General features: G+C 70.1%; 72 protein-coding genes (1 of these 72 running past the window's edge). 49 read left to right on the forward strand and 23 right to left on the reverse strand.

Annotated features, from left to right (window positions below; all coding sequences use genetic code 11):
• The 3 genes in view from dnaX to cysD are tightly spaced (at most 58 nt apart) and all read right to left on the reverse strand, a layout consistent with a single transcriptional unit that may run on beyond the window.
• On the reverse strand, positions 1–319 hold the 5' portion of the coding sequence (gene dnaX, locus PO78_RS07120; RefSeq protein ID WP_012585001.1) for a DNA polymerase III subunit gamma/tau. 1,832 nt of this gene lie to the left of the window's left edge; 319 of the gene's 2,151 nt are visible here — the first part of the coding sequence; it begins with the start codon at positions 317–319; the stop codon falls past the left edge of the window.
• Positions 320–377: 58 nt separating this feature from the next.
• Positions 378–2,297, reverse strand: coding sequence for a sulfate adenylyltransferase subunit CysN (gene cysN / locus PO78_RS07125; RefSeq protein WP_043742892.1), 1,920 nt, complete (start codon positions 2,295–2,297; stop codon positions 378–380).
• Positions 2,298–3,215: a sulfate adenylyltransferase subunit CysD gene (cysD, locus tag PO78_RS07130; protein ID WP_004320144.1), complete on the reverse strand. Its 918-nt coding sequence runs from the start codon at positions 3,213–3,215 to the stop codon at positions 2,298–2,300.
• A gap of 194 nt (positions 3,216–3,409) precedes the next feature.
• Between cysD and cysQ the strand changes: the two genes are divergently transcribed.
• Both cysQ and PO78_RS07140 read left to right on the forward strand, forming a co-directional pair.
• Entirely contained in the window at positions 3,410–4,180 is a 771-nt protein-coding gene (cysQ, locus tag PO78_RS07135) for a 3'(2'),5'-bisphosphate nucleotidase CysQ (protein ID WP_012584999.1), read from the forward strand.
• Between the two features lie 14 nt (positions 4,181–4,194).
• On the forward strand, positions 4,195–5,931 hold the full coding sequence (locus tag PO78_RS07140) for an SLC13 family permease (protein WP_004320148.1): 1,737 nt from the start codon (positions 4,195–4,197) through the stop codon (positions 5,929–5,931).
• 15 nt (positions 5,932–5,946) lie between these two features.
• Here PO78_RS07140 and PO78_RS07145 read toward each other — a convergent pair whose 3' ends face one another.
• Complete coding sequence (locus PO78_RS07145; protein WP_004320151.1) at positions 5,947–6,213, reverse strand: acyl carrier protein; 267 nt, start codon at positions 6,211–6,213, stop codon at positions 5,947–5,949.
• Positions 6,214–6,324: 111 nt separating this feature from the next.
• Between PO78_RS07145 and PO78_RS07150 the strand changes: the two genes are divergently transcribed.
• Together PO78_RS07150 and PO78_RS07155 are read left to right on the forward strand one after the other, a co-directional pair.
• Entirely contained in the window at positions 6,325–7,917 is a 1,593-nt protein-coding gene (locus tag PO78_RS07150) for an acyl-CoA ligase (AMP-forming), exosortase A system-associated (protein WP_043742896.1), read from the forward strand.
• A complete protein-coding gene (locus PO78_RS07155) occupies positions 7,914–9,161 on the forward strand; it encodes a pyridoxal-dependent decarboxylase, exosortase A system-associated (protein WP_043742898.1) in 1,248 nt (415 codons plus the stop codon). The genes PO78_RS07150 and PO78_RS07155 overlap by 4 nt, the downstream gene beginning before the upstream one ends.
• Before the next feature lie 14 nt (positions 9,162–9,175).
• Here PO78_RS07155 and PO78_RS07160 read toward each other — a convergent pair whose 3' ends face one another.
• Positions 9,176–9,694 carry a hypothetical protein gene (locus PO78_RS07160; RefSeq protein WP_004320158.1) on the reverse strand — a complete coding sequence of 173 codons (519 nt, stop codon included), beginning with the start codon at positions 9,692–9,694 and terminating at the stop codon, positions 9,176–9,178.
• A 140-nt stretch (positions 9,695–9,834) separates the two neighbouring features.
• On the opposite strand from PO78_RS07160, the gene PO78_RS07165 reads away from it, so the two are divergent.
• From PO78_RS07165 to PO78_RS07180, 4 genes are all read left to right on the forward strand, one after another.
• Positions 9,835–13,437 carry a VanZ family protein gene (locus tag PO78_RS07165; RefSeq protein WP_043742900.1) on the forward strand — a complete coding sequence of 1,201 codons (3,603 nt, stop codon included), beginning with the start codon at positions 9,835–9,837 and terminating at the stop codon, positions 13,435–13,437.
• A gap of 127 nt (positions 13,438–13,564) precedes the next feature.
• Positions 13,565–13,885 (forward strand): metal-sulfur cluster assembly factor, encoded by a 321-nt coding sequence (locus tag PO78_RS07170; protein ID WP_004321484.1) that lies wholly within the window; start codon positions 13,565–13,567, stop codon positions 13,883–13,885.
• Positions 13,882–15,036: a hypothetical protein gene (locus PO78_RS07175; RefSeq protein ID WP_004321487.1), complete on the forward strand. Its 1,155-nt coding sequence runs from the start codon at positions 13,882–13,884 to the stop codon at positions 15,034–15,036. Before PO78_RS07170 ends, PO78_RS07175 begins: the two co-directional genes overlap by 4 nt.
• Positions 15,033–15,509, forward strand: a complete 477-nt coding sequence (locus PO78_RS07180) for a DUF411 domain-containing protein (RefSeq protein ID WP_043742902.1) — start codon at positions 15,033–15,035, stop codon at positions 15,507–15,509. The genes PO78_RS07175 and PO78_RS07180 overlap by 4 nt, the downstream gene beginning before the upstream one ends.
• Here PO78_RS07180 and PO78_RS07185 read toward each other — a convergent pair.
• Entirely contained in the window at positions 15,506–16,549 is a 1,044-nt protein-coding gene (locus tag PO78_RS07185; protein ID WP_004321489.1) for an RNA methyltransferase, read from the reverse strand. The genes PO78_RS07180 and PO78_RS07185 overlap by 4 nt on opposite strands.
• A 116-nt stretch (positions 16,550–16,665) precedes the next feature.
• On the opposite strand from PO78_RS07185, the gene PO78_RS07190 reads away from it, so the two are divergent.
• Genes PO78_RS07190 through PO78_RS07205 form a run of 4 tightly spaced genes read left to right on the forward strand, consistent with a single transcriptional unit; the run spans position 16,666 to position 21,689 of the window.
• A complete protein-coding gene (locus PO78_RS07190) occupies positions 16,666–17,517 on the forward strand; it encodes an AAA family ATPase (protein ID WP_004321490.1) in 852 nt (283 codons plus the stop codon).
• 16 nt (positions 17,518–17,533) lie between these two features.
• A complete protein-coding gene (locus PO78_RS07195; protein ID WP_004321492.1) occupies positions 17,534–18,925 on the forward strand; it encodes an EAL and HDOD domain-containing protein in 1,392 nt (463 codons plus the stop codon).
• Between the two features lie 22 nt (positions 18,926–18,947).
• Positions 18,948–20,126, forward strand: coding sequence for a vWA domain-containing protein (locus PO78_RS07200; protein ID WP_004321494.1), 1,179 nt, complete (start codon positions 18,948–18,950; stop codon positions 20,124–20,126).
• A gap of 30 nt (positions 20,127–20,156) precedes the next feature.
• A complete protein-coding gene (locus PO78_RS07205) occupies positions 20,157–21,689 on the forward strand; it encodes a diguanylate cyclase (RefSeq protein ID WP_004321496.1) in 1,533 nt (510 codons plus the stop codon).
• 126 nt (positions 21,690–21,815) lie between these two features.
• Here the strand turns inward: PO78_RS07205 and PO78_RS07210 are convergent, their stop codons facing one another.
• Complete coding sequence (locus PO78_RS07210; RefSeq protein WP_004321497.1) at positions 21,816–22,319, reverse strand: MarR family winged helix-turn-helix transcriptional regulator; 504 nt, start codon at positions 22,317–22,319, stop codon at positions 21,816–21,818.
• A gap of 167 nt (positions 22,320–22,486) precedes the next feature.
• Between PO78_RS07210 and PO78_RS07215 the strand changes: the two genes are divergently transcribed.
• Positions 22,487–24,058, forward strand: coding sequence for a chloride channel protein (locus tag PO78_RS07215; protein ID WP_043742904.1), 1,572 nt, complete (start codon positions 22,487–22,489; stop codon positions 24,056–24,058).
• On the opposite strand, the gene PO78_RS07220 is transcribed toward PO78_RS07215, so the two are convergent.
• From PO78_RS07220 to PO78_RS07240, 5 genes are all read right to left on the reverse strand, one after another.
• On the reverse strand, positions 24,023–24,976 hold the full coding sequence (locus tag PO78_RS07220) for a branched-chain amino acid ABC transporter permease (protein ID WP_004321383.1): 954 nt from the start codon (positions 24,974–24,976) through the stop codon (positions 24,023–24,025). The genes PO78_RS07215 and PO78_RS07220 overlap by 36 nt on opposite strands.
• Before the next feature lie 23 nt (positions 24,977–24,999).
• Positions 25,000–25,881 carry a branched-chain amino acid ABC transporter permease gene (locus tag PO78_RS07225; protein ID WP_004321386.1) on the reverse strand — a complete coding sequence of 294 codons (882 nt, stop codon included), beginning with the start codon at positions 25,879–25,881 and terminating at the stop codon, positions 25,000–25,002.
• Positions 25,882–25,952: 71 nt separating this feature from the next.
• Positions 25,953–27,167 (reverse strand): ABC transporter substrate-binding protein, encoded by a 1,215-nt coding sequence (locus tag PO78_RS07230; protein WP_004321389.1) that lies wholly within the window; start codon positions 27,165–27,167, stop codon positions 25,953–25,955.
• 57 nt (positions 27,168–27,224) lie between these two features.
• Positions 27,225–27,947, reverse strand: coding sequence for an ABC transporter ATP-binding protein (locus PO78_RS07235; protein ID WP_004321392.1), 723 nt, complete (start codon positions 27,945–27,947; stop codon positions 27,225–27,227).
• 19 nt (positions 27,948–27,966) lie between these two features.
• Positions 27,967–28,734 (reverse strand): ABC transporter ATP-binding protein, encoded by a 768-nt coding sequence (locus PO78_RS07240; protein WP_004321394.1) that lies wholly within the window; start codon positions 28,732–28,734, stop codon positions 27,967–27,969.
• Positions 28,735–29,069: 335 nt separating this feature from the next.
• Here PO78_RS07240 and PO78_RS07245 point away from each other — a divergent pair, with 335 nt between their 5' ends.
• Together PO78_RS07245 and PO78_RS07250 are read left to right on the forward strand one after the other, a co-directional pair.
• Positions 29,070–29,273: a cold-shock protein gene (locus tag PO78_RS07245; protein WP_004321396.1), complete on the forward strand. Its 204-nt coding sequence runs from the start codon at positions 29,070–29,072 to the stop codon at positions 29,271–29,273.
• Between the two features lie 131 nt (positions 29,274–29,404).
• Complete coding sequence (locus PO78_RS07250; RefSeq protein ID WP_004321398.1) at positions 29,405–29,767, forward strand: hypothetical protein; 363 nt, start codon at positions 29,405–29,407, stop codon at positions 29,765–29,767.
• Between the two features lie 155 nt (positions 29,768–29,922).
• Here PO78_RS07250 and htpG read toward each other — a convergent pair whose 3' ends face one another.
• The 3 genes from htpG to greB form a co-directional block, all read right to left on the reverse strand.
• Entirely contained in the window at positions 29,923–31,866 is a 1,944-nt protein-coding gene (htpG, locus tag PO78_RS07255; protein WP_043742907.1) for a molecular chaperone HtpG, read from the reverse strand.
• An 89-nt stretch (positions 31,867–31,955) separates the two neighbouring features.
• The gene (locus tag PO78_RS07260; protein WP_012584996.1) at positions 31,956–33,590 is read right to left on the reverse strand and encodes a methyl-accepting chemotaxis protein; all 1,635 of its coding nucleotides are present in this window, start codon (positions 33,588–33,590) and stop codon (positions 31,956–31,958) included.
• 130 nt (positions 33,591–33,720) lie between these two features.
• A complete protein-coding gene (greB, locus tag PO78_RS07265) occupies positions 33,721–34,275 on the reverse strand; it encodes a transcription elongation factor GreB (protein ID WP_004321404.1) in 555 nt (184 codons plus the stop codon).
• A gap of 199 nt (positions 34,276–34,474) precedes the next feature.
• Between greB and PO78_RS07270 the strand changes: the two genes are divergently transcribed.
• Positions 34,475–34,690, forward strand: a complete 216-nt coding sequence (locus PO78_RS07270) for a YdcH family protein (protein WP_012584991.1) — start codon at positions 34,475–34,477, stop codon at positions 34,688–34,690.
• Positions 34,691–34,846: 156 nt separating this feature from the next.
• A complete protein-coding gene (locus tag PO78_RS07275; protein WP_043742909.1) occupies positions 34,847–35,638 on the forward strand; it encodes an alpha/beta fold hydrolase in 792 nt (263 codons plus the stop codon).
• 42 nt (positions 35,639–35,680) lie between these two features.
• Here the strand turns inward: PO78_RS07275 and PO78_RS07280 are convergent, their stop codons facing one another.
• On the reverse strand, positions 35,681–36,586 hold the full coding sequence (locus tag PO78_RS07280) for an endonuclease/exonuclease/phosphatase family protein (protein ID WP_082047704.1): 906 nt from the start codon (positions 36,584–36,586) through the stop codon (positions 35,681–35,683).
• Between the two features lie 166 nt (positions 36,587–36,752).
• On the opposite strand from PO78_RS07280, the gene PO78_RS23515 reads away from it, so the two are divergent.
• The 13 genes from PO78_RS23515 (at position 36,753) to PO78_RS07345 (ending at position 56,943) form a co-directional block, all read left to right on the forward strand.
• A complete protein-coding gene (locus tag PO78_RS23515; RefSeq protein ID WP_043742911.1) occupies positions 36,753–38,069 on the forward strand; it encodes a methyl-accepting chemotaxis protein in 1,317 nt (438 codons plus the stop codon).
• Between the two features lie 108 nt (positions 38,070–38,177).
• Complete coding sequence (locus PO78_RS07290; RefSeq protein ID WP_012584987.1) at positions 38,178–39,197, forward strand: cation diffusion facilitator family transporter; 1,020 nt, start codon at positions 38,178–38,180, stop codon at positions 39,195–39,197.
• A gap of 30 nt (positions 39,198–39,227) precedes the next feature.
• Positions 39,228–40,076 carry an HDOD domain-containing protein gene (locus PO78_RS07295; protein ID WP_004304726.1) on the forward strand — a complete coding sequence of 283 codons (849 nt, stop codon included), beginning with the start codon at positions 39,228–39,230 and terminating at the stop codon, positions 40,074–40,076.
• Between the two features lie 215 nt (positions 40,077–40,291).
• Positions 40,292–43,165, forward strand: coding sequence for an adenosylcobalamin-dependent ribonucleoside-diphosphate reductase (locus tag PO78_RS07300; protein WP_043742913.1), 2,874 nt, complete (start codon positions 40,292–40,294; stop codon positions 43,163–43,165).
• A gap of 186 nt (positions 43,166–43,351) precedes the next feature.
• A complete protein-coding gene (locus tag PO78_RS07305; protein WP_012584984.1) occupies positions 43,352–43,591 on the forward strand; it encodes a hypothetical protein in 240 nt (79 codons plus the stop codon).
• Between the two features lie 13 nt (positions 43,592–43,604).
• Positions 43,605–44,381, forward strand: coding sequence for a tetratricopeptide repeat protein (locus PO78_RS07310; protein WP_043742915.1), 777 nt, complete (start codon positions 43,605–43,607; stop codon positions 44,379–44,381).
• Positions 44,382–44,448: 67 nt separating this feature from the next.
• Complete coding sequence (locus PO78_RS07315; RefSeq protein WP_043742916.1) at positions 44,449–46,044, forward strand: ABC transporter ATP-binding protein; 1,596 nt, start codon at positions 44,449–44,451, stop codon at positions 46,042–46,044.
• Positions 46,037–47,101, forward strand: a complete 1,065-nt coding sequence (locus PO78_RS07320; protein ID WP_004304736.1) for an ABC transporter permease — start codon at positions 46,037–46,039, stop codon at positions 47,099–47,101. The genes PO78_RS07315 and PO78_RS07320 overlap by 8 nt, the downstream gene beginning before the upstream one ends.
• A gap of 10 nt (positions 47,102–47,111) precedes the next feature.
• Complete coding sequence (locus PO78_RS07325; RefSeq protein WP_004304738.1) at positions 47,112–48,044, forward strand: ABC transporter permease; 933 nt, start codon at positions 47,112–47,114, stop codon at positions 48,042–48,044.
• Between the two features lie 161 nt (positions 48,045–48,205).
• Positions 48,206–50,521 (forward strand): putative bifunctional diguanylate cyclase/phosphodiesterase, encoded by a 2,316-nt coding sequence (locus PO78_RS07330; protein WP_043742918.1) that lies wholly within the window; start codon positions 48,206–48,208, stop codon positions 50,519–50,521.
• Positions 50,518–53,742 carry a PAS domain S-box protein gene (locus tag PO78_RS07335; protein ID WP_043742919.1) on the forward strand — a complete coding sequence of 1,075 codons (3,225 nt, stop codon included), beginning with the start codon at positions 50,518–50,520 and terminating at the stop codon, positions 53,740–53,742. The genes PO78_RS07330 and PO78_RS07335 overlap by 4 nt, the downstream gene beginning before the upstream one ends.
• A gap of 38 nt (positions 53,743–53,780) precedes the next feature.
• Complete coding sequence (locus tag PO78_RS07340) at positions 53,781–55,013, forward strand: response regulator (protein WP_004304744.1); 1,233 nt, start codon at positions 53,781–53,783, stop codon at positions 55,011–55,013.
• A 139-nt stretch (positions 55,014–55,152) separates the two neighbouring features.
• Positions 55,153–56,943: a bacteriohemerythrin gene (locus PO78_RS07345; protein WP_043742920.1), complete on the forward strand. Its 1,791-nt coding sequence runs from the start codon at positions 55,153–55,155 to the stop codon at positions 56,941–56,943.
• Between the two features lie 22 nt (positions 56,944–56,965).
• On the opposite strand, the gene PO78_RS07350 is transcribed toward PO78_RS07345, so the two are convergent.
• Both PO78_RS07350 and PO78_RS07355 read right to left on the reverse strand, forming a co-directional pair.
• Complete coding sequence (locus tag PO78_RS07350) at positions 56,966–57,586, reverse strand: glutathione S-transferase family protein (protein WP_004304748.1); 621 nt, start codon at positions 57,584–57,586, stop codon at positions 56,966–56,968.
• Between the two features lie 44 nt (positions 57,587–57,630).
• A complete protein-coding gene (locus PO78_RS07355) occupies positions 57,631–58,341 on the reverse strand; it encodes a glutathione S-transferase family protein (protein ID WP_012584976.1) in 711 nt (236 codons plus the stop codon).
• A gap of 276 nt (positions 58,342–58,617) precedes the next feature.
• Here PO78_RS07355 and PO78_RS07360 point away from each other — a divergent pair, with 276 nt between their 5' ends.
• A complete protein-coding gene (locus PO78_RS07360) occupies positions 58,618–59,091 on the forward strand; it encodes a universal stress protein (RefSeq protein ID WP_004304752.1) in 474 nt (157 codons plus the stop codon).
• Positions 59,092–59,462: 371 nt separating this feature from the next.
• Here the strand turns inward: PO78_RS07360 and PO78_RS07365 are convergent, their stop codons facing one another.
• Positions 59,463–60,401, reverse strand: a complete 939-nt coding sequence (locus PO78_RS07365) for a LysR family transcriptional regulator (protein WP_043742921.1) — start codon at positions 60,399–60,401, stop codon at positions 59,463–59,465.
• Positions 60,402–60,579: 178 nt separating this feature from the next.
• On the opposite strand from PO78_RS07365, the gene uraH reads away from it, so the two are divergent.
• From uraH to guaD, 11 genes are all read left to right on the forward strand, one after another.
• Positions 60,580–60,930, forward strand: a complete 351-nt coding sequence (gene uraH, locus PO78_RS07370; protein WP_043742923.1) for a hydroxyisourate hydrolase — start codon at positions 60,580–60,582, stop codon at positions 60,928–60,930.
• Between the two features lie 53 nt (positions 60,931–60,983).
• Positions 60,984–62,177: a urate hydroxylase PuuD gene (locus tag PO78_RS07375; protein ID WP_043742925.1), complete on the forward strand. Its 1,194-nt coding sequence runs from the start codon at positions 60,984–60,986 to the stop codon at positions 62,175–62,177.
• A gap of 29 nt (positions 62,178–62,206) precedes the next feature.
• Positions 62,207–62,779 carry a 2-oxo-4-hydroxy-4-carboxy-5-ureidoimidazoline decarboxylase gene (uraD, locus tag PO78_RS07380; protein WP_043742927.1) on the forward strand — a complete coding sequence of 191 codons (573 nt, stop codon included), beginning with the start codon at positions 62,207–62,209 and terminating at the stop codon, positions 62,777–62,779.
• 254 nt (positions 62,780–63,033) lie between these two features.
• A complete protein-coding gene (puuE, locus tag PO78_RS07385) occupies positions 63,034–63,966 on the forward strand; it encodes an allantoinase PuuE (RefSeq protein ID WP_043742929.1) in 933 nt (310 codons plus the stop codon).
• Positions 63,967–64,059: 93 nt separating this feature from the next.
• Positions 64,060–65,109 (forward strand): allantoicase, encoded by a 1,050-nt coding sequence (gene alc / locus PO78_RS07390; RefSeq protein ID WP_043742931.1) that lies wholly within the window; start codon positions 64,060–64,062, stop codon positions 65,107–65,109.
• A gap of 279 nt (positions 65,110–65,388) precedes the next feature.
• Positions 65,389–65,898 (forward strand): ureidoglycolate lyase, encoded by a 510-nt coding sequence (locus tag PO78_RS07395; RefSeq protein ID WP_043742933.1) that lies wholly within the window; start codon positions 65,389–65,391, stop codon positions 65,896–65,898.
• Between the two features lie 352 nt (positions 65,899–66,250).
• Positions 66,251–67,651, forward strand: a complete 1,401-nt coding sequence (locus PO78_RS07400; protein WP_043742934.1) for a nucleobase:cation symporter-2 family protein — start codon at positions 66,251–66,253, stop codon at positions 67,649–67,651.
• A gap of 52 nt (positions 67,652–67,703) precedes the next feature.
• Positions 67,704–69,209, forward strand: coding sequence for a xanthine dehydrogenase small subunit (gene xdhA, locus PO78_RS07405; protein WP_012584974.1), 1,506 nt, complete (start codon positions 67,704–67,706; stop codon positions 69,207–69,209).
• Positions 69,210–69,219: 10 nt separating this feature from the next.
• Positions 69,220–71,643 carry a xanthine dehydrogenase molybdopterin binding subunit gene (gene xdhB, locus PO78_RS07410; protein WP_043742936.1) on the forward strand — a complete coding sequence of 808 codons (2,424 nt, stop codon included), beginning with the start codon at positions 69,220–69,222 and terminating at the stop codon, positions 71,641–71,643.
• Positions 71,644–71,692: 49 nt separating this feature from the next.
• Entirely contained in the window at positions 71,693–73,105 is a 1,413-nt protein-coding gene (gene xdhC / locus PO78_RS23155; protein WP_082047705.1) for a xanthine dehydrogenase accessory protein XdhC, read from the forward strand.
• Entirely contained in the window at positions 73,102–74,409 is a 1,308-nt protein-coding gene (gene guaD / locus PO78_RS07425) for a guanine deaminase (RefSeq protein WP_043742938.1), read from the forward strand. Before xdhC ends, guaD begins: the two co-directional genes overlap by 4 nt.
• Positions 74,410–74,428: 19 nt before the next feature.
• Here the strand turns inward: guaD and PO78_RS07430 are convergent, their stop codons facing one another.
• Positions 74,429–77,191: a bifunctional diguanylate cyclase/phosphodiesterase gene (locus PO78_RS07430; protein ID WP_043742940.1), complete on the reverse strand. Its 2,763-nt coding sequence runs from the start codon at positions 77,189–77,191 to the stop codon at positions 74,429–74,431.
• Between the two features lie 310 nt (positions 77,192–77,501).
• Between PO78_RS07430 and PO78_RS07435 the strand changes: the two genes are divergently transcribed.
• Positions 77,502–78,407 (forward strand): LysR family transcriptional regulator, encoded by a 906-nt coding sequence (locus tag PO78_RS07435; RefSeq protein WP_004309117.1) that lies wholly within the window; start codon positions 77,502–77,504, stop codon positions 78,405–78,407.
• Between the two features lie 274 nt (positions 78,408–78,681).
• On the forward strand, positions 78,682–79,992 hold the full coding sequence (locus tag PO78_RS07440) for a Glu/Leu/Phe/Val family dehydrogenase (protein WP_043742941.1): 1,311 nt from the start codon (positions 78,682–78,684) through the stop codon (positions 79,990–79,992).
• Positions 79,993–80,246: 254 nt separating this feature from the next.
• Here the strand turns inward: PO78_RS07440 and PO78_RS07445 are convergent, their stop codons facing one another.
• Together PO78_RS07445 and PO78_RS07450 are read right to left on the reverse strand one after the other, a co-directional pair.
• Entirely contained in the window at positions 80,247–81,008 is a 762-nt protein-coding gene (locus PO78_RS07445; protein ID WP_043742942.1) for an ABC transporter permease, read from the reverse strand.
• Positions 81,005–82,027 (reverse strand): ABC transporter ATP-binding protein, encoded by a 1,023-nt coding sequence (locus PO78_RS07450; protein ID WP_012584971.1) that lies wholly within the window; start codon positions 82,025–82,027, stop codon positions 81,005–81,007. Before PO78_RS07450 ends, PO78_RS07445 begins: the two co-directional genes overlap by 4 nt.
• 249 nt (positions 82,028–82,276) lie before the next feature.
• Between PO78_RS07450 and PO78_RS07455 the strand changes: the two genes are divergently transcribed.
• The 3 genes from PO78_RS07455 to PO78_RS07465 all read left to right on the forward strand — a co-directional run bounded on the left by PO78_RS07455 (position 82,277) and on the right by PO78_RS07465 (position 85,788).
• Positions 82,277–83,326: an ABC transporter substrate-binding protein gene (locus PO78_RS07455; protein WP_004309123.1), complete on the forward strand. Its 1,050-nt coding sequence runs from the start codon at positions 82,277–82,279 to the stop codon at positions 83,324–83,326.
• Positions 83,323–85,020 (forward strand): diguanylate cyclase domain-containing protein, encoded by a 1,698-nt coding sequence (locus PO78_RS07460; protein ID WP_043742944.1) that lies wholly within the window; start codon positions 83,323–83,325, stop codon positions 85,018–85,020. The genes PO78_RS07455 and PO78_RS07460 overlap by 4 nt, the downstream gene beginning before the upstream one ends.
• 159 nt (positions 85,021–85,179) lie before the next feature.
• Positions 85,180–85,788, forward strand: coding sequence for a PEP-CTERM sorting domain-containing protein (locus PO78_RS07465; protein ID WP_043742945.1), 609 nt, complete (start codon positions 85,180–85,182; stop codon positions 85,786–85,788).
• Between the two features lie 39 nt (positions 85,789–85,827).
• Here PO78_RS07465 and PO78_RS07470 read toward each other — a convergent pair whose 3' ends face one another.
• The gene (locus PO78_RS07470; protein WP_004309126.1) at positions 85,828–86,406 is read right to left on the reverse strand and encodes a flavin reductase family protein; all 579 of its coding nucleotides are present in this window, start codon (positions 86,404–86,406) and stop codon (positions 85,828–85,830) included.
• A 247-nt stretch (positions 86,407–86,653) separates the two neighbouring features.
• On the opposite strand from PO78_RS07470, the gene PO78_RS07475 reads away from it, so the two are divergent.
• A complete protein-coding gene (locus tag PO78_RS07475; RefSeq protein ID WP_012584970.1) occupies positions 86,654–89,662 on the forward strand; it encodes a bifunctional diguanylate cyclase/phosphodiesterase in 3,009 nt (1,002 codons plus the stop codon).
• A 1-nt stretch (position 89,663) separates the two neighbouring features.
• Complete coding sequence (locus PO78_RS07480) at positions 89,664–92,213, forward strand: MASE3 domain-containing protein (protein ID WP_043742947.1); 2,550 nt, start codon at positions 89,664–89,666, stop codon at positions 92,211–92,213.
• The last annotated feature ends 115 nt before the right edge of the window (positions 92,214–92,328 follow it).

Below are 92,328 nucleotides of genomic sequence, written 5' to 3' on the forward strand. Positions count from 1 at the left end.
GCGCGGCCATCTCCTCGACGCCGCGGTTCGAAGCCGCATCCATCTCGACGTAGTCGGGGAAGCGGTCGGCATCGATCGCGCGGCAGGCGTCGCAAATGCCGCAGGGCTCGGCGGTGATGCCGGTCTCGCAGTTGAGTGCCTTGGCGAGGATGCGGCTGATGGTGGTCTTGCCCACGCCGCGCGTGCCGGTGAACAGCCAGGCGTGGTGCAGCCGCCCGGTGGCGAGCGCGTGCGTCAGCGCACGCACGACGTGCTCCTGACCGACCAGCGTGCCGAAGGATTTCGGCCGCCACTTGCGTGCGAGGACCTGATAGCTCATGGCGGGCGATTCTAGCAGAGCGGCGGGCGGCGACCCGCGCGCTCGACGGGACGCAGGTTCAGCCCCCCGGCGTCCGGCTCAGCATGCCGCGCTCGCCCAGCCAGGCAAGCACCGCATCGGCCGCGGCCTCCAGGTCGAGGCGGGTGGTATCGAGGCGCAGTTCGGGGTCCTCCGGCGCCTCGTAAGGCGAATCGATGCCGGTGAAGTTCTTCAGCTCGCCGCGCCGGGCCTTCTTGTACAGGCCCTTGGGATCGCGCGCCTCGGCCACCTCCAGCGGAGTGTCGACGAAGACCTCGACGAACTCGCCCTCCTCCACCAGGCCGCGCGCCATGCGGCGCTCGGAGCGGAAAGGCGAGATGAAGGCGGTGAGCACGATCAGGCCTGCATCGACCATCAGCTTCGCGACCTCGGCGACGCGACGGATGTTCTCCACGCGATCGGCGTCGGTGAAGCCGAGGTCCTTGTTGAGGCCATGGCGCACATTGTCGCCGTCGAGCAGGTAGGTGTGGTGGCCGAGCGCGTGCAGTTTCTTCTCGACCAGGTTGGCGATCGAGGACTTCCCTGCGCCGGACAGGCCGGTGAACCACAGCACGCAGCCGCGCTGGTTCTTCAGCGCGGCCCGCGCGCGCTTGTCCACATCGACGTGCTGCAGGTGGATGTTGTGCGCGCGACGCAGCGCGAAGTGCAACAGGCCGGCGCCGACGGTGTTGTTGGAGAGGCGGTCGATCAGGATGAAGCCGCCGGTGTCGCGGTTGATCCGGTAGGGATCGAAGGCGATCGGCCGATCCAGGCTCAGGTTGCACACGCCGATCGCGTTGAGCTCGAGCCGCTTGGCGGCGACGTGCTCGAGGGTGTTCACATTCACCTGGTACTTGATCTCGGTGATCGTCGCGCTGACCGTGCGCGCGCCGATCTTGAGCAGGTAAGGGCGGCCGGCGAGCATGGGCTCGTCGTGCATCCACACCACCGTGCACTCGAACTGGTCGGCGACCTCGGCCGGCGCCTCGACGGTCGAGATGACGTCGCCGCGCGAGATGTCGATCTCGTCGGCGAGGGTCAGCGTGACCGACTGCCCGGCCACGGCCCGGTCGAGATCGCCGTCGCGGGTCACGATGCGCACCACCGTGCTCTCGCGCCCCGAGGGCTGTACGCGCACACGATCGCCCGGGCGGATGGTGCCGCCGGCGATGGAGCCGGCAAAGCCGCGGAAATCCAGGTTGGGGCGATTGACCCACTGCACCGGCAGGCGGAAGGGCGCGCGCTGCATCAGGCCGTCATCGACCTCCACCGTCTCGAGGTAGCCCATCAGCGTGGTGCCGTGGTACCAGGGCATCGCAGCGCTCGGAGAGGTGATGTTGTCGCCCCTGAAGGCCGACATCGGGATGAAGGTCACCTGCTCGATGCCGAGCTGGCGGGAGAAGGCGGTGTAGTCCTCGACGATGCGGCGGAACACGCCCTCGGCGTAATCGACCAGGTCCATCTTGTTGATCGCCACCACGATGTGGCGGATGCCGATGAGGTTCACCAGGTAGCTGTGACGCCGCGTCTGGGTGAGGATGCCCTTGCGCGCATCGACCATCAGGATGGCCGCGTCGGCCGTCGAGGCGCCGGTGACCATGTTGCGGGTGTATTGCTCGTGGCCGGGGGTGTCGGCGACGATGAACTTGCGCTTGTCGGTGGAGAAGAAGCGATACGCCACGTCGATCGTGATGCCCTGCTCGCGCTCGGCGGCCAGGCCATCGACCAGCAGCGCGAAGTCGATCGCCTCGCCCTGGGTGCCGTACTTCTTCGAGTCGGCCTCGACCGCGGCGAGCTGGTCCTCGAAGAGCATCTTCGACTCGTAGAGCAGGCGCCCGATCAGCGTGCTCTTGCCGTCGTCCACGCTGCCGCAGGTGATGAAGCGCAGCAGGCTCTTGTTCTCGTGCGCCCTGAGGTACTGCTCGATGTCGGTCGCGATCAGGTCGGAAACGTGTGCCATTTAGAAATAGCCCTCCTGCTTTTTCTTTTCCATCGAGGCGGCCGAGTCGTGGTCGATCACCCGCCCCTGGCGCTCCGAGGTCCTGGCCAGCAGCATCTCCTGGATGATCGCCGGCAGGGTGTCGGCCTCGGACTCGATCGCGCCGGTGAGCGGATAGCAGCCCAGGGTGCGGAAGCGCACCTTCTTCATCATCGGCACCTCGCCCGGGCGCAGCGGCATGCGCTCGTCGTCGACCATGATCAGCGTGCCGTCGCGCTCGACCACCGGGCGCACCGCGGCGTAGTAGAGCGGCACGATGGGGATGTTCTCGAGGTAGATGTACTGCCAGATGTCGAGCTCGGTCCAGTTCGACAGGGGGAACACGCGGATCGACTCGCCCTTGTGCTTCCTCGCGTTGTAGAGCTTCCACAGCTCGGGGCGCTGGTTCTTCGGGTCCCAGCGGTGCTGCGCGGTGCGGAAGGAGAACACGCGCTCCTTGGCGCGCGATTTCTCCTCGTCGCGGCGCGCGCCGCCGAAGGCCACGTCGAAGCCGTACTGGTCGAGCGCCTGCTTGAGGCCCTCGGTCTTCATGATGTCGGTGTGGATCGCCGAGCCGTGGGTAAAGGGGTTGATGTCCTTCTCCACGCCCTCGGGGTTGATGTGCACCAGCAGGTCCATGCCGGTCTCGCCCGCCATGCGGTCGCGAAAGCTGTACATGTCGCGGAACTTCCAGCGCGTATCGACGTGCAGCAGCGGAAAGGGCGGCACCGCCGGATGGAAGGCCTTCAGGGCCAGGTGCAGCATCACCGCGCTGTCCTTGCCGATGGAGTAGAGCATCACCGGGTTGTCGGCCTCGGCGACGACCTCGCGCAGGATGTGGATGCTCTCGGCTTCGAGGCGCTGGAGGTGGGTCAGGCTGGTCGTAGGCACGCTGGTCATGGGCGACGGGATGCGAAGGGACAAGGCATGAATGATGAGGCCGCGCGCCGTCGCGCGCAGCGTCTTCGAAGATCGGCGGGCGGAACTATTTCTCGCGGTGCGACATTCTGCACCCGAATCCACCCCTAGACGGGGCTCTCGCCACGCCCGCCCGGGTACACTTGCGGCGTCGACCACTCCCCCGGAGCCCGCTGATGGACACCGCAACCGCCTCACGGCTCCTCGAAGCCCTGCTCCCGATCGTGCGCGCGGCCGGCGCGCTGGTGATGGACATCTACCGCAGCGACTTCGCGGTGCGCGGCAAGGACGACGCCTCGCCGGTAACCGAGGCCGACGAGCGCGCCGAGGCGCTCATCGTCCCCGCCCTCGAGGCCTTGCTGCCCGGCGTGCCGGTGGTGGCCGAAGAGGCCGTCGCGGCGGGCCGCCTGCCCGCACTCGGGCGCCGCTTCTGGCTGGTCGATCCCCTCGACGGCACCAAGGAGTTCATCGGCCGCAACGGCGAGTTCACCGTCAACATCGCCCTCGTCGAGGATGGCGAGCCGGTCCTCGGCACCGTCTTCGCACCCGCGCTCGAGCGCCTCTTCCTCGGCGCGGGCGGGGTCGGCGCCTTCGTCGAGCAGGACGGCCGTCGCCGCCCGATCCGCTGCCGCACCGTCCCGCCCGCCGGCCTCACCGTGGTGGCCAGCCGCTCGCACGGCGACGCGGCCGCGCTCGACGCCTTCCTCGACGGGCGCAAGGTGGCCGCGCTCACCAACGCCGGCTCCTCGCTCAAGCTGTGCCTGGTCGCGGCGGGCGAGGCCGATCTCTATCCGCGCCTCGGCCGCACCATGGAATGGGACATCGCCGCCGGCCATGCGGTGCTGACCGCCGCCGGCGGCCGCGTGCAAACCCTGGCGGGGGCGCCGCTGCGCTACGGCAAGCCGGGGCTGGACAACCCCCACTTCGTCGCCAGCGGACTGGACTGAGCCCGGGCGTGCCGATGACGACCGCCCACCTCGTCCTCGCCTCGATCGCGCTGCTGCTAGCGCTGCTGGCCCACGGCCGCGTCGGCCCGGCGGTGCTGTTCGCGGCCTGGGCGGGCGGCTACCACCTGCTCGGCCTCGCCAGCCAGCAGGAACTGCTGGCGAGCTTCTCCAACCCCGCGCTCGCCACCCTGATCCTGCTGCTGCTGGTCTCGCTCGCGCTCGAACGCTCGCCGCTGCTCGACCATCTGTCGGAACTCCTGCTCAAGGGCCGCGTCGGGCTGGCGACCCTGCGCCTGTCCGTCTTCGCCTGCCTGATCTCGGCGTTCATGAACAACACCGCGGTGGTGGGCGCGCTGCTGGGCACGGTCACCTCGCAACGCCGACACCCCGCCTCGAAGCTGCTGATCCCGCTCTCCTACGCCTCCATCCTCGGCGGCATCACCACACTGGTCGGCACCTCGACCAACCTGGTGGTGAACTCCTTCGTCATCGACGCGGGCCTGCCGCCGCTGCAGATGTTCCAGTTCGCCTGGGTAGGGATTCCGGTCGCGCTCGCCTGCATCGGGGTGATGGCACTGAGCTCGCGACTGCTGCCCGCGAACGCCTCGAGCGAGGCCGAGGCACGCTCGACCTACTTCCTCGAGGCGCGCGTGGCTGCGGGCTCGCCGATGATCGGACGCAGCATCGAAACCAACCGCCTGCGCAACCTCGAGGGCCTGTTCCTGCTCGAGATCGAGCGCGAGGGCCGGCTGATCTCGCCGGTCGGCCCGGCCGAGATCCTGCACACCGGCGACGTGCTGGTGTTCACCGGCGAGGTGGCGCGAGTGCAGACCCTGCAGCGCTTCCCCGGGCTGGAGGTGTTCGGCGCGGGCGCCGACGCGCTGCTCAAGTCCAACCTGGTCGAGGTGGTGCTCGCGAGCAGCTCGGACCTGGCCAACCGCACCCTGCGCGAGGTCGACTTCCGCACCATGTTCGATGCCGGGGTGGTCGGCATCCGCCGCGGCGACCGGCGCCTGACCGGCCAGCTCGGACGCATCCCGCTGCGCGTCGGCGACAGCCTGCTGCTGGCCGCGGGCCCGGACTTCCTGCAGCACCGCAACCTCGACCGCAACTTCCACATCCTCAACGGCTCGGGTCTGCGCCCCAAGCTCGGCCGCATGCAAAGCGTCGCGGCGCTGTCGGGCTTCGCACTCGTGATCCTGGTCGCCGCCCTGGGCTGGCTGCCCCTGTTCGGCGGCCTGCTCGTGCTGCTCGCCGCCCTGCTCGGCAGCGGCCTGCTGACCCTGGGCGAGCTGCGCCGGCGCTTTCCCTTCGAACTGCTGGTGGTGATCGGCTCCGCGCTGGCGATCGCCGGCGTGGTCGAGCGTTCGGGCGCGGCGGAGCTGGTCGCGGGCTGGATGCGGGCGATCTTCGACGGGCACGGCGTCCATGCCGCGCTCGCGGGTGTCTACCTGATCACGCTGACGCTCACCGAGGTGATCACCAACACCGCCGCCGCCGCGCTCGCCTTCCCGATCGCGCTCGGCACCGCGCGCGCGTTCGGGGTCGATCCGATGCCCTTCGTGATGGTGGTGGCCTACGGCGCGAGCGCCGGCTTCCTGATCCCCTTCGGCTACCAGACCCACCTGATGGTGTATTCGGCCGGCCGCTACCGCATGCGGGATTTCCTGCGCGCCGGACTGCCGGTGAGCCTCACCTACTCGGCGCTGGTGCTGCTGCTGGTGCCGCTGGTGTTTCCGCTCCACCGCTGAGCACGGCGCACGGAATCAGCCGGGCTGGCGAGCACTCAGGCGGGTGACGAACTCGACCACGGTACCGACCGTGGCGAAGGAGTTGCCATCGACCTCGTCGTCCGGCACCTCGATGCCGAAACGCGCCTCGATCTCCTGGATGACGGCGATCACCGCCATCGAATCGAGCTCGGGCAGATCTCCCAGCAAGGGCGTGTCTGCGGCGAATGCGAGCGCGCGACCGTCCAGGCTCAGCACCTCGTCCAGCAGCGACAGCACTTCCTTCAGAATCTGTTCGGACATCACTTCTCCATGACGGAAGCGGGTCACGACGCGCATCCACGCCGCCCGCCCCGCAAAACGCGCGCATTATACTTGCCAGCCCGTTCCTGTCTGCACCGATAAGCGAAGCCGATGCACGCCAAACACCTGCTCCACCACCTCGTCGAGTCCGCGGCCGCACGCGATCCCGCACGCATCGCCGTGGTTGCCGGCGACCGGCAGCTGCGCTACCAGGAGCTCGAGGCCGCGCTCCACGCTTTCGCCGGCGGCCTGGCCGGGCTGGGCCTCGCCCGCGCCGAGCGCGTCGGGATCTATCTCGACAAGCGCCCCGAGTTCGTCGCCGCCGCCTTCGGCACCAGCGCCGCGGGCGGCGTCTTCGTGCCGATCAACCCCGTGCTCAAGGCCGCGCAGGTCGGCCACATCCTGCGCGACTGCGCGGTCCGCGTCCTCGTCACCACCGCAGAACGCCTCGCCGCGCTCGGCGACGCGCTCGACCACTGCCACGATCTGCGCCACGTGGTGCTGGTGGGCGCAGACGGCGCGACCACCCGTTCCGTCGCCGTGCATTCCTGGCAGGCCCTGCTCGCCGCCCCGGCACGCGCCGGGCATCGCGTCATCGACGCCGACATGGCGGCGATCCTGTACACCTCGGGCAGCACCGGGCGACCGAAGGGCGTGGTGTTGTCCCACCGCAACATGATGGCGGGGGCGCGCAGCGTGGCGCACTACCTCGGCAACCACCCCGACGACACCCTGCTCGCCGCCCTGCCGCTGTCCTTCGACGCCGGGCTGTCGCAGCTCACCACCGCCTTCCAGGCCGGCGCCCGCGTCGTGCTGCTCAACTGGCTGCTGCCGCGCGACGTGCTCAAGGCGATCGAGCGCGAACGCGTGAGCGGGCTGACCGCGGTGCCGCCGCTGTGGATCCAGCTCGCGCAATTGCCCTGGTCCGCGGATACCGACGAGCACCTGCGCTACATCGCCAACACCGGCGGGCGCATGCCGGGCGAGGTCCTCGCCCGCCTGCGCGCGCAGCTCCCGAAGACCCGCCCCTTCCTGATGTACGGCCTCACCGAGGCCTTCCGCGCGACCTACCTGCCGCCCGAGGAGCTCGACCGCCGCCCCGACTCGATCGGCAAGGCCATCCCCGACGCCGAGGTGCTGGTGCTGCGCGAGGACGGCAGCGAATGCGCGCCCAACGAGCCGGGCGAGCTCGTGCAGCGCGGCGCCTTGGTGGCGATGGGCTACTGGAACGACCCCGAGCGCAGCGCCGAGCGCTTCCGCCCGCTGCCCGCCGCCGCCCCCGGCCGCGAACCCGGCCTGGTGCTGCCCGAGATCGCGGTGTTCTCCGGCGACACGGTGCGCCGCGACGAGGACGGCTACCTCTACTTCATCGGCCGTCGCGACGAGATGATCAAGACCTCGGGCTACCGCGTCAGCCCCACCGAGATCGAGGAGATCCTCTACGCCACCGGCCTGGTCGGCGAATGCGCGGCCTTCGGCGTCGCACACGCGAGCCTCGGCCAGAGCATCGTCGCGGTCGTCACCCCGCCCGCCGGCGCCACGCTCGACACTGCCGCACTGCTGGCGGAGTGCCGCAGCCGCATGCCGGCCTACATGGTGCCGGCGCGCTTCGAGCCGCGCAGCGGCGCGCTGCCGCGCAACGCCAACGGCAAGATCGACCGCAAGGCGCTCGCCGACGCCCTCGCCGCCGGAGAGCCCGCATGAACGCCCCCGCCCGCAGCCTGCCCACGCACGCGCCGCAGACCGTGTTCGCGATCGCCGACGGCGAACTCCAGATCGCTGGCCAGCCACTCTCCCGGCTCGCCGCGCGTGTCGGGCGGACGCCCTTCTACGCCTACGATCGCGGCGCGATCGCACGCCGGGTGGCCGAGCTGCGCGCGGCACTGCCGCCCGCCATCGAGCTGCACTACGCGATGAAGGCCAACCCGATGCCGGCGCTGGTGGGCCACCTGGCGCGCCTGGTCGACGGCATCGACGTCGCCTCCGCCGGCGAGCTGCAGGTCGCGCTCGACGCCGGCGCCGACCCCCAGCACGTCAGCTTCGCCGGTCCCGGCAAGCGCGACACCGAGCTGCGCCAGGCGGTGGCCGCCGGCATCCTGGTCAATGTGGAATCCTTCCGCGAGATCGCGCCGCTGGCCGAGGCCGCGGCCGCGCTCGGCGTGCCGGCGCGGGTCGCAGTACGGGTGAATCCGGACTTCGAGCTCAAGTCCTCGGGCATGAAGATGGGCGGCGGCCCCAAGCCCTTCGGCGTGGACGCCGAGCAGGTACCCGGCTTGCTCGCCGAGATCAGCCGCGCCGGGCTCGCCTTCGAGGGCTTCCACCTCTTCGCCGGCTCGCAGAACCTCAAGGCCGAGGCCATCGTCGAGGCCCAGCGCAAGAGCTTCGAACTCGCCCTGCGCCTGGCCGCGCACGCCCCCGCCCCGGTGCGCACGCTGAACCTCGGCGGCGGCTTCGGCATCCCGTACTTCCCCGGCGAACAGGCGCTCGACCTGACGCCGATCGCCGCCGGCCTCGCCGACATCGTCGCCGAGGCCGCACAAGCCCTGCCCGAGGCCAGGATCGTGCTGGAACTCGGCCGCTACCTGGTCGGCGAGGCCGGCGTGTATGTGTGCCGGATCACCGACATCAAGGTCTCGCGCGGCCACACCTATCTCGTCACCGACGGCGGCCTGCACCACCACTTGTCGGCGAGCGGCAACTTCGGCCAGGTGATCCGCAAGAACTACCCGGTTGCGATCGGCAATCGCATGGACGCTCCACCTGCCGGCGAGCCGGCATCGGTGGTCGGCCCGCTCTGCACTCCGCTCGACGTGATCGCCGATCGAATGCCGCTACCGGCCGCGCAGATCGGCGACCTCGTCGTGGTGTTCCAGTCCGGCGCCTATGGCGCGAGCGCGAGCCCGCAGGCCTTCCTCGGCCACCCGCAAGTGGTCGAGATCCTCGCCTGAGGGCCACAAGGCGTTCAGCGCTGGCCGGCCGCCACGCCCCTGTTCGTCCGCGGCTGCTCCGTGTTCGTGCTCCGACCCTGGAAGACCATGGTCGTGGCGCCCCCCGCGACACAACCGTTTCCCGAGTCGTCCTGCAGGCTCGCGACCTCGCTGCCACCCTTGCAGATGCTGTAGGCACCGAGGCCGTTGCCGTGAACGGTGTGGGAAAAAGGCCCGGAGGAGCCGCTCGCATCGAGGTAGGAATACTCCACGGCATCCCCGACGATCCTCCAGTTGCCGACGTCCTTGCTCGGGTCCACGCTGTCCCTCAAGCCGCGCTTGAAATCACGCAAGGTGCCGGACGCCAGATGCAGCTCCTGATATTTCCAGCCCCACTCCGGACGCTCATCCGCCGCACATGCGTAGCGACCGGGCAACAGGAGGGCCAGCTGGTCCCCGGTCACCTGCGTATCACCACATCCGGCGAACGCGACACCCGGCGCCGCGACACCCGACAGCAGAACCAGACCGGCAAAAAGGAAAGAAGGCTTCATGTTCGCACCCGGCGCAATCGAAACGATGGAGGAAGCGGCGGGCAGACAGAACCGGACCACCGCGGGCTTTGATTAAACATAGCAGCTCGGCGCACACCGTACGACAATCGGGGCTCGCTCCCGCAGGAAATATTTCTCCGATGCACGATTCCTACGGCCCCCCCGCGGCGCAAGCACCTCGCAGCTACCTCCCGATCGCCCTGCTGTGGGCGCTTTTCATCGCCTACGGCAGCCTGGTGCCCCTCGAGTTCCGCCCTCGCGCCGACGCCTGGCAGGCATTCATGGACACGCCCTGGCTGTCGCTCGGGGTCGGTTCGCGCGCCGACTGGGTGGCGAACGTGCTGCTTTACCTGGTGCTGGCCTGGTTCGCTACCGGGGCGGTGTGGACCAGCCGCCTCTCCGCCTGGGTGCGCACGCCGCTGCTCGTCGGCGTGCTCGGCACCATCCTCGCCCTCGCGGTGGGAATCGAATACCTGCAGCTGTTCTTCCCGCCGCGAACGGTGTCGCGCAACGACCTGCTCGCAGAGGCGCTCGGCACCGGCATCGGCACGCTGCTCTGGTTCGCGGCCGGCCCTCGCCTCGCGGCGATGTGGCGGCGTTTCATCGACGGCGGCACGCACAGCCTGCGCGCCGTGCTGGGTCTGTACGCACTGGGCTACCTCGGGCTCGCGCTGTTTCCCTACGACTTCCTGGTGAGCATGGACGAGCTCGCCGCCAAGCTCGCCCGCCCCGACAGCCTCGGGTGGTTGCCCGGCCTGTCCTGCGGACCCGCATTCGCCTGCGGCATCAAGCTGCTGGTCGAGGCCGTCCTGATGATTCCCTTCGGCATCCTGCTCGCGCTCGGTGTGCGCGACCACGCCGCGCGGCGCCTCCCGGGGATGGCGGCCGGTCTCGCCGCGGGCGCCCTCGCCGGCGTGGCGATCGAGGCGGTGCAGGTGGTGCTCGCGTCCGGAACGACACAGGGCATCTCGGTGCTCACCCGCGCGCTCGGCACCCTGTGGGGACTCGTACTCGCGCGTAGCGGAATACGGCGCTGGCTGGAGTACTCGCCACAACGCCTGCTGCGCGCGGCGCTGTGGCTCTCGTCCGTCTGGCTCGCCCTGGTGCTGGCGACGAACGGCTTGCTGCCGCTGCGGCTCCAGGCCTCCTGGGCTGCGCTGGAAAAACTCGAGACGCTGCGCTTCCTGCCCTTCTACTACCACTACTACAGCACCGAGACGGCCGCCGTGCGCAGCCTGCTCTTCGTGGCGGGAAGCTTCGCACCGGTGGGGGTGGTCGCCGCCCTCGCCTTTCCGCACCATCGCTTCGGCGCCAGCCTGCTCGCGCTGCTGGTCGCCGCCCTCGTCGCGGCGGCGGTCGAGCTGCTCAAGCTGTTCACCGAGGGCAAGCATCCCGACCCCACCAACCTGTTGATCGCGGTCGCGGCCGCCTGGCTCGCGCACCGCCTCGTCGCGCACCTGCTGCCGATCCTGCACCACCACGGCACGCGCACGACACCCCCGACGTCCGCTGCGCAGCCCCGGCGCAGAGTCGCGACGCTGCTCGCCGTGGGTGTGGCGCCGGCGGCGCTGCTGCTCGCCACGGTGCTGCTCGGCCTGCCGCTGGCCGAGCCGCCCGCCGTGGGGGCGTCCGCGCCCACGTACCCGCCTCCTTCGGCCCTGCCACCGGCCGACATCGCCGGCTTTCGCACCGCCCACCCCCGCCTGCCCCACCCCTCCCCCGCCGACCTCGCGGCGCTGCGCGCCGGCAACCCCGCCTACCTGCAGCAGACGGCGAGCGCGGCGCGCAGCAACCCGAACGCCCTCTTCGCGATCACGCTGGCGGCCTTCGTCCAGCCCGGCAGCGTCGATCTCGCCCCGCTGCACGCGCGCCTGGTGGCGAGTCGCTTCAGCGACCGCGGCAGCGGCCAGGTCGAACCGCTCGCGCTCGCCTACGACTGGCTGCACGACCAATGGAGCGCGCAGGAACGCGAGAGCCTGCGCGAGCGCCTCGCCGAGGGCTGCGACTTCCTGATCGAGGTGATCCGCAAGGAACAGCTCTCGCCCTACAACGCCTTCCTCTACAACACCCCGCTGCAAGGCCTGATGGCGTGCAGCATCGCGCTGTACGGCGACCATCCGCGCGGCGAGGCCTTCATGCGCTTCACCCACGAGCTGTGGAAGAAGCGTGTGCTGCCGGTCTGGCGCCAGGTCTTCGGGCGCCACGGCGGCTGGCACGAAGGCGGCGAATACGTGGCGGTGGGCATCGGCCAGGCCATCCATACCCTGCCCGCGCTGTGGCGCACCGCCACCGGAGAGGACCTGTTCGCCAGCGAAGCGGGGATCCGCGGCTTCCTCGACTTCCTCGTCTATCGCACCCGCCCCGATCGCACCCATATGCGCTGGGGCGACGGCGCCTGGTTCGACCGCCATCCGCGCGACGCCGCGGCGCTCGCCCTCGAGTACCGCCACGCCGCCGCCTACACGCTGGCACCGCCCAACGCGGCGCGCGCGCGCGACGGCCGTCGGGTCGGCCCGGTGCCCACCGGGTGGCCATGGGGACCGCTGTCGGACGACGGCCTGATCGACCCCGCCGCGCAGACCCGCATGCCGCTCGCGCGCCTGTTCGACGGCATCGGCCTGCTCGTGGCGCGCAGCCACTGGTCGGAGGACGCCACCTGGCTCAGTTTCAAGGCCGGCGACAACTTCTGGTCGCACAGCCACCTCGACCAGGGCGCGTTCACGATCTTCAAGGGGGGGCCGCTGGCGATCGACAGCGGCTGGTACGGTCCCGCCTACGGGTCGAATCACCACATGAACTACACCTACCAGAGCATCGCCCACAACCTGGTCACGGTGACCGACCCCGCCGACGAGCAGCCCGGCCCCGGCTTCGACGCCGCCAACCCGCGCCACTACCCCAACGACGGCGGCCAGCGCCGCATCGGCTCGGGCTGGGGCGTGGATGCGGCGCCGCTCGACGTCGCACAATGGCAGGAGCGCAGCGAGACCTACCACACCGGCCGCATCGCGGCCCACCTCGACGACGACGACCTGGTCGTCGCCGTGGCCGACGTCGGCGCCGCCTACACCAACCGCAACTCCGGACGCGGCAGCTTCGCCGACCGCACCCGCCGCGTCGAGCGCATGTGGCGGGTGCTGGGCTATGACCGGATCAACGATGCGGTGGTGGTGTTCGACGACGTCGTCGCCAGCCGTGCCGGCTTCGCCAAGCGTTGGCTGCTGCATGCGGTGGAGCCGCCGCTCGTGCGCGGGGACCGCTTCGACCTGTTCATCCCGGGCGACACCCGCCCGGGGCGGCGGGGCGGCAGCCTGCACGGCTACGTCCTCCTGCCGCGCGACGCGGTGCTCGACACCGTAGGCGGCCCCGGCTTCGAGTTCTTCGTGGACGGGCGCAACCACGACGAGGACGGGAAGGTGCAGGCGGCGATCGCGAAGCTCGGCCACGGCCGCGCCGAGCCGGGCGCCTGGCGCATCGAGCTGCGGCCGCGCGCCGCGGCCGTCGAAGACCGCTTCCTCGTCGTGATGCTGCCCACGCTCGCCGGCGACCAGCCCCAGGCCCGCGTGCGCCTGCTCGAAGCCGGCGCGGAGGTGGGTGCGGAGATCGCCGGGCCGCGGCGCACCACACGCTGGTGGTTCGTGCCCGGACGCCTGGGCGCGCGCGTGGAGGTGCTCGAGAACGGTCGCACGCGCAGCCGCGAGATCGTGCCCGGCGGATCCCCCGCCGGAAACATCACGGATTGAAGGATTCGCCGACCTGGCCGACAATGCCCCACGCACCGCGGCGGGCTGCACAGGGCCCGCCGACCGCCGCAAACCCGCTTGCAGCCGTCCCGGCGACGGTCGCGACCCGCACCCTGGACGCCCCCACATGAGCACACCGCCCACTCCCGACGCCGAAGAGATCCGCCACGCACTGCGCCAGGTCATGGATCCGGAGGTCGGCATGAACATCGTCGACCTCGGGCTGATCTACCGCATCGACTGCGCACCCGGCGAGCTCTACATCGAGATGACGATGACCACGCCGGCCTGCCCGCTCTCCGACATGATCCTCGACAACATCGACGCGGTGCTCGACCCCCTGTTGCCACCCGAGGTGGACATCCGCGTCGAGCTGGTGTGGGATCCGCCCTGGTCCCCGGCGATGATGGAAGAGGGCGCACGCGCGCACTTCGGCTGGAACGGATGAGCACCCTGCCCCCGCTCGCCCGTGTCCCCCTGCTGGTGCTCGGGCTGCTGTCGCTGCTCACCGGCGTTTTCGCCGGCCTCGCCCGCCTGGGCGTGGAGGTGCCGGCGCTTGCCGCCGTGCATGCGGGCAATCACGCGGCGCTGATGATCTGCGCCTTCTTCGGCACCGTGATCAGCCTCGAGCGCGCGGTCGCGCTCGGCGGCCTGTGGCCCTACGCCGGGCCGGCCGCCGCCGGGACGGGTGGCGTGCTGCTGCTCGCGGGTGGTCCGCTGGTCGCCGCGCAGCTCCTTTTCCTGCTTGCCGCGGCGACCCTGTTCGGTGGCGGCGTGGTGGTGGTGCGCCGGCAGCTGGCGCTATTCACCGTGATGCTCGCGGTGGGCGCGGCATGCTGGCTGCTGGGCAGCCTGGTGTGGTGGAACACCGGCAACGTGCACGCGGCGGTGCCGCTGTGGCTCGCCTTCCTGGTGCTGACGATCGCGGGCGAACGCCTCGAGCTCACCCGCTTCCTGCCCGCACGCCCGGCCGCGGCGCCGAGCTTTGTCGCGGTCAGCGCGCTGATCCTCGCCGGCGCCGTGCTCGCGGCATGGGAAGAAGACCTCGGCCACGGCCTCTTCGCCGCCGGCGTGCTCGCGATGGCGGCCTGGCTGCTGACGTTCGACATCGCCCGCCACAACGCCCGCCAGCAGGGGCTGACCCGCTTCATCGCGGTCTGCCTGCTGTCGGGCTATGTCTGGCTGGCCTTCGGTGCGCTCGCCGCGCTCGGCGGCGGGCTCGCGCCCGCGCATCCACTGCACGACATCACCATGCACGCGATCGCGCTCGGCTTCGTGTTCTCGATGGTGTTCGGTCACGCCGCGATCATCTTCCCGGCGGTGCTGAAGGTGAAGATCCCCTACCACCCGGCCTTCTACATGCCGCTCGCGCTGCTGCACGCCTCGCTCGCGCTGCGCGTGGCGGGCAGCCTGCTCGAGCTTCCCGCGTTGCGCAGTTGGGGCGGGATCGCGAATGCGCTGACCCTCGCGGTCTTCATCGCCACCATGGTCGTCAGCGTGATCCGCGGCGGACGCCCGCCGGCACGCCGGCGCCGGAACCCCGTCCCCGGCACACCGGTCCGATCCGCTGTCAAACCTTCCGGGAACCCCGCACCATGAACCGCACCCTCCGCTCCCCCCTCTTCCGCAAGCTCGGTCGCTGCCTGTCCGCGCTCGCCTGCGGCGCCGCGCTTGGCCTCGCCGCGCCCGCCCTCGCCAGCCCCGACGAAGTCGTGATGTACAAGGATCCCAACTGCGGCTGCTGCGGCAAATGGGCCGAGCACATGCGCAGTGCCGGCTTCCCCGTGAAGGAGGTCGCCAGCCCGCGCATGGATCTCGTCAAGCAGGAAGCCGGCGTGCCCGAGGCCCTGGGCTCCTGCCACACCGCGAAGGTCGGCGGCTATGTGGTCGAGGGCCACGTGCCGGCGGCCGACGTGCGCCGCATGCTGGCGGAGAAGCCGGCGATCCGCGGCCTCTCCGCACCCGGCATGCCACTCGGCTCGCCCGGCATGGAAGGTCCCTACCCGGCCGAACGCTACGACGTGGTGAGCTTCGACGCGCAGGGGCGGAGCGCAGTGTTCTCGAAGCACTAGGCAGGCGGCCGCGCCGCGCGCCGCTCTTCGCGACGCACGAAGGCGAGCTTGGCCTCGCGGGCGCGCAGCTGCCCGCAGCCGCCGTCCACGTCCTGCCCGGCGGACTGCCTCAGCTTGGTGAGGATGCCGGCGCGGTGCAGGCGGCGGGCGATCTCCGCCGCACTCTCCGCCGCCGGACGACGGTAGTCGAGGCCGTCGACGCGGTTGAACGGGATCATGTTCATCACCGCGTACTTGCCGGCGAGCAGGCGCACGATGCCCTCGAGCTCGTCCTCGCCGTCATTCACGCCCTCGATCAGCGTCCATTGGTACTGGATCGGATAGCCGCTCGCGCGCGCCCAGGCCTCGCCGAGCTCGACCAGCTCGGCCGGGTCGATGCGCGGGGCGCGCGGCAGCAGCGCGGCGCGCAGCGCGGCGCGCGTGCTGTGCAGCGAGAGCGCCAGCGCCGGCTTGACCCGCATCTGCGGCAGACGCTCGAAGACGCGGAGGTCGCCCACGGTCGACAGCACCAGGTTCTTGTGCGGCAGCGCGCCCTCGGTGCCGAGCAGCTCGATCGCCTCGATCACCGCATCGAGGTTGTGCGCGGGCTCGCCCATGCCCATGAACACCACCTTGTGCACCCGGCGCAGGCGGCGCGCGAGTGCGACCTGGGCGACGATTTCGCCGCTGTCGAGCTGGCGCAGCAGGCCGTCCTTGCCGGTCATGCAGAACACGCAGCCCACCGCGCAGCCGACCTGGGTGGACACGCACAGGCCGTCGCGCGGCAGCAGCACGCTCTCCACCGCCTGAGCGTCGGCGAGCTCGACCAGCAGGCGGGTGCCATCCTCGCCGGGGTGCTCGGAGCGCACGCGGGCCAGCGCTCCGAGCTCCGCTTCGAGCTCGGGCAGCGCGGCCTGCAAGGCCTTGGGCAGGCGGTTGGATTCGGTGCGCGGACCGGCGTCGAGGGCGTGTCCCTGCAGCCAGGCGCGCAGCAGGCGGGCCTCGTGGCTGGGGCGGGCGCCGAGCGCGCGCAGGCGCAGGCGGAGCTGTTCGATTTCCATGGCGCGCGATGCTAGCACCCGAAAAGGGCGAGAGCATCCGCGATCGACACCGGTCCGGCTGCCCGCCTGCCATGCCCGGCCCTATAATCGCCCGCATCCGACACGAGGAATGCCGCATGACCGCACTACGCTTCGAAGGCGCCCAGGACTACGTCGCCACCCCCGACCTGATGCTCGCGGTCAACGCCGCGATCCGCCTGCAGCGCCCGCTGCTGATCAAAGGCGAGCCCGGCACCGGCAAGACCATGCTCGCCGAGCAGGTCGCCGCCGCGCTCGGACTGCCGCTGCTGCAGTGGCACATCAAGTCGACCACCAAGGCGCAGCAGGGCCTCTACGAGTACGACGCGGTCTCCCGCCTGCGCGACTCGCAGCTCGGCGACGACCGCGTCAAGGACATCGCCAACTACATCGTCAAGGGCGTGCTGTGGCAGGCCTTCGAGGCCGAGCAGCCGACCGTGGTGCTGATCGACGAGATCGACAAGGCCGACATCGAATTCCCCAACGACCTGCTGCGCGAGCTCGACCGCATGGAGTTCCATGTCTACGAGACCCGCCAGACCATCCAGGCGCGCCATCGCCCACTCGTCTTCATCACCTCGAACAACGAGAAGGAGCTGCCCGACGCCTTCCTGCGGCGCTGCTTCTTCCACTACATCCGCTTCCCCGACCGCGACACGATGCAGCGCATCGTCGATGTCCACTTCCCGGGGCTGAAGAAGGCGCTGCTGACCGAGGCGATGGAGGTCTTCTTCGGCCTGCGCGACATCCCCGGCCTCAAGAAGAAGCCGTCCACCTCCGAGCTGATCGACTGGCTCAAGCTGCTGGTGGCCGAGGACATCCCGCCCGAGGCGCTGCGCAGCGCCGACGGCAAGGCGGCGATCCCGCCGCTGCACGGCGCCCTGCTCAAGAACGAGCAGGACGTGCACCTCTTCGAGCGCCTGGTCTTCATGGCCCGCCACAACCGCTGATCCGGCGCACGCATCCATGCTCCGCGCCCTGCTCGGCCGGCTCTTCGGCCGCAAGCGCCCCGCCCCCTCCGTCGCAGCGGGCGAGGCGGAGGGTTTCCGCCGCCTCCAGCGCGCGGCGCCGCTGCGCGCCGAGGGGGCCCCCGCGAGCCCCGTCGAGGCCGGCGCCACCTTCCTGTGCCGCGAAGCGGTGCTCGGGCGCAACCAGCGCATCACCGGCTACCAGTTCATGCTGCAGGCGGGCACGCGCGCGCACATCCGCCACAGCAGCCGCAACATCCACCACGTCTTCGCCGAAGTGCTGGTGCGCAGCCTGGTCGACGCGGACATCGGCGAGCTGCTCGGCGAACGCCTGGCCTTCATCGACCTGCCCGATTCCTTCCTGTCCCACCCCAGCCTCGCCGCCCTCCCGGCGCGCAACATGGTGATCGTGCCGACCGTGCTCCCCGATGCCGGCGCTCCCGAGCCCGCCGCGCTGCGCGCCGCCGTGACCGCGCTGCGCGCGCGCGGCATGCGCATCGGCCTGATCGATCCGACCGTGGTCGGCGAGCTCGCCCACCTGCTGCCGCAGGCCGAGTTCATCGTCGCCCAGGCCGAGGGCCTCGACGCCCGCCGCGGCCTCAAGCTCGGCAACATCGCCCTCGAGGTGGCGCACGACGCGCGCCTGGTGGTGCGCGGCCTGCCCTCGCTCGACGACTTCCGCTTCTGCTGCAAGCTCGGCGCCAGCCTCTTCCAGGGCCCCTTCATCACCAGCCGCGAGGACTGGAGCGCGCGCGACCCCGGCCCCAACACCGCACGCATCGGCGCCCTGATCGCCCGCCTGCGCGCAGATGCCGACACCCGCGAGCTCGCCGACCTGCTCAAGCAGGACGCCGCGTTGTCGCTGCGCCTGCTGCGCTACATCAACTCCGCGGCGAACGCGCTGCCGCAGCCGGTGTCCTCGATCGAACATGCGCTCGCGCTGCTCGGCCGCGAGCGCCTGCAGCGCTGGCTGATCCTGCTCGCGTGCACCGCGGACAAGGCGGGAGAACGCGGCGGCGCGGTGCTGGAGACCGCGCTGGTACGCGGGCGCATGATGGAGCTGCTGGGTGCCGGCCGCCCTGCGGCCGAGTCCGACGCGCTCTTCCTGGTCGGCCTGCTGTCGCTGATCGACGTGATCCTGCAGGTGCCGCTCGACAAGGCGCTCGCCCCGCTCGCGCTGGGAGCGGAGGTCGAAGCCTCGGTACGTGGCGACCATGGCCCCTACCAGGCCCTGCTCGCGCTCACGGTGGCGTGCGAGCGTGGAGAGGCCGGAGAGGGTGCGGCGGGCGACGCGCTCCGCGCCGCCGCCGCGGCCTGCGGCATCGCCCCCGAGCAGGCCTCCGAATGCCACCTGCAGGCCCTGTCCTGGGCGATGCAGATCCAGGACTGACCGCGCACGAAGGGAAGACCCCATGCTCATCGATTTCTTCCTGCACCTCAAGGCACGCAAGCTGCCGGTGTCCACACGCGAGTTCCTCACCGTGCTCGAGGGCTTGCGCGACCACGTCTGCGGGCCCTCGCTCGACGACTTCTACTACTACGCGCGGCTGTGCCTGGTGAAGGACGAGTCGCTCTACGACCGCTTCGACCAGGCCTTCGGCGAATACTTCAAGGGCGTCACCGCCCTGCCCGGCCTGGAGGCCGACCTGCCCGAGGACTGGCTGCGCGCGATGGTGAAGAAGCACCTCTCGCCCGAGGAGCGCGCCAAGCTCGAGAAGCTCGGCTGGGACAAGCTGATGGAGGAGTTCCGCAAGCGCCTGCAGGAACAGAAGGGACGCCACCAGGGCGGCAGCAAGTGGATCGGCACCGGCGGCAGCTCGCCCTTCGGCAACAACGGCACCCACCCCGAGGGCATCCGCGTGGGTGGCGAGTCCGCCGGCAACCGCACGGCGGTCAAGGTGTGGGACAAGCGCGAGTTCCGCAACCTCGACGATTCGGTCGAGCTCGGCACGCGCAACATCAAGGTCGCGCTGCGTCGCCTGCGCCGCTTCGCCCGCCAGGGCGCGGCCGAGGAGCTCGACCTCGACGGCACCATCGCCGCCACCGCGCGCAACGCCGGCTGGCTCGACCTGATGATGCGCCCCGAACGCCACAACGCGGTCAAGGTGCTGCTCTTCCTCGACGTCGGCGGCTCGATGGACGACCACGTCAAGGTCTGCGAGGAGCTCTTCTCCGCCTGCCGGCTCGAGTTCAAGCACCTCGAGTACTTCTACTTCCACAACTGCGTGTACGAGGGCGTTTGGCGCGACAACCGCCGCCGCCACGCCGAGCGTACGCCGCTCCTCGACGTGATCCACAAGTACGGCTCGGACTACAAGCTCATCTTCGTCGGCGATGCCACCATGAGCCCCTACGAGATCCTGCATCCGCACGGCTCGGTCGAGCACATGAACGCCGAGGCCGGCGCCACCTGGCTGCGCCGCCTCCTCGACGCCTACCCGGCCGCGGCCTGGCTCAACCCCGAGCCGGAGCGCCTGTGGCCCTACCGCCAGTCGATCGGCATCCTCGGCCAGATCATGGGCGAGCGCATGTACCCGATGACCTTGGACGGCCTGGCGCGCGCGATGCAGGCCCTGTCCCGCCGCCACTGATCGAGGCATCGCACCCCCGCTCCAGCCGTCATGGAAGAGACCGAACTCCCCTGCCCGTTCTGCAACGCCCACAGCACCCGGCCAATCGCGCTCCCCGACGGGCTCTGGAGCGCGTGCTGCGCCGACTGCGGCGCACGCGGCCCGATCGCGCCCGACGCCCGCACGGCGCTGGCGCGCTGGGAACAGGCGACGCGCGACGGCGAGCTGCTGCGCACGGTGATCGACGAGTCGCCCGACATCATCCTGCTCAAGGACTGGGATGGCCGCTTCCTGCTCGGCAACGCCGCGCTCGCACGCCTGTACGACACCACGCCGGAGCAACTCGTCGGCAAGGACGACGGCGCCTTCAACCCGAACCGCGAGCAGGTGGATTTCTACCTGGAGAACGTGCGCGCCGTGATGCGCGGTGGTCGCACGCAGATCGTCGAGGAGAGCTCCACCAATGCCGAGACCGGCGAGGTGCATTACTTCCACTCGATCAAGAAGCCGCTGCGCGGTCCCGCGGGCGAGCCGCGCATCCTCGTGATCGCGCACGACATCACCGACCTTCGACGTGCATACCGCGTCATCGAGGAGCGCGAGCGCAGCTACGCCTATGCCATGGAGGCTGCCGGCGAAGGCATCTGGGACTGGGACATCGATGCCGGCACGGTCACCCACAACCGGCGCTGGTGCGAGCTGCTCGGTTACGCCGCCGACACCCTGGTGCACCCGATCGCCGCATTCGCGGACAGGCTGCACCCGGACGATCGCGACGAGGTGATGGGCCTGCTCGACCGGGCCCTCGCCGGCGTGGGCAGCTACGAGCACGAGCACCGCATGCGTCGCCCCGACGGCAGCGTGCTGTGGGTCCTCGACCGCGGGCGTGTCGTCGAGCGCGCACCCGACGGCCGCCCGCTGCGCATGGCGGGCACGGTCACCGACGTCAGCCCGAGAAAACACAACGAGTTCGTGCTCGCGCTCGCGACCGACGCGCTCGCGCACGCCAACGCCGAGCTCGAGCGCAAGGTGGCCGAACGGACCGCCGATCTCGCCCGCGCCAACGAAGAGCTCGCCCGCCTCGCCCGCCGCGACGCGCTCACCGGACTGCCCAACCGACTCGCCGTCGACGAACGCCTGCACGAGGAGTCGCGCCGGCAGCCGGGACCGTGCGGCACCGGCTGCGCTGTGCTGATGATCGACATCGACTCGTTCAAGCCGATCAACGACACCTACGGCCACGCCACCGGCGACGCGGTGCTGGCCCTCGTCGCCGGCCTGCTCGCCGCCACGGTGCGCGAGGCTGACTTCGTGTCGCGCTACGGCGGCGAGGAGTTCCTGGTACTGCTGCCCGATACCGCCCTCGAGGGCGCGCGCACCGTCGCCGAGAAGCTGCGCACCGTCGTCGCCGAGACGGCGCATCCCGTGGCCGGGAGGATCACCATCTCGATCGGCCTGGCGATGGCCGCACCCGGCACCGGCGAGCTGGCGACCGTGGTCGCGCAGGCCGACGCCGCGCTCTACGAGGCCAAGCGCAGCGGTCGCAACCGGCTGGTGATCGCGCCCCCGCCGACCGCCGTCTGAGCCCCGTACGGCCGCGCGGCGACAAAAAAATGGCGGCCTCGCGGGCCGCCGAATCTGCTGTCCGCACGGAGGCGGTCACTTCATCTGAAGTACGGTCGAGGCGGACCGCCCCGGGCGGACCGCCGTTCATTCGGTGAAGGGAAGCGGCTGCATGCCGAAGCCTTCGTCGAGATTCTTGATCTGGCGCAGCAGCTTCTCAAGCTCGCTCTGCAGGCTGGCGAGGCCCTCGTCGTCCATCAGCCGCAAGGCCTCGGGCAGCACACCCCGCGCCGGCGAAGGCGCCCTCGACAGCAGCGCGAGCCCGTCGTCGGTGAGGTGGAGGCGCACCACGCGCTGGTCGGCGCTCGTGCGCTCCTTGCGGATCAGCCCCGAGGTCTCGAGCCGGTCCACCATGTTCGAGGTGGTGGACTGGTGAAGCGCCATCCGGTTCGCGAGCTCGCCCACGCGCAGGCCGGGCGCCTCGCGCAGCTCCTGCAGCGCCCACAGCTGGGCGCCGGTGACGCCGCTCTGGCGCTCGATCCACTGGGAGTGGCGCTGCGCGGTGCGGATCAGGATCCGGAAACGCTGCAGGACCGACAAGGGGGTCGCCTGAGCCGCCGGCTTCTTCACTTTCTGTTGCGTTTCCGCCATTCGAGTCTCGCTGGAACTATATTTCCACAAACAATGATTGTCAAAAAAACATCACTCCGCTCACGCTTGCGTATGGTAGCGGTATCGTTCGTTCTTCGCATGTGCAGCATTGCAGAAAGGCCTCTGGAAATGCTGCTGTCGTCCACTCCGCCGGGAAGGAATCCCGCATGGCAGCACAGCCACCGATGAGCCCCGAGCGGAACCCCGCTGCTCCTGCACAAGCCGACGGCGCGCGCCCCGCTGCGCCGCCTCCCGAGCCGCCCGGATCAGCGGTCGCGCCCCGCACCGCCGCACGCGGGCGCCCATTCGCCCGCCTGCTGCGCGGCGGGCGCCGCTATGCCCTGCCCTGGCTGTCGCTGCGGCGCTGGCGGGTGCGCCTGCTGCTGGTGGGCGCGGCCTTGCTCGCCGGACTGGTCGCGATCGCCTTCGCGATCGGCGCCGAGCTGGCGATCGCCGCCCACGCCGGGCTGATCCGCGAGCGCCCCTGGCTCACCCTGCTGATCGCGCCCGCCGGCTTCGCCGCGCTGGCGTGGATCTCGCGCCGCTTCTTCCCCGGTACCGAGGGCAGCGGCATCCCGCAGGCGATCGCGGCGTCGATGTCGGATGACGGCCGCGTGCGCCGCCAGCTGCTGTCGCTGCGCATCGCGCTGGCCAAGGTCTTCCTGACCCTGGGCGGGCTGCTCAGCGGCGCCTCGGTGGGTCGCGAGGGCCCTTCGGTGCAGATCGGCGCCTCGGTGCTGCACCTGCTCGCCAGCCGCAAGCGCCACCGCCGCATCGCCTCCAGCCGCGACCTCATCGTCGCCGGCAGCGGCGCCGGCATCGCCGCGGCCTTCAACACCCCGCTCGGCGGCATCATGTTCGCGATCGAGGAGATGTGCCGCTACCGTGCCTTCCAGGCCAACAGCACCACGCTCACCGCGGTGATCTTCGCCGGCCTGATGTCGCTCGCCGTGCTGGGCAACTACACCTACTTCGGCCGCACCCTGGCGAGCCTGGGCTGGCCCGACGGGATCTGGCCGGTGCTCGCCTGCGGGGTGGCCGGCGGCCTGCTCGGCGGCATCTTCACGCGCGTGCTGGTGGCGTCCGCACGCGGCCTGCCCGGCCGCCTCGGCAGGATCGCCGAGGGCCAGCCGGTCGCCTTCGCGGCGATGTGCGGCCTGCTCACCGCGTTGATCGGACTGGCTAGCGGCGGCGTCACCTACGGCACGGGCTATGCGGAATCCAAGGCCGCGCTCGAGGGCAGCGCGGCCTTGCCGGCGGCCTTCACGCTGATGAAGCTGGCGGTGATCTGGCTGGTCTTCGCGTCCAAGATCCCCGGCGGCATCTTCGCCCCCGCGCTCGCGGTGGGCGCCGGCCTGGGCGCCGACCTCGCCCTGCTGCTGCCGGGCGAGCAGGACGCGGCGATCCTGGTGCTGGGCATGGTGGCCTTCCTCGCGGCGATGACGCAGACGCCGATCACCTCCTTCGTGATCGTCATGGAGATGACCGCCAACCACCAGATGCTGCTGCCGCTGATGGCCACCGCGGTGGTGGCCCACGGCGTGGCGCGCTCGGTGGCGCCGGTACCGCTCTACCACGCGCTCTCCCACCCCTGGCTGCGGCGCGCCGAGAAGCGGGCGCACGAAAAACGCCCGCGCCCTGCGCACCCCCCGGTGGGTGCGCAGGGCGCGGGCGCCGCGAAGCCGGCTGTGGAACCGCCGTCCTCAGCGGATGCCGGCGCGCCGGATCAGCGCCTGTAGCTCGCCGACGATGCCGCGGCGGAACAGCAGCACGCAGACCACGAAGATCGTGCCCATGATCACCGTGACCCAGGAGCCCACGCTGTCGGCGAGCTCGGTCTGCAGCGACACGATGGTGGCGGCGCCGACCAGCGGGCCGAGCACGGTGCCGAGGCCGCCGAGCAGCGTCATCAGCACCACCTCGCCCGACATGTGCCAATGCACGTCGGTGAGCGAGGCGAGCTGGAACACCAGGGTCTTGGTCGCCCCCGCCATGCCGGCGAGCGCGGCCGAGAGCACGAAGGCGAGCAGCTTGAACTTGGCCACGTCGTAGCCGAGCGACATCGCGCGCGGCTCGTTCTCGCGGATCGCCTTGAGGATCTGCCCGAAGGGCGAATGGATCGCACGGTAGATGATGAAGAAGCCGATGCAGAACACCGCGAACACGAGGTAGTACATCGCGAGGTTGTTCGACAGGTCGATGACACCGAACAGATGTCCGCGCGGTACGCCCTGCAAGCCGTCCTCGCCACCGGTCGCCTTCCACTGCAGCACGACGAAATACACCATCTGCGACAGCGCCAGCGTGATCATCGCGAAGTAGATCCCGGTACGGCGGATCGCCAGCACGCCGAAGACCCAGCCGAGCGCGCCGGCGGCGAGCGTGCCGCCGAGGATGCCGAGCTCGGGCGTCACCCCCAGGTCGCGCACCAGCATGCCGCACACGTAACCGGCGCTGCCGAGGAAGGCGGCATGGCCGAAGGAGAGCAGCCCGGCGAAGCCGAGCAGCAGGTTGAACGCGCACGCGAACAGCCCGAAGCACAGGACCTTCATCAGAAAGGTGGGATACACCGCGAACGGCGCCACCAGCCCGATCAGGAACAGCGCGCCGAACAGGATCGGCATGGCGCGGGCGAACATCGAATTGGGGTTGTTCATCAGTCTGATTCCTTTGCCCGCGCTCAGGCCTTGCCGAACAGGCCGGCGGGCCGCACCAGCAGCACGATTACCATGATCACGAACACCACCACTGCCGAAGCCTCCGGGTAGAACACCCGCGTCAGCCCCTCGATCAGCCCCAGGCCGAGGCCGGTGAGGATGGAGCCCATGATCGAACCCATGCCGCCGATCACGACCACCGCGAACACCACGATGATGAGGTTGGAGCCCATCAGCGGACTGACCTGGTACACCGGCGCCGCGAGCACCCCGGCGAAGGCGGCGAGCGCGACGCCGAAGCCGTAAGTGAAGGTGATCAGCAGCGGCACGTTGATGCCGAGCGCCTGCACCATCTGCGCGTTCTCGGTGCCGGCGCGCAGGTAGGCGCCGAGCTTGGTCTTCTCGATGACGAACCAGGTGGCGAAGCACACCGTCAGCGCGGCCACCACGACCCAGCCGCGGTAGATCGGCAGGAACATGAAGCCGAGGTTCACCCCGCCCTGCAGCAGCTCGGGCACCGGGTAGGACTGGCCGGAGATGCCGTACTGGTCGCGGAAGATGCCCTCGAAGATCAGCGCCAGGCCGAAGGTGAGCAAGAGGCCGTAGAGGTGGTCGAGCTTGTAGAGCTTGCGCAGCATCGTGCGCTCGATCAGCACGCCGAGCGCGCCGATGACGATGGGCGCGAACAGCAGCGCGACCCAGTAGTTGATGCCGAGCTTGTTGAGCGCGATCCACGCCACGAAGGCGCCCATCATGTACTGGGCGCCGTGGGTGAAGTTGATGATGTTGAGCAGGCCGAAGATGATGGCCAGGCCCAGGCTCAGGATCGCGTAGAACGAACCGTTGATGAGGCCGACCAGCAGCTGGCTGCCGAGCAGCGCGCTCGGAACGCCGAAGATTTCCATGTGCGACTCCCGCAGCGGGACGGCCGTGCCGCCCCGCTGCGTCGTGAAGTGCGGGACGCCCCGCGATCAGCTCACTTCTTGACCAGCGGGCACTTCGACTGCGCCAGCGGCTGGAAGGCCTCTTCCGCCGGGATGGTCTGGCGGATGTGGTAGTAGTCCCACGGGTACTTCGACTCGGCGGGCGTCTTCACCTGCGCCAGGTACATGTCGTGCACCATGCGCCCATCCTCGCGGATGCGGCCGTTCTTGCCGAAGAAGTCCTTGATCGGGGTGGCCTTCATCTGCGCCATGACCTTGCCCGCCTCGTCCGTACCGGTGGCCTGCACCGCGCGCAGGTAGTGCAGCACCGAGGAGTACTGGCCGGCCTGCACCATGGTCGGCATGCGCTTCTGCTTCTCGAAGAAGCGCTTGGACCAGGCGCGGGTCTGGTCGTCGAGATCCCAGTAGAAGCCGGTGGTCAGGTACATGCCCTGGGTGGCCTGCAGGCCGAGCGAGTGCACGTCGGAGATGAACATCAGCAGGCCGGCGAGCGACTGCTTGGGCGTGACGCCGAACTCGGCCGCCTGCTTGATCGCGTTGGTGGTGTCGGCGCCGGCGTTGGCCAGACCGATGATCTTGGCGCCCGAGGCCTGGGCCTGGAGCAGGAAGGACGAGAAGTCGGACGCCGGGAAGGGATGGCGTACCGAGCCGAGCACCTTGCCGCCGTTGGCCGTCACCACCGCGGACGAATCCTTCTCCAGCGCCTGACCGAAGGCATAGTCGGCGGTCAGGAAGAACCAGGTGTTGCCGCCCTGCTGCGTCACCGCCTTGGCGGTGCCGTTGGCGAGCGCATAGGTGTCGTAGGTGTAGTGCACCGTCACGTCGTTGCACTGCTCGTTGGTGATCGGCGTCGAGGCCGGGCCGCTCATCAGCGCGACGCGGTTCATCTCCTTGGCGATCTTCATCACCGCGAGCGCGGTCGAGGTGGTGACGAGCTCGGTAGCCGTGTCGACGCCCTCGCGCTCGAACCATTCGCGCGCCTTGTTGGAAGCGATGTCGGCCTTGTTCTGGTGGTCGGCGGAGACCATCTCGACCTTGAAGGCCGGTTTGGCCTCGGCGATGAAGTCCTCGATCGCCATCTGGGTGGCGAGCACCGCGCCTGCGCCGGCAAGGTCGGAATAGGTGCCCGACATGTCGGTGAGCACGCCGATCTTGACCGTGTTGCCCGAAATCTGCGCACTCGCCGCGCCCGACAGCATGGCGAAGGCGGCCGCGCAGGCCAGGGTGGTGAGTTTCTTCATCTGCATCGTGGGTCTCCGTCTCGTTCGTGTGGTTGTTACGCAGGGACTGCGCGGTGCAGCCGCTCAGACCCCCAGCGTCTGGTGCAGCCAGTCCATCTTCCCGGGGAGCTCCTCCGCGGTGATGGTGGCGATGATCTCGCCGTGCTCGAGCACGTAGTGGCGGTCGGCCAGCGGGGCGGCGAAGCGGAAGTTCTGCTCCACCAGCACGATGGTGAAGCCGCGCGATTTCAGCTCGACGATGACCTCGCCGAGCTTCTTCACGATCACCGGCGCCAGCCCCTCGGTGATCTCGTCGAGCAGCAGCAGCTTGGCCCCGGTGCGCAGCACGCGCGCCATCGCCAGCATCTGCTGCTCGCCGCCCGAGAGCTTGGAGCCTGGGCTGTTGCGGCGTTCCTGCAGGTTGGGAAACATCTGGTAGATCTCTTCCACCGACAGCGCCCCGCTCGCCACCTGCGGCGGCAGCATCAGGTTCTCCTCGGTGCTGAGCGAGGCGAAGATCGCGCGCTCCTCGGGCACGTAGCCGATGCCGTAGCGCGCCATGCGGTGGGTGGGCTCGGCGATCACCTCGCGGCCGTTGACCATGATCGACCCGGTGCGCTTGCCGACCAGGCCGAGCACCGATTTCAAGGTCGTCGAGCGTCCGGAGCCGTTGCGCCCGAGCAAGGTCACGCATTCGCCGCGCGCCACCTTGATGTCGATGCCGTGCAGGATGTGCGACTCGCCGTAGAAGGCGTGGAGGTCGTGGATCCGGAGCATCTCCGGATGAGGGGTGAAGGCACTGGTCATGGCGTTTCGGGGGCGGGGATCAGTGGTGGGCGTCGCCGATGTCGTCGGAGCCGACGTAGGCCTCGAGCACCTTGGGGTTCTTCGACACCTCGGCGTAGCTGCCTTCGGCGAGCACGCTGCCGCGGGTGAGCACGGTGATGCGGTCGCACAGGTTGGCGACCACCGAGAGGTTGTGCTCCACCATCAGGATGGTGCGGTTGGCGGACACCTTGCGGATGAGTTCGACCACGCGCGCGATGTCCTCGCCCCCCATGCCCTGGGTGGGTTCGTCGAGCAACAGCATGCGCGGCTCGAGCGCCAGCGTGGTGGCGATCTCGAGCGCGCGCTTGCGGCCATAGGGCATCTCGGCGGTGACGGTGTCGGCGAACCGGGTGAGATCCACCGCCTCGAGCAGGGCCATCGCCTCGTCGTTCAGGACATCCAGCGACTTCGCCGAGCGCCAGAAGTGGAATTCCGTTCCCAGCCTGCGCTGCAGGCCGATGCGCACGTTCTCGAGCACCGTCAGGTTGGGAAAGGTCGCCGAGATCTGGAAGGAGCGCACCATGCCGCGGCGCGCGGTCACCGCCGGCGCCTCGCGGGTGACGTCCTTGCCGTCGAACAGGATGGAGCCTGCAGTCGGCGGCAGGAACTTGGTCAGCAGGTTGAAGACCGTGGTCTTGCCCGCGCCGTTGGGGCCGATCAGGGCATGGATGTGCCCCGTCCGCACCTTCAGGTCGACATTGGATACGGCGACGAAGCCCTTGAACTCCTTGGTGAGTCCACGGGTTTCGAGAATGAACTCGCTCAAGGCTGTCTCCTGCCCGGGTTCGTTTTTTGTTGCGGGGAGTGTTCCGGCCGCCCGGAGAGGCGTCAACCTATCGTTTGCCCCAATGGGCAAACCCTGCCGGGCCGAGCCTCGACGTGCCTCGGGCCACGCTGCCGGGGCACCACGGACAAGAAAAATAAAATATATCTATCTTTATGGGCAGCTTTCGCGCATACTGCGCCGCAGCGATATTCAAGTCATGTAGTTCATTTGTCGGCATATCCGGTTCCTCGGGCCGTATTTCCTCAAGTCGTACCTCGCTGTCTTGAACCTCGCCCCAACCAGGGGGCTTTCCCCATTTTCAGGAGATTCAAGACATGGCAAACGGCACCGTGAAGTGGTTCAACGATTCCAAAGGCTTCGGCTTCATCACCCCGGAAGCGGGTGGTGACGACCTCTTCGCCCACTTTTCCGCCATCCAGGGCCAGGGTTTCAAGACCCTCGCCGAAGGCCAGCGCGTCACGTTCGACGTGACCACCGGCCCCAAGGGCCTGCAGGCGTCCAACATCCGCGCCGCCTGAGCTGCATCGCGAACCGGCGCCTGCGGCGCCAATCGCCTCGAGAGGCCCGACGAGAGTCGGGCCTTTTTGCTTTTCGGCCTGCCGAAAAGCGGCAGCGCGACCGATCACCCCTACGAATGGAGGACAGCCCGATGACCCGGCTCATCCAGAGAACCGAACTCGAGACCTACTACTACACACCCGTGCATTGCCCCTTCTGCGGCGTGCGCGTGATGGGCGCCGACCCCAGCGACGAGACGCGCATCACCGCCTGCCCGCATACCTTGTTCATCGCCCACGACACCGGCTTCGAATATCGCTCGGCCCGCCTCGACCACAATCTGCATCTCGACGGCCTGTCGGAGAGCGAGATCGAGGCGCGGTGGCACGAGGACGCACGCGGCATCGACGGCTTCACCGACACGGTGTGCCTGCCCGATGCGATCAAGGTCGCCGCCTACGCACCCGCACCCTCGGCGTACGGCTCGTACTACGGGTTCGCACCCGAAAATTGAGTTGCGCGCGCTCCCGCCGCGCCGCGCAGCGGTGAGCGCGCGCGCCTGCGCACTCGCGCAGCCCGTGCGGAGCCTGCACGACTGAGCTGAAACGAACGGGCGGCCGCCCTTCGGCGCGCCGCCCGTTGCGCTTGCAGTGCCCGGCCGCAGCCGGATCAGTTCCCGCTCATCGCCATCATCAGCTGGTTGATGCGCTTGACGAAGGTGGCCGGATCGTCGAGCGTGCCGCCCTCGGCCAGCAGGGCCTGGTCGAACAGCACCGCCGCCCAGTCGTCGAAGTGCTTGTCCTCGTACTTCAGGCGCAGCACCGCCGGGTGGTTGGGGTTGATCTCGAGGATGGGCTTGGAGACCGGCGCGTTCTGGCCCGCAGCCTTGAGGATGCGCGCGAGGTTCATGCCGAGGTCGTGCTCGTCGGCGACCAGGCAGGCCGGGGAGTCGGTCAGGCGCAGCGTCACCTTCACGTCCTTGACGCGCTCGCCCAGGCTCGCCTTCATCTTGTCGACCAGCTCCTTGTACTCGTCGGCGGCCTTCTCGACCTCCTGCTTCTCGGCCTCGTCCTCCAGCGCGCCCAGGTCGAGCCCGCCCTTGGCGACCGACACCATCGCCTTGCCGTCGAACTCGGTGAGGTTGCCGGTCACCCACTCGTCGACGCGGTCGGTGAGCAGCAGCACCTCGATGCCCTTCTTGCGGAAGACCTCGAGATGCGGGCTGTTCTTCGCCGCGTTGAAGGTCTCGGCGGTGACGAAGTAGATCTTGTCCTGGCCTTCCTTCATGCGGCCGATGTAGTCGGCGAGCGACACCACCTCGTCGGGCGTATCCAGCTTGGTCGAGGCGAAGCGCAGCAGGCCGGCGATCTTGTCCTTGTTGGCGAAGTCCTGGCCCACGCCTTCCTTGAGCACCTTGCCGAAGGCCTTCCAGAACTCGGCGTACTTGTCCTTGTCCGCGGCCTCGTCGCTGTTGGCCAGGCTCTCGAGCAGGGTCAGCACCTTCTTGGTGCAGCCGGCGCGGATGGTGTCGATGTCCTTGGATTCCTGCAGGATCTCGCGCGACACGTTGAGCGGCAGGTCGGCCGAATCGACCACCCCGCGCACGAAGCGCAGGTAGGTCGGCATCAGCTTCTCGGCGTCGTCCATGATGAAGACGCGCTTCACATAGAGCTTGATGCCGTGCTTGGCGTTGCGGTCCCACAGGTCGAAGGGCGCGTTCTTCGGGATGTAGAGCAGGTTCGTGTATTCGTGGCGGCCCTCGACGCGCGAGTGCGTCCACGCCAGCGGGTCCTCGAAGTCGTGGGCGACGTGCTTGTAGAAGGCGGAGTACTCGTCGTCCGTGATGTCGTTCTTCGAGCGCGTCCACAGCGCGTTGGCCTGGTTGACGGTCTCGTCCTCGTCGGTCACGACCTGCTTCTTCTGCTCCTCGTTCCATTCCTCCTTCTTCATCACGATCGGCTGCACGATGTGATCGGAGTACTTGCGGATCAGGCTCTTCAGCTTCCACGACGACAGCAGGTCTTCCTGGCCCTCGCGCAGGTGCAGCGTGATCTCCGTGCCGCGCCCGGGCTTGTCGACCTGCGCCACGGTGTAGGCGCCGGCTTCGTCGCCCGTCATCGAGCATTCCCACTTCACGCCCTGGTCGGCAGGGAGCCCGGCGCGGCGCGACACCACGGTGACCTTGTCGGCGACGATGAAGGCGGAGTAGAAACCGACACCGAACTGGCCGATGAGGTGGGCATCCTTCTTCTGGTCGCCGGTAAGCTTGCCGAAGAACTCCTTGGTACCCGACTTGGCGATGGTGCCCAGGTGGGCGATCGCCTCGTCGCGGCTCATGCCGATGCCGTTGTCGGCGATGGTGATCGTCCTGGCCTCGGCGTCGAAGCCGATGCGGATCTTCAGCTCGCTGTCGTCCTCATACAGCGCGCCGTTGTCGAGCGCCTCGAAGCGCAGCTTGTCGCAGGCATCCGAGGCGTTGGAGACGAGCTCGCGCAGGAAGATCTCGCGGTTGGAATACAGCGAGTGGATCATCAGGTGAAGCAGCTGCTTCACCTCGGCCTGGAAGGCGAGCGTCTGGGAGGAAGGTTGCGAAGGGTTGTGGACTTCGGACATTGGAAGCTGCTCCGTCGAGGGGTTGTCGAAACGCAGCAGCAGTTGGGGGCACGGCGGCGGATTTCAAGCGCCACCGCCCCCCCCGCGGATCAGCAGCGGAAGCGCCCGACCAGGGCGTCGAGCTCGGCGGCCAGGCCCTGCAGCTGCTCGGCCGCGACCACCACGCTGTGCATCGAGCCCGAGGTGCCGTCGGCCATCTCGGTGATGGTCTGCACCTGGCGGGCGATCTCGGTGGAGGCGCTGCTCTGCTCGCCGGTGGCGTAGGCCACCTCGCGGATGCGCTCGAGCGCCTCGCCCGCGGTGCTGCGGATGCGGTGCAGCGAATCGGTCGCGTCGCCCACCAGCGCCACGCCGCCATCGACCTGGCTCGACACCTCGGCCATCGCGCCCACGGTGGCGCGTGTCTCGTTCTGGATGCCCTCGATCACCTTCTCGATCTGCACGGTGGCCACCGCGGTGCGCTCGGCCAGGCCGCGCACCTCGTCGGCCACCACCGCGAAGCCGCGCCCCTGCTCGCCGGCGCGCGCGGCCTCGATGGCCGCATTGAGCGCGAGCAGGTTGGTCTGGCCGGCGATCTCCTTGATCACGTTGGCGATGGTGCCGACCTCGTCGGCGCGTGCCACGAGCTGCTGGATCTTCTGCGCCGCGTCGCCCACGCGCGCGGCAATGGCCTGCATCTCGCGCGCCGCGCGCTCGGCCTTGCCGGCGCCCTCATCGGCGAGCCCGGCCGCGGTGCTCGAATGCTGCTCGGCCAGGCGCGCACTGTCGGAGATCTGCTCGATGCTCACGGTCATCTCCTCGATGGCGGCGGCGATCGACGCGGTCGCGCCGGTCTGCGAGACCGAGGCCTCGGACACCGAGCGCGACACCGCGTGGATCTCGCGCGCGCTCGCGCCCAGGCGCGAGGCGCTGCCGCCGATAGCGCCGATCATGGCGCGCAGCTGCGCGAGCATGTTCGAGAGATTGCCGAGCAGGCTGTCGCCCCGCCCGCGCTGCTCCACGTCCACCGCCAGATCGCCGGCAGCGGCGCGCTTCATGATCGCGCCGGCGTAGGCCGGCTCGCCACCGAGCGCGCCGGTGACCCCGCGGATCACCCACACGCCGATCAGCCCGAGCAGCACGAGCACAACCGCGACCAGGGCGCCGAAGCGCAGCGCCGCGTCATTGAAGGCAGCATCGATGTCATCCACATACACGCCCGAGCCCACCACCCAGCCCCAGGACGGGAAGGCCTTCACGTAGCTCAGCTTGGGCTGGGCCGGGTCGGTGGCGACGCCCGAGCGCGGCCAGGTGTAGTCCACGAAGCCCTGCCCCTGCGCGCGCGCCAGCGTCACCATCTCGCGCACGAAGTGCTTGCCCGCGCTGTCCTTCAGGTCGGCGAGCTTGCCCTCGAGCGCGGGCCGCAGCGGGTGCATCAGCATGTTCAGCTCGAGATCGAGCACGAAGAAGTACTCGTTGTTCTGGTAGCGCAGCCCGCGCAGCGTGTCCTTCGCAGCCTTCTGCGCCGCCTCGCGGTCGAGCACGCCGGCCTGCTCCAGCGCGTGGAAATGCGCGAGCACCCCGGTGGCCAGTTCGATCTGGCTGCGCACGTTGCGCGCATAGCCCTCGCGCATGTCGTCGCGGTTTTCGTACAAGGCCGCGAGCGCGAGCAGGACCATGCCCGCGAGGGCGACGAGCAGCATCAGCGCCAGGCGGCGGGCGACGGTGAGGGATTCGAAACGCATCTTGCCGGACCATCCACGAAATGGAGACTTTGCGGGAGGGCTGTCGCCTGGGCGTACAACCGCTTCGTCCGGTCAACGGCAGCATTCGGCCCGACTTGAGCACCCTGCAGCCTGAATGCCACTCCACCGTTCAGCGGTATTCCACCGCGCCGATCTCGATCTCGCGCACGCCGGCCGGGCTGTGGAAGCGCACCACGTCGCCGACGCGCGCCTTGAGCACCGCACGCGCCAGGGGCGAGATCCAGCTGATGCGCCCCTGCGAGGCGTCGGCCTCGTCGACCCCGACGATCTGCAGGGTCTGCTCCTCCGCGGTATCGAGATCGCTGAAGCTCACCGTCGCACCGAAGAAGACCTGCTCCAGGCCCTGCTGGCGCTCGGGATCGACCACCTCGGCGCTCTCGATGCGCTTGATCAGGAAGCGGATGCGGCGGTCGATCTCGCGCAGGCGCTTCTTGCCGTAGATGTAGTCGCCGTTCTCCGAGCGATCGCCGTTGCCCGCGGCCCAGGCCACGGTCTCGACCAGCTTCGGGCGCTCGACGCGCACGAGCTGGTCGAGCTCGACGCGCAGCGCGTCGTAGCCGCGCCGCGTCATGTAGTTCTTGCTTCCCGGCGGCAGCCGCAACGCGGGGGCGAGCTCCTCGTCCCCGTCGTCGCCGTCGCTCTCCTTCACGAAGGCCTTGTTCACTTGCGCATTCCGGTCGGTATCGAGGGGCGCATGGTAAGAAATCGGCGCCCGCCGGGGAAGCGTCGCGGCGTTTCCCGCCCTGGGACGGCGCGCGCCTGCGGTCGTGTTGTCTTCCCCCGCGCTGCCACATACCATTGGGGACAAAACGATGCTGCCCGGCACTTCGCCCATGGTCGGCACGCAAGCGAGGGGAACGAGCATGACCGGGGAGAGCTTCGACGAGGTGACCAGCCTGCGCCAGCGGCTGGACGAGTTGCGCCTCGAGCACCGCGACCTCGACGACGCGATCGCCCGCCTCGCCGACAACCCGGTGGAGGACGAGCTGATGCTGCGCCGGCTCAAGAAACGCAAGCTCGCACTCAAGGACCGCATCGTCGCGATCGAGCACCTGCTCGACCCCGACGAATATGCCTGACTGCCACGGTGCCTGAACAACCCGCCGGCTCGACACTCCATCCGGCCGGCTGAACGTCCGGCCGCCTGAACCCGCACGCGGCAGGCTCGGCTTCGCAGAGCCCCCTCCAGGACGCCTGCGCCCGTCCGCGGTCCCGAACCCTCCAAGAACACGCCCATGACCCAGACCCTCCAGCTCGACGGCCGCCGCGCCGCCTTCGACGAGTCCGGCCCCGCCGCCGCGCCGGTCATCCTTCTGATCCACGGCGCCGGACACGACCGCGGCGTCTGGCAAGCGGTCGCCGCCGGGCTTGCCGCCGCCGGCCGCCGGGTGATCGTCCCCGACCTCCCCGGCCACGGCGACTCGGAAGGCGAGGCCCCCGGCGCGGTCGACGCCATGGCGGCGTGGGTGCTCGCCTTCGCCGACGCGCTCGGCCTCGAACGCTTCGAACTCGCCGGGCACAGCATGGGCTCGCTGGTCGCACTGGCCGCCGCGGCTGCCGCGCCGGGGCGCATCGCACGCCTGCACCTGCTCGGCAGCCTCGCGCCGATGCCGGTCGCGCCCTTCCTGCTCGATGCCGCGCGCAGCGACCCGGCGCAGGCCCACGCGCTGATCAACAAGTTCTCCTTCGCCCCCGCCGAAGTGCTCGGCGAGGACCGCCGACGCACGCTCGAGGCCGGCAACCGCGAGCGCATGGAACGCAACGGCAGCGAGACGCTCGCGCGCGACCTCGCGGCCTGCAACGCCTGGCAGGACGCGCTGGCCGCCGCCACGCGCCGCGACTGCCCCACCCTGCTGCTGTGCGGCGCGCTCGACCGCATGACCCCGGTGAAGGCCATCGGCCCGCTGCACGAGGCCCTGCGCGCCGGCGGCGGCGAAGTGAGGCTGGTGGAGCTGGCAGGCTGCGGCCACGCGATGCAGGAAGAGGCCCCGACCGCCGTGGTGCGGGCCCTGCTCGGGACCGACTGAGCCCGGCCGGGCGGTCGTCTCCCCTGCCGCGCTCCTCTCGTCTTACGCGCCCAGCTCCAGCACCACCGGCTGGTGATCCGAAGCCGCGGTGTCCGCGAGCACCTCGACCGCGCGCACCCGCGGCGCGAGGTCGGCAGTCACGAAGAAGAAGTCGCAGCAATAACTGCGGTCGGGCCACTCCGCACCGTGCAGCCCGACGCTGGGCGCATGCGCCCGCGCGCCGTGCGCGACCGCCCACGCGTCCACCCAGTGCGGGCGCTCGGCGTCCGGTGCGAGCTCGGACGCGGGTAGCGGACGCTGCAGCGCGAGGTATTCGGCCGAGCCCGGTTCGCAATTGAAGTCCCCACACAGCACCGCCGAGGCCGGACGCGGGCGCGCGGCGAAGGCGGGGTTGGACTCCTTGCCCGCCGCCGGCAACCGCGCCAGGTCCGCCACCTGGGCCTGCAGCGCGCGCAAGGCCTCGATCTGGGCGCGGCGCTGGCGCGCGGAGTAATACTCGAGGTGGGTGCTCATCACCCGCAGCGGCCCCCAGGGCGCCTCCACCACCGCCTCCACGCACACCCGCTGCATCGCCGGACAGGCGGGGTCGGCGGGCGATGGCAGCAGGTGGCGGAACACCTGCCCCACCGGCAGGCGCGACAGCAGCAGGTTGCCGAAGCGCGCCCGCCCGCCGTCGCCGTCGGGCACGTCCATACCCGCGCCGAACACCGGCTCGAAATCCGCACAGGCCTCGGCGAAGAAGGCCGGCTCGTCCTCGCGCGCACCGCCGGCGAGGCCGGGAAAATTGCTCGCCACCTCCTGCAGGCAGATCAGGTCGAGCGGCCCGGCGGCGCGGATCGCCTCGCGCGTACGCGCCAGATCCACCCGCCCGTCCGCCCCGCGCCCCCACTGGATGTTCCAGCTCAGCAGGCGAATGCCTCGTTGTCGCTGCCCGATCGATTTCTTCATACGCATTTCGACATGATGTAAAGAAAGACCCCCGCGCGCCGTTATACCGGGCACGCCCCGTGTCCGGCGCGGACGCCCCGCCGCCTTCCAGCCCGACACGCCGCGCATCCGGACAGGCGGCCTGCGGCCGCCCGTCATCGCGACTCCCGACGACGGCCACCAGACCATGTTCAACCGCAAGCTCAAGAGCACCCTCCAGGAACAACAGGCCGAGCTCGCCGCACGCCAGGCGGTGATCGAGGCGATCGACCGCGCCACCGCCCGCATCGAGTTCGCACCCGACGGTACCGTGCTGTTCGCCAACGAGCTCTTCCTCGCGACCATGAAGTATCGCAGCGAAGAGGTGCTCGGGCAGCACCACCGCATGTTCTGCGACGAGGCCTACGCGAATTCGTCGGACTACCTCGCGCACTGGCAGCGCCTGCGCCGCGGCGAGCCGGTGAGCGGGCGCTTCGAGCGCCGCGACGCCACTGGCGAGCCGGTGTGGCTCGAGGCCACCTACAACCCCGTATTCGGCCCCGACGGCCGCGTGCTGCGCGTGGTCAAGCTCGCCACCGACATCACCGCCCAAGTCCGCGAGGGCGCCGAGCACCGCGCCATGCTGTCGGCGATCGAGCGCTCGATGGCGATGATCGAATTCGACCTCGACGGCAAGGTCCTCGCCGCCAACGACAACTTCCTCGCCACCATGGGCTACGCCCGCCACGAGGTGCTTGGCCGCCACCATCGCCTGTTCTGCGCCGCCGAGGACGCTGCGACGCCCGAGTACGCGCAGTTCTGGGAGCGCCTGCGCCACGGCGAATATTTCTCCGGCCGCTTCCGCCGCGTGGCGCGCAACGGCCGCACGGTCTGGCTCGAGGCCAGCTACAACCCGGTGTTCGATGCGTCCGGTCGGCCCTGCAAGTTCATCAAGCTCGCCGCCGACATCAGCCCCCGCGTCGAGGCGCTCGAGGAAGAGGTCGCCAACGCCGCCGCCGCGCTCGAACGCGCCCGCGACAACGCCCACCTCGCCGAGCGCGGCACCGACGTGATCGCGCGCGCCACCGCGCAGATGGTGGCGATCTCGAGCAGCGCCGAGAATGCCGCGCACACCTTCGGCCAGCTCGGCGACGAGACCGGGCGCATCACCACCATCGTCAACACCATCCGCGAGATCGCCGACCAGACCAACCTGCTCGCGCTCAACGCGGCGATCGAGGCCGCGCGCGCCGGCGAGCACGGGCGCGGCTTCGCGGTGGTCGCCGACGAGGTGCGCAAACTCGCCGAGCGCACCTCCAAGGCCACCACCGAGATCAGCGCCATGATCTCCACCGTGCAGGACGCCACCCACCTCGCGATCTCGCGGGTGCACGGCATGCACGAGACCGCCACCGCGAGCATCGGCTTGGCACGCGAGGCCGGCGAGGTCATCGACGGCATCCACAACGGCGCCACCGAGGTCGTCGAGGTGGTGGAGCGCTTCTCGGGGCTGCTGCATCGCTGAATCCCCGAAGGGTGTGGACGCGCGCCGCGGCCCGCCGCGGATGCCGGAGGTGTCGGGACCGACTGCGCCACAGGCATAATCCGCTGAAGCCCTCGAGGAAGCGCTGCGATGCACACCCATCACGGTCATCAGCACGACCACCACGCCCACAACGAGCACGACCACCAACACGGCGACCCCGCACACGGCCACGCATACCCGCATCAAGCCGGTCACGCCCACCCCCCTCATCACGCGCACGACCACTCCGCGAGCCGCTTCCTGCCGCTCGCGCTCGTGCTCACGCTCGGCTTCGCCGCGGTCGAGGCGATCGCCGGGTGGTGGTCGGGCTCGCTCGCCCTGCTCGGCGACGCCGGCCACATGCTCACCGACGCGGCCTCGCTCGGGCTGGCGGCGCTCGCCGCGCGCATCGCGCTGCGCCCGGCCAGCGCCCGCCACTCCTACGGCCTGCGCCGGGTCGAGGCGCTCGCCGCGCTCGCCAACGGGCTCTTCATGCTGGTGATCGTCGGCGGCCTGGTGTGGCACGCGGTCGAGCGCCTGCTCGAGCCGCGCGCGGTGGCCGGCGAGGCGGTGATCCTGGTCGCGCTCGGCGGGCTGGTGCTGAACCTGGCCGTGGCCTGGCTGCTGACCCGCGGCGAGGGCGATCTCAACACCCGCGGCGCGCTGCTGCACGTGATCGGCGACCTGCTCGGCTCGGTCGCCGCGCTCGCCTCGGGCATCGTGATCCTGTACACCGGCTGGATGCCGATCGACCCGCTGCTCACCATGCTGATCTGCGGCCTGATCCTGTACTCCACGCTGGCGCTGCTGCGCCAGGTGGTCCACACCCTGCTCGAGGGCGTGCCCGACGGCCTGTCGCTGCCCGAAGTCGGTCACGCGATGGCGGGCGTCGAGGGCGTGCGCTCGGTGCACGACCTCCACATCTGGAGCCTGGATTCAAACCGCAGCGCGCTCTCCGCCCATGTCGTGCTCGCCGACGCGGCGCGCTGGCCGACGGTGCTGGCGGCCGAGCGCGCCCTGCTGCGCAGCCGCTTCGGCATCGAGCACGCCACCCTGCAACCCGAGCTGCCGCCGGCGCAGCCGCTGGTCTTCACCCCACGTACGCCGCGCGCACGCGATGCCGGCTGAGCCCCTCCCCCGATCCACAGGACCCCGACAATGCACTCCGCCCAGGAACTGGTCAGCCAGATCGAGGCGCTGACCTCGCTGCCCGATGTTTACATGCGCGTGCGCGAACAACTCGAGTCGCCGGCCGGCTCGGTCGTCACCGTCGCCCGCCTGGTCTCCGCCGACCCCGCGCTCTCGGCCCGCCTGCTGCACCTGGTCAACAGCCCCCTGTTCGGCCAGCGCGGCCGCGTCGAGGACATCGTGCGCGCGGTCGCGCTGCTCGGCCTGCAGCAGGTGCACGATCTGGTGCTGGCGATGTCCCTGCAGGGCATCTTCGCCGGCGTCCGCCCCGCCCGCCTCGACATGCGGCGCTTCTGGCGCAACAGCCTGCTCACCGGACTGGCCGCGCGCGCGGCCGGGATCGCCGCCGGCCTCACCGCCGGCGAACGCCTGTTCCTGATCGGCGTGCTCGCAGACACCGGCCACCTGGTGATGTACCAGACCGTGCCCGAGCTCGCCGCCGCCGCGCGCCTTGCGGCGCAAGCCGGCGACGAGGCGCTCGACGCCGCCGAGCGTCGCCTGGTCGGCTGCGACTTCGCGGAACTCGGCGCCGCCCTGCTCGACCGCTGGCAACTGCCCGACCGCTTCGGCACCGCGGTGGGCGCGCAGATGCTGCCGCGCCTGGGCGGCGCCTACGCCGCCGAGGCGGCAACCATCAACCTCGCCCGCCGCATCGCCGAGGCCGACGAGCTGGACCTCCCGAGCAGCGCCGCCGCCGCCCGCGTCGCGCCCGAGACCTGGGACCTGCTCGGGCTCGAGGCGGAGCGCCTGGCGGGCCTGCGCGAAGGTGCGGAGATCGATTTCGCCGCCTACCTGTCGCTGTTCTTCCCACGCAGGTAGGGGCCGCAGCGTGGCGCAAACCCGCATGGAGACTGGGATTCCAGCCCAAAAACCCCACTTCGGAAGCTACTACATGTAGTGCCCTGCAAAATCATGAAATACAAAGAGATTGTATAACTACTTGTTTTTTAAACGTTTTATTTTTTTGCACGAGCACTCGTTCCGCGCTATCCTTCCGTCCGTCCCAAGACCCACCACGGAGGAAGAAAAAGACCATGAGCGAGACCACCAGCGCGTCCACCCAGAACACCGTCAAAGCCTCCGCCGCCAACCTGCCGATGCAGGAAATCTCCGGCGAGGTGCTCGTCGAGAAGTACGCCAAGGGCGACGAACAGACCGTCGCCGAAGTGCGTCGCCGCGTCGCGCGCGCGCTGGCTGCAGTCGAAGCCGAGGACAAGCGTGCCCACTGGGAGGCGAAGTTCCTCGAGGCACAGGAGAAAGGCTTCGTGCCCGCCGGTCGCATCAACAGCGCCGCCGGCACCACGCTCGCCGCCACCCTGATCAACTGCTTCGTGCAGCCGGTCGGCGACTCGGTCACCGAGGCGGTCGATGGCCGCCCCGGCATCTACACCGCGCTCGCCCAGGCCGCCGAGACCATGCGCCGCGGTGGCGGCGTCGGCTACGACTTCTCCTCCATCCGTCCCAAGGGCGCGCTGGTCAAGGGCACGGCCTCCAACGCCTCGGGCCCGGTGTCCTACATGCGCGTGTTCGACCGCTCGTGCGAGACGGTGGAATCGGCCGGTGCGCGCCGCGGTGCGCAGATGGGCGTGCTGCGCTGCGACCACCCGGACATCGAGGAATTCATCCACGCCAAGGACGAAGGCGACCTCACCAACTTCAACATTTCGGTGGGCGTCACCGACCCCTTCATGCAGGCGGTCGAGGCCGACGGCGACGTGGAGCTGGTGCACAAGGCCGAGCCCACCGCAGAGGTGAAGGCCGCCGGCGCCTACCAGCGCGACGACGGCCTGTGGGTGTACCGCAAGGTGCGCGCGCGCGAGCTGTGGGACCAGGTCATGCGCTCGACCTACGACCACGCCGAGCCGGGCATCCTGTTCCTCGACCGCATGAACGCGGACAACAACCTGTACTACTGCGAGACCATCGAGGCCACCAACCCCTGCGCCGAACAGCCGCTGCCGCCCTACGGCTGCTGCTGCCTGGGCTCGATCAACCTCACGCTCTTCGTCAAGAACCCCTTCGGCGACAAGGCCGAGTTCGACTATGCCGGCTTCGGCAAGGTGGTCGACGTCTCCATCCGCATGCTCGACAACGTGCTCGAGGTCACCCACTGGCCGCTCGCGCAGCAGCACGCCGAGGCGCAGTCCAAGCGCCGCGTGGGCCTCGGATTCACCGGCCTGGGCGACGCGCTGATCATGCTCGGCCAGCGCTACGACACCGCCGAGGCGCGCGAGGAAGCGCGCAAGATCTCCGAGTTCATGCGCAACCGCGCCTACCTGGCCTCGTCCGAGCTCGCCCGCGAGCGCGGCGCCTTCCCGCTGTTCAACGCCGACCTCTACCTGTCGGGCGGCAACTTCGCCTCGCGCCTGCCGGCCGATGTGAAGGACAAGATCCGCAAGCACGGCATCCGCAACTCGCACCTGCTGTCGATCGCCCCCACCGGCACGATCAGCCTGGCCTTCGCCGACAACGCCTCCAACGGCATCGAGCCGCCCTTCTCCTATACGTACACCCGGCGCAAGCGCATGGCCGACGGCACCTTCAAGGAGTACGCGGTCGAGGACTACGCCTGGCGCCTGTACAAGCACCTCGGCGGCAACGTCGACAAGCTGCCGCAGTCCTTCGTCACCGCGCTGGAGATCTCCGCGCAGGCCCACAAGGACATGGTCGCCGCGGTCGCGCCCTACGTCGACACGTCCATCTCCAAGACGGTGAACGTGCCCGAGGACTACCCCTACGCCGAGTTCGAGGATCTTTACCTCACCGCCTGGAAAGCCGGCCTCAAGGGGCTCGCCACCTACCGTCCCAACTCGGTGCTGGGTTCGGTGCTGTCGGTCACCCCGACCGCCGAGCAGAAGCAGCCGCACGACGTCGAGATCGCCGACGCCAACAAGCGCCTGTCGATCAAGAACCTGCCCGCTCCGGTGCTGTCCAGCCTGCGCTGGCCCGGCCGCCCGGACCTGCCCGACGGCAACCTGGCGTGGACCTACATGCTCAACACCCCGACCGGCGGCTTCGCGCTCTTCGTCGGCCAGGTGGGCAACAACGGCGGCAGCTTCCCCTTCGAGGTGTGGGTTAACGGCGCCGACCAGCCGCGCGGCCTGGGTGCGGTGGCCAAGACCCTGTCGATGGACATGCGCGCCAACGACCGCGGCTGGCTCAAGCTCAAGCTCGACACCCTGGCCCGCACCGTCGGCGAGCGCTCCTTCGAGATGCCCTTCCCGCCGCACGGCGAGAAGAAGCTGGTGCCCGGCGTGGTGTCGGCCTTCGCCCAGGTGGTGAATTACCGCTGCGAGAAGCTCGGCGTGTTCGACAAGGAAGACGAGAGCAACGGCGTCCTCGACACGCTCTTCAGCCTGGAAGAACCCAAGACCGGCACCGACGGCACGCTGTCGTGGACGGTGGACATCTACAACCCGGCCACCGGCGAAGACTTCGTCCTCGGCCTCAAGGAGATCACCCTGCCGGACGGCGTCACCCGCCCGTACTCGGTGTGGCTCTCGGGCAACTATCCGCGCGCGCTGGACGGCCTGACCCGCATCCTGTCGCTCGACATGCGCGTCATGGACCCGGCCTGGATCGGCATGAAGCTGCGCAAGCTGCTCGACTACCCCGAGCCGCTCGGCGACTTCATGGCCTTCGTCCCCGGCACCCGCCGCCAGCAGAACTGGCCGAGCACCGTGGCCTACCTGGCGCAGCTCATCATCCACCGCTACGCCATGCTCGGCGTGCTCGACGAGCGCGGCTACCCGACGCGCGAGATGGGCATCCTGGAGTCGCCGCGCGACGACAACGAGCCCAAGCTGATGCAGGGCGCGCTGTGCAACGAATGCGGCAACCACACCGTGATCCGCAAGGACGGCTGCGACTTCTGCACCGCCTGCGGCGCGGTCGGGACCTGCGGCTGAGCGCGCGCACGGGCATCGCGCAAACGTCATATTCAGCAAAAAAGGGCAGCCCTGCGGGCTGCCCTTTTTTGCGCTCGGTGTGATCCGTCGATCGTTTCCTGGACGCAGACGCTCTATATAATCGAGAAAATCTTCAGAAACGGTGCGCAGCCCGCCCTGCGACCACGGCACGCCCGAGCGATCACCATGCCCACCTGCCCGCGTTGCGACGGAACCGACTGCCGCGAGTCCCCGTGGAAATCCGCGGACGAGCGCCTCGCCCACCCGGGCGAGCGCGCATGGCGCTGCATGTCCTGCGTGCACCGCTTCCACGCCCCGGAGCCGCGCCGCCTGCTGCGCGACAACCCGATCGTCGCCGCGGTGGGCGGCAGCACCCTGCTGCTGACGATCGCCGTCATCGCGATCCTGTGGTTCTGGAAGAGCTGAGCGGGGAGCGCGCATGAGCACTCGCGCCCATCCGGCCTGCCCGGCCTGCGGATCCACCGACTGCCGGCGTTCGCGCTGGCGCTCGCACGAGGAACACGCCGGCCATCCCGGGCTGCACCCCTGGCGCTGCCTGGCCTGCGACCAGCGCTTCCTGGCTCCCGACGACGCGCTCCGGCCGCGCAGCAGATGGCCGCTGGTGGTGGGGATCCTGTCGGCCCTGCTGCTCCTGGGCATCGGCATCGCGAGCGTGCGCATGCTGAACCTCGACGAGTCCGGCGATGCGCCGGGCGAGACCCGATCCGCCGCGGCCGAGCCCTCGGCGCCGGCGGACGCGCTCGACGCCCGCTTCCGCGCCGCACGTGCCGCGCTGCTCGACACCGCGCGCGGCCGCGAAGTGTCCGCCAGCGCGGTGAGCCAGTTGCGCGAGGCTGCCGAAGGCGGCCACACCGGTGCCATGGTGCTGCTCGGCAAGCTCTACCGCAGCGGCATCGGCATGCCGCAGAACTACGAGCTCGCCGCGCGCTGGCTGAACCAGGCGGCGCATGCGGGCGATCCCGAGGGCATGGTGGAGTTCGGCCGCCTGCATCGCAGCGGGATCGGCGTCGAACGGGATGCGGTACAGGCCTATGTGTGGTTCAATCGCGCAGCCGCCCTGCTCAACATGGACGGCGTGCAGGAGCGCGACAGTATCGCGGTCAAGCTCGACGCGGACGAGCTCCGGCGCGCGCAGGCCCTGTCGCTCGAAGCGGCCGAAGAGGCCGCCCGGCAGGCGGCCGAGCGCAGCCGCTGAGCCCCCGGGCGTCCACGACGCCGCACGCGCCCGCTTTCCGACCGACGACACACCGCTTCGAATCGACGTGCCCATCCCGTATCCCCCCCCGCAGCCGGACACCGCCGCCGGCCCTGCCCGACTGGTCCTGCAGGGCATCAGCAAGGCCTACCCGACGGTGGTCGCCAACCACGACATCGGCCTCGTCGTGCGCGCGGGCGAGATCCGCGCCATCCTCGGCGAGAACGGCGCCGGCAAGTCGACGCTGATGAAGATCATCTACGGCGTCACCCGGCCGAGCAGCGGGCGCATGTTCTGGGAGGGCGAGGAGGTCGCGGTCGCCAGCCCGGCGCATGCGCGCAGCCTGGGCATCGGCATGGTGTTCCAGCACTTCTCGCTGTTCGAGACGCTGACCGTGGTGGAAAACGTCGCCCTGGCCCTGCCCGGCAAGCCCGCGCTCGACGCGCTCGCGCGGCGCATCGTCGAGGTCTCGGAGCGCTACGGCCTGCCGGTCGATCCGCGCCGCCACATCCACGCCCTGTCGGTGGGCGAGCGCCAGCGCGTCGAGATCATCCGCTGCCTGCTCCAGGACCCGCGCCTGCTGATCATGGACGAGCCCACCTCGGTGCTCACGCCGCAGGCGGTGCGCAAGCTCTTCGAGACCCTGCGCCGGCTCGCCGACGAAGGCTGCTCGATCCTCTACATCAGCCACAAGCTCGACGAGATCCGCACGCTCTGCCACACCGCCACCGTGCTGCGCGGCGGCAAGGTCACCGGCGAGTGCATCCCGGCGCAGGAGACCCCCGCCTCGATGGCGCGCCTGATGATCGGCAAGGAACTGCCGCGCTGCGAGCACGACGCGCGGCAGGCCGGCAGCGAAGTCCGCCTGCGCCTGGCCGGGCTCTCGCACGCCGCGGACGACCCCTTCGGCACCGACCTGCGCGACCTCCACCTCGACGTCCATGCCGGCGAGATCGTCGGCATTGCCGGAGTCTCGGGCAACGGCCAGCAGGAGCTGCTGCGCGTGATCTCGGGCGAGGCGCCGCTGGCGGAGAAATTCCCCGTGCAGATCTGCGGTGTCGAGGCCGGCCGGCTGTCGCCGGGGCGGCGGCGGCGGCTCGGCATGGCCTTCGTGCCCGAGGAGCGCCTCGGCCGCGGCGCGGTGCCGACGATGTCGCTCGCCGACAACACGCTCCTCACCGCCGCGCACAACCAGGGCATGGTGGCCGCCGGCTTCCTGCGCTTCGGGCGTGCGCGCGCGTTCGCACGGCGCTGCATCGACGAGTTCGACGTCCGCTGTGGCGGCACGGCCGCCGCGGCCAAGGCGCTGTCGGGCGGCAACCTGCAGAAGTTCATCGTCGGCCGCGAGATCCTGCAGGCCCCGCGCCTGCTCGTATGCGCGCAGCCCACCTGGGGCGTGGACGTCGGCGCCGCCGCCTTCATCCGCCAGCGGATCATCGACCTGCGCAACCGCGGCTGCGCGGTGCTGGTGATCTCGGAGGAGCTCGACGAGCTGTTCGAGATCTGCGACCGCATCGCGGTGATCGCCAAGGGCCGGCTGTCGCCGGTGCGCGCCGCGCGCGACACCAGCATCGAGGACATCGGCGTGTGGATGAGCGGACTGTGGCCGGGCGCCGAGCACACTGCCGGCGCGCCCCTCGCGACGGAGACCCCGCATGCTTGAGCTCGAAGCCCGTGCCGAACCCTCGCGGCTGATGGCCTGGGCCTCGCCGCTGCTCGCGGTGGCACTGATGCTCGTCGGCGGCCTGGCGGTGTTCGCCGCGCTCGGCAAGGACCCGGTCGAAGGCTTCCGCGTCTTTTTCCTCAACCCGGTCAAGGACCTCTACGCGCTCTCCGAACTGCTGCTCAAGGCCACACCGCTGATGCTGTGCGCGATCGGCCTGGCGATCGGCTTCCGCGCCAACGTGTGGAACATCGGCGCCGAGGGCCAGTTCATGCTCGGCGCGGTGGCCGCCACCGGCGTGGCGCTGTACTTCGGCGACGCCGAGAGCGCCCTGGTGCTGCCGGCAATGGTCCTCGCCGGCGCCGCGGGCGGGGCGGCTTGGGCGGCGATCCCGGCGCTGCTGCGCACGCGCTTCAACGCCAACGAGATCCTGGTGTCGCTGATGCTGGTCTATGTGGCCCAGCTCTTCGTGTCCTGGCTGGTGTTCGGGCCATGGAAGGACCCCGACGGCTTCAACTTCCCGCAGACGCGGATGTTCGCCGAGGCGGCGACCCTGCCGATGGTGATCGAGGGCACCCGCCTGCATTTCGGCTTCGCGATCGCGCTCGCCGCCCTGGTGGCCGGCTACGCCTTCATAAACCGCAGCCACGCGGGCTTTCGCATGCGGGTCGCCGGCGAGGCCGCCGACGCCGCGCGCTACGCCGGCTTCTCGGCCACCCGCATGATCTGGGTGGGCCTGCTCCTCGGCGGCGCCGCCGCTGGCCTGGCCGGCATGGGCGAGGTGGCCGGGCCGATGGGCCAGCTCACCGACAAGGTCGGCAGCGGCTACGGCTTCGCCGCCATCATCGTCGCCTTCGTCGGGCGGCTCAACGCCTTCGGCATCCTGCTCGCCAGCCTGCTCATGGCCCTGCTCTACATCGGCGGCGAGCAGGCGCAGCAATACCTGAACCTGCCCAACTCGATCTCGATGGTGTTCCAGGGCATGCTGCTCTTCTTCCTGCTCGGCGCCGACGTCTTCATCCACTACCGCCTGCGCCTGCGCCGGCGTGGCACTTGAGGAGGCCGCCATGGACGCGAGTCTCTTCACGTCGATGCTGTTCGCCACCGTGGTGGCGGGCACGCCGCTGATCATCGTCGCCCTCGGCCTGCTGGTGAACGAGAAGGCCGGGGTGCTCAACCTCGGCGCCGAGGGCATGATGGCGATGGGCGCGGTCGCCGCCTTCGCCGTCACCCACGAGAGCGGCAACCCGTGGCTGGGCGTGGCCGCCGGCATGGGCGCGGGCATGGCGATGGCGGCGCTCTTCGGCCTGCTCGTGCTCACCCTGATGGCCAATCAGGTCGCCTCCGGCCTGGCCCTGGCGATCTTCGGCGTCGGCCTGGCGGCCTTCGTCGGCAAGCCCTACGAGGCGGTGGCGCTGCAGGCGGTGCCGCCGATCCGCATCCCCTTCATCGCCGACCTGCCGCTGATCGGCGAAGCGCTCTACAACCAGCAGGCGCTGGTGTATTTCTCCTGGGCGCTGTTCTGGGGCCTGCTGTGGTTCCTGCACCGCAGCCGCGCCGGGCTGGTGCTGCGCGCGGTGGGCGAGTCGCCCGCGTCGGCGCACGCGATCGGCTACCCGGTGATCCGCATCCGTTACCTGGCGGTGCTGTTCGGCGGCGCCATGGCCGGCATCGGCGGCGCCTTCCTGTCGGTGTTCTACACGCCGATGTGGGCCGAGGGCATGGTCGCCGGGCGTGGCTGGATCGCGCTCGCGCTGGTGGTGTTCGCGACCTGGCGGCCGCTGCGGGTGATGGTCGGGGCCTATCTCTTCGGTGGCGTGATGGTCACCCAGCTCTTCATCCAGGGCTCGGGGCTGCAGATCGACTTCCCCTCGCAGCTGCTGTCGTCCCTGCCCTACTGGGCGACCATCGTGGTGCTGGTGGCGATCTCGCGCAACGGCAACACGATCCGGCTCAACTCGCCGGTCTCGCTCGGCAAGCCCTACCGGCCCGAGGCCTGACGCCTTTCGCCGCGACCGCGGCGGCTCGGCAGCCCTCCAGCGCGGGACAACCCATCTCGGGTCGCGCGTGACGCAGTCGGCAGCAGCCGGGCGGAGCGCGGGCTAGCATCTGCGGCATCCGAACACGCTCCGGCGCAGGTCCGCCTGCCCGTACCCGCCCGATGATCCTCGACCTGCTCCAGGCCACCGCCCTGCTGCTCGCCCTCTGCCTGCTGCAGGGCGGTTTGGCACGCCGCTGCGCGCACGGCGGCCCGGCATTCGCGGTCGGGTCCGGGCTGATCTACGGGCTGGCCTGCATCGCCGGCATGATGATGCCGATCACGCTGGCGCCCGGCGTCATCGTGGATCCGCGCTCGGTGGTGCTGAGCGTGGGCGCACTCTTCGGCGGTCCGCTCGCCGGCGCCGTGGCCGGCCTGGCCGCCGCAGCCTATCGCATCTGGCTGGGCGGCAGCGGCGTCTTCATCGGCGTGACGACGATCACGCTGGCGGTGCTGCTCGGCCTCGCCTTCCGCCTCGGCGCCGCGCGCGGCTGGCTGCGGCCGGCGCCGCTGCAGCTCTTCCTCTTCGGCGTATTCACCCACGCCACCAGCCTGCTGCTGATCGCAACGGTCCCCAACCAGTCCCTCGCCGGTCTCTTCGCCAACCTCGGCCTGCCCTACCTGCTGCTGATGGGGGCCGCCACGCTGCTGCTCGGCGCCTTGCTGCGCGACCTCGAGCAGCGCCGCGCGACCGAACGCGCGCTGGCGGCGAGCGAGGCGCGCCTGCGCGCGATCACCGCGGCCATCCCCGACCTGGTCTTCGTGGTCGACGAGGACGGCCGCTACCTCGAGGTCATCACCCGCCAGGAAAACCTGCTCGCCGCACCGCCCGAGCAGGTGATCGGTCGACGCTCCGAGGACGTGCTGCCCGCGGGACCGGCCGCCGTGCTGCGCGAGGCGCTGGAGCAAGCCCTGGCCAGCCCGGAGCGGACCTGCGCCCGCTATGCGCTCGACACGCCCGCCGGCCACCGCGAATTCCAGGCCTGGATCCAGGCCATCGACGCCCCGATCGGCGGGCGCCGCGCGGCGGCCATCCTGGTGCAGGACATCACGCCCAACGTGGCCGCCGAGGAGCGCATCCGCAAGCTCGCCTACTACGACCCGCTCACCACGCTGCCCAACCGCCGCCTGCTCGTCGAGCGCCTCGGCCACGCGATCGCCACCAATGCGCGCACCGGCCTGCACGGCGCGCTGATGTTCATCGACCTGGACGACTTCAAGGACATCAACGACCTGCTCGGCCACCACAACGGCGACGTGCTGCTGCGCGAGGCCGGTGCACGCCTGCGCGGCGTGGTGCGCGAATCCGACACGGTGGCACGCTTCGGCGGCGACGAGTTCGTGGTCCTGCTCGAGCTGCTCGCCGAATCTGCCGACGAGGCCTTGCTCGCTGCGCGTCAGGTCGCGGACAAACTGCTCGAACAGCTCGGCCATCCCTACCGTCTCGACGGACGAGACCGCAAATGCACTGCGAGCCTGGGCCTGGTGATCTTCAACGGCCACGAGCACACGGCCGACGAACTGATGCAGCGCGCCGACCTGTCGATGTACGAGGCCAAGCGCTCGGGCAAGAACACGGCCCGCGTCTTCGATCCGCACATGCGTACCGAGCTGGCCGACCGGCTCGCGCTGGAGACCGAGCTGCGCGGCGCGATCGGCACCGGCGCGTTCCTGCTCCACCTGCAGCCCCAGCTCGATGCCGGCGGACGCCTGATCGGCGCCGAGGCCCTGCTGCGCTGGAACCGCGAGGGGCACGGACCGACCCCGCCCGCCCTGTTCATCCCGATCGCCGAGCAGGCGGGCCTGATGCCTGCGCTCGGACGCGAGGCGATGGCGCTCGCCTGCGAGGAACTCGCACGCTGGGTCGCGCTCCCCGGCGCCGACGGCCTGGTGATGGCGGTCAACGTCAGCGCCGCCCAGCTCTACGAGCCCGGTTTCGTCGAGGAGGTGCTCGCGCTGCTGGCGCGCACCGGCGCCCCCGCCGAGCGGCTCAAGCTCGAGCTCACCGAATCGCTGCTGCTCACCGACATCGAGCGTGCCATCGAGGCCATGACCCGCCTGCGCGAGATGGGCATCCGCTTCTCGATCGACGACTTCGGCACCGGCTACTCCTCGCTCGGCTACCTGCAGCGCCTGCCGCTCGACGAGCTCAAGATCGACCGCACCTTCGTCCGCGACCTGCCCGCCAACGCCAGCAGCCTGGCGATCGTGCGCACCATCATGGCACTCGCCGACACCCTGCGCATCCGCGTCGTCGCCGAGGGCGTGGAAACCTCCGCACAGCACGCCTGCCTGCTCGACAACGGCTGCGACGCCTTCCAAGGCTTCCTGTTCGCCCGCCCCGAGGCGGTGGAGAGCTTCCGCGCACGGATGTCCGCGACGGACGCCTTGCACGGGAGCGGCGCGCAGCCCCGGGGCGGGGCAGATCGCGACCGATGAACGATCCGCACCCGGCACAGCGCGCCACCGTGAGCCTCCCTGCCCCGACGCCAGCCTTGCCCCCCTCCGCGGCAGCGATCGAGCTTTTCATCGAGGCCTGCCCGTTCGCGGTCATCGAGTGGGGCCGCGACATGCGCGTCCTGCGCTGGTCGCCCGAGGCCGAGCGGGTTTTCGGCTGGTCCGCTGCGGAGGTGCTCGGCAGGCGCCCCAACGAATGGAGCTTCACCCATCCGGACGACGCGGCGGCGGTCAAGCGCGCGATCGGCCAGGCCATCACCGCGGACGGTCCCACGCCGCCGGTGATCGGCCGCAACTTCACGCGCGACGGCCGCCTGCTGCATTGCGAATGGCACAACCGGGCGAACCGCGACCCGCAAGGCCGGCTCGTCTCGCTGCTCTCTTTCGCGAAGGACCTCACCCGACAGCTCGAGGCCGAGCGCGCGCGCGACCTCAGCGAAGCCCGCTACGCGCACATCTTCAACAACAGCCACGCGGTGATGCTGATCCTCGACCCGGAGAGCGGTCGCATCCTCGACGCCAACCCCGCCGCGGAGGAGTTCTACGGCTGGTCCAGGGAAACGCTGCAGACGATGCAGATCGGGGACATCAACACCCTGTCCCCGCAGGCGCTGCTCGTCGAACTGAAGGCGGCCCATGCGGAAGAGCGCAAGCACTTCGAGTTCCGCCATCGCCGCGCCGACGGCTCCGTCCGCGACGTCGAGGTCCACAGCGGACCGACCGAGGACGGCAACCGCTCCATGGTCTTCTCGATCGTGCACGACATCACCGAGCGCAAGCAGGCCGAAGCGTTGTCGCGACGCTGGGAGCGCTTCTTCCGCCTGTCGAACCTCGGCCTCGCGATGCACGACGTGTCCGACAACACGATCATCGACGTCAATGCCACCTATGCGAGCCAGCACGGCTACTCGATCGAGGAGCTGCGCGGCATGCGGATCGACGAACTTTACCCCGAGGACGAGCGCGAGCAACTCCATGCTCACCTCGCCGAGGCCGATCGCATCGGCAACGCCAGTTTCGAGACCGTTCACCTGCGCAAGGACGGCAGCCGGCTGCCGCTCGTGATCGGAGTGACCGCCCTGCTCGACGACCGCGGCCGCGCCGTCGCGCGCTTCGCATTCGGACTCGACATCAGCGCGCGCAAGGCGGCCGAGGATGAGCTGCGCAAGCTGTCGCGCGCCGTCGAGGAGAGCCCGGAGAGCATCGTCATCACCAACACCCGGGCCGAGATCGAGTACGTCAACCAGGCCTTCATCGACAAGACCGGCTATTCCCGTGCCGAGGCCATCGGCCAGAACCCGCGCCTGCTGCAGTCCGGACGCACCACCCCGGCCACCTATGCGGACCTGTGGAACACGCTCACCCACGGCCGCTCCTGGCAGGGCGAGTTCTTCAACCGCCGCAAGGACGGCAGCGAGTACCTCGAGCGCGTGACGATCACGCCGATCCACGACGAAAGCGGGCACATCACCCACTACGTCGCGGTCAAGCAGGACATCACCGCGCAACGGCGCATGGAAGAGGAACTGCTGCGCTACCACGAACACCTCGAGGGCCTGGTCGAGAGCCGGACGGCCGAACTGCAGCACGCACTCGATGCGGCCAACATCGCCAGCCGCGCAAAGAGCGAGTTCCTCACCACGATGAGCCACGAGATCCGCACGCCGATGAACGGGGTGATCGGCCTGCTCGACGTGCTGAGCCATTCGCAGCTCTCCACGGAACAGGTCGAGATGGTCGGCATCATGCGCGAATCCGCCGAGACCCTGCTGCGGCTGATCGACGACATCCTCGACTTTTCCAGGATCGAGTCGGGCAATCTCGAGCTCGACGTCGGCCCCGCATCGATCCCCGACCTGATCGCGCGTGTCGTCGGCATCCTGCAGACGGTCGCGAACCGCAAGTCGGTCCGGCTGAGTACCCGCATCGACCCCGACGTGCCCGCGGTCGTACGCACCGACGCGCTGCGCCTGCAGCAGATCCTGTGCAACCTCGTCGGCAACGCGGTGAAGTTCTCCTCCGGCCTCGACCGCCCCGGCCGCGTCGAGATTCGCGTCGAGACCGCCGGCGCAGGCCGGATCCGCTTCATGGTCACCGACAACGGCATCGGCATCGCCCCCGAGGCGATCGAAAAGATCTTCGACCCCTTCTCGCAAGCCGAATCCAGCACCACCCGCCGCTTCGGCGGCAGCGGACTCGGACTGTCGATCTGCACGCGCCTCGTGCGCATGATGAAGGGCCGGATGGAGGTGAACAGCCTTCCCGGGCGTGGCAGCCGCTTCGTGGTCACGCTCCCGCTTGCCGCGACCAACGGCTCGGCCACGCGCAGCGAGCCAGCCCGCAGCACGGCGCTCGCTCGCCCCTCGCCCACCCCGCCGCTTGCGACACCCGGAGCCGGCGAGGCCGGTCGCCGCATCCTCGTCGCCGAGGACAACGACATCAATCGTCGCGTCATCGCGCGACAGCTCGCACTCCTCGGGCTGCAATGCGACACCGCCGAGGATGGCTTCGAGGCACTCGAGCGCTGGCGGCAGGGTCAATACAGCCTGCTGCTGACCGATCTCCACATGCCCGGGATGGACGGCTACGAACTCACGGCGAGGATCCGCAGCGAGGAAGCGCCGGGCCGGCGTACGCCGATCGTGGCGGTCACCGCAAACGCCCTGCGCGGAGAGAAGGAGCGCTGCATCGACGCCGGCATGGACGACTTCATCCTCAAGCCGGTACAGGTTGCGGCGCTGCAGGAGGTGCTCGCGCGCTGGCTGCAACCGGACACCGAGCAGCGGACTCCCGCCGGCACCGCGCCGGCAGCCCCGGCGGCGCCCCCTACGGTGTTCGATCCGCAGGCCTTGCCGGGACTGATCGGCAACGATGCGGCGCTGATCGCGGAGTTTCTCGGCGAATACCGGCTCTCCGCATGCGACACCGTGCGCAGCATCCGCAAGGCGTGCGAGGACGGCGACTGGCGCCGGGCCGGCGAGCTCGCCCACCGCCTGAAGTCCTCCTCGCGCTCGGTCGGCGCCATGCAGCTCGGCGAAATCTGCGCCGCGCTCGAACAGGCCGGTCGCGACGACGATGGCGACCAAGTGCAGCGCCAGGGCGGGCTGCTCGAGGCGGCCCTGGCAGCCACGCTCACCGCGATGCAAGGCACACAGGCCGCAGGAGTTCCGCCTGCGCGTGGCGATACCCCCCGGCCTGGGTAGCCGCTAGAATACGGATCCCACCGACAGAGCCGGAACCGATGAACCTCGAGACCCTCAAGGTCTTGGTCGTTACCGACGTCGCGGCCGATGCGGCCCAGATCGCGCGCCTGCTCGCGGACCATTTCGAGCACATCGAGACGTCGACGATCGAGAGCCGCTTCATCGCCGATTTCGAGCGCGTCCAGCCCGACGTCGTGGTGCTGGCCTTCACCAGCCTCGAGCGCGCCGAGCGCTACTCGCTCGGCCTCTATCGTCACAGCGAGGTGGTGCACTCCCTGCCTCACCGCAGCATCGTGCTGTGCGACAAGGACAACGTCCATCGCGCATTCGAGCTGTGCCGCAAGGAGTACTTCGACGACTACGTCCTGTACTGGCCCATGGTGTTCGACACGCCACGCCTGGCCATGTCGGTCCTCATCGCCGGCCGCTCGTTGCAGGCCCAGCGGGACACGCCGAACGCACGCGAGGTCGCCGCGCACGCGCGCTCGATCAGCCAGCTGGAGACCGTGCTGGACGATCGCATCGAGGTCGGTCGCCAGCATGCGGACGCGCTCGAGCGCGCACTTCAGGCAGCGGAAATCGAAGCCTCCAGCGCGCAGCCCCGCCCTGCGGCGCCCGCAGCGCCCTCCAGCGACAGCGCCACCATCCCGGACGCAGGCCTCGACGTCCTGCCCGCATTCACGGACAGCTTCGAGCTCGACGTCGGCGACGTGCCCTCGGGCCTGGATCGGCCGACCCAGTTCGCCGTGACACCGCAAGAAGACGTCATCCAGGAAGCGAAGCTGCGTGTGGACGAGGCGAAAAAGAAGGTGGTGCCGCTCACCGAATGGATCGGCGGGCTCAAGGCGGACGTCAAGCCGCAACTCGATGCGGCTCGCCAACTCGGCGAACTCGCTGGCAGGACACCGCCCCTCATCGTGGTGGTCGACGACGACGCCTTCCAGTGCAAGCTGCTCGAACGCCTGCTCGGCAATTCCGGCTACCGTTCGATCATCGCGCACTCGGGTGCCGAAGCCCTTGCGGTGCTCGGCCGCCAGCCCCCCGATCTCATCCTGATGGATGTCGCGCTGCCCGACTTCAACGGTGTGGAACTCACCCGACGCCTGAAGGCCATCCCGCGTTTTGCGGCCATCCCGGTGGTGATGATCACCGGTCACAGCGAACGCCAGGTTCTCGAAGCCAGCCTCAAGGCCGGTGCGGTGGACTTCCTGGTGAAGCCGTTCGACCGCGAGATCCTGCTGCAGAAGCTCGCTCGCCACCTCGCCCCGTGAGGAGGGCGTTTGAGGGCAAGGCCGGCAGCCGGCAGAATTCGCGTCGACGCGTGAAATATCAACCATCGTCGCCATATCTGGAATATTTACAAGATTCGCCACCTTCAAGATGCCATCCTCTGCCCCGAGCACCGCAGCAATGATCACCGAGATGGAGATCTTCCCGTGGGACAGCAACTTCGCCACCGGCATCGCGGTCATCGATGCACAGCACCAGCAGCTCGTGGCACTGCTGAACCGTCTCGTCACGCATCTCGCCTTCCAATCCGACGCCCCCACGCTCAATTCGGTGTTCGACCAGCTGCGCGATTACGTCGAGGTCCATTTCACCACCGAGGAGGCGCTCTGGCAGGCGCATCTGGGCGAGTACGCCGGCGTCGCGGGCCGCCATGAATCTCACGTCCGTTTCATCGACGAGGTCCTGCGTCTGAAGGCGGAGGAATCCACCAAACCCTTCGAGACGGTGATCGAGAACATCGTCAACTTTCTGACCCGCTGGCTGGCACTGCACATCCTCGAGGCGGACCGCCGCATGGCCCTGGTCGTACACGGCGTGCAGCGCGGATTGACGCTCGAGCAGGCGAGGACGCAAGCCGACGAAACCATGTCGGGTTCGATGCGCGTCCTGGTCGAGACCGTGCTGGTGATGTACGACAAGCTCGCCAACCGCACGATGGCGATGACGCGGGAGATCAACCGTCGCCGCCAGGCGGAAGCCGAACTGCAAAAGGCGCACGAGGCGCTCAAGCGCGCCAAGGAGAACGCGGAAAGTGTCAGCGAGGCGAAATCGTCTTTCCTCGCCAGCATGAGCCACGAGATCCGCACACCGCTCGCTGCAATCCTGGGCATGTCGCACCTGATGCACCAGGAGGAGTTGCCGGCGTCCCAGCGGGAGCGGCTCGACGTGATCGAGAACGCAGGCAGGCACCTGCTCTCGATCATCAACGGCATCCTCGACCTGTCGAAGATCGAAGCGGGGAAGTTCACGCTCGACGAGGCCGCACTCGACCTGCGCGGCGTGGTCGAGGAGGCGATGGCGATGCTCGCCCACCAGGCCGAGGCCAAGGGGCTGAGCCTGCGTGCAGAGTTCGACCTGCCGCCGGGCACCTTCCTCGGCGACGCGACGCGTCTGCGCCAGGCGCTGGTCAACTACCTCATCAACGCGCTGAAATTCACCGAGCGGGGTGGCATCACCGTGCGCTGCAGCGCCAGCGCGGTCGACACGGACGCGGTGGACGTCCGCTTCGTGGTCGAGGACACCGGGCCGGGCATCGCTGCCGCCGAACTGCGGCGTCTGTTCAAGCCCTTCACCCAGACCGAGGCGACCTCGACGGGCGAGCACGGCGGCACCGGGCTCGGGCTGGCGATCACCGCGCGTCTCGCCGAGCTGATGGGCGGGCAGGCGGGCGCCGAGAGCGAGCCTGGTCGCGGCAGTCGATTCTGGTTCACCACGCGCCTGCGCAAGGTGAAGGCCGACGAGGTCGTGGCGCCCACGGGTTCGCCCCTGGAGATCCGCGGCGCGCTCGCCGAGCGGCATGGCGGCGCATGCGTGCTGCTGGCCGACGACGACAAGGTCAATCGGGAAATCGCCCGGGTGCTGCTGTCGCGCGGCGGGCTGGCGCCGGAATGCGCAGCCGACGGAGAAGAGGCCGCGGCGCTCGCCGAACGCTGCAAGCCGGCCCTGATCCTCATGGACATGCAGATGCCGGTTGTCGACGGGATCGCCGCGACGCGCAGGATCCGGACCCAGGACTGGGGGCGCGAGGTGCCGATCATCGCCCTGACGGCCAATGCCTTCGCCGAGGACCGGGTCCGCTGCCTCGAGGCCGGCATGGACGACTTCCTGACCAAGCCGATCATGCCCGCCGTGCTGTACTCGAAGCTGCTCTACTGGCTGGACCGCAGCCGCCGCGAACGCGCGGGTTCCTGATCCTTCCCGCGCAGCCGCGCACCTAGACCCGCGCGCTCGGGCGCTCGGCGATGCGGTCGCGCCAGTCCTGCAGGTTGGCCATGCCCTCGGCGCCGGGCCTGAACCTCATCAGCCCGCGCGCGAACTCGATCGCGCAAAAGGCCGTGATGTCGGCGATGGTGAAGCGCTCGCCGGCGACGAAGGGCTGGCGGCCGAGCTCCTCGTCGAGCCAGCGCGCCACCTCGCGCACCTTCTCGCCCTGCGAGCGGCCGAAATCCTCGAACTGCGGCTGCTCCAGCGGCGCCAGCCCGGGATGGGTGTGGCGGACGCAGTTCATGATGCCGCCGAAGAGGTAGAGCTCGACGCGGCGGTCGGTCATCTCGACGAAGGCACGCTCCTCGAAGCTTTCGCCCATCAGGTTGGGCTCGGGGTAGAGGCCTTCGAGGTAGCTGCAGATCGCCCGCGTCTCGCCGAGGTAGCGGCCGTCGTCGAGTTCCAGCACCGGCACCTTGGCGAGCGGGCTGCGTGCGCGGTGGTCCGAGCTGCGGTGCTCGCCCTTGACGAGGTCGACCGCGACCTCCTCGATGCCGCGGATGCCCTTCTCGGCGATGAACATCTGCACGCGGCGCGGATTGGGCGCCCGGGGTGATACATAGAGCTTCATGGGGTCTCCTGGAATGTCCTGAACCGGCAGGGCCGCGGGGGCCCTCAGACTCCACCGCTGCGCGACTGGCCGGTCTCGACCATGTTGCGCACCTTCGCCGAGAACGCCTTGGCCTGTTCCTCGCCGTCACCGTCGCGGTCGAAGCTGGACGGCGGCATCTCGATGCCGCGCTGCACGGCGGGGCGGGCGCGGATCTGGTCGCGCCAGCGCGCGAGGTCGGGCAGGTCGTCGATCGCCACCCCCGACCAGTTGTGCGTGCGCACCCAGGCCCAGTTGGCGATGTCGGCGATGGAATAGTCGCCGGCGAGGTACTCGTTCTTCGCCAGATGGCCGTCGAGCACGCGGAACAGGCGCTTGACCTCACCCTGGTAGCGGTCGATCGCGGGCTGGATCTTCTCCGGGAAATAGCGGAAGAAGACGTTGGCCTGGCCCATCATCGGGCCGATGCCGCCCATCTGGAACATCAGCCACTGCAGCACGCGCGAGCGCCCCCTGGCGTCTTGCGGCATCAGCCGGCCGGTCTTCTCGGCGAGGTAGATCAGGATCGCGCCCGACTCGAAGACCGCGAAGTCGCCCTCGTCGTGGTCGACGATCGCCGGGATGCGACCGTTGGGGTTGATGGCGAGGAACCAGGGCTCCTTCTGCTCGTTGGCGGACAGGTCGAGCACGCGCAGCGAGTACGCCAGGCCGAGCTCCTCGAGCGCGATCGAGACCTTGTGGCCGTTGGGGGTTGCGGCGGTGTACAGATCGATCATGCGATTCTCCATGGCTGCGGGCCGCGGCCCGTTCTTGCATCATCATCCCGCCCGTGCCGGCCCGGCCGCAAGCAGGCCGCACGTGTGAGCGTCATCACGCATTCCGTATATGCGCTATCGGGCGGCGCGGCTGCGCCGGCGCGGCGCACGCCTCTACACTTTGTCCAGGACGCCTGCGCAGGCATCGCCGGATCCACCGGCCACGAGAATGCAGGACGCCCGCCGGGACACCGCGCTCCGGCACCGACCACACCACCGCAACCGGGAGTTCCCTCGATGAGCTACGAAATCCGCTCGATCCTTTACGCCTCCGACCTGACCCCGCGCTCGCCCGCGGTATTCCGCCACGCCGTGGGCCTGGCGATGAAGTTCAACGCCAAGCTGCACGCCGTCACCGTGACCCTTCCATCGAGCAGCCTGCCCTACGAGGAGTTCCTCAGCGAGGAGAAGATGGACGAGATCAAGCTCGCCGGCCACAAGAAGGCCGAGGCCCTGCTGCGCCATCGCATCGACGTCTTCGCCGAGGCCAACCCCGAGCTCGACGTGAAGAGCGTGCTCGCCAGCGTGCGCGCGCTCGAGGGCGACCCCTCGCGCCGCATCCTCGACGTCGCCAAGCATGTGCTCGCCGACGTGATCGTCATGGGCTCGCGCGGCCACAGCACCATCGGCGAGCTGCTGCTCGGCTCGGTGGCACACAAGGTCACCATGAAGGCCGACATCCCGGTGATGCTGGTGCCGATCGACCGCTGAGCGCTGCGGTGCTTCCTGCGTGGGAGCGACGCAAGTCACGATCCGGCGCATGGAATTCGCACCGCGGCCGATCCAGCGCGGCAATCGCGACTTGCGTCGCTCCTACGTCCCTCCCCGGGCGCTGTGCTTTCTGCGTGGGAGCGACGCGAGTCGCGATCCGGCGCATGGGATTCGCACCGCGGCCGATCCAGCGCGGCAATCGCGACTTGCGTCGCTCCTGCGGCATGGCTCCGGAGCCGCGGCGGTTCGGGGCGCGCCGCGTTCCAGCGCCACAACGGTTTCCGTAGGAGCGACGCAAGTCGCGATCCACCGTTTCCAGAAACACCGCGCTCCTCCGCAGGCACCACGCGGACCGCAAGCCCCCATCCCGCTCACGCATGCGGTGGCGCGATCCTGCGCCCGCAATCCGACAACAGTCGGCGCAGCCAGCGGTGGCCGGTGGAATGGTGGTTGCGCTCGTGCCAGAGCTGGTAGAAGCGCATCGGTGGAAAAGCGATCGGCGAGGGGATGATCGCCAGCGGCAGCAGGTTGGCGTAGAACTGCGCGAAGTGCCGGGTGGTGGTGAACACCAGATCGGTGCCCTGCAGCAGGTAGGGCGCGGCGGTGAAGGACTGCACCGCCACGCGCTCGTCGCGGCTGATGCGCATCGACGCCAGCACGCTGTCGATGACCCCGCGCTGGCTGATCGAATACGGCATCGGCACCACGTGCGCGGCGCGCAGGTAGTCGTCGACGCTCATCCCCTTCTTTGCGCACGGGTGGCTGGCCGCCACCAGGCACACGATCTCGTCCTCGAGCAGCATCGACAGGTGCATGCGGTGCGGCGGCTCGGGCCAGTTGCCGATCACCACGTCCAGGTCCCCTTCCGCGAGCGAGCGCTCGAAGTCGAAGCTCGGCCCCAGCGCGTGCAGGCTCAGGCGCGCCTGCGGCGCCTCGCGGCGGAAGCGCTCGGCCACGCTGGCGACGAACACCGGCGCGAGATAGTCGGGCGAGCCGACGCGGAACTCGTGGCGGGTGCTGTGCGGCTCGAAGGACTCCGGCGCATCGGTCATGCGGTCGATCTCGGCGAGCGCGCCCTTGGCGTGCGACATCAGCGCGAGCGCGCGCTCGGTCGGCACCATGCCGCCCTTCTCCCGCACCAGCAGCGGATCGCCGAGGATCTCGCGCAGACGCTTCAAGGCCGCGCTCACCGCGGGCTGCGACTGGTTCAGGCGCAGCGCGGTGCGCGACACGCTGCGCTCGCTGATCAGGAGCACGAACACGCGCAACAGGTAGGTGTCGAGCGGGTCGTCACTGCGCCGCAGGCTCATGGTGGGTCTCCTCGTCGTTCTTGTGTGGATCCGGGGCGGGAGCGACTGGCCGCCAGCAGACAGATACGCGAGAGCATATATCACATATAAGGACATATGCGTTCCGTTAACACGGACCCGGCTTACACTGCGTCTCACACGATTCCCCCAGCCCCGCACCAGACCAGGAGACAAGCGCATGGGCCGCCTGACCACCCACGTCCTCGACACCGCCCACGGCAAGCCCGGCACCGGCATCGCCGTCACCGTGTACCGACTCGACGGCGAGCGCCGCGAAGTCGCGCGCAGCGTCACCAACCACGACGGCCGCTGCGACAAGCCGCTGCTCGAAGGCGCCGCACTCGAGGCCGGCAAGTACGAGATCGTCTTCGCCGCCGGCGACTACTTCCGCGCGCTGGGCCTGAACCTGCCCGAGCCGCCGTTCGTGGACGAGGTCGCGCTGCGCTTCGGCATCGCCGATGTCGCCGAGCACTACCACGTGCCCCTGCTGGTGTCGCCGTGGAGCTATTCCACCTACCGCGGCAGCTGAACCCGGCGCTTCCACCTCCACACCGAACCGAATCGAGAACAAGAGAACAGACCATGGAAGCCTACCTGCTCGACTGGGCCAACCTGCTGGTCCGCTGGCTGCACCTGATCGCCGGCATCGCCTGGATCGGCGCGTCCTTCTACTTCGTCATGCTGGACAACTCGCTGAAGCCGCCGAAGAACCCGAACGACGCCAAGCGCGGCGTGTTCGGCGAGCTGTGGGCGGTGCATGGCGGCGGCTTCTACCACAGCCAGAAATACCTCACCGGCCCCAAGGGCGAGCCGCTCACCCAGGACCTGCACTGGTCGAAGTGGGAGGCCTACACCACCTGGCTGTCGGGCATGGGCATGATGGCCGTCATCTACTGGATCGGCGCCTCGAGCTACCTGATCGACAGCAGCGTGATGGCGCTCTCGCCTGCCACCGCGGTCGGCATCTCGATCACCTTCCTGGTCGCCGGCTGGGTGTTCTACGACCTGCTGTGCCGCAACATGATCGGCAAGGACGGCGTGCTCGCCGCGATCGTGTTCGTCTTCGTGATGGTGGCGAACTACGTGCTGCACCAGGTGTTCTCTGCCCGCGGCGCCTACATCCACGTCGGCGCCATGCTCGGCACCATGATGGCGGCCAACGTCTTCTTCCACATCATCCCCGGGCAGAAGAAGATGGTCGAGCAGATCCGCCGCGGCGAGCAGGTCGATCCGATGCCGGGCATCGTCGGCAAGCAGCGCTCGGTGCATAACACCTACTTCACGCTGCCGGTGCTGTTCATCATGATCAGCAACCACTACCCGATGACCTACGCCAACGCCAAGGGCTGGCTGGTGCTGGGCGTGCTGATGCTGGCCGGGGTGCTGATCCGCCAGTTCTTCGTACTGCGCCACCGCGGCCAGGTCAAGTGGTGGCTGCCGGCGGCCGGCGTCGCGCTGATCGCGCTGCTGATGGTGCTGATGGCACCGAAGCAGGTCGACGCCGGCGGCGAGAAGGTGAGCTTCGCCACCGTCAAGGCGATCATGGCCCAGCGCTGCATCGCCTGCCACGCCGACAAGCCGACCTTCGAGGGCTTCGCCCAGGCGCCCAAGGGCGTGATGCTGCAGACGCCCGAGCAGATCGCCGCGCACGCCGTGATGAGCGCGCAGACCGTGGCCAGCGGCTACATGCCGCTCGGCAACCTCACCGCCATCACCGAAGAGGAGCGCGAGAAGATCGCCATCTGGTTCGCCCAGGGCGCGCGCACCGCGGACTGAACGACAGGAACAGGACAGGAAGAGACACCATGAGCACCCCCGCCACCGCCCCAACCACCGCCCCCGACCGCCCGGCCGCCGCGCTGGACGCCGCCCTGGATGAACTCTCCCGCCTGGCGCAGGACGCCTTCGTCGCCCGCCTCGAAGGCATCTTCGAGCACTCGCCGTGGATCGCCGAGCGTGCCTGGAGCGCCGGTCCCTTCGCCAGCATCGACGCACTGCACGCCGCGATGTGCCTGGTGGTCGACACCGCCGCCCCCGCCGAGCAGCTCGGCCTCATCTGCGCCCACCCCGAGCTCGCCGGCAAGGAAGCCGAGGAAGGCACGCTGACCACGGCCTCCACCGGCGAGCAGCGCGGCGCCGGGCTCGACCAGTGCAGCAAGGAAGAGCTCCAGCGCCTGCGCCGGCTCAACCAGGACTACCGCGCGCGCTTCGGCTTTCCCTTCGTGGTCGCGGTCAAGGGCCTCACCCGCCACCAGATCCTGGACCGCGTCGAGGCCCGCCTGGCCAACGCGCGCGACGCCGAATTCCGCACCTGCCTGGCCGAGATCGGCAAGATCGCCCGCTTCCGGCTGGATGCGATGTTCGGGACGAACAGCTGAACGGCCGCCGCGAGGGCGCGGGTGGTCGGCATCTCGGCGCGGGAAGCGCGGCTTGCGTCGCTCCTACCACGCGGCGATGCAGGCGAGGTCGGTTTCGTGGGAGCGACGCCAGTCGCGATCAAACGCCCCCGCCCGTGCGAAGCCGACATTCGGCGCCAACTCATCGCCCGGATCGCGACTTGCGTCGCTCCCACACGCCCCCCCAAGGCCGATTGGCCTGTTGAATTCCTGATCGCCTGTCTGGACAGAACACCATGACCTCGAACCCGACCTACCCCCGCGACCTCGTCGGCTACGGCCGCAACCCGCCCCACGCCGACTGGCCAGGCCGCGCCCGCGTCGCCGTGCAGTTCGTCCTCAACTACGAGGAGGGCGGCGAGAACTGCGTGCTGCACGGCGACGCCGGCAGCGAGCAGTTCCTCTCCGAGCTCTTCAATGCCGCGAGCTACCCCGACCGCCACCTGTCGATGGAGGGCATCTACGAGTACGGCTCGCGCGTGGGCGTGTGGCGCTTCCTGCGCGAGTTCGAGCGCCGCGGCCTGCCGCTGACCATCTTCGGCGTGTCGATGGCGCTCGAGCGCCACCCCGAACTCACCGCCGCCTTCAAGGAACTGGGCCACGAGATCGCCTGCCACGGCTGGCGCTGGATCCACTACCAGAACGTGCCCGAGGAGATCGAGCGCGAGCACATGAAGATCGGCATGGAGATCATCGAGCGCCTCACCGGCACGCGCGCGCTGGGCTGGTACACCGGCCGCGACTCCCCGAACACCCGCCGCCTGGTCGCCGACCACGGCGGCTTCCTGTACGACTCGGACTACTACGGCGACGACCTGCCGTTGTGGACCGAGGTGCAGAAGACCAACGGCGAGACCGTGCCGCACCTGGTCGTGCCCTACACCCTCGACACCAACGACATGCGCTTCGCGCTGCCGCAGGGCTTCTCGCACGGCGACGAGTTCTTCGAATACCTGCGCGACGCCTTCGACGTGATGTACGCCGAGGGCGAGGAGCGCCCGGCGATGATGTCGGTCGGCATGCACTGCCGCCTGCTCGGCCGCCCCGGGCGCTTCCGCGCGCTGCAGCGCTTCCTCGACCACATCGAGAAGCACGACCGCGTGTGGGTGTGCCGTCGCGTCGACGTCGCCCGCCACTGGATCGAGCGCCACCCCTACCAAGCGAAGTAAGCCGGGGGGAAATCGGGGACAGACCACGATTTCCCGAGCGACTCCCGGCTCTTTCCCGCCTGCCTCACGACCCGAACCCAAAGGAGAACCCCCATGGCCAGCCACACCCCCGGCGCCCCCGTCTTCGCCCCCGCTGCCGAGCTGCCCGACTGGGCGCTGCGCTCGGTCGACCTCGCCAACCCGCGCCTCGGCGCCAAGGCGATCGCCGCCTCCGACGACTTCTTCGCCGAGGTCGCGCGCATGCTCAACCCCGAACCCGCGCAGTTCGTCCCCGGCAAGTTCGACACCAACGGCAAGTGGATGGACGGCTGGGAGTCGCGCAGGAAGCGCGTCGCCGGCCACGACTGGGCGCTCGTGAAACTCGGCGTCAAGGGCGTGATCCGCGGCTTCGACGTCGACACCTCCCACTTCACCGGCAACTACCCGCCCGCGGTGTCGATCGAGGCCTGCGTGTCCGAGACCGACGACGTCGCCGCCCTGCAGGCGGCCGAGTGGACCGAGATCCTCCCCGCCAGCCCGATGGGCCCCAACAGCCACCACCTTCTCGAGTGCGCCAGCACCGCGGCGTGGACCCACCTGCGCGTGAACATGTACCCCGATGGCGGCATCGCGCGCCTGCGCGTCTACGGCCGCCCGGTGGGCACACTCGCGGCCAAGGCCGCCGGCGGCGAGCTGGTCGACCTGGTAGCGATGGAGAACGGCGGCCGCGCGCTGTCGTGGAACGACGCCAGCTTCGGCTCATCCGCCGCCGCCCTGCTGCTGCCCGGGCGCGGCATGAACATGGGCGACGGCTGGGAGACCCGACGCCGCCGCGAGCCCGGCAACGACTGGTGCGTGCTCGAGCTCGGCGCCCCCGGCACGGTCGAGCGCATCGAGGTCGACACCGCCTTCTTCAAGGGCAACTACCCCGACCGCTGCTCGGTGCAGGCCGCCTACGTCAGCGGCGGCACCGACCGCTCGATCACCACCCAGTCGATGTTCTGGCAGACCCTGCTGCCCGAGCAGAAGCTGGAGATGGACGCGATCCATACCTTTACGGAGCAGGTCGCGAAACTGGGGCCGATCACCCACGTCCGCTTCAACATCTTCCCCGACGGCGGCGTCTCGCGCCTGCGCCTGTGGGGCAAGGTCGAGGCGAAGTGAGACCGGCGGCGGCCGCGCCCGCGCCGCCGCGGATGCCCGCGCCGACCATCGCGACTTGCGTCGCTCCTGCCCGTGCTGCCGAAACCGCCAATCGCGACTTGCGTCGCTCCTACCGGTGCTGCCGGAGCCGCGTCGGTTCTCGTAGGAGCGACGCGAGTCGCGATCCCACCGGTGCTGCCGGAGCCGCGTCGGTTCGCGTAGGAGCGACGCGAGTCGCGATCCCCCCTCTCAGCCCCCTCCGGCGGACACACGCCCCCCAACCGTCACCGAGACCCCGTCATGCGCACCGCTGCCCCCCTCCCGCTCGCCGTCCATCCGCTCACCCGCGAGGCCTTCGCCCCCTATGGCGAGGTCGTCGAGGTCAGCGACGCGGTCCGCCACTTCACCATCAACGCCGGCAACACCGAGCGCTACCACGACCTCGCCAACATCGAGCCCGGGCCCGACGGGCGCGTGATCGTCTCCATCTTCCGCGGCCAGCCGCGCAGCCTGCCCTTCACGGTGCAGATGATGGAGCGCCACCCGCTCGCCTCGCAGGCCTTCGTCCCGATGTCGGGCAAGCCCTACCTCGTCGTCGTCGCCCCCGCCGGCGCGCCGCCCGCGGCAGAGGACCTGAAGGTCTTCCTCGCCCGCGCCGACCAGGGGGTGAACTACGCCACCGGCGTGTGGCACCACCCGCTGCTCGCGCTCGAAGGGGTGTGCGACTTCCTCGTTGTGGACCGCAGCGGCCCGGGACACAACTGCGACGAGGTGCAGCTCGACCGCCCCGGGGTGATCGAAGCCCTGTGAGCGCCGCGGGGTGATCGCAGCGCAAGCGCGGGAATCGCGACTTGCGTCGCTCCTACGACCACCTCCCGAGGCGCGGCGGTTCGTGTGGGAGCGACGCAAGTCGCGATCCGGCGTGTCCCGAGACGCGGGGGTTTTCGTGGGAGCGACGCAAGTCGCGATGCGGCGCCCGAGAGACCGCCTTCGCCCTTCCGCCGCAGGCTCCCGCTCTCCTTCCCCTGCCCCACCACGCCTCCCCCTCCCCGCACACACCATACGGATCCCCTGATCCGTCCTATAAGCCCATAAGGGTTTCCATATCACGGCGCGATCCTAGACTGGACTCATCGGTCCATAACGACAAGGAGACGCCACGATGTCCGATCAAACCCGCACGAGCCGGCCGCTCGAACTCGACCCGGTAGACCAGTGCCCGCCCGGCGGGCGCCTGTTCACCCTCGCCCTGCAGCACGTGCTGGTGATGTACGCCGGCGCGATCGCGGTCCCGCTGATCGTCGGCGGCGCGCTCAAGCTGCCCAAGGACCAGATCGCCTTTCTCATCAACGCCGACCTGCTGTGTTGCGGCCTGGTCACCATCATCCAGGCGCTCGGAGTCGGCCGCTTCGGCATCCGCCTGCCGATCATGATGGGCGTCACCTTCGCCGCGGTCGGGCCGATGGTGGCGATGGCGGGCAACCCCGCGCTCGGCATCAACGCCATCCTCGGCGCGGGCATCGCCGCCGGCCTCTTCGGCATCCTGTTCGCGCCCCTGGTGGCGCGCGCGCTGCCGCTGTTCCCGCCCGTGGTCACCGGCTCGATCATCGCGGTGATCGGCCTCTCGCTGATGCCGGTGGCGATCAACTGGTCGGCCGGCGGCCAGCCGCGCATCCGCGACGCGGCGACCGGACTGATGGTGGACAACCCCGCCTACGGTGCCCCGGAATACCTCGCCATCGCCGCCATCGTGCTGGTCGTGGTGCTGGCGATCACCCGCTACGGTCGTGGCTTCCTGTCCAACGTGGCGGTGCTGGTCGGCATGGGCGTGGGCTTCGCGATCGCGATCGCGCTCGGCAAGGTCGGCTTCGACGGCCTCGCCGACGCGCCCTGGGTGTCGATCGTGACGCCGCTGCACTTCGGCGCGCCGATCTTCGACCCGATCTCGATCGCCACCATGTGCCTGGTGATGGTGGTCGTGATGGTCGAGTCGCTCGGCATGTTCCTCGCGCTCGGCGAGCTCACCGGCCGCCGGCTGTCGCGCGACGACCTCACCCGCGGCCTGCGCACCGACGGCCTCGGCACCCTGATCGGCGGCTTCCTGAACACCTTCCCGCACACCAGCTTCTCGCAGAACGTCGGCCTGGTCGGCGTCACCGGCGTCAAGAGCCGCTGGGTGTGCGTGGCGGGCGGCGCGATCCTGATGGCCTTCGGCCTCTTCCCCAAGATGGCGCTGATCATCGCCTCGGTGCCGCAGTACGTGCTCGGCGGCGCCGGCCTGGTGATGTTCGGCATGGTCGCCGCCACCGGCATCAAGATCCTGCTCGCGGCCAACCTGCGCAACAACCGCTTCAACCTCTACATCGTCGCGCTGTCGGTGGGCGCCGGCATGATCCCGATGGTGGCGCCGAAGTTCTTCCAGCAGATGCCGCACGCGCTCGAACCCCTGCTGCACAGCGGCATCCTGCTCGCGGCGATCACCGCGGTGACGCTCAACCTCTTCCTCAACGGCGGCCGCCGCAGCGCCAGCGCCGAGGCGATCGAGCCGGCGCTGGCGCACTGAGGCGGCGCCGAACGCGCTACCATCTTCGGGCCTGCGCCCCCGGGATCCGAAGATGGACAGCCAGACGATACGCATCCTGCTCGACGGCGAGGCGGTGTCGATCACCGACCTCGCCCCCACCACCAGCCTGCTCGCCTGGCTGCGCGGCGCGCGCGGCCTCGTCGGCACCAAGGAAGGCTGCAACGAGGGCGACTGCGGCGCCTGCACCGTGGTGGTGGGCGAGCTCGCCGACGACCCCGCGGACGCGCCGCGCCTGTACGCGGTCAACGCCTGCATCCGCTTCCTGGCCACGCTCGACGGCAAGGCGGTGTTCACCGTCGAACACCTGCGCAGCCTCGCCGGTGGCGCCCTGCACCCGGTGCAGCAGGCGATGGTCGATTGCCACGGCTCGCAATGCGGCTTCTGCACCCCCGGCTTCACGATGTCGCTGTGGGCGCTGTACGAGGACCGTCACGCGCAGGGCGAGGCCGCCGCGGATCCCGCCCGCATCCGCAGCGCGCTCGCCGGCAACCTGTGCCGCTGCACGGGCTATCGGCCGATCGTGGAGGCCGGCGAGCGCATGTTCGACGCCCCGTCGCGCCTGCTCGACCGCGATCGCCTGCGCACCGCCCTGCTCGCGCTGCGCCGCGACGACACGCTCGATTTCGGCCACGAGGGCGGCCGCTTCGTCGCCCCGCGCAGCGTGGACGAACTCCTCGCCCTGCGCAGCCGCCACCCCGCGGCCACCCTGCTCGCCGGCGGCACCGACATCGGCCTGTGGGTCAACAAGGGCCTGCGCCGGCTCGACACCCTGATCCACACCGGCGAGGTCGCCGCCCTGCGCGCGATCGTGCCGCACGCCGGCGGCCTGCGCATCGGCGCAGCGGCTTCGCTCACGGCCGCCTTCGCCGCGCTCGTCCGCCTGCACCCGGAGCTGGCCGAGCTGCGGGAGCGCTTCGCCTCGCCGCCGGTGCGCAACGCCGGCACGCTCGGCGGCAACGTCGCCAACGGCTCGCCGATCGGCGACTCGATGCCCGCGCTGATCGCGCTCGGCGCGCGCGTGGTGCTCGCGAGCGTGCGCGGCCGGCGCAGCCTGGCGCTGGAGGACTTCTATCTCGACTACATGAAGAAGGACCTCGCCGCCGACGAGATCGTCGAGGCGATCGAACTGCCGCCGCCCGCACCCGCGCGACGCTTGCGCAGCTGGAAGCTGGCCAAGCGCTTCGACTCCGACATCTCCGCGGTATGCGCCGGCTTCGCGCTCGAGCTGCGCGCGGGCCGGATCCACGCTCCGCGCATCGCCTTCGGCGGCATGGCGGCGACGCCCAGGCGCGCCACCGCCACCGAGGCCGCGCTCGCCGGCCGGCCCTGGGACGAAGCCGCGCTCGCCGCCGCACAGTGCGCGCTCGAACACGACTTCGCCCCGCTCGACGACCTGCGCGCGAGCGCCGGCTACCGCCGCCGCGCCGCCGCCGGCCTGCTCGCGCGCTTCTTCCTCGAGACCCGCCCCGACGCGCCGCTCGCCGCGGCGCAGACGCGCGCCTTCGCCGCGGAAGATCTCGCCGGCGGCGGGCGCTGAGGAGAACGTGATGAACGAGCCGATCGAGCCCACCTCGTCACCGCCGGCATCCGCCCCCCCCGCCGGCCAGCCGCATCCGCACGAGTCCGCCCACCTGCACGTGGCCGGCGAGGCCACCTACGTCGACGACCTCCCCGAACCCGCCGGCACCGCACACGCGGCGCTCGGCCTGTCGACGCAGGCGCACGCGCGCATCGTGGCGATGGACTTCGGCGCGGTGCTCGCGGCGCCCGGCGTGCTCGGCGTGCTGGTGGCCGCCGACATTCCGGGACGCAACGACTGCGGGCCGATCGTGCACGACGACCCCATCCTCGCCGCAGGCGAAGTGCACTACGTCGGCCAGCCGATCTTCGCGGTGATCGCCGACGAGCGCGACGCCGCGCGCCGCGCCGCGCGCCTCGCCCGCATCGACTACGCACCGCTGCCGGCGCGGCTCGACCCGCTGGAGGCCGCATGCGCGGGCGAGCTCGTGCTGCCGCCGATGCGCCTCATGCGTGGCGACGTCGATGCGGCGCTGGCCGCGGCGCCGCATCGCGTGGAGGGGCGATGGCAGGTCGGCGGCCAGGAGCACTTCTACCTCGAAGGCCAGGTCGCGCTCGCCCAGCCGCGCGAGGACGGCTGCATGCAGGTGTGGTGTTCCACCCAGCACCCGAGCGAGATGCAGCAGGTGGTGGCGCACTGCCTGGGCATCGCCGCCCACCGCGTGGTCGTGGAGATGCGCCGCATGGGCGGCGGCTTCGGCGGCAAGGAGTCGCAGTCGGCGCTGTTCGCCTGCGTGGCGGCGCTGGCGGCGGCGAGATTTCGCCGCGCGATCAAGCTGCGCCCCGATCGCGACGACGACATCGCCATCACCGGCAAGCGCCACGACTTCCACTACGACTACACCGTCGGTCACGACGAAGAGGGCCGCCTCCTCGCGCTGCGCGTCGACATGGTCGCGCGCGCGGGCTGCTCCGCCGACCTCAGCGGCCCGGTCGCCACGCGCGCGCTCTGCCATGTCGACAACGCCTACCACCTGCCGGCGGCCGACCTCCGTGCCCGGCTCGCGCGCACCCACACCCAGTCCAACACCGCCTTCCGCGGCTTCGGCGGACCGCAGGGCGCGATCCTCGCCGAGTGGGTGATCGACGGCATCGCGCGCACGCTCGGGCGCGATCCGCTCGACGTGCGCCGCGCCAACTTCTACGGCGGCCCGGGGCGCGACACCACGCCCTACGGCCAGGTGGTCGCCGACAACGTGCTGCACGCGCTGGTCGACGAACTCGAAGCGAGCAGCGACTACCGCGCCCGCCGCGCCGAGATCGCCGCCTTCAACGCCGCCGCTCCGGTGCTGCGGCGCGGGCTGGCACTCACCCCGGTGAAGTTCGGCATCTCCTTCAACCTCACCCACCTGAACCAGGCCGGCGCGCTGGTGCATGTGTATGCCGACGGCTCGGTGCTGGTAAACCACGGCGGTACCGAGATGGGCCAGGGCCTGCACACCAAGGTCTGCCAGGTGGTCGCCGCCGAGCTCGGCATCGCGCTCGAGCGCGTGCGCGCCACCGCCACCGACACCAGCAAGGTGGCCAACACCTCGGCCACCGCGGCCTCCACCGGCGCCGACCTCAACGGCCAGGCCGCGGCCGCCGCCGCGCGCACGATCCGCATGCGCCTGGCGGAGTTCGCACTGCGCCGCTTCGCCGAGGGGGGCGAGGGGGGCCAAGGCGAAGACCGCGGCGATGCGCGCCCAGGCCGCCGGCCCGCCGACCCGGCCGCGGTGCGCTTCGCCGACGGCCAGGTGTACGTCGGTGCACACACGATCCCCTTCGCCGAGCTCGTCGGCGCGGCCTACCGCGCCCGCGTGCAGCTGTGGTCCGACGGCTTCTACGCCACGCCCGGACTGCACTGGGACGCGGCCACGCTCACCGGCCACCCCTTCCATTACTTCGCCTACGGCGCGGCGGTGTCCGAGGTGGTGGTCGACACGCTCACCGGCGAATGGCGCCTGCTGCGCGCCGACCTGCTGCACGACGCCGGCAGCTCGATCAACCCGGCGATCGACCGCGGCCAGGTCGAGGGCGCCTTCATCCAGGGCATGGGCTGGCTCACCATGGAAGAGCTGTGGTGGAACGCCGAGGGCCGCCTGATGACCCACGCGCCTTCCACCTACAAGATCCCCGCCGCGCACGACTGCCCGGCGGACCTGCGCGTGCGCCTGTTCCACAACCCCAACCGCGCCGACACCCTCCTGCGCTCCAAGGCGGTCGGCGAACCGCCGCTGCTGCTCGGTTTCTCGGTCTTCTTCGCGCTGCGCGACGCCATCGCCGCCGCCGGCGACGGCCACAGCAACCCGCCCCTGCGCGCACCCGCCACCCCCGAGGCCATCCTCGACGCGCTCGACGCGGTGCGCCGGCGCCCGACGCCCGACGCCCGACGCCCGACGCCTCCCATCTGACGCCTGACGCCTGACACCCGACGTTTCGCCCTTCGCAGCTCACCTCCCCTTGCCCTCCTGGATCTCCACCCTCTCCTGTCTGCTCGAGACCGACGCCCGCGCGGTCCTGGTCACGGTCGCCGCCACACGAGGTTCGGCACCGCGCGCCGCGGGTGCGCACATGGTGGTGACGGCCGCCCAGGTGCAGGGCAGCGTCGGCGGCGGCCGGCTGGAGCAGCGCGCCATCGGGATCGCGCGCGAGCTGCTCGTCGCCGACGCCCCTTCCCCGCGCCTCGAACGTTTCGCCCTCGGCGCCAGCCTCGGCCAGTGCTGCGGCGGCGTCGTGGTGCTGGCCTTCGAGCGCGTCGGCCCGGCACAGCGGGAGTGGGTCGGGCGCGCCGCCACGCTCGCCGCCGCAGGCCGCGCCTGGGGGCGGCGGATCTTCATCGACGGCCCGCACGCCGGCGCGGTCGCGGTGTTCGACCGCGAATCGGTGGGACACACCTGCACCGACCCGGCCCTCTCCGCCCACGCCCGCGACCTCCTCGCCGCCGGCGAGGACACTGCCCTCCTCCTGTTCATGCTCGGCTGCAGGAGCGACGCGAGTCGCGATCGGGCCGACGAGGGGGCGACGGCGCCGGGATCCACCGCGCCCCCGGCCCCGAGCGCCGGATCGCGACTTGCGTCGCTCCTACAGGAAGACCTCGCCGCTCCTCGTAGGAGCGACGCGAGTCGCGATCGGGCCGACGAGGGGGCGACGGCGCCGGGATCCACCGCGACCCCGGCCCCGGGCGCCGGATCGCGACTTGCGTCGCTCCTACAGGAAGACCTCGCCGCTCCTCGTAGGAGCGACGCAAGTCGCGATCGGGCCGACGGATCGGCGACAGCGCCCGGATCCGCCGCGGCGCTCGGGACGGCGATCCTGCTCGATGCGAGCCCGCCGCCGGCGCTGCAGGTGGTGATGTTCGGCGCGGGCCATGTAGGGCGGGCGCTTGCGGAGCTGTTCGGGCGGCTGCCGCTGCGCGTGCGCTGGGTCGACGCGCGCGCGCAGGAATTCCCGCCCGCGCTTGCGCCCAATGTCGAACCGCACTGCACCGACACGCCGACGGCGGAGGTGCGCGCGGCGCCCGCGGGCGCGGTCTTCCTGGTCCTCACCCACAGCCACGCGCTCGACTTCGAGCTGGTCGAAGCCATCCTCGCGCGCGACGACTTCCGCTTTTGCGGCCTGATCGGCTCGCAGACCAAGCGCGCGCGCTTCGCCCACCGCCTGCACGCGCGCGGAATCGAAGAAGCGCGCATCGCACGCCTGCGCTGCCCGGTCGGCCTGCCCGGCCTGCCGGGCAAGGAAGCCGAGGTGATCGCGCTCGCGATCGCCGCCGAAGTGATGCGCCTGCGCCCGCAAGCGCATCCCCCGAGCACGCCGCGCCGGCCCGCAGCGGGCGCACCGGCCACGCAACCCACGGAATCCGGCCACGAGACATGAAGCCCTCCGCCCCACCCTCCCCGCGGCTCTCCGCCGTACGCGGCGAGATCGTCCACTTCCTCGCCGACCCCGCGGCCGACCCGCGCGCGCTCGAGCACTTCGCCGACGGCGTGCTGATCGTGCGCGACGGCCACGTCGCCGAATGCGGCCCCGCCGCCGCGCTGTTGCCCAAGCTGCCCGCCGGCACGCCGCTCGCCGACCACCGCGGCAAGCTGATCCTGCCCGGCTTCGTCGACACCCACGTGCACTACCCGCAGACCGACATCATCGCCAGCCACGGCGAGCAGCTGCTCGAATGGCTGGAGAAATACACCTTCCCCGCCGAGCGCCGCTTCGCCGACCGCGCGCATGCCGCCGAGGTCGCCGGCTTCTTCTGCGACGAGCTGCTGCGCAACGGCACCACCACCGCGGCGGCCTTCGCCACGGTGCACGCGGCCTCGGTGGATGCGCTCTTCGAGGCCGCGCGCGCGCGCCGCATGCGCATGATCACCGGCAAGGTGCTGATGGACCGCAACTGCCCCGACTTCCTGCGCGACACGGCGGAGACCGGCTACGCGGAGTCGAAGGCCTTGATCGAGCGCTGGCACAACCGCGACCGCCTGCTGTACGCCATCACCCCGCGCTTCGCGCCCACCTCCACGCCCGCGCAGATGACGCTCGCCGGTCGCCTCTTCAACGAGCACCCGGGCGTCTTCCTGCAGTCGCACCTCGCCGAGAACCGCGCCGAGGTGGCCTGGGTGGCGCAGCTGTACCCGCAGGCGCGCAGCTACCTCGACGTGTATGCCCGCGCCGGCCAGCTCGGCACGCGCGCGGTGTTCGCGCACTGCATCTGGCTCGACGACGCCGACCGCCGGCACATGGCCGAGACCGGCGCGGCGATCAGCTTCTGCCCCACCTCCAACCTCTTCCTCGGCTCGGGGCTCTTCGACCTGCGGCGCGCGCGCGCGCTCGGCGTGCGCGTGGGACTGGGCACGGACGTGGGGGGCGGCACCAGCTTCTCGATGCTGCAGACCATGAACGAGGCCTACAAGGTGCTGCAGCTCGCCGGCCAGTCGCTGTCGGCGGCGAGCGCTTTCCACCTCGCCACCCTGGGCGGCGCGCACAGCCTCTACCTCGACGACCGCATCGGCAACCTCGCGCCCGGCAAGGAGGCCGACTTCGTCGTCCTCGACCCGCGCGCCACCCCGTTGCTCGAGCGCCGCAGCGCCGCCTGCGCGACGTTGGAAGAGCGCCTCTTCGTGCTGATGATGCTCGGCGACGACCGCGCGGTGGCGGCCACGCACTTGATGGGCGTGCCGGCCTGAGGCCCGCGCGCGGCCGGCCTCAGATCATCTCGAGGAAGTCGCCCCAGGCCTCCATCGGCAGCGGCTTGCCGAACAGGTAGCCCTGGAAGCAGTCGCATCCGTGGTGGCGCAGGAAGTCGCGCTGCTCCGGCATCTCCACTCCTTCGGCCACCACCTCCAGGCCGAGCGCGTGGCTCAGCGACAGGATCGCCAGCACGATCGCCTCGCTGCCCTCGTCCTCGGCCATGTCGCGCACGAAGGACTGGTCGATCTTCAACTGGTCCAAGGGCAGGCGCTTGAGGTAGGACAGCGAGGAGTAGCCGGTGCCGAAGTCGTCGAGCGCGAAGCGGATGCCGAGCGCGCGCAGCTCGTTCATGCGCCGGATGGTCTCGTCCATGTCCGACAGGATGGCGCTCTCGGTGAGTTCCAGCTCCAGGCGGCAGGGGTCGACACCCGCGGCGCGCACGGTGTCCTTCACGCTGGCGACGAAGTCGGGCTGGTGGAACTGGCGCGCGCTGACGTTGACCGCGATCTTGAGGTGGCGGGTGGTCTCGTTCATCTGCCAGCGCGCGAGCTGGGCGCAGGCGCTGCGCAGCACCCACAAGCCGAGACGGACGATGTGGCCGGTGTCCTCGGCGAGCGGGATGAACTCGGCCGGCGACACCATGGCGCCACCGTCGAGCGGCCAGCGCAGCAGGGCCTCGGCGCCGATCACCACGCCGCGCCGGTTGACCTGGGGCTGGAAGAAGAGCCGGAAGGCATTCGCTTCCAGCGCCTCGTGCATGCGGGCCTCGAGACGGGCGTGGGCATCGACCACCGCCTGCATCTCGGGGTTGAAGAAGCGCACGATGTCGCGCCCGTCCTGCTTGGCCCGGTACAAGGCCACCTCGGCCTGCTTGAGCAGGCTCTCGAGCGAGCTCACGCCGTCGTGGAACAGGCTGATGCCGAAGCTCAGCGTCGCGAAGTGGCGGTCGCCCTCCGTGCCACCGAGCGCATAGGGTTGTTGCAGCGCGCGCTGGAGCTTGCGTGCGACGTGCTCGGCGTGGCTCAGCGCATCGGCCTCGGTTTCGCCGATGCGCTCGACGAGCACGGCGAAGTCGTCGTCGCCATGGCGCGCGACCGTGTCCTCCTCGCGCACGCCCGCGCGCAGGCGCGCCGCGACCTCGCACAGCAGGCGGTCTCCGGCGGCGTGACCGAGGGTGTCGTTGAGCTGGCGGAAGCGATCGATGTCGACCAGCATCAGCATGCCGAAGCTCTCGCGGCGCACACCGCTGCGGATGGCCTGGGCGATGCGGTCGTGCAGCAGCGCGCGGTTGGGCAGCCCGGTCAGCGCATCGAAGTAGGCCAGCCGGTGCAGCAGCGCCTCGGATTGCTTGCGCTGCGTGATGTCCTCCTTGACCGCCACGTAGTGGGTGACCGTGCCGCCCGCGTCCTTGATCGGCGCGATCGTCGCCAGCTCGAGATAGGCGGAGCCGTCCTTGCGGACGTTGTGGAACTCGCCGCGCCACACCTCGCCTGCAAGCAAGGTCGCCCACATCTGCTCGTAGGTCGCGCGCGGCGTCAACCCGCCGTTGAGGATGCGCGGGTTGCGTCCGAGCACCTCGTCGCGCGCATAGCCCGTGATGCGCTGGAAGGCCTCGTTCACATACAGGATGCACCCCGCGGTGTCGGTGATGACGATCGACTCCGGGCTCTGCTCGATCACCATAGACAGGCGTTGCAGCTCGCCCTCGCGCCTGCCGATCTCCAACGCCATCTGGTCGATGCCCTCGGAGAGCGCGTCGAGCTCGGCAACGCCGGTGGCCTGCCCGATGCGCGCATCGCGCCGCCCGGCGGCGATCTCGGCAATCGCACCGCGCACCCGCGTCGCCCACACCTCGATCAGCCGGTAGATGTACAAGCGCGCGATCAGCGCGGAGGCCAGCGCGATGGCCGCGACCAGGGCCAGGTACATCAGCAGGCGCTGCCCCACCGCCTCCAGCGAGCGCTCCAGCGGCGCACCGATCGCGAAAAAGCCGCTGCCAGGGGCAAAATCCGGCACGCCGATGCCGTACAGGCGCTGCACGCCATCGATGCCGGCGAGTTCGGCGACGCCGCCTTCTTCGCGCACGACGGCGGCCATGCGCGCGAGCGTCGTCGCGGGGACCTTGTGCGCGCGCCAGCCCTCGGGCGCACGCTCGGGCTGGTGCGCGAGCACCAGGCCGGAATTGCTGATCACGCTCGCCTCCCAACCCTCAGGCAGGCGGAACCCTTCGATCAGGCGATCGAACCACGCCACCGTGATGGTGGCGAAGATCACCGCACGCAGCGTGCCGTCCGCCGCACGCAGCGGGTAGCCGAAAGCCATGCCCGGCGTTCCCGACACCCTGCCGATGACGAACTCCCCGGGGGAAATTTCATCACTGTCGAGAGAAGTGCGGAACCAGGCGCGATCGATCACCGTCACCGGGGCGCTCATCGGCCTCCCGCTGCAGAAGATCTCCCCGTCGGGCAGCGCGGCGCCGATGTTTGCGAAACCGTCCAGCGACTCGAGCAGGCGCCCGGCGATGCCCGAGCATTGCGCGGAATCCAGAGCCTGCAGGTCGTTGGAGCGCGCCATGATCCGCAACACCAACGCGACCGCGCGATGCGCGGCCTGCGCCTCGCGGTTCGCATCCGCCAGGCGCAGCGCGATCTCGGCGCGGGTCTCGGCCACCGCCTGTTCACGGCGCTCGTGGAAGTCGAAAAAGACGAACAGCAGCACCGGAAGTACCGCGATCGCGATCGTCAGCCACAGGCGGAAATTGAGCGAGGTACGGATCATCGGTCGTCCCGCGACGGGCGTCGACGGGGGCTCTCCGGCGCATGGGGGATTGGGACAGTGCGCGAACTCTGCCGCAATTTTGCGGCGCAGTCGCGCCCGGTTACCTGAATCATGCGAACCAGTTCACGAAACGCCCCATTATGGGGCCTGCGAATCCCGAATGCATGCCCGGGCATTTCGGCCGCGCGCGTCCTGCCCCGGCCCGGCGAGCACCGGGCCCGATGGGCGACGGGCGCCGAGCGGCGGTACGCGGGGAACGCCGGCGGATTTCCTGCATACAATGGGGTCTCTCCCCCTGCAGGGCCCGCCCATGGAACTCAAATGGCTGGAAGATTTCCTCAGCCTCGCCGACAGCGGGAGCTTCTCGCGCTCGGCCGAGCAGCGCCACGTCTCGCAGCCCGCCTTCTCGCGCCGGATCCGCGCGCTCGAGGCCTGGCTGGGGGTGGCGCTGGTCGACCGCAGCACCTTCCCGACCCGGCTCACCGAAGCGGGCGAGGCCTTCAAGGGACCGGCGGCGGATCTCATCCACCGCCTGCATGCGGCGCGCGCGCTGGTGCGCGGCCACCAGACGACCGCGGGCGACGCGCTCGTGTTCGCCGTCCCGCACACGCTCGCCTTCGCCTTCTTCCCGACCTGGCTGGGGCGGCTCAAGGCCGAGTTCGGCGAGGTCCCCACCCGGCTGATCGCGGGCAACGTGCATGACGTGGTGACCATGCTGGTGGAAGGCGGCTGCGATCTGCTGCTGTGCTACCACCATCCGACCCACCCGGTGTGGCTCGATCCCGCGCGCTTCGAAGGCATCCAGCTCGCGGTCGAGCGCGTGCGCCCCTACCTGCCGCGCCGGCTCGCGCGCAGCGCGGGCTGGCAGCTGCCCGGTTCGGCCGAGGCGCCCATCCCCTTCCTGCGCTACGGACCCAACACCTACCTGCGCCGCATGGTCGACACCATCCTCGACCGCGCCGCCCATCCGGCCCACCTCGCCCTGCAGTACGAGTCCGACATGGCCGAGAGCCTCAAGGCCATGCTGCTCGCCGGTCACGGCCTCGCCTTCCTGCCCGCGAGCGCGGTCGCGCGCGAGGTGGAACGCGGCGAGGTGGTGGTCGCCGGCGGCCCGGAGTGGAGCCTGGAGATGGAGGTCCGCCTCTACCGCGACCGCGCCAACACCAAGCCCGAGCTGCTGCGCCTGTGGCAGCACCTCGCCGCAAAGCCTCTGTAGGAACCGCTGCAGGAGCGACGCAAGTCGCGATTGCGGCGGCCCGCCCGCGATCAACATCCTGCGGGATCCGACTCGCCGCAATCGCGACTCGCGTCGCTCCTGCGCCAGAACCCGAGCGCCGCGGGTAGCCGAGGCACGCGGCTGCACACCGACTCACCGGCCCCTCCGGCCACCCTATGCGCAAGACGCATGACCCGATGTAGCAACGGCATGCCTTCGGGCCAGGGCAATCCACACAATGCGCGCACCTTCTCACACCACACGAGGCAGACAGATGAGTGCGACACCACAAGACAAGGCGGCCCTCGACCACGTCGGCGGCCTTTCCTACCTGAACCCGGCCGCCCCCGAGCCGTGGGCGAGCTTCGTCGAGCAGATCGAGCGCGTGCGCCCCCATCTCGGCGCGCTCGAACGCTGGATCGAGACCCTCAAGCATCCCAAGCGCGCGCTGATCGTGGATGTGCCGATCGAGCGCGACGACGGCACCGTCGCCCACTACGAGGGCTACCGCGTGCAGCACAACCTGTCGCGTGGCCCGGGCAAGGGCGGCGTGCGCTTCCACCCCGACGTCACCCTCAACGAGGTGATGGCGCTGGCCGGCTGGATGACGATCAAGAACGCCGCGGTCGGGCTCCCCTTCGGCGGCGCCAAGGGCGGCATCCGCGTCGATCCGGCGAGCGTCAGCAAGGGCGAGCTGCAGCGCATCACCCGCCGCTACACCTCCGAGATCGGCATCATCATCGGCCCGGACAAGGACATCCCCGCGCCCGACGTCGGCACCAACGCGATGACGATGGCGATCATGATGGACACCTTCTCGATGAACCGCGGCGGCACCGCCACCGGCGTCGTCACCGGCAAGCCGATCGCGCTCGGCGGCAGCCTGGGCCGCCAGGAAGCCACCGGCCGCGGCGTCTTCATCGCCGCGCGCGAGGCCGCCCGCCACCTGCGCCTGCCGATCGAGGGCGCGCGCGTGGTCGTGCAGGGCTTCGGCAACGTCGGCGGCATCGGCGCGCGCATGTTCCACGACGCCGGCGCGCGCGTGATCGCGATCGCCGACCATACCGCCATCCTGGTGAACGAGGCCGGCATCGACATCCCCGCCGCGCTCGAGCACACCGCCGCGAACGGCGGCCTGAAGGGCTTCGCCGGCGCCGCGCCGATCGACCCCGAGGCGTTCTGGCGCCTCGAGTGCGAGTTTCTCGTCCCTGCCGCGCTCGAAGGCCAGCTCACCGTCGAGCGGGCTGCCGGCGCGCGTGCACGCATCGTCGTCGAGGGCGCCAACGGCCCGACCACCCCGGCCGCGGACGACATCCTCCACGAGCGCGGCATCCTGGTCGTGCCCGACGTGCTCGCCAACGCCGGTGGCGTCACCGTGTCGTACTTCGAATGGGTGCAGGACTTCTCCAGCTTCTTCTGGACCGAGGACGAAATCAACGAGCGCCTCGAGCGCATCATGGTCGCCGCCTTCACCGCGATCTGGAAGGTGGCCCAGGAGAAGCAGGTGTCGCTGCGCACCGCCGCCTTCATCATCGCCTGCGCGCGGGTGCTGGAGGCGCGCGCGGAGCGCGGGCTGTACCCGTAAGGGGCGAGGCGCCGGGCCTTGCGCCGCGGCACCTCCGTCGCAAGCGATTGCAGTGGTGGCGATCCGTCACCGCTGCAATCGCGACTTGCGTCGCTCCCACGGGAGAAGCACGGACCCGCGGCGGTAGACGGAATCGCCGCGGTGACCGGAAAACGCACCGGTCCGGAATCTCCCGTGGGAGCGACGCAAGTCGCGATTCCGACGCCCGGGATGCGGCACCCCGGATGCGACGCCCGTCGGCGGGCCTGCGCCCCTCAAGGCTTCAGCCGATACCCCGTCCTCAACATCCAGGTCGCCACCCCCACGAACACCGCCAGGAACAGCAGCGTCATCGCCAGGCTCACCCCCACCGCCACATCCGCGCTGCCGTAGAAGCTCCAGCGGAAGCCGCTCACCAGGTAAACCACGGGGTTGAACAGCGACACCGTGCGCCACGCCGCCGGCAGCATGTCGATCGAGTAGAAGCTGCCACCGAGGAAGGTCAGCGGGGTGATGATCAGCAGCGGCACGAGTTGCAGCTTCTCGAAGTTGTCCGCCCAGATGCCGAGGATGAAGCCGAGCAGGCTGAAGCTCATCGCGGTGAGCAGCAGGAAGGCGATCATCCACAGCGGATGCTCGATGCGCAGCGGCACGAAGAAGGTGGCGGTGGCGAGGATGATCAGGCTCAGGATCACCGCCTTGGTCGCCGCCGCGCCCACGTAGCTCAGCACGATCTCGAAGTGCGACACCGGCGCCGACAGGATCTCGTAGATCGTGCGCGAGAACTTCGGGAAGAAGATGCCGAAGGAGGCGTTCGACACGCTCTGGGTGAGCAGGTTGAGCATGATCAGGCCGGGCACGATGAAGGCGCCGTAGCTCACGCCCTCGATCTCGGGGATGCGCGCGCCGATCGCCGAGCCGAAGACGACGAAATACAGCGAGGTGGTGATCACCGGCGCCAGCACGCTCTGCAGCAGCGTGCGCTTCGTGCGCGCCACCTCGAACAGGTAGATCGCGCGGACCGCGTGCCAGTTCATCGTGCGCCCTCCCCTGCGGCCTCGGCCCGGTTGCCCCGCTCGTCCGTACCCGGCGCTTCGCGCTCGCTCACCAGGCTGACGAAGATCTCTTCGAGCGAACGCTGGGTGGTGTGCAGGTCGGTGAACATGATCCCCGCGGCGGCGAGGTCCTGCAGCAAGCCTGCGATCGCGCCATCGCCTGCCGGATCGCTGCCCTCGCCCCCTTCCCCGCCTTCGCCCCTGCCGAGCTCGTAGCGATAGACCAGCGTTTTGCCGCCCTTGCCCAGCACCAGCCCGTAGCGCGCGAGCGCGGGCGGGACCTCGGCGAGCGGCGCCGCCAGTTGCAGCGTGAGCTGCTTGCCGCCGAGCTTCGTCATCAGCACGGCCTTGTCCTCGACCAGGATCAGCGCACCCTTGGCGATCACGCCGATGCGGTCGGCCATCTCCTCCGCCTCCTCGATGTAGTGCGTGGTCAGGATCACGGTGACGCCGCTGTCGCGCAAGCGGCGCACGAGCTGCCACATGTCGCGGCGCAGCTCCACGTCCACCCCGGCGGTGGGCTCGTCGAGGAAGAGGATGCGCGGCTCGTGCGAGAGCGCCTTGGCGATCAGCACGCGGCGCTTCATGCCGCCCGAGAGCATCATCAGCCTGGCATCCTTCTTCGCCCACAGCGACAAGTCCTTCAGCAGCTGCTCGATGTAGGCCGGGTCGGGCGGCTTGCCGAACAGGCCGCGCGTGAAGCTCACCGTGTTCCACACCGTCTCGAAGGCGTCGGTGGTGAGTTCCTGCGGCACCAGGCCGACGAGGGCGCGCGCGGCGCGGTAGTCGCGCACGATGTCGTGACCATCCACCCGCACGCTGCCCGAGCTGGCATTGACCAGGCCGCACACGATGCTGATCAGCGTGGTCTTGCCCGCGCCGTTGGGCCCGAGCAGCGCGAAGATCTCGCCGCGGCGGATGTCGAGGTCGACACCCTTCAGCGCGGAGAAGCCGGAGGCGTAGGTCTTGGACAGAGCGGAGATCGAGATGATGGGGTCCATGGGATCGAAGATAACAGATCGACGAGGCGGCCCGCAGGATCGAGCGGCACCGGGCACGATGAGCGGCAGCGGAGTGCCCCAAGGCCGCGATCGCGACTTGCGGCGCTCCAGCATGGGCGGCCCGTCCACCGCCCGGCGGCGGCTGGCGGCCAGCCGTCGGGCGCGCTTCCGCGGCAGGCTCGGCGCGCTTAAACTGCCTCGCACCCCCCAAGATCCTTCCCCGCCGCCAGATCCAGGAGCCGATCCGTCATGCTTCGTCGCTTGAGCCTGCATCGCCTCCCCTGGCTTGTGCTCGCGCTCGCACTCTCCGGCACGGCCTGCGCGACCGAGGTGTTGCGCGTGCTGAGCTGGCCGGGCTATGCCGACGCCGACGTGGTGCAGGCCTTCGAGGCCCGCACCGGCGCCCGGGTCGAAGTCACCCAGGTCGATTCCGACGAAACGCTGTGGCAGAAGCTCAGCACGAACGACGCGACCGACTACGACGTGTTCGCGGTCAATACCGCCGAGCTGCAGCGCTACATCGACCGCGGCGTGGCCGTGGCGATCGATCCGGCCGCGCTGCCCAACCTCGGTGCGCAATTGCCGCGCTTCCGCAACCCGGCAACGCTGCCCGGCACGACTCGCGATGGCAAGCTGTACGCCATCCCCTATGCCTGGGCCGAAATGGGCCTGATCTACGATCGGCGCCAGTTCGACGCGCCACCCCAGTCCATCGCCGCGCTGTGGGACGCCCGCTACCGCGGCAAGGTGCTGGTGTACAACAGCGGCTCGCACAACTTCTCGCTCGCCGCACAGATGCTGGGCAAGGCATCGCCCTTCCGCCTCGACGCCGCCGACTGGGCGCCGGCGGTCGAGCGTCTGGTCGAGTTGCGCCGCAACCTGCTGACCTTCTACGCCCAGCCGGAAGAATCCGCGCATCTGTTCGTCAGCCGCGGCGCGGCGCTGATGTACGCCAATTACGGCACCCAGCAGCTGCAGCTCCTGCGCGCAGCGGGGGCGGACGTGGGCTATGCGATCCCGCGCGAAGGCGCGCTCGCCTGGCTCGACTGCTGGGTGGTGACGCGCGGCGCACGTAACCAGGCGCTCGCGCTGGCGTGGATCGACCACCTGCTCGGCACCGGCCCGGCGCACGTGCTGAGCGCGCGCCACGGCCTCGACAACACCCGCGACCCGGCGCCGCACCAGGCCGAAACCGACCGCCTGGTCTGGCTCGAACCGGTCGAGGACGTCGAACGCCGCAACCTGCTGTGGGAGCGCATCCTCTCCGGCGACCGCGGCGCAAGGGTGCTCGCGCCATGAGATTCGGCATCGCCGCCCGTCTTGGCATCGTACTCGCCCTGTCCGGCATGCTCTCCGCCGGCATCACCGCCTTCCAGGCCCAGCGCGCCAGCGAGACCGTGCTGGTGGACAGCGCGCGTACCGAGCTGCTCACCTCCACCCGGGTGCTCGCGCAGCGCATCACGCAGGTGCGCGAGGACATCTCGCGCACCCTGCTCGCGCTCGCCCGCCACCCGGCCGCGCTCGCGGCGCTGGAGAGCGACGACCCGCAGGCTGCGACGCAGCTCGCGACCCTGCTCGCCCTGCCGATGGCGGCCAACCGCGCCTACTTCCAGCTCCGCCTGATCGGCGCCGCCGACCACGGCCTCGAGCGCGTGCGGATCGACCGCGACGGCGACGCACTGCTGCGCGTGGACGGCGACGCGCTGCAGGAAAAGGGCCACTACCCCTACGTCTTCGACGCCCTCGCGCTGGCAGCGGGCGAGGTTTACATGTCGCGCGTGAGCATCAATCGCGAGCGTGGCTCGCACGCCGCCCTCGGCCGGCCCGCGGTGCAGCTCGCCACCCCGGTCGTCGACGAATCGGGCCGGCCACGCGGGGTGATCGTGGGCAGCATCGACCTCAACGGCGTGTTCGCCCTGCTCGCCGCCGACCTGCCCGCCGACTTCCTGCTCTACCTCGCCAACAGCGCGGGCGACTACCTGATCCACCCCGACCCCGCGCGCACCTTCGGCTTCGACAAGGGACGCCGGGTACGGGTGCAGGACGAGTTCCCCGCCACGCAGGCCGTGATCGACGGCCGCAGCGGCGAGTCGATGATCGACAGCGATGCCGGCGAGCACGCGCAGGCGCCGCTGGTCGCCGCCTTCATCGCCGCGCGGGTGCAGCTGCGCACCGAAGAGGGCGCCTTCATCCTCGGCCTCGCGCGCCCACGCGCCGCCGTGCTCGCCGAGCTCGATCCGCTGCGCGGGATCATGCTGCAGATCGTCATCGGCATGAGCCTCACCGGCATCCTGCTCGCGGCCATCCTCGCCCGCGCGATCACCCATCCGATCGAGGTGCTGGGTGCCGCGGTGCAGAACTTCTACGACAACGACCAGGCCCCGGCGCTGCCGGTCGAGCGTCAGGACGAGATCGGCGCCCTCGCCCGCCGCTTCGCCGAGCTGCGCACCCAGATCGGGCAGCAGTTGGCCGAGCTCGAGCACCGCCGCCGCGAGCTCGAGCACCTCGCCCGCCACGACGCGCTCACCGGGCTGCCCAACCGCGCGCTCTTCGACGACCGCATGGCGGTGGCGCTCGCGTCCGCCCGCCGCGACGACGGCGGGCTGGCCTTGCTGTTCGTCGATATCGATGATTTCAAGCCGATCAACGACCGCCTCGGCCACGTCGTCGGCGACCGCGTGCTCGAAGGCGTGGCGGCACGCATCCGCCAGAGCATCCGCGAGTCCGACACCGCGGCGCGCATCGGCGGCGACGAGTTCGTCGTGCTGCTGCCCGGGATCGCGTCGGCCGAAGACGCCAGAGTGGTCGCGGACAAGATCCGCGCGGCGATCGACCGCCCGTTCATGATCGACGGTGGAGAGCTCGCGGTTTCGGTGAGCATGGGCCTCGCCCACTACCCGCAGGACGGCAGCGACTCCACCACCCTCGCCCGCCACGCCGATGCCGCGATGTACCGCGACAAGGCCGAAGGCAAGGCACGGCGGCACAGCTGAAACCGGCCGCTGGCCGGCATGGAAGTGTCGGAATTTTTTACACCCGGTGCCGAACCTTCAAAAATAGGCGCAGATAATCAATGGCCTGATCGTCGGGCACGGCGAATGCTTCACCCCAAGGGAGGGCAGTACCCGACACTCCGGAGCAAGGAGGCCAGCATGATCGCGCGCATCCTCTGCAGCCTGCTGTTGTGCTGCATCCCGTTCGCCGCGCACGCCGGCGCGGTGTTCCAGGAACGCGGCGACGCCGGTGATTTCGCCTCGCCGCAGGACGTGGTCGGAACCTCCATCGAACGCATCCAGGGCAGCATCGGCGGCGACGACAGCATCGACGTGTTCCGCTTCCACTTCGCCGGCGGCCCGCTTGCGATCCTCGCCCGCCTCGACGGCTTCGACGACGAAGCCCTGCCGATCCGCCTGGTGCGAGAGAGCGGCCTGCCCGACGAGGCCTGCTTTGTGGGCAGCGCCGAGTATCCGCCCAACCCGTGCATCTCCGAGGGCTGGCTGGACTTCTCCGTCGACATGCTGGCGCCGGGCAACTACCTGCTGGGTGTTTGTGCGTCCGCACAAGGCTGCGTGGCGGACGATCCGCCCTTCACGATCGGCTTCGTGACCCACCCCGATGCGAGCGCACCGGCGGCCACCGTCGGCAGGCCCGTGCCGGAGCCCGGCGTGCTCGCGCTCCTCGGCCTCGCCTTGCTGGGCCTGTGGGGACTGCGCATGGCGATCGCCGCACCGCCCAAGGGACCGCCCCCTTCCGGCGGGTAAAGACCGGTTTCGTCCGGCCGATCGCGCCTGCCGGCGCGCCTACAGAGGGCGTGCGCGGACGACGTCGGCGGCGCGGGCGAAGTTGCCGGCGCCGAGGTGGTGGAGCGTATGCAGTTCGGCGTTGTCGGCGCGCAGGTCCCAACGCCCGGACGAGAACACCCGCGCGTCGGCGGCCGCGGCCACGACCTCGGCGAAGCAGGTGTCGTAGGCGTCCTCGGTGTGGCGCTCGGGGATCAGGCGGCACTCCATCCACGCCGCGCAGCCGGCCTCGATCAGCGGCACGCCCAGCACGGGCCCCGCGAGCGCCGCGATGCCGAAGCGCGCGAACTTGTCGCCCTCGCGGCCACTGCAACTGCCCACCGCAAACGTCAGGTCGGCGAGCGCCGCGCCCGGGATGCACACTCCGAAACAGCCACTGGCGGCGATCAGTTCGCGGGTGAAGGTGCGCTTGTCGATCACGATGGCGATGCGCGGCGGAGAGAACTCGACCGGCATCGACCACGCCGCCGCCATCACGTTGCGCCGACCCCCCTGGGCGCTGGTGACGAGCACCGTGGGTCCGTGGTTGAGGAGCCGGCTGGCGTGTTCGAGGGCGACGGGGGCGAAGGTGGGGGTCATGGTGGCTTCCGCGGAGGATCGAAGAGGCCGCCATTTTCCATGAATCGCGGACCGCGCCGTGCGTGTCCCGCTCGCATGCCGGGCGGATTTGCGTCGCCCGTCGTGACATAGTGCAGTGACCTGTCTGCTGCTGTCCGGATAATTGCGGCTTGTTCCCTGTCCGATTGCTCCCCATGTCCGATTCCGCGCGCCGCTTCCTCGTCCCGCACCGGGCGCCGACGCGCAGCACGCGTGCGCAGGGGGTCCGATGAGCGCCCCGCGCGGCGGCGTCTTCGAGCGTCCGCTGGTCCAGGCGGCGGTGGCGGTGCTGCTGGTGTTCGGGCTGCTCGCCGCCTTCCTGCTGTTCTCCCACCGCTCGGCCGAGACGATCACCACCACCGCCTCGCGCAACGAGGTGCGCGTGCTGGCCACGCAGATCGAGGGCGCGCTGCGCCGCATCGAGATGAGCATCGGGTTCATGCGCGACAAGTACATCCGCATCGGCCTGCACGAGAACGCGGGCACCCCCGCGTGGGAGGCCTCGCTGGTGCAGCTGCAGCTGGAGTTGCAGCATCTGGCGCGCGGCTTTCCGGAAGCCGTCGCCATCCTGGTGACCGACGCGCAGGGCAAGATCCTGGCCAGCACCCTCGACACGCCGCCGCAATGGGACATCGGCGACCGCGAATATTTCCGCCACGCCCGCGAACACCGCCAGGACGCGCTCGCTTTCTCCGAGCCCGTGATCTACAAGGCCGGCCCGCGCGAGGTCGTGGTGGCCTACGAAGCGATCCGCAACCCGGCGGGCGATTTCGTCGGCGTGGTCGCGGTCGCGCTCGACCTGCAGCGCCTGCAGGACCTGCTGCTCGGGGTGGACGCCGGTCGCCAGGGCATGGTCAGCATCCGGCGCAGCGACGACGGCCGCCTGGTGCTGCGCTTGCCGGACCACGGCGCCAGCCGGGTCGCCGACATCACCAGCACCGAGCCTTTCCTGGCCATCCGCCGCGGCGAGACGTCCGGCAGCGCGCGCTACGTCGGCATCGCGGACGAAGTCGAGCGCAGCTTCGCCTTCCAGGCGCTGCGCGACTACCCCTTCTACGTGGTGATCGGCCGCGCGATCTCCGAGCAATTCGCGCCCTGGCGGCAGACCGCGACCGTCGCCACGATCATCGCCTTGGCCACCCTGGGCCTGCTGCTGGCGCTGCAGGCTGCCCTGCACCGCAGCCGCCGCCAGCTCGCGCGCAGCAAGCGCAGCTTCGACGCCCTCATCGACAGCCGCCGGGAGGCGACCTGCGCCTGGCGGCCCGATACCACGCTGCTGACCTGCAACGAGCGCTACGCCGAACTGCTCGGCACCGAGGCCGCGTCCCTGCCGGGCACGCGCTGGATCGACAACGTGCCGGAGGCGAAGCGCGCGGAGGTCCACGCCGCCATCGCGCGGATGCTGCAGGGCGCCGGCACGCTCACCACCGATCGCCGCCTCCGCCAGGCCGACGGCCGCACGCGCTGGCTGCGCTGGCTCGACCTGCCGGTGCTCGACGAGGAGGGGCGCTGCGTCGAAGTGCACTCGATCGGCCAGGACATCACCGCGCAGAAGGAGGTCGAGCTGCGCCTGCGCCAGCTCGCACTGGCCGTGGAGCAGAGCCCGAACACGATCGTGATCACCGACACCGATGGTCGCATCGAGTATGTCAACGAGGCCTTCGTGCGCACCACCGGCTACACCGCCGCAGAGGCGATCGGCCAGAACCCGCGCCTGCTCAACGCCGGCAAGACCTCCGCCGCCACCTATGCCGACCTGTGGGCCACGCTCGGCCGCGGCGAGGTGTGGCGCGGCGAGTTCATCAACACCCGCAAGGACGGCGGCACCTACACCGAGCTCGCCACGATCGCGCCGATCAAGCAGGCCGACGGCAGCGTCAGCCACTATGTGGCGATCAAGGAGGACATCACCGGGCGCCGCGAGGCCGAGGCGCGCATCCGCCAGCTCGCCTACTACGACACCCTCACCGGCCTGCCCAACCGCAGCCTGATGTGGGACCGCCTGCGCCACGCCATCGCGGCGAGCGCGCGCAGCGGCGCGAGCGGCATGCTGATGCTGCTCGACATCGACCACTTCAAGCTGCTCAACGACACCCAGGGCCACGAGGTGGGCGATGCCCTGCTGCGCGAGGTGGCGCAGCGCCTGCGCGGCGCGCTGCGCGAGGAGGACACGGTGGCGCGGGTGGGCGACGACGACTTCGCGATCGTGGTCGAGAACCTGGGCGCGGACCGCGACGAAGCGATCGGCCGCGCCGAGAAGATCGCCGAGCACCTGCACCGCTGCGTGACCGCGCCCTGCGAGCTCGGCCTCGCGAGCGGCCCCTACCACGTCGGCGCGAGCCTGGGCCTGACCCTGTTCCGCGGCCGCAACGCGGCGGCCGACGCGGTGCTCAAGCAGGCCGAGGTGGCGGTGGCGCGCGCCAAGGACGACGGCCGCAACCTGATCCGCTTCTTCAGCGAGGCGATGCAGGCGGTGGTGGCCGCGCGCGCCGAGCTGGAGCTGAAGCTGCGCGCGGCGCTGGCCTGCAACGGCTTCCGCCTGTACTACCAGCCGCAGCTCGACCGCAACGGCCGCGTGATCGGCGCCGAGGCGCTGATCCGCTGCTTCGACGCCGAGGGCGAGATGATCTCGCCCGCCGCCTTCATCCCGCTCGCCGAGGAGACCGGCCTCATCGTGCCGATCGGCGAGTGGGTGCTGGAGACCGCCTGTGCGCAACTGCGTGCATGGCAGCGCACGCCCTCCACGGCCGGGCTGAGCCTGTCGATCAACGTCAGCGCGCGCCAGTTCCACCAGCCCGACTTCGTCGGCAAGGTGGCGGCGGCGATCGAGCGCCACCGCATCCGCCCCGGCGGCCTCGAGATCGAGCTCACCGAGAGCGTGGTGATCGGCGACATCGAGACCACGGTGCTGCGCATGCGCCAGATCAAGGCCCTGGGGGTGAGGTTCGCACTCGACGACTTCGGCACCGGCTATTCCTCGCTGTCCTATCTCAAGCGCCTGCCCTTCGACCAGCTCAAGATCGACCAGATGTTCGTGCGCGACATGGAGAAGGACACCAGCAGCGAGGCGATCGTGCGCGCGATCCTCGCGCTCAGCCGCTCGCTCGACCTGAAGGTGGTGGCCGAGGGTGTCGAGACCGCCGCCCAGCACGAGCTGCTGCTGACGCGCGGCTGCGAGCTGTTCCAGGGCTATCTGTTCGGCCGGCCGGTTCCGATCGAGGACTGGAAGGCAGGCTGAGATGGCGTACGTCCACCCGACCCACGCCCGCGCCGCGCCGCGCAGCCTCGGCGTGCTCGGCGTCGGCCTCGCCGGCGTGCTCGCGCTGTGGTGGCTGCCCACGCGCTGGGCCGCCGGGCTGGCGCACTACCTGCCGCTGCACCTGGCGCTGGAGACCGCCTCGATCGTCGCCGCCGTGCTGGTGTTCGCGGTCGCATGGCTGACGCCCGAGCGCAGCGCGGCGGCCAACACGCGCATCCTGGGGTGCTGCTTCCTCGGTGTGGCGGTGCTGGATTTCACCCACATGCTGTCCTACCTCGGCATGCCGGACTTCATCACGCCGAGCAGCCCCGAGAAGGCGATCGATTTCTGGATCGCCGCGCGCCTGCTGGCTGCGCTCGGCATGCTGACGGCGGTGCTGCTGCCGTGGCGGGTGCGCCCCGGCCTGTCTCCCGGCCTGCTGCTGCTCGCGGTGGGCGCCTACGTGGGCCTGGCGCACGCGCTCTGCCTGGCGCACGCGCTCTTCCTGCCGCGGCCCGAGTGGGCGCCGCGCACCTTCATCCCGGGCCAGGGGCTGACGGGGCTGAAGATCGGCATCGAGATCGGCCTGGTGCTGCTGTTCGCCGCATCCGCCGCCTTGCTGCTGCGCCGCATGCGCGCGCCCTGCGGCTTCGACGCCCCCGCCCTGTTCGGTGCGGCCGGGCTGATGGCGCTGAGCGAGCTCTTCTTCACGATGTACGCGCAGGTCACCGACCTGTACAACCTCGCCGGCCATCTCTACAAGATCGCCGCGCACGCCCTCCTCTTCCGCGCGCTGGTGGTGGACGGCATCCGCCGCCCCTATGCCGCGCTCGAACGCTCGCGGCACGAACTCGCGGACAACTCCGCGCGCCTCGCCGACGAACGCCAGCGCCTGGAGTCCATCCTCGCGGGCACGCGCGCCGGCACCTGGGAATGGAACGTGCAGACCGGGGCGACGATCTTCAACGCGCGCTGGGCGGAGATGCTCGGCTATCGCCTCGACGAGCTCGAACCGCTGTCGATCGACACCTGGCGGCGCTTCGCCCACCCGGACGACCTCGCCGACTCGGATGCCGCGGTGCGCCGTCACCTGCGCGGCGAGACGCCGTATTACGAGCACGAGACCCGCATGCGCCACCGCGCCGGGCACTGGATCCACGTGCAGGATCGCGGCGTGCTGCGCACCCACACCGCCGACGGCGCGCCGGAGTGGATGTTCGGCACGCATATCGACATCACCGACCGCTACCGCGCCGAGCAGGAGCGCGCCGGGGCGCTGAAGCGCCTGCGTCAGCTCTCGGAGAGCGTGCCCGGCGTGCTCTTCGAGTGTCGCGTGGAAGACGACGGCAAGGTGAGCTTCCCCTACGTCGGCCGCCAGATCGAGGCGCTGATCGGCTGCCGCGCAGAAGAGGTGGAGCATGACGCCGCAGCCTTCTACGCCCGCCTGCATCCCGACGACGGCGCACGGGTGCGGGACGAGATCCGCCATGCGCGCCACGGCATGCACGACTGGAACGCCTCCTTCCGCGTGGTGCACCCGCTGTACGGCGAACGCCGGATGCGCGGCGAGGCGCGCTGCCAGCCGCGGACCGACGGCGTCGGCGAGTGGTTCGGCTATCTCCGGGACGAGACCGGGACGCACCGCGACCAGGAGCGCCTGCGCCTGGGCGCACGCGTCTTCGACGCCAGCGAGGAGGGCATCCTGGTCACCGACGCCGCGGTGCGCATCGTGGATATGAATCCGGCGATGGAGGCGCTCAGCGGGCATGCCAAGGCGTCCCTGCTCGGGCGCAACCCGCGCGAGCTCGGCTCGGGCCGACACGACGCGGCCTTCTTCGCCGAGATGTACGCCAGCCTGGCGCGCGACGGGCGCTGGCAGGGCGAGATCTGGAACCGCCATTCATCGGGCGAGATCTACGTGGTGAAGGCGTCGATGTCCACCGTGCTCGACGAGTCCGGCCGCATCGAGCATTACGTCGGCGTGTTCACCGACATCAGCACGCTGATGGCGCAGCGCGACCACTTCAGCTCGCTCGCCAACTTCGACGCCCTCACCGGCCTGCCCAACCGCCGCCTGCTCGACGACCGCCTGCAGCAAGCGGTGGGCAATGCGCGCCGCGGCAAGCCGCTGGTCGTGTGCATGCTCGACCTCGACGGCTTCAAGCCGGTCAACGACAGCGTCGGCCACGCCGAGGGCGACCGCCTGCTGGTCGAGCTCGCGCAGCGCATGCAGCACATCCTGCGCGCGGGCGAGACCTTGGCCCGCCTCGGCGGCGACGAGTTCGTCCTGCTGCTGGTAGACGGCGACTTCCGCCCGGCACTCGAGCGCGTGCTCGAGGTGACGCGCGCGCCGGTGGCGCTCTCCGGCGGGCGCTTCGCCCGCGTCACCGCGAGCATCGGCGCGAGCGCGTACCGGCACGGCGTCGAGGATGGCGCACAGCTGCTGCGCGAGGCCGACCAGGCGCTCTACCGCGCCAAGCGCGCCGGGCGCAACCGCTGGGTGATGTTCGCGCCGGAAGCTGCAGCCGGGGTGGAGACCCCGCCGGCCTAGGAGTCTGCGCGGCAGAAGCCAAGCGTCGGTGAGTTAAGTCCTCGCGGGCGTTTCGGGGCCGGTAGACTGTCGAGATGACGAGCTATCTGTCCTATTGCCCGCAGCAGCAGATGCT

The sequence above is a fragment of the Thauera sp. SWB20 genome (assembly GCF_000831325.1).
Lineage (GTDB): Bacteria > Pseudomonadota > Gammaproteobacteria > Burkholderiales > Rhodocyclaceae > Thauera > Thauera aminoaromatica.

What these genes read in the sequence shown, in the direction of transcription:
- PO78_RS07355 (WP_012584976.1), bottom strand. Translation starts at nt 58,341, where the DNA reads ATGATCGATCTGTACACCGCCGCAACCCCCAACGGCCACAAGGTCTCG.
- PO78_RS07475 (WP_012584970.1), top strand. Translation starts at nt 86,654, where the DNA reads ATGAGCGCCCCGCGCGGCGGCGTCTTCGAGCGTCCGCTGGTCCAGGCG.
- PO78_RS07170 (WP_004321484.1), top strand. Translation starts at nt 13,565, where the DNA reads ATGAGCACACCGCCCACTCCCGACGCCGAAGAGATCCGCCACGCACTG.
- cysN (WP_043742892.1), bottom strand. Translation starts at nt 2,297, where the DNA reads ATGGCACACGTTTCCGACCTGATCGCGACCGACATCGAGCAGTACCTC.
- PO78_RS07215 (WP_043742904.1), top strand. Translation starts at nt 22,487, where the DNA reads ATGGCAGCACAGCCACCGATGAGCCCCGAGCGGAACCCCGCTGCTCCT.
- uraH (WP_043742923.1), top strand. Translation starts at nt 60,580, where the DNA reads ATGGGCCGCCTGACCACCCACGTCCTCGACACCGCCCACGGCAAGCCC.
- PO78_RS07375 (WP_043742925.1), top strand. Translation starts at nt 60,984, where the DNA reads ATGGAAGCCTACCTGCTCGACTGGGCCAACCTGCTGGTCCGCTGGCTG.
- PO78_RS07280 (WP_082047704.1), bottom strand. Translation starts at nt 36,586, where the DNA reads ATGAAGAAATCGATCGGGCAGCGACAACGAGGCATTCGCCTGCTGAGC.
- PO78_RS07395 (WP_043742933.1), top strand. Translation starts at nt 65,389, where the DNA reads ATGCGCACCGCTGCCCCCCTCCCGCTCGCCGTCCATCCGCTCACCCGC.
- PO78_RS07340 (WP_004304744.1), top strand. Translation starts at nt 53,781, where the DNA reads ATGAACCTCGAGACCCTCAAGGTCTTGGTCGTTACCGACGTCGCGGCC.
- PO78_RS07145 (WP_004320151.1), bottom strand. Translation starts at nt 6,213, where the DNA reads ATGTCCGAACAGATTCTGAAGGAAGTGCTGTCGCTGCTGGACGAGGTG.
- PO78_RS07345 (WP_043742920.1), top strand. Translation starts at nt 55,153, where the DNA reads ATGATCACCGAGATGGAGATCTTCCCGTGGGACAGCAACTTCGCCACC.
- PO78_RS07200 (WP_004321494.1), top strand. Translation starts at nt 18,948, where the DNA reads ATGCTCATCGATTTCTTCCTGCACCTCAAGGCACGCAAGCTGCCGGTG.
- PO78_RS07245 (WP_004321396.1), top strand. Translation starts at nt 29,070, where the DNA reads ATGGCAAACGGCACCGTGAAGTGGTTCAACGATTCCAAAGGCTTCGGC.
- PO78_RS07210 (WP_004321497.1), bottom strand. Translation starts at nt 22,319, where the DNA reads ATGGCGGAAACGCAACAGAAAGTGAAGAAGCCGGCGGCTCAGGCGACC.
- PO78_RS07325 (WP_004304738.1), top strand. Translation starts at nt 47,112, where the DNA reads ATGGACGCGAGTCTCTTCACGTCGATGCTGTTCGCCACCGTGGTGGCG.
- PO78_RS07455 (WP_004309123.1), top strand. Translation starts at nt 82,277, where the DNA reads ATGCTTCGTCGCTTGAGCCTGCATCGCCTCCCCTGGCTTGTGCTCGCG.
- PO78_RS07175 (WP_004321487.1), top strand. Translation starts at nt 13,882, where the DNA reads ATGAGCACCCTGCCCCCGCTCGCCCGTGTCCCCCTGCTGGTGCTCGGG.
- PO78_RS07140 (WP_004320148.1), top strand. Translation starts at nt 4,195, where the DNA reads ATGACGACCGCCCACCTCGTCCTCGCCTCGATCGCGCTGCTGCTAGCG.
- PO78_RS07250 (WP_004321398.1), top strand. Translation starts at nt 29,405, where the DNA reads ATGACCCGGCTCATCCAGAGAACCGAACTCGAGACCTACTACTACACA.
- PO78_RS07440 (WP_043742941.1), top strand. Translation starts at nt 78,682, where the DNA reads ATGAGTGCGACACCACAAGACAAGGCGGCCCTCGACCACGTCGGCGGC.
- PO78_RS07350 (WP_004304748.1), bottom strand. Translation starts at nt 57,586, where the DNA reads ATGAAGCTCTATGTATCACCCCGGGCGCCCAATCCGCGCCGCGTGCAG.
- PO78_RS07195 (WP_004321492.1), top strand. Translation starts at nt 17,534, where the DNA reads ATGCTCCGCGCCCTGCTCGGCCGGCTCTTCGGCCGCAAGCGCCCCGCC.
- PO78_RS07180 (WP_043742902.1), top strand. Translation starts at nt 15,033, where the DNA reads ATGAACCGCACCCTCCGCTCCCCCCTCTTCCGCAAGCTCGGTCGCTGC.
- PO78_RS07450 (WP_012584971.1), bottom strand. Translation starts at nt 82,027, where the DNA reads ATGGACCCCATCATCTCGATCTCCGCTCTGTCCAAGACCTACGCCTCC.
- PO78_RS07300 (WP_043742913.1), top strand. Translation starts at nt 40,292, where the DNA reads ATGAGCGAGACCACCAGCGCGTCCACCCAGAACACCGTCAAAGCCTCC.
- PO78_RS07445 (WP_043742942.1), bottom strand. Translation starts at nt 81,008, where the DNA reads ATGAACTGGCACGCGGTCCGCGCGATCTACCTGTTCGAGGTGGCGCGC.
- xdhA (WP_012584974.1), top strand. Translation starts at nt 67,704, where the DNA reads ATGGACAGCCAGACGATACGCATCCTGCTCGACGGCGAGGCGGTGTCG.
- PO78_RS07480 (WP_043742947.1), top strand. Translation starts at nt 89,664, where the DNA reads ATGGCGTACGTCCACCCGACCCACGCCCGCGCCGCGCCGCGCAGCCTC.
- PO78_RS07320 (WP_004304736.1), top strand. Translation starts at nt 46,037, where the DNA reads ATGCTTGAGCTCGAAGCCCGTGCCGAACCCTCGCGGCTGATGGCCTGG.
- PO78_RS07220 (WP_004321383.1), bottom strand. Translation starts at nt 24,976, where the DNA reads ATGAACAACCCCAATTCGATGTTCGCCCGCGCCATGCCGATCCTGTTC.
- PO78_RS07160 (WP_004320158.1), bottom strand. Translation starts at nt 9,694, where the DNA reads ATGAAGCCTTCTTTCCTTTTTGCCGGTCTGGTTCTGCTGTCGGGTGTC.
- PO78_RS07470 (WP_004309126.1), bottom strand. Translation starts at nt 86,406, where the DNA reads ATGACCCCCACCTTCGCCCCCGTCGCCCTCGAACACGCCAGCCGGCTC.
- PO78_RS07270 (WP_012584991.1), top strand. Translation starts at nt 34,475, where the DNA reads ATGACCGGGGAGAGCTTCGACGAGGTGACCAGCCTGCGCCAGCGGCTG.
- PO78_RS07460 (WP_043742944.1), top strand. Translation starts at nt 83,323, where the DNA reads ATGAGATTCGGCATCGCCGCCCGTCTTGGCATCGTACTCGCCCTGTCC.
- cysD (WP_004320144.1), bottom strand. Translation starts at nt 3,215, where the DNA reads ATGACCAGCGTGCCTACGACCAGCCTGACCCACCTCCAGCGCCTCGAA.
- PO78_RS07150 (WP_043742896.1), top strand. Translation starts at nt 6,325, where the DNA reads ATGCACGCCAAACACCTGCTCCACCACCTCGTCGAGTCCGCGGCCGCA.
- PO78_RS07335 (WP_043742919.1), top strand. Translation starts at nt 50,518, where the DNA reads ATGAACGATCCGCACCCGGCACAGCGCGCCACCGTGAGCCTCCCTGCC.
- PO78_RS07400 (WP_043742934.1), top strand. Translation starts at nt 66,251, where the DNA reads ATGTCCGATCAAACCCGCACGAGCCGGCCGCTCGAACTCGACCCGGTA.
- PO78_RS07205 (WP_004321496.1), top strand. Translation starts at nt 20,157, where the DNA reads ATGGAAGAGACCGAACTCCCCTGCCCGTTCTGCAACGCCCACAGCACC.
- PO78_RS07155 (WP_043742898.1), top strand. Translation starts at nt 7,914, where the DNA reads ATGAACGCCCCCGCCCGCAGCCTGCCCACGCACGCGCCGCAGACCGTG.
- PO78_RS07365 (WP_043742921.1), bottom strand. Translation starts at nt 60,401, where the DNA reads ATGAGCCTGCGGCGCAGTGACGACCCGCTCGACACCTACCTGTTGCGC.
- PO78_RS07260 (WP_012584996.1), bottom strand. Translation starts at nt 33,590, where the DNA reads ATGCGTTTCGAATCCCTCACCGTCGCCCGCCGCCTGGCGCTGATGCTG.
- PO78_RS07435 (WP_004309117.1), top strand. Translation starts at nt 77,502, where the DNA reads ATGGAACTCAAATGGCTGGAAGATTTCCTCAGCCTCGCCGACAGCGGG.
- PO78_RS07360 (WP_004304752.1), top strand. Translation starts at nt 58,618, where the DNA reads ATGAGCTACGAAATCCGCTCGATCCTTTACGCCTCCGACCTGACCCCG.
- alc (WP_043742931.1), top strand. Translation starts at nt 64,060, where the DNA reads ATGGCCAGCCACACCCCCGGCGCCCCCGTCTTCGCCCCCGCTGCCGAG.
- uraD (WP_043742927.1), top strand. Translation starts at nt 62,207, where the DNA reads ATGAGCACCCCCGCCACCGCCCCAACCACCGCCCCCGACCGCCCGGCC.
- PO78_RS07310 (WP_043742915.1), top strand. Translation starts at nt 43,605, where the DNA reads ATGAGCACTCGCGCCCATCCGGCCTGCCCGGCCTGCGGATCCACCGAC.
- PO78_RS07225 (WP_004321386.1), bottom strand. Translation starts at nt 25,881, where the DNA reads ATGGAAATCTTCGGCGTTCCGAGCGCGCTGCTCGGCAGCCAGCTGCTG.
- xdhB (WP_043742936.1), top strand. Translation starts at nt 69,220, where the DNA reads ATGAACGAGCCGATCGAGCCCACCTCGTCACCGCCGGCATCCGCCCCC.
- PO78_RS07165 (WP_043742900.1), top strand. Translation starts at nt 9,835, where the DNA reads ATGCACGATTCCTACGGCCCCCCCGCGGCGCAAGCACCTCGCAGCTAC.
- PO78_RS07290 (WP_012584987.1), top strand. Translation starts at nt 38,178, where the DNA reads ATGCACACCCATCACGGTCATCAGCACGACCACCACGCCCACAACGAG.
- PO78_RS07305 (WP_012584984.1), top strand. Translation starts at nt 43,352, where the DNA reads ATGCCCACCTGCCCGCGTTGCGACGGAACCGACTGCCGCGAGTCCCCG.
- guaD (WP_043742938.1), top strand. Translation starts at nt 73,102, where the DNA reads ATGAAGCCCTCCGCCCCACCCTCCCCGCGGCTCTCCGCCGTACGCGGC.
- PO78_RS07235 (WP_004321392.1), bottom strand. Translation starts at nt 27,947, where the DNA reads ATGACCAGTGCCTTCACCCCTCATCCGGAGATGCTCCGGATCCACGAC.
- PO78_RS07230 (WP_004321389.1), bottom strand. Translation starts at nt 27,167, where the DNA reads ATGCAGATGAAGAAACTCACCACCCTGGCCTGCGCGGCCGCCTTCGCC.
- htpG (WP_043742907.1), bottom strand. Translation starts at nt 31,866, where the DNA reads ATGTCCGAAGTCCACAACCCTTCGCAACCTTCCTCCCAGACGCTCGCC.
- PO78_RS07465 (WP_043742945.1), top strand. Translation starts at nt 85,180, where the DNA reads ATGATCGCGCGCATCCTCTGCAGCCTGCTGTTGTGCTGCATCCCGTTC.
- PO78_RS07330 (WP_043742918.1), top strand. Translation starts at nt 48,206, where the DNA reads ATGATCCTCGACCTGCTCCAGGCCACCGCCCTGCTGCTCGCCCTCTGC.
- PO78_RS23515 (WP_043742911.1), top strand. Translation starts at nt 36,753, where the DNA reads ATGTTCAACCGCAAGCTCAAGAGCACCCTCCAGGAACAACAGGCCGAG.
- cysQ (WP_012584999.1), top strand. Translation starts at nt 3,410, where the DNA reads ATGGACACCGCAACCGCCTCACGGCTCCTCGAAGCCCTGCTCCCGATC.
- puuE (WP_043742929.1), top strand. Translation starts at nt 63,034, where the DNA reads ATGACCTCGAACCCGACCTACCCCCGCGACCTCGTCGGCTACGGCCGC.
- PO78_RS07430 (WP_043742940.1), bottom strand. Translation starts at nt 77,191, where the DNA reads ATGATCCGTACCTCGCTCAATTTCCGCCTGTGGCTGACGATCGCGATC.
- PO78_RS07275 (WP_043742909.1), top strand. Translation starts at nt 34,847, where the DNA reads ATGACCCAGACCCTCCAGCTCGACGGCCGCCGCGCCGCCTTCGACGAG.
- PO78_RS07295 (WP_004304726.1), top strand. Translation starts at nt 39,228, where the DNA reads ATGCACTCCGCCCAGGAACTGGTCAGCCAGATCGAGGCGCTGACCTCG.
- PO78_RS07190 (WP_004321490.1), top strand. Translation starts at nt 16,666, where the DNA reads ATGACCGCACTACGCTTCGAAGGCGCCCAGGACTACGTCGCCACCCCC.
- PO78_RS07185 (WP_004321489.1), bottom strand. Translation starts at nt 16,549, where the DNA reads ATGGAAATCGAACAGCTCCGCCTGCGCCTGCGCGCGCTCGGCGCCCGC.